The sequence below is a fragment of the Sinorhizobium sp. Y406 genome, assembly GCF_058732025.1.
In genome coordinates, this window is the sequence record NZ_CM178975.1 from 1 (window position 1) to 113316 (window position 113316).

The window sequence follows — 113316 nt, forward strand, 5'->3', positions numbered from 1 at the left end:
ATGGTATCGCGCTTTGGTGATGTGGCTGATTTGTGGCATCCGGCCATGTTTTGGATACCGGAGACCCTCGCTGTATCAGCCTGGTCGGAACACATTCCGTTTGCTTTTTGGCTGACGGCGATACATCGGCCGCGGAAGTTCGTTGAACTTGGCACCCATGCAGGCACGTCCTATTTTGCGTTTTGTCAGGCGATAGACCGGCAGGGGCTATCGACTGCAGCTTATGCCGTGGACACCTGGAAAGGTGACGAACAGGCCGGATTTTATGATGAAAGTGTGTTTCAGCGCGTCACGGAGATCAATCAGAAAAAATACTCATCGTTTTCAACCTTGATCAGAGCAACGTTCGATGAGGCGTGCGCCTACTTCTCCGACGGTGGTATCGATCTACTTCACATTGACGGGTATCACGCCTACGAATCGGTAAAGCACGATTTTGAATCATGGCTCCCTCTCCTTTCCGACCGAGCCATAGTCCTGTTCCATGATATCAATGTTCGCCGTGATCAGTTTGGTGTGTTCAGGCTTTTTGAAGAGCTTTCGCAAGTTTATCCGTCATTCAATTTCGACCACGGCCACGGGTTGGGCGTGATTGCTGTAGGAGATAACGTTAACGATGAGATGAAGCGGTTTCTTGAAGCCGCGAAAAATGAATCGGATTCACGATCAATAAGGCTGGTTTTTGCCAGACTTGGAGCTTTTTGCAGCCTAAGCCTAAATATGTCCGCCCTTCATCAGGAATATAGCGTACTTGCCGCGGACAGGGACGAAAAAGCCCGTGTGGTGGACCTCTTGACCAGCCGCTTATCAGATAGAGATGCCGATATAGAATCATATAAGGAGCGGGATGCTCTTCTCGAGAATGCTCAAAAAAGTCTTGCTGAAGTCACCGTCGAGGTAGAACTCCTCCGCGAGGACAAACGTCAATTGTTTGCAAACCTGATCGGCCTCGAAGAAGTGGTTCATGAAGTCACCGCCGAGGTGCAGACACTCAAACATGAGAAACTTGCCCTAGAAGATGTGCTCAGTTCGCTTGAGGCAGCGCAGCTTGCCCTACGCGCTTCTCCTGCCACAGCCATCCTGGATACAGAACCGAACACTTTTGCCGAGGGAAGTTCAGAAAAGAAGAAAATGAAGAAGACGAAAGGTTGGTTGAAAACTACGGCGTCGGATATAGCGACGCGCATGAGATACGGGAAGCCGACTCCCATCTTCGATGCTGAATGGTATGAAAAGACCTATCCTGATGTAGCAGAAGAAGGCATGGATCCATGGGTGCATTTCATGCGCTATGGCTGCGCAGAAGGACGGTCGCCTAACCCATTGTTTGCGCCGGACTGGTATCTTCAGCAGGAGCCGCGGATCGGCACGGTCAACCCGCTTCTACACTACTGGCGTGAAGGCGCTTGGACGGGATATGATCCGCACCCGTCATTTAGCTCCGCTTTCTATTTGTCCGAGTATCCGGACGTGTTGGAGGCAGGCATCAATCCCCTCCAGCACTATCTGATGTTCGGGATGGCCGAGGGACGCAGAACGAAACCTTCAGACGATGGGCAGAAGTACAAGCGTTCTTTTGTTCGACCCGGAAAAGGCAAGATAGCTCTCGACTTTCTACCGGTTAGCGGCCTGCGGGAGGTCGCAGAGGGCGGTGAGATATTCTGGAAAATGGAGAACAACGATCCTTTTTTTGTTTCCAATAAGCAGATTAAGAAGGGGATCTATAAATTTGTGATCTCTGGCGCAGAGAAATCATCCTTGCTGATTAATTTGAAGTTGTATTACGATATAGGTGAGGGCTTCTCTGAGAAAAGCGTTGTCGACTTAGGCTATGTGCAGCCTTCCGAACGAATAATTGCCTTCGTTGAATTTCCGCGTGATGTGAAGGCCTTGCGTTTAGATCCCAGTGAACGCCGCGGGTCCTTTCACTTCAGCTCAATTCATTTGGAAAAGGTGAGTAGACTATCTCCGGATTGGTACAAGGCGTTGCGCTCAAGATCATCTGCACGCGACAATGATGCCACATCGCAGTCCCTTGAGGTCAAGGCATATGTTGATTCAATGCGCAAGGCCGCATCCGCGATGGCGCCTGTCATTCTTAATGATTTTCCTAGTATTTGGCTAAGTATTGTCGTTCCTATTTACAATGCGAGAACCAAGCACCTCGAAGACATAATCAATTCATTTGATGGTCAGGAAATCAACGGTGCGGAGCTTATTCTTGTCGATGATTGCTCCGCAAGTGATGAAACCCGGCAATGGCTCGCAAGCCGTCAAAGCATGCGGCCTGACGTTAAAATTATATTTAGCGAAGAAAATGGCGGCATCTCTGCGGCTACGAATCTCGGGCTTAGCCACGCGGAAGGCAAGTGGGTTACGCTTCTTGATCACGATGATGTCATCGGGCCCTATGCATTGCAGGTTATTGCCCGATCAATCCAAGAGAATCCTCATGCCAGATTCTTCTATACCGATGAAATTCAAGTGAGCGATGATCTCCAAGCGCTGGATGCTATGTTGAAGCCAGCATATGATCCGGTGCTATTGTCCGGAGTCAACTACATCAATCATTTTTCGATCTATCTCCGGGATCGTATTCATGAGATTGGGGGATTAAGGGTTGGTTACGAAGGCTCGCAGGACTACGATCTCCTCTTGCGATATTTGGATGCTCTCGATGATGCCGAGGTTCTTCACATACCTTATCCGGCATACTGGTGGCGTCGAGCTGGCGAAACCTTTTCCATGAAGTTTCTCGAACGGGCGACGACGAATGCAAGAAGAGCCATCAAAGAGGCATTCTTGAGAAAAGGTCTGACTTGCGAAGTGGGCGAGGCAATTAGTCCCAGCCTTCATAAAGTCGAATTTGCGGAGTTGAAGAGACCCAAAGTCTCAATCATAATACCGAACAAGAATTCATATGGTTTAATGAATACCGTTCTGACCGGGCTTTTCGAAAAGACAGACTATGGAGACTTCGAAGTAATCATTGTGGACAACGGGTCGGATAACGATAAGGTTCTCAGCCTTTATCGTGAGTACAAGTCGAAACACGAGAATTTCAGATATGAGATAAAGGTTGAGCCGTTCAATTTCGCGCGCTCAGTTAATCGAGGTATCGGGCTCGCCAAAGGCGATCTATTCCTGCTGCTGAATAACGATATCGAGGTTATTCACAAGGAGTGGCTGTCCGAAATGGTCCAATGTGTAAACTATCAGGATGTTGGCATTGTCGGGGCAAAGCTACTCTATCCCGGCAGCCTTATCCAGCATGCTGGCGTGATTATCGGGCTGGGTGGCCTCGCTGGTCACTGGTATCTGCAAAAGGATAGTGAATTTGGAGGGCATTTAAATCGCTTGCATGTTCGTTCATCCATGGTTTGTGTTACCGGTGCCGCAATGCTGATAACTCGGAGATGTGCTGAACAATTGGGCGATTGGGATGAGGACAATTTCGCCGTCGCTTTCAACGACGTGGATTACTGCGTGAGAGCTTACAACAATGGGTATCGCATCGTCTGGACACCATTCGCATGCCTTTACCACCACGAATCGGTCAGCCGTGGCTCGGATGAAGCTGGCGCAAATCGTATCCGCTTTCAGAAGGAATCGGCAAATTTGAAGCGTATACACCGCGCTGACTGCTTCCTCGATCCTGCCATTAATCCCGCCTACAGCATAGACAGTTCCTATCCGCGTGTGGTGGCGGTGGATGACGTTCCCGAAGTTCGTCACTGGTTTACATCAGCGGACAATGCAGCGTATCAGAACGTAAAGGTGACGAGTTCTGCAAATCGGACGACTTGAAGAGCCTGCTTATGAGTCAAATATGCTGAAGGCCCGCTGGAACGTCATTTCAGCTCTGGTGTTGAGAGACATGCGAACCCGTTTTGGGCGTTCGCATGTCGGCTATCTTTTGGTAGTGGCTTGGCCGCTTGTCCATCTCAGTGCCATCGTCATTATCATGACATCAGCCAATCGCGTTGTCCCGCTGGGAACCGACCCGGCAGTCTTTATTTCTACCGGCGTTTTGCCTTACGTTCTGTGTCTCTATCCCGCTCGCATGATGGGGCTTTCGATAGAACATGGGCGTTCCCTGTTTATGTTTCCGGTCGTTCGCGCATTCGATGTGCTTGTCGCTCGGGCTTTGATTGAGATTTTAACCTCTTTGCAGGTTGTAGTTATTTACATGTCCGCAATGACAGTCTTGGGTATTGATATATTTCCAGCTCAGCCGGATGTGTGGGCTGCGTCTGTTATTTCGATTATTTATTTCGCGATATCGTTGGGCTATCTAAATATGATTCTGTATTCCATATTTAAAATGTGGCAGGTCCTATTTATATTGCTAATGATAGTGTTTTACATGTCATCTGGCGTATTTGTTCTTCCATCTTCCTATAGCCAGGAGGTCAGGAACATAGTATGGTTCAATCCGCTTCTCCATTTCGTCGAATGGCTGCGTTCCTCCTATTACGAGGGCTACGGCGATGAAATGCTGTCAAAATCTTATGTTTTCTGGTTTTCGTCAGTCTGCTTCCTCTGCGGGTTAGCGGGCGAACGCTTCTTGAGAGGGAAGCTGCTGTCGGCATGATCAGATTACAAAATGTTTTTAAGTTTTACCGTACCAAAGGTAATACAAAGATTATATTGGATCACGTATCCATGAGTTTTCGTGCTGGGGCGTCCTATGGGATATTGGGGATTAATGGCGCCGGGAAATCCACCACGATGCGGCTTTTAGCCGGCACGGAACTACCCAATTCAGGGCATATAAAGCGCTCGGGCAGGGTATCCTGGCCGTTGGGTTTTGGACAAGGCCTTCATGCAGCGATGACGGGCCGGGAAAATGTTCAGTTTGTGGCGCGAATATATGGTCAGAATCCGCGCAAGGCGGTTGAGTTCGTAGAAGACTTCGCCGAGATCGGCGCGTACATGGACGAACCGTACAAAAACTATTCGTCGGGCATGGCGCAACGACTGGCGTTCGGCCTATCGATGGCGATCGATTTCGAGTGTTATCTCATTGATGAGGTTACCGCTGTTGGCGATGCCCGGTTTCAGGCGCGATGCAACGAGGAATTTGCCAGACGCCGAGCACGGTCGGACATCATTATGGTATCCCATTCGATGGATACGATTCGCGCTTATTGCAGTCGTGCGATCGTCTTGGCGCACGGTGTGATGCATGAGTTCTCCAATATCGATGACGCCATTGAGCTCTACAATAAGTTGAATGAATAGGTCTGCGATCGAATGAGCACCGTCGCGAAGCAAAGCGCCAGCGCCATAAGTGAGAGCGATGTGTTGTCGCGGTCAAAAGCGATCTCTATCGAGTTGCGTCGCGTTGCTCGCCGTGCGCGCGCTGCCCGTCCCGTCACGAGCGGCGGCGGCGGCTTTCGCGCACGCCGAACCGATCGCCTTTATCGCATGTTCTTTGTTGCGAGCTTTTTTGCCGTCTTCCTGCTGCCTGTGGCGGTCAGCGTCATCTATTTGACGGCGATCGCCTCTGACCAATATGTCTCCGAAACACGTTTCATGGTACGTTCCGGTGATGAAACGGGACTTGAAACAGTGGCCGGCATTGCGTCGATTCTGGGTTCCGCGCAATCAAGCGATGGTCAGATCATTGCCGAGTATGTCAAGAGCAGAGAGATCGTCCAGGAAATACACAAGACACTTGATCTGCGCCGCATGTTCAACCCTGGAACGTGGGATTGGGTTGCCGAAGCGCCCGCCGATTTGCCAATCGAGGAGTTCGTAAGATATTGGAACGGCCAGATTAATTTGAGCGTTGACCCTACCAGCGGACTCGTCACACTTCGGGTGCGCACATTTTCTCCCGAAGATAGTCTGCGGTTATCTCAAGAAATCGTCCGCCTTTCCGAGAAGATGGTCAATCGGTTAACCCGCCGCAATGAGGCCAACGTACTGGATGAGGCTTCACGTGAACTTGCGCATTCGAAGCAACGCCTTGAGGCGGCAACAGCGGCAATGCGGGATGCGCGTATCGAAGCCGGCATTCTTGATGTCGATCTAGCCGCTAACGCCTATTCGGAATTATTGACGAAATTGCATATCGAACTTACGGAGATAGAGACTCGAGTCGCATCTGTGAAAGAGAATAATGCGCCGGATGCGCCGCAATTGGTCTCGCTGGAAGCGGAAGCTGATGCCTTGCGCGTACAGATATCGACCTACGAGAACAAGGTTGCAGGGCGAACGGATCCGTCGCAGGTCGATTCGACCTTGGCTGTAAGGGCGAGTGTTCTTGCCGACAAGCAGGTCGAACTGACGATTGCACAGAACGAGTACAAACTGGCCGTTGCGACCTTTGAGAGTGCCCGGTTGGCCAGCGAGCGGCAGCGGTCATACCTTCTCACCTATGTGCCACCGAGCCGCCCTGAAGCGTCTCTTTACCCCAAGCGATCCCTGATGATTGCGGTCATAGCGGGCATTGCATTTCTGTTATGGGGAGTCATTGCCGGTCTAGCGATGCTCGTTCGCGACAATACCGCAGCGTAAGGGAAGACTTTATGCACTTTTACGTTGACATTGACAGCGGGCCCTCTATTTCCGGCTGGCTCGTGCCGGACAATCCGAGCGAAGTTCCGCATTTTATCGTTCGCATACCTGGTCGCGCGGATGTCACATTGGCCGCGAATGTGTTGCGGGCTGATTTACGTGATCTTGGTATGCACGCTAGCGGCATGGCTGGGTTTATGATCGACGACAATGTGGTGCCCGATCTGCAGGAGGCAGCTGACGTCACGCTAATCGAGGCGGAAAGCGGCTTGCCATTTTATCGCAGGGTCAATCCCGACTGGCATTTGGAAAAGAGATTTCTTCTTGTAGATACTAGTCTTTTTCCTCAGGTGAAAATCTTGCGCCGGATTATGGGATTATTTGCGTTGTCCTATCCGATCGTGGAGCGATTGCCGATTGAAACTATCGGAGCCATCATCGTCAACAAGGAGGCCAGCTCCATTTTTGTTGCGGGCCAACCGAACTGGGCCAGGCACAGTAGCCCGATACGGGAAAAGGAATATGTAACGGCTGCGCTGCTTAGGGATCCCTTTGAGGATTTGGCGGAAAGGCTTTTGTTTATCGCGCATCTGGCTAAACAGCCGAAGCGGATGAATAGAAATCCTTCGCTCGCACGATATGCGGATGTTCTGGACTTTGTCAAAGAGATGAATTTCTCCGATGCCAAGTCTGTCTTGACGGGATTCCGGAAAATGTCGCCGGAAAACAGGAGACTCTTTCGCTCACCAATGACCCTCGTTTTTGGCAGCTCGCCGGAAGCCGAGTTGCAAAGGCGGAATGTAAGTGTCGCCCTCGATAACCTCGCCCAAATCGATGTGGTCGGTGTACGCCCGTTGTTTTCGGAGTTCACTTCAATGGTGGACGAGAACCTGGGAAGGGCGGTCATGAACGATTGTGAGCTGGAAAGCATGTCCGGCACCGTTGAACTGGCCACGGTTCTTTCAGAGATCGGGCTCGTCGCGGATTTGCTCGATGAAGATATCGCTCTTTATTCTTTCGCCTGCGAAGCGGTTGAAAGCGGATTAAAAATTGCGGAAGAGCAACTCAGAGGCCTTCGGCGCGGGGGTGCAACGTCGGAAGATGATGATGATAAATCGTGAAAAAGAGTTGGAGGGAGAGGAGGGCACTGATGATGGTCGAAAAGTGTCGGTCTCATCTGTGTCCTTGTTCTCGCATATGAATGGTATGCGAGAGGTTGCCGTATCGAGAATAAAGGGCGTTCGCCGTCTTGGCGGGTTTCGACTTAAGGAAGAAAGCGGAGTTCATTTTTTTGCAGGCAGCCGTGAGGCGGAGCAAGATACTATATCTGACGGCGGAGCCGGTCACCTGCTTGTCAGAAGCTTTTTGCTCGCGGTCATGTTGCCGTCAATCCTGGCGCTGATTTATTACGCCGCAGTTTCATCCGATGTCTATGTGGCCGAGACAAAACTGACGGTGAGAACCGCCGCCGAATCGGAAGGAAAATCTTCCGGGCTCTCGGATGTCGCGGGTTCGTTCATCAGCAAACTCGGCATCACAAAAAGCGGGTCGACGGCGCAGGATTCTCGTATCATTCTTGACTACATAAAAAGTCGTTCAGTGATTGAGGATGTCGGTGGACGAGAGCTTCTTGCATCTCTGTACGATCGGAAGAATATTGACTGGCTGTCGCGGTTGGATTCCAGCGAGTATATAGAAGAGCTTTGGGATTATTGGAAAACGAAAGTCACCGCGTCGGTCGATACACTTTCAAACATCCTGACGTTGCGGGTGCGCGCTTACAGTCCGGAAGACGCCCTTTCGCTTGCGCAAAAAATTGTACTCTCAAGCGAGAAGTTGATCAACGACATATCACGCAGGAGCAGAGAAGACGCGTTGCGACGTGCGCAGGAGGAAGTAGAAAGAAGCATGTCGGAATTGGCGGATGTGCGCCTGCAAATGCTGTCTTTCCAGCAAGCTAACCAAACAATTGACCCGATTCAGAATGCGAAGCAGGTTACCGCACTTATGTCGAGCCTCACGATTCAGAAGGTTGAATTGGAGAGCAGATTGGCCGTGGCGGACACAATGGGCGTAAAGGGGCGGCCGGGTGATCGATATTTGAGTGCGCGTCTTGATGTTATCAATACTCAAATCAGCAAACTCCAAAACATGCTCACAGGCAAGGAGCAGGCTTCTGTCTCACTGCAATTAAAGGATTTTGAGCTTCTTAAATTGAGGCAGGAATTTGCAGAGCAAATATACACACTTGCCCGGGCGAGCTACGAAGAAGCCAGACGCAACGTCAGCAAACAGCAATTGTACCTCGTTGTGGTCGTTCCGCCGTTTAAGCCTGAATATGCGCTGTACCCTCGCGCGCTAACCGATGCCGGTATGGTATTTCTCTCATGCCTCGTTTTCTGGACTATCGCTGCGCTTTTGGTAGCAAGTTTCAAGGACAGCACAGAATTCTAATGCAATGCAGGTCGTCCAAAATTGTGGACGGTTTTGATGCGCTTTAGCAGTAATGCATAACTTTCTTCCTTTCTTCTTGTTGCCGTTCCCAATTTATCCAAACAGACCGTCGTCCACGACGCTTCGTCCCTCGTTACGTCCAAAGGCCAAGTAATGCTCCAGAGGGTTCAATCCGGCCGCAGCAACGTCTGGGTGCAGTTGGAGATATCCTTCAGTGTCGAAGCCGGCCGAAGGGTCTCGTCCTTCACGCCAGCCAAATGAAATATAATGTGTCAGCGGATTAACTCCGGCAGCGGCTACGTCGGCATATGTCGACAAATATCCGGACGTGTCAAAGAATGAGTTCGGATTGCGGCCTTCGCGCCATCCGAATTGCTCGAAATGCTGCTCTGGATCGATGCGGCTTGCTGCTACATCCTGATAGTTCCTGAAATAGAACATATCGTCAATCATCACAGTGCCGCTATCGATCGTGCGGTCCTCATATATTCCGGACGAGAGATAATGACTAAGTGGGTTCATCCCAGCTGCCGCGACGTCTGGATTCAGACGAAGATAATCTGAAGTATCGAATAGCCGTGATGGATCTCGCCCTTCTTTCCAGCCGAATTGTGCGTAATGCTCAAGCGGATTCATCCCAGCTGCGGCGACATCGCGATACGTCACCAGATATTCTGAAGTATCAAAGAAGCTGTTTGGATCACGCTGCTCGAGCCATCCAAATTGAAGGTAGTGCTGTTCGGCCTCCACCTGAGCTTGAATAACATCGTGATTGTTGGTGTAGTAGTACATGTCGTCAACCAAAGGGTTACCGTCATCTTGGACTACCGTGCGGTCCGAGAACTGCAACTCTTCGATTGAAATTAGGCGATCCCGCGAGCCATTGTTTTCAATCAGCATGGCGCGGTCGCCATATGCGAACGCCGTATCCGTCAAATTGAACTCGAATGAGGCTGTATCCCATCCTGCTTGACCGTCGACTATGTCAGAGCCCGGCCCTCCCATAATCCAGTCGTTAGCGCTTCCCCCTTCAAGTCTATTGTCCTTAGCATTGCCCACGATGGAGTCGTTACCAGATCCTCCCTTCACGTTTTCGATAAGCGAACGAGAGTCATTGTTGCATAGCAGCGCGTTGGCGATATTGCCGGCAGCCATCTTCGAGCCGTCGTAGCGGAGCTTTGCCAATTGAGAAGCGGATGTTGTCGTCCATTCGCCCGGCCGAAGATCGACCTTCACTTCCGTAGTGTAGTTTGAAAAATCATACGTATCGTTGCCGCCGCCGTCCCAAACCGTGAGAAAGATTCTGTTGCCGCCCGGCGCTCCTTGGCCCCTGCCATCGACGAACATTTCGCCGGTCGTCGGGCTCCACGAGTAGAGCGTGTCGCCGTTGTGTGTGGCGTAATTGGCGCCGTACATGTGCTGCAAAGCGGCGATGTCATACATCATCTGCGACTGAGCGTAACCCCAAGTCTCGTTCGTGTATCCCCCATCCAAAGTGGCACCAGCGTAAGAGCGGTAACTCATCAGGGTGTATTCCATGGAGTCGTGGTCCGCGGGCATCACGTTGCCTTCATGCGAGTGGTCAAGCCCGAGTGCGTGGCCCAGTTCGTGCAGGAACGTTGCGAAGGCATAATTGCCTTTCGTGGGCGCGACATAGTAACCGGACGATCTGTTGAACCATGCGTCTCCGCCCTCGGCGGCAGCGGACGGGAGATATGCCCAAGCGGTGCTCGGCGCATCAGACAGTGCAAGCCGCAGATCAGCGTGATTGCTTGAGGTTTCGGTGATCTCCGTGAATGTCACATTGGAGACGGACGAAATTTGTCCGAACGCGGCGCGGGCGGCTGTCTTCTGGACAGCGCTTAATGTCCCGAAGGCATTTGTCGTCTCACCGTATCCGTAATTTGAGCCATAGAACGACGCGCTGGTCGGAAAACTGAAGGTTAAATCCTCCACGGCCCATTTCGAGCCCGCGAGGACTCCATCGACGTAGGCGTTGCCGGACATGGCGTAAGTAGTGGTGGCGGGCATGCTTCTCTCGTGCGTTGTGCTGTTTCAGCACACAGTTGTTGCGGTCTCGATCATTCTGAGGAGCACGTGATGCTCCGTGTAAGTAAATACCCCTATCGCCAAGGCCCACCTACCTTCAGGATGCGTGGCACTGTTTGAAGGCCGGCAAGAGGACCATTAGCGGCCGGCAGGAGCAACTGCCTCTTGAATCCCTCAACGACTTGCCAATTATGTTGCGGAGTACGTACTTCCCGCACGTCATGATCTATTCAGCCTGTTGCGGTGGTAGAGGGCGCCATATGGACTAGGCCGTACGGATTACATCAGCTTTCTATCCTCCCCAGCATGGCAGGCTAGTCGATCCGGGTTCTAGCTTGGCCCCCGTGAGCCGGATAATGAGGCCCTCGGGGCCATCGTAATTCTACTGTTTATCCACTTAATATGTTGCTAACATGCATCGCAACGTCCGGAAGCACCAGCTGCGTTAAATCCTAGATGACGTCTCGCATTAGTCGAAGGCTGAGTTTCTTTTCGGTCGGGGCAAATGGGGTTCAGCACATCCGGATGCGGCTTGGAGTGGATCTTCGCCTGCGGCTGTTCCGCTGCGGCAAGGCGCACGAGATCGTTGTCACGGGAGCGCCATAGCGGATCGACGCGTCGTCCTCCACCTCGCCGATGACGAGCACGCGCCGCCTCGTCTTCGCGCCGTAGACCGCCGCCGCGGTCTCCGGCCCCCATACGAGCAGCTCGCATGTTTCATGGCTGAGGATTCGCGGCTTCCAGACATGCTCGACGTCGCGCTCGCTCAGGTCTTTCGGCAGGAAATGGAAGCGGCGGTCGGGGAAATATCGCTCAAGAAAGCTCCTCGTCAGTTCGGTGACGTGCACGGCAAAGGTCGTCACCCGCTCTGTCGTCCGAGCAGGGTCCACGCAGTCTTCTTCGGCCCTCTTTGCCTGTCGCCTCATCACCGCCGTCGGCACCCCAATTTCTCACCCAAAATCCACCGCTATGTACACGCGCGGCGGCCTCTCCGCCAGTCGTGAGCCGCTATGCGCCGAATGAATCCCGCGGTTTCGGGATGGCCGTAAGATTGAGACTCCGGTCATGCGGGGAAAGTCACGCGGGGACCATCGCCGATCTGGGAGCGGGTGAGATGAATGGTTCGTTCAGACATGGTTAATGTCGCCTCCGATAGGCCTTGAGAGGATCCGATCCGCGGCTGTTGCGTTGCAACTCGCGAAAGCTCCGACTGACACAAAAAAGCCGGAACCGCGGATCATGGCCCTCTGCCGACGCGCTGCCAACGCGCGCTGCGGCCGGTGAACGGGGGCCAGCGCGCGAAGGGCCGCGACCAGGAGGAAGGAAGACAATGTCGATTCGATCCAGATTTTTCGCCACCGTGGCCCTGCCGGTGTTCGCGACCTGCCTTGCGGTTCAACCGGCGCTGGCCGGCAGCCTCGAGGCGCCGTTCGAAGTAGCGCAGGATCAGGGTGGCGAGCTGTCGCCCGAGGAGTTGCTGCTGTTGAAGAAACGTAAGAAGCAGCGTGCTGCCGAGGAAGAATCCCAAGGAGAGCGGCAAGGTCGCGCCGAAGAGCAGCAGCGGTCAGAGGAGAAGGCTCGCCGTCGCGCCGAGCGGGAGCAACAACGGGCCGCCGAGCAGGAGGCGCAGCAGGCTGAAGAGCAGCAAAGGGCTCTGCGCAAGCAGCGCCAGGCCGAGAAGCAGCGGGCTGCCGAGCAGGAGGCTCAGCAGGCCGAAGAGCAGCAAAGGGCTGTCCGCAAGAAACGTCAGGCCGAGAAGCAGCGTGCCGCCGAGCAGGAAGCGCAGCAGGCCGAGGAACAGCAAAGGGCTGTCCGCAAGAAGCGTCAGGCCGAGGAGCAGCAAAAGGCTGTCCGCAAGAAGCGTGAGGCCGAGGCGCAGCGGGCTGCCGAGCAGGAAGCGCAGCAGGCCGAAGAGCAGCAAAGGGCTCTCCGCAAGAAACGTGAGGCTGCGACGCAGCGGGCTGCCGAGGAAGAAATGCGGGTTGCGCCGGATGCGGAAGAACCTGCCGCTGCCGAGCGGATTCGGGCTAAGGGCAGAGCGCAGCCGGTTCCCGAGGTGGTCGATGAACGCACGGAAGAAGAGAGGCTGAAGATCGCAGAGGATCCGGCCTCCACCGATGAGACGATCGTGCTTCCTGTAGAAAGAGGCGCGGCTGTGCTCGACAGCGACAAGGATGCCGACAATATCAGCGGCAATCGTGCACGCGAGGCCCGCCGCAAACAGCGAGAAGAGTTGCGCGCTCGTGAAGAGCAGGTCGCGCCTCCGACGGACGATGCTGCCGCGCAGATGGCGATCCCGGCCGAGGTCAGGGAGGAACTTCCGCAGCGAATCGAGGCGTTGCTGAGCGAAGAAGGCGAGCGCTTCGAGGAAGCTCCGGCCTTCGCCGTGCCCGAGACGACCAATATCGTCAACAATACGATGATCAAGAATACGGTGATCAACAACACGACCATTAACCAGACCACCGAGAGAAACGTGACGGAGCTGAGGGTCGTCGAGGAGGTCGATGATCGTGTCATCCTCGGCGCCGGCGATCGCATCTTCGTGCGTGGCGACGACCGGCCGCGCCTGCGGCAGCATGCGGAAGAGACCTACTATGACAATCTTTCGGGTGGTCGCGTCCGGGAAACGATTGTCCGCCCGGACGGCTACCGGATTGTCACCATCTACAACCGTTACGGAGATATCGTGTCACGTGCGCGCGTCGACCGTGACGGCAACGAATATGTGATGATCTATGCGCCGGACTATGAAGACCGTCGTCGCCCGGCGATCTTCGACGTCGGCTACGAGCTGCCGCCGATGCGACTGACCATTCCGGTAGACGAATATATCATCGATTACGCCGACGATCCGGATCGGGACTATTACGCGTTCCTGAGCGAGCCGCCGGTCGAGCCCGTCGAGCGGGTCTACACGATCGACGAAGTCCGGTACTCGGCCCGCCTTCGCGACAAGGTCCGCCGCATCGATCTCGACACGATCCATTTCGCGACGGGAAGTGCCGAGGTGTCGCTGTCACAGGCAAGGACGCTTCGCAACGTGGCGCTGGCGATGGAGAAAATCCTTGCGAGGGATCCCGGGGAAACCTTCTTCATCGAAGGCCATACGGATGCGGTCGGCTCCGACCAGTCGAACCTCGTGCTTTCCGACCGGCGCGCCGAAGGCGTTGCCGTGCTCCTGACGGAGGTCTACGGCATTCCCGCGGAAAACCTCGTCACCCAGGGCTACGGCGAGCGTTTCCTGAAGATCCGCACGCCGGAGGCGGAGCAGGAGAACCGCCGCGTCACGATCCGTCGCGTGACACCGCTGGTGCGGCCGGTGGCGCAGCGGTAACCTGCCGGAACTGCACACAATGCGGACGTGGGGGTTGCCGAATGTCTGGCACTTGTTCTGGCGATCTGATTTCGCTATATGACTACAGTAGTCATATTCGGAGGGGCCGCTATGAGAGAGATCCAGCTTAAGGAAGCCAAGGCAACCCTATCCGCCGTTGTCGATCAGGCCGTTCGCGGTAATCCCGCGATCATCACCCGGCACGGCAAGAAGGAAGCGGTCGTGCTTTCGTTCGACGAATACGAGAAGCTCTTGCACGTTCCGAGCTTCGGACGATTGCTGGCGTCCTTTCCCGGGGACGAGGGCGATATCCCGATCCGGAGTGACAAGCCCAGCCGCGTTGTCGACCTCTGATGTTCCTGGTCGATACGAACGTCATATCGGCGTTGGCGCCCTCCAAACGTCAGGCCGTCACGCAACTTGTCGAATGGCTTGATCGAACCAGTGCGCATCTTTTCCTGTCGGTCATTTCGGCTGCCGAGGTCAAATCGGGTATTGCGAAGGCGGAACGAGAAGGCGCTACCATAAAGGCACAACGACTGACGGAATGGTGGCAGACCATCGAGTATCTCTACGCGCAGAAATTGCTGCCTTTCGATCTGAAGTGTGCGCATGCTGCCGGCCAGATCCTTGACGATGCACGTGCCCACCAACCCGGCTTCGAGGATATTGCGATCGCTGCCACGGCGAAGGTGCATGGATTGATCATTCTGACCCGGAATATGCGACACTTCGAACCGCTGGGTGTGCTTGCGATCGACCCGTTTGTTGCCCTGCCGCCGCTATCCCGATCTGGCGAATAGGGGAGAGAGCCGCCCGCAGGAGCCGATCCGGTGGCTGTTCGTGGCGGTCAACCCGAGCAATGACCGGGGTTTCAGGCCGTCGCGCAAGCCGCGGCCGGTGCTTCCGGAACAATATGCCACCCATGGTGTTGAGCCGGAGGGAGCCAACCAGGCCGTGACGCATTTGCCCGACGCAACCTACCGGCTGCAGTTTCGCAACGGGATGGACTTCGCCAAAGCCGTGGAGTTGATCCCGCATTTCGTGTCGCTCGGCATCTCCCATCTCTACGCATCGCCAATCTTCACCGCCGTCGAAGGCTCGACGCATGGCTACGACGTCGTCGACTATAACGAGATCGACCCGGCGCTCGGCGGCGAGGAAGGCTTCCGCAGCCTCGTCGCGGCTCTCAAGGCGCAGGGGCTCGGCATCATCCTCGACATCGTGCCGAACCATATGGCGGCGCATCTTCAGAATGGCCGGTGGCACAGCGTCATCGAATGGGGCCGCGCCAGCACCCACGCCGATCACTTCGACATCGATTGGCACCAGCCGCTCACCCTTCCGTTCCTCGGCCGCTCCTTCGAGGAGGAGCTTGAAGCCGGCGCCGTCCGCGTCGCCTTCGACCGGGGCCGCAACTGTCTCGCCTTCGGCTATTACGAGGCGCTTTACCCGCTTCATCCGGAAAGCTACGGACTGGTGCTCGAAGGCGCGGAGCCGTCGCTCGGAAAAATCGCCGCCATCGCTGCGGCAGCGGAGCCCGAGGAGGCGGACTGGTTTCATTCCCGGCTCGCGACGCTTCTGCAGACGCCGGCGCTGACGGCCGCACTGGAAAAGCAGCTCGCAAGGGTTTCCGCCGACCGCCGGCGCATGCACGCATTGCACGCGCTGCAGCCCTGGCGGCTGATGGACTGGAGAGCCGCACGCGACCATCTGAGCTATCGGCGGTTCTTCGAGATCGCCGGGCTCGTCGGCCTGCGCGTCGAGGATCCGGCGGTCTTCGCGGATACGCATCGGCTGGTGCTCGCGCTCGTCCGGGAAGGGCTCGTCGATGGGCTGCGGGTCGACCATATCGATGGCCTTGCCGATCCGGAGCAATATCTCGATCGGCTGCGGCAAGCGGTCGGCAACCGGAGCTTCATCGTCGTCGAGAAGATTCTCGAGGCGGAAGAGGCCTTGCCGCCCGAATGGCCGGTCGAGGGCGCCACCGGCTACGAGTTCATATCGGCGCTCGCGGAGCTCATCGCCGAGGAAGAGGCTTCCGGGCTTTGGAACGAGACGAGCGGAGCGCAAGCGGCAGCCGCGATCCGCGAATGCAAGCTGATGCTGCTCCGCCACAACTTCCATACGGAGGTGACGCGCCTTGCGAGGCTCATGGGGGAGGGTGAGGGAGAGGAGGAGGGCAGCCGCACCGCCGAAGCCGTTCGCCAGCTGATCGCGGCGCTTTCCGTCTACCGGACCTATGTCACGGATCGCGGCGCAACGGCGCGCGACCGCCGGATCATCGCGGATATCGCCGCCAGCGCCTCGGAGGCGGCCCCGGTCGTGCAGGCGGAGATCGAGGATGTTGCGGCCGCGCTGCTTGGAGACGGGCCGGCGAGAGGAGCATTCCCGACGCGGTTTCAGCAGTTGAGCGGCGCCGTCATGGCCAAGGCCGTGGAGGACACCTATTTCTATCGGCGCGGCGCCTATCTGGCGGCAAACGAGGTGGGCGCGGATCCCCGCTGGCGGCCTGGCGGCGTGCGGCGCTTCCATGCGATGATGCTGAAGCGCGCGAGCGAAATGCCGAAGGGGCTCTCGGCGACATCCACCCATGACACCAAGCGCGGCGAAGATGCGCGCGCCCGGCTCCACGGGATCAGCGAGGCGCCGGACACCTGGGCAACTGCCGTTGTCCGCTGGCATGAGATGAATGCGGCAGCGATCCATTGCTTGCCTTCGGGCGTAGCTCCGGAAGCCGCGATGGAGCAGTTTCTTTACCAGAGCCTCCTCGGTGCTTGGCCGGTCGAGCCGATGGACGAGGGCTCGCTGTCGGCGCTCAGCGAGCGCATGCAGGCCTTCGCCGTAAAGGCGGGCCGCGAGGCGAAGCTCAGGACGCGCTGGGAGGAGCCGGACGAGCACTATGAATCGGCGGTCACGGCTTTTCTGGCGGAGGTACTCGATTGGCGCAACCGGGTCTTCCTCGACGATTTCGAGAGGGTTGCACGACCCTTGATTCGGGCCGGTCTGGTCAACAGCCTCTCCCAGACCCTGGTGAAGCTGACCGCGCCGGGAATTCCGGACATCTACCAGGGCAGCGAGCGTCTCGATCTTTCGCTTGTCGATCCCGACAATCGCCGGCCGTTCACGCCCGTCTCCCTGCCGGCCGAAGAGCCGCGAAACCCGACCGACGGCAATTTCGAGGATGTGAAGCATTGGCTGATCGCCGAATGCCTCCGCTATCGGCGGCAAATCGGAGCGGATCTGATGAGGCGGGGCGATTACCGTCCCGTCGCGGTGGAAGGACCCGGCGCCCGCCACGCGGCCGCCTTCCTGCGCCAAACGGCCGAGGAATGCGCGATCACGGTCGTCCCGCGGCTCGTCCTCGGCCGCCTGGATGAGACGAGGCTCCTTGTCCGGCCCGAACTATGGCGCGACACCGCGCTGATCTGGCCGGAAGAGGGCGAGCCCAGGCAGCTCCAGAACCTGCTGACCGGAAAGCTTATCGCGGCGCGGCGCCGGCTGCCACTTGGCGAGATCTTCGGCGGCTTTCCCGTCGCTTTCGTGATCCAGGCCTGAGGCTTATCCAGGCGACGCGTGAGCCGATAAAGGCATTGCCGTTAGGTATGGTGCTGAAGGCGTGCCCAGAAATAAACGACTATTGGCCGGGCGGCGTGGTTGGAAGCTGGGCGCGAAGTTGATGTTCTTGGCTCAGTTTGGGTTTGTTGGCGTGCAGCAACCCGATCTGGGAGTTGTGAGGGCCGGTATTCTTGCGATGAACATGATCATTATTCTCCGTGAAAAACGCGGAGAATTCACTTGCGGGTGCGGAGATTAATAGCCATATTCACCGCAAAGGACGCGGCGAATGTTGGGCTATATTCACGACCGGGATGGCTGGCCGAGTTTTGTCTGGAGTAACGATGCTCTGGCGGGGCCGTTAGCGGCAGTCCGACATCAGCAAGGGCGCCTACTCGGGCGGATGGAAGCGCTGGGCTTTGATTTTCGTGCTGAAGCGGTTCTCTACACGCTAACTGAAGACGTTGTGAAGTCCAGTGAGATCGAGGGCGAGATTCTCGACAAGGAGCAGGTCCGCTCCTCCATCGCCCGCCGACTCGGCCTCGACATTGGTGCGCTCGCTCCTGCCGACCGCCACGTCGAGGGCGTCGTTGAGATGATGCTGGATGCCACCCAGAACTATGAGGCTCCGCTCTCCGATGAGCGACTGTTTGCTTGGCATGCCGCGCTATTTCCGACCGGCCGCAGCGGCATGACAAAGATCATTGTTGGTTCCTGGCGTGATGAAAGTTCTGGCCCAATGCAGGTGGTCTCTGGGCCGATGGGACGAGAGAGGGTCCATTTCGAGGCGCCTGCAGCTGAACGACTTCCAGAAGAGACGGCTGCATTTCTTTCCTGGTTCAACGGGCAAGTGTCGCACGACCCGGTCCTGAAAGCAGCAATCGCGCATTTGTGGTTCGTTACCATACACCCTTTCGAGGATGGCAATGGCCGCATTGCGCGCGCTATCGCCGATATGGCGCTCGCCAGATCAGAAGGCACCTCGCAGCGCTTCTACAGTATGTCCGCGCAGATTCGGCAGGAGAGGAAGGACTACTACACCATCCTCGAGATGACGCAGAAGGGCGATCTCGATATCACCGGCTGGCTTCTGTGGTTTCTCGGTTGCCTCAATCGTGCCTTTGACGGCGCCGAAAAAATTCTCGCCAATGTGCTCCGCAAGGCGCGCTTTTGGAAAGTGCACACCGGCCAGCTGCTTAGTGAGCGCCAGCGCAAGGTCGTCAATCGACTTCTCGAGGGCTTTGAGGGCAAATTAACGTCGTCCAAGTGGGCCAAGCTAACGCAGACCTCACCGGACACTGCCCTGCGCGACATCAACGACCTAGTGGCACGCGGAATTCTCATTCGGGAAGCAAGCGGAGGGCGGAGTACCAGCTACTCTCTGGCTGCTGTCGAAGAGATTCCGAACTGACCTACGGTGTCGATCAGGAAGTCCTTGGTTGGAATCCGTTCTCAAGGCGAGCAGTTTTGTGCGGTTCAGCCGGAGAGGGCCTTACCCGGACGCTTCCTGAGTTTAGTGAGCCACGATCACGTATTTCTCAATTGACGTCTATTGAGTAGAGAAGCGCATGAGGGGGCGCGCTCATGTGGACTGAAGAGACCTAAGCATCGCTATGCCTGGATGGAACGGGACTGCCTCGGCCACGGTTGGAACGCTTGTCGGTGCGCAGGTCCTGGCCAAAAGGCTGACTTTAACATTGTAGAAGCTCTGCCGCATTGTGGGACGAAACCCCGCAATGGGCAGGGGCTCACACGCTTCCGAGCCGGTGGATATTGCCTGCAAGCTCGAGACCGAGTCTAAGCGAGGCCGCCGTCGCGCCGACGATCTGCGGCAACAGCAGCCATTCGAGCGTCCAGGCCGCGCCGGAGCGCTCCTGCTCGTGCACCAGCGCATGATGAATGCCGGAAACCTGGGTCGCGTTGAAGCGCGCGAGGCTCACCAGCACCTCGGCTGCGACCGGGTTCTCCTTGTGCGGCATGGCCGAGGAGGCGCCGCCGCCGGAAAGCACGATCTCGTCGCCGGCCTGCGCCATCAGCGCCACGTCCTGGCCGAACTTGCCGAGGCTGCCGGTGACGAGCGACAAGAGGTGGACGAAATCGGCGATGGCGGAGCGCTGGCTGTGCCATTGCGGCCAATCGACGAGGGAAAGCTCCTCCGCGAGCGTTTCGCGCACCTGATCGGCCTTGTCCTCAAGCTTGTCGAGCGTGCCGGCCGCGCCGCCGAACTGCACGGCAAAAGCGCTCGCCTCCATGGCATCGAGCCTGTCCTGCTGGTCGAGCAGCGGTTCGAGCCAGGAATGCAGGCGATCGGCGACGGTGATCGGAATGGCCGCCTGCATGCGCGTGCGGGCGGTGAGCGGCCGCGGCCCCCATTGCTGTCCGCATTCCTCGAGTGCCGATATCACGGCCCCGAGTCGGCCGGAGAAGAGTCCGGCGATCGCCTTCAGGCGCAGCATCAGGCTGGTGTCGATCACATCCTGGCTGGTGGCGCCGAAATGCACGTAGTCGGCGGCCTCTTCGCCGACGGCGCGGCGCAACTGCCGCACGAGTTCCGGCACCACGACCCCGTCGATCGCCGTTTCCCGCCGCAGCGCCGCGACATCGGGTGAAAAGCCCCGGCAGGCGGCCGTAATGCGATCGGCCGCAGCCTCCGGTATTATGGCATGCCGCGCCTCGGCCCGCGCCAGCGCCGCCTCGAAGGAGAGCATGGCGCGGATGTCGGCAGCGACTGAAAACTCCGCCGCCACCGCCTCGTCGCCGAGAAGGCCGGAAAGATAGGGATGGTCGAAGGCCGAATAGGTCATGGCACGTCTCCAGCTTTCACGTCCTCCGGCCACGCGAGTGGACGGGGATCACGGCACGACGTGCCAGGGAAGGATCATATATCCAGGAACACCGTTTCCTTCTCGCCCTGGAGGTGAATGTCGAAGAGATAATTAGGCGCCGTGCCGCCGGCGACAAGCGTCTCCACCCGGTGGCGATGCTCGATCCGGCCAAGCAGCGGGTCCTCGGCATTCGCCGCCGGCTCGTCCGGGAAATACATGCGCGTGTGCAGGCCGAGATTGATGCCGCGGGCGACGATCCAGAAAGTGATATGCGGTGCCATCAAGCGGCCGTCGGTCACCGGCACACGACCCGGCTTGACGGTCTTGAAGGTGAAGACGCCATCATCGGCGCCGGTCGGGCAGCGGCCCCAGCCGGTAAAGTTCGGGTCCGCGGGCCCACGGACTTCCGAGGGCGAATTGTAAAACCCGGCGGTATCCGCCTGCCAGATCTCGATGAGCGCATCCTTGAGGGGCACGCCCGCGCCGTCGATCACCCGGCCGCTCACGGTGATGCGTTCGCCGCGCGTCTTGTCATTGACCATCGCCGAGCCGAGATCGCTCTCGTAGACGCCCGGAATGCCGCAGAAGTTGGGCGTGAGCCCGATATGCACATAGGGGCCCGCCGTCTGCGAGGCGGTTTCCTTGAGGTAGCCAAGATCCTGTACCATCGGTGTCCCCCTCAATTGCCTTCCGGCCGGTTCTGGAAGAAGCTCGAGCGGCGGCCGCGCAGCACGATGTCGAACTTGTAGGCCCGTGCGTCCATGGGGATCGTATTGGCCCAGTCGAGCGGCGCGATCAGCTGCTCGATCGCCCGCCGGTCCGGGATCGTGCCGACGATCGGGCACTTCCAGATCATCGGATCGCCCTCGAAATACATCTGGGTGATCAGCCGCTGCGCGAAGCCGTGCCCAAAGATCGAGAAATGGATATGCGCCGGCCGCCAATCGTTGACGCCGTTCGGCCAGGGATAAGGCCCCGGCTTGATGGTGCGGAAGCAGTAATAGCCGTTCTCGTCGGTGATCGTGCGGCCGCAGCCGCCGAAATTCGGGTCGAGCGCCGCCAGATAGCTTTCCTTCTTGTGGCGGTAGCGCCCTCCGGCATTCGCCTGCCAGAATTCGAGCAGCGCGCCTTGAACCGCTCGGCCGCGCTCGTCCAGCACGCGTCCATGCACGATGATGCGCTCGCCGATGGCGCTTTCGCCGGGTTTCGCGAAATTGTGGATCAGGTCGTTGTCGAGTTCGCCGAGCATCGAATGGCCGAAGACCGGACCGGTGATCTCGGAGATCGTGCCGTCGAGCGAAAGCAGAGCCTTCTGCGGCGAGCGCAGCACCGAGGTCTTGTAGCTCGGGGTGAAGGCCGGCGGATGCCAGCCGCGGTCGCGCGGGTAGAAGGCACCCGTTTCGGGCCGGTCGTTATCCTGTTTGGACATGTTTGATTTTCCCTCCCTACACCGCCTTTTCGGCATCCATCTCGCCGAACGTCTTCTTGGCGATCTTGATGGCGTGGTTGGCCGCCGGCACGCCCGCATAGATCGCCACATGCAGCAGCGCCTCGCAAATGTCCGCGCGGCTGGCGCCGGTATTGGCGGTGGCACGCACATGCATGGCCACCTCCTCGTCGTGGCCGAGGGCGGCAAGCAAGGCGATCGTGACGATCGAGCGCTCGCGTTTCGTCCAGCCCGGCCGCGACCATACATGACCCCAAGCCGCTTCGGTGATCAGCTCCTGGAAGGGCCGGTCGAAATCGGTCGCTGCCGCTCCTGCCCGGTCGACATGCGCATCGCCAAGAATGGCGCGGCGTGTCGCCATGCCCTGGCGATGGCGGTCGGAAGGCGCGTCGGTGTCACTCATGGGGCTTCTCTCCAGTCGGTACGGATTCGAAAAAGCCGCGCAGCACCGCAAGCAGCGCCGCCGGCTGTTCGATGCAGGGGATATGCCCGGCGTCGCGGATGATCTCGAAGCGGGCGCCGGGGATGAGCGCCGCGGTGGAGCGCACCAGGTCGGGCGGCGTCGAGCCGTCCTGGTCGCCGGCAATGCAGAGCACCGGCACGGCGATCTTGCCGGCCGCGTCGGTGTAGTCGGCGTCGCGGATCGCGGCGCAGGTGCCGACATAGCCCGCCACCGGCTGGCGCACCAACATGTTGCGATAGCCGGCGAAGGCCGCGTTTTCCGGCCGGCGGAAGGCCGGCGTGAACCAGCGCTCGAGCACGCCGTCGGCGATCGCCGCTAGCCCCTTTTTCTCGACCGCGGCGATGCGTTCGTCCCACATCTCGGCCGTGCCGATCTTGTGGGCGGTGTTGGAAAGCACGAGCGCCCGCACCAGGTCGGGGCGGCGCTGATAGAGCGCCTGCGCGATCAGGCCGCCGACCGAAAGCCCGCAGACGATCGCTTGTCTCACCCCGAGCCGGTCGAGAAGACCGGCAAGGTCGGTGGCCAGTTCCTCGATCGAATAGGGAACCTGGCCGATATCGGAAAGGCCGTGGCCGCGCTTGTCGTAAAGAACGATCGTATGGTCCGAGGCAAGCGACAGGGCGACCTCGCGCCAGATGCGAAGATCCGTGCCGAGCGAGTTGATGAAGACGATCACCGGTTTGTCCGTGACGGCGCCGATCAACCGGTAATGGGTCGCGATGTTATTGATATGAGCGATTTGCACGGCGTATCTCCTCCCTCACCAAAATGATTATTTCATCTGGTTAGGTAAAATGATATTTCGTCGGCTTCAATTAACCTCAGGGTTATGGGTGGTCCATGATCGATGCTCGGATCAAGTTTCGCCATCTGCAGACATTTGTCGAGGTTGCCCGCCAGAAGAGCGTCGTGAAGGCGGCCGAGCTTCTCAATGTCACGCAGCCCGCCGTCACCAAGACCATCCGCGAACTCGAGAACGTGCTGGGCGTCGCCGTCATCGAGCGCGAGGGGCGCGGCATCAAGGTCACCCGCTACGGCGAGGTTTTCCTGCGCCATGCCGGGGCGGCCCTGACGGCGTTGAGGCAGGGGCTCGATTCCGTCTCGCACGAACGCGCCGGCGATCTGCCGCCGATCCGCGTCGGCGCGCTGCCGACCGTCTCGACCCGCGTAATGCCCCGCGCCATGACGCTATTCCTCAAGGAGAACACCGGCGCCCGGATCAAGATCGTCACCGGCGAGAACGCGGTGCTCCTGGAGCAATTGCGAGTCGGCGACCTGGATCTCGTGGTGGGCAGGCTTGCCGCACCCGACAAGATGACCGGCTTCTCGTTCGAGCATCTCTTCTCCGAACAGGTGGTCTTTGCCGTGCGCGCCGGACATCCGCTGCTCTCCGGCCGGGAGTCGATCTTCGCGCATCTCGGCGACTATCCGGTGCTGATGCCGACCCGGGCCTCGATCATACGCCCCTTTGTCGAGCGCTTCCTCATCGCCAACGGCATTGCCGGGCTGCCGAACCAGATCGAGACGGTATCCGATGCCTTCGGCCGCGCCTTCGTGCGTCAGAGCGATGCCATCTGGATTATCTCGAACGGCGTCGTCGCCGCCGAGGTCGAAGACGGCGCGCTTGCAATCCTGCCGATCGACACCAGCGAGACCCGGGGGCCGGTCGGCTTCACCATGCGCACCGACGCCATCCAGTCGCTGCCGCTCTCCATTCTGATGCAGACGATCCGCGAAGCGGCGGAGGCGGTCGTCACCAAGGGTTACTGAAACCCTGTCCGGCAGAATAAGCGTCCGGCCGTTACAGCACCGCGCGTGTACGAGTGGCGGATACGACTGTAAATGGCGCGAGGCCGGGAAATGTGGTTAAATGACGGCCAAGGCACGGCAATCGCGCCTAAGATGAAGCAGGGAGGAGAAAATGCGCGAAGCAAAAGCGCCATCCCGGCGACGTTTCCTGAAAACGAGCGGACTTGTCGCGGGATCTGCCGCCACCCTTCTGGCCGCGCCCTGGGTGCGCAAGGCCGGAGCGGCCGAAACGATCGTCTGGAAAGTGCAGACCTCATGGCCGGCCGGCGTTGGCCTGGAAACCTTCCAGAGCTGGTGCGGCAGCATCAAGGAAAAGACCGGCGGCGAACTTGAGTTCCAGGCCTTCAAGGCAAAGGATATCGTCGGCGATTTCGAGCTCTTCGATGGCGTCAAGAACGGCGTGCTCGAAGCAATGAATTCGTTTTCCTTGTACTGGGCCGGCAAATTGCCGGCGACGGCCTTTCTGAGTTCCTACACCATGGGTCTGCGTTACCCGCATGAATGGGACATCTTCTTCTATTCGAAGGGCGGTCTGCAGGTGGCGCGCGACATTTATGCGGCGCAGGGTCTCTATTACGTCGACAGAATTCACCACGGCGCCAACATCATCCATTCGAAGACGCCGATCCGCTCGATCGACGATTTCAGGGACCTGAAGCTGCGCGTTCCCGGCGGCATGATCGCGGAGACTTTCGCCAAGGCCGGAGCCAAGACGACGCTGCTTCCCGGCGGCGAGGTTTTCTCGGCGCTGGAGAAGGGCACGATCGATGCGGCCGATTATACCGGCCCGGCGGTCAACTGGGCTCTCGGCTTCCAGCAGGTGACCAAATACATCTCGATGGGACCGCCGGGGCTGATGGCGCTCCACCAGCCGGTCGACCTCATGGATTTCGCCGTCAACATGAATGTCTGGAACAGCCTGCCCGACAAGCTGAAGCAGTTCGTCGAGGACGAAATCGAGGTCTATTCGAACATTCACTTCGGGGCGATCCAGAAGGCCGACATGGAGGCCTGGCAGAAGTTCATCGACGCCGGCATCGAGATCAACCGGCTCGGGCAGGACGATGTGCAGCGCTTCCAGGAAATCGCCGTGCCGATCTGGTTCGAATGGGCGAACAAGGACAAGGACGCGGCCCGCATCTTCAAGCTCCAGCTCGAGATGATGGAAAACCCGACCCTCGGCTATGTCACGCCCGACATGTATCAGGGCCTGTCGGTCGATCTCTAGCGACAGTCCTGACCTGGGCGGCCCGGAACCTGGCTAGGCAGGGCGACCGCAGGTCTCTCCGAGGCTGATCCGCCCGCCCCAGTTTGGGGCGGGTGCTTCCTGGTTTCGTGTGGGGTCGTTTGATGCCGTCGCTCACCTTTATCATGCCGCACTGGCTCTATTGGGCAAGCCTCGTGGTCTTTCCGCTGGTTGCGGCCTTCCTGGTCTATCGCGAGCGCGGGCGGCGCGAAGCCGGCCGGCCGAACCTGTTTCTCGCCTATCTGTTCCTGGTCTCCGCCGGTTTTCTCGGCATGCACCGCTTCTATCTGAGGAGCGCGTGGGGGCTGCTGTTCATTCCCTTCTTCCTGGCAGTGCTATGGACCAGCGCCGAGGTGCGCGTGGAGCGCGAAACGCTGTCGTTTGCCCGCTCCGAAGCCCAACGGGCCGAGCGGCTGGTTACGCGCGCAACGGCCGACGTCGCAAGGAACCGGGAAGGGGCCGCCGACCGGCTCGCCGAAGCCGATGCGGCTGCGCAGACCACACGCGCCGACCTTACGGCGGCTGCAGCCGGCCTTGCGCGTTCCAATCGCAACGCCCGGGTCGCGGGAATTCTGCTCGGCCTGCTGCTTCTCGGCGATGCATTTCTGATGCCCGGTCTGGTCCGGCGGAGACGCGAGCGCGAGGCGGCTGCCCCCGCCGCGGCGCCGGAGCCTCAGATGCAGGCAGCCGTGCCCAGTTCACCGGTCAAGCCGCCGCTGCCCCTGCTTCGCCCGATAGACCGGCTGGTGCAGGCAACGGGTGAACTCGTCGCCTATTGGTCGGTGCTCGCCGTCTTCGCCTATTATTACGAAGTGGTCGGCCGCTACGTATTCAATTCGCCGACCAATTGGGTGCACGAGAGCATGTTTCTCATGTTCGGCATCCAATACATGCTCGCTGGCGCCTATGCCTATCGCGACGAGTCGCACGTCCGGGTCGATATCGTCTACAGCCGCCTTTCGGACCGCGGTCGGGCGATCTGCGACGTCATCACCTCGGCCTTCTTCTTCCTGTTCGTGGGGACCATGCTCGTGACCGGCTGGCGTTTTGCGAATGACGCGATGGCGGTCGGCGAGCGCTCCTTCACCGAATGGGGGGTTCAATACTGGCCGGTCAAGCTCTCGATCCCGATCGGCGCGGCGCTCCTCCTGCTGCAAGGGTTTTCCCGGCTGCTGCGCGACATCGCCACGGTGGTGGCGGGAAAGGTCGACTGACGATGGGCCTTGATCTCCCGATAGAATGGCTGAGCCTCCTGATGTTCGGGGGGCTCGGCGTGCTCCTGCTGCTCGGGCTGCCCATGGCCTTCTGCACCGGCAGCCTCGCGGTGCTGTTTCTCTGGCTGTTCGGCAATGCGGCCATGCTCAACATGCTGCCGTCGCGGGTCTTCCCCTTCATGACGGACTACCAGCTGTCGGCGGTGCCTCTGTTCATCTTCATGGCGGCGATCCTCGAGAAGGCCGGGATCATCGAGGAACTGTTCGAGGTCATCTACAAATGGCTGGGCGGCCTGAAGGGCGGGCTCGCCTCGGCGACGGTCATCTCCTGCACAATGCTTGCCGCCATGGTCGGCGTGGTCGGGGCTGCCGAGGTGACCATGGGCATGATCGCGCTGCCGGCGATGTTGCGTCGCAATTACGATCCGGCGCTCGCCTGCGGTGCGTTGCTCGCCGGCGGCACGCTCGGCATTCTCATACCGCCCTCCGTGATGGCGATCGTCTATGCCGTCGTCGCCCAGCAGTCGCTGGGAGAGCTCCTGATCGGGTCGGTGTTCCCCGGATTGCTGCTGTCGGGCATGTATGTCGCCTATGTGACGCTGCGCTGCTACATCAACCCGGCGCTGGGGCCGCCGGTGCCCCCAGGCGAGCGCGTCGGCTTCATGGAGAAGCTCCGGCTGCTTCGCGGCACGCTGATGCCGATCCTGCTCATCATCACCGTGCTTGGGGTCATCTTCGTCGGTATCGCGACGCCGGTCGAGGCCGCCGGCATCGGCACATTCGGCGCCTTCGTCGTCTGCGCAACGCATCGCAGGCTGACCTGGCAGACGATCCGGGACGCGGCGGTCACCACGCTGAAGGCGACCGCCATGGTGATGTGGATCTTCTTCGGCGCCACCATGTTCGTCGGCTTCTTCATCCTCAAAGGTGGCCAGACCTTCGTCACCGATACGATCCTCGGCACCGGGCTGCCGCCTTACGGCGTGCTGCTCTTGATGATGGTCATTCTCTTCGGGCTCGGCATGTTCCTCGATTGGGTCGGCATCCTGCTGCTGACGGTGCCGATCTTTCTGCCGATCCTCAGATCGCTGCAGTTCGAGGGCCTGTTCGGCTTTCCCGGCATCGCACCCGCCGATGTGCCGCTCTGGTACGGGGTCATCTTCATGGTCAACATGCAGATGGCCTTCCTCAGTCCGCCCTTCGGCTATTCGCTGTTTTACCTGAAAAGCGTCGCGCCGCCGCACATTTCGATGGCGACGATCTTCCGGGCGGCCGCACCCTTCATCGTTCTGCAGGCGATCGGCGTCGGTCTCTGCATCGCCTTTCCCGCAATCGTCCTCTGGCTGCCGAAGGTGGTCTATGCCGGAGGATGAGCGAAACGATCAGCGCTCGTCGTTTGCGAAGAACGAGGGGTGGCTCTCGCGGATGCGGCCGATGATGGACTTGATGCGCGACAGGTGGACGCGCATCGCCTGTGCGGCCTTGTCGCCATTGTGCTCGCGAAGCGCCGTCATGATCACCTTGTGGTCGTCGTGGGCGCTTTGGGCGCCGAAGGAGAGGCTGAGATAGCGCACCCGGTCCATATGCGCCTTGCTGTCGCGGATCAGTGCCCAGGCAAACTCATGTCCGGAAAGTTCGCAGATCTGCTTGTGGAAGCTGTCGTCTAGCGCGTGGAACAGGACCTTGTCGCCGGCCGCGATCGCCGCGTCCTGCTCATCGAGCAGGGCATCGAGCCGGTCGAGTTGCGCATCCGTCAGGCACTCGGCGGCAGCCCGCACAGTTTCCATCTCGAGCGCCGTGCGGATGAAACGGGCCTGCATGACCTCCTTTTCGGAGATATGCGTGACGATCGTCGCTCGCTGCGGCCGGATCAGCAGAAATCCGAGCTGCGACAGCCGATAGAAGGCGTCGCGCACCGGCTGGCGGGAAACGCCGAGCTGCCTGGAGACTTCCACCTCCGAAAGCCTGGTGCCCGGCGGCAGGTCCAGTTCGATCACCTGGTGATAGAGGTGCTCGAAGACCTGCTCCGTCACCGACGGAGCGCGGCTCAGTTCGACTGCCCTGATCTGAACCTGATCGGCCATGAAAAACCTCCGTTGACTCATTTTGCATACTAACATATTAGATGACTAGCCGATTGCAAGATGTAACCGCCGGATCGTAGCCGGCAAATGGTTGGGAGGCCATCGCATTGCTGGACGAGAATAGGCTCTTTCCGCTGGAATCACGGGCGCGGGGCATCGCCAGAATGCTCTACGAAAGAGTTTGCGATCTCCCGATCGTCAGTCCGCACGGCCACACGGATCCGAAATGGTACGCGCTGGACGAGCCGTTTCCTGACCCCTCCCAGCTCTTCGTCACGCCGGATCATTACGTCTTCCGCATGCTCTCATCCCAGGGCATCGCGCTCACCGATCTCGGCGTACCACGCGTCGACGGCGGTCCGACGGAAGAAGATGGCCGCAAGATCTGGCGGCTCTTTGCCCGGAACTATCATCTCTTCCGCGGCACGCCGAGCCGGCTCTGGCTCGACCATTCCTTCGAAGCGGTTTTCGGTCTCAAGGAGCGCCTTTCGGCAAAGACCGCCGACCACTATTACGACCACATCTCGGAGTGCCTGGCCAAGCCGGAATTCAGGCCGCGCGCCCTTTTCGACCGCTTCAACATCGAGGTGATCGCGACCACCGAAAGCGCACTCGACGATCTTCGCTGGCACGACATGATTCGCCGCTCGGGCTGGAAGGGCCGGGTGGTGACGGCCTACCGCCCCGACAGCGTAATCGATCCCGAATTCGACAATTTCCGCGAAAACATCGAGCGCTTCGGTGAGCTCGCAGGAACGGATGCGACCAGCTGGCACGGTTATCTCGAAGCCCATCGAATCCGGCGTGCATTCTTCAAGAGCTACGGCGCGACGAGCTCCGACCACGGCCACGCGACCGCGCGCACGGAAAACCTGAGCGAGACCGAGGCGGCGTCGCTGTTTGCCAAGGCGCTCGCCGGGCACTGCAGTGCCGAGGAAGCCGATGCCTTCCGGGGCCACATGCTCACCGAAATGGCGCGCATGAGCCTTGAAGACGGCCTGGTCCTGCAGATCCATCCAGGTTCCTGGCGCAACCATTCCGTCGAAGTGATGCGCCGGCATGGACGCGACAAGGGTTTCGACATTCCCACGCGCACGGACTACGTGCGGGCCCTGAAACCGCTTCTCGACGCGGTCGGCATGCGGCCGGAACTGACCGTCATCGCCTTCACGCTCGACGAGACCAGCTATTCGCGCGAGCTTGCACCGCTCGCCGGCGCCTATCCGGCGCTGAAGCTCGGTCCGGCCTGGTGGTTCTTCGACAGCGCCGAAGGCATGCGCCGCTATCGGGAACTCACGACCGAAACCGCCGGCTTCTACAACACCGTCGGCTTCAACGACGACACCCGCGCCTTCTGCTCGATCCCGGCCAGACACGACGTCGCCCGCCGGGTCGATTGCGCCTATCTCGCAACTCTCGTCGCCGACGGTCGGCTCGATGAGGACGAGGCCGGCGAGGTCGCCACCGACCTCGCCTATCGGCTTGCGAAACAAGCCTACCGGCTGTGAAAGCAGCCGCATTTCAACAGGGAGGAATTGAAATGACGTTTATGAAGAAGATGAGCATGGCCCTGCTGGCATCCGCCGCCGTGGCGCTTGCTTCGGTTTCGGCTGCGGCCGCCGATCGGGTCCTGCGGTCGTCCGACACGCATCCGGACGGCTATCCGACCGTCGAAGCGGTCAAACAGATGGGCAAGCTGCTGGAGGAAAAGACCGGCGGCCGTCTCGGCATCGAGGTCTTCCATTCCGCGCAGCTCGGCGAGGAAAAGGATACGATCGAACAGACGCAGTTCGGCGTGATCGACATGAACCGCGTCTCGCTCGGACCGTTCAACAACCTCATCGAGGAAACGCAGGTTCCCTCGCTGCCCTACATCTTCCGCTCGGTCGAGCACATGCACAAGGTGATGGACGGGCCGATCGGCGAGGAAATCCTTGCGGCATTCGAAGCGCATGACCTCATCGGTCTCGCCTTCTACGACGGCGGCTCGCGCAGCTTCTACAATTCCCAAAAGCCCGTCAAATCCATCGACGATCTCAAGGGCATGAAGTTCCGCGTGATGCAGTCGGACATGTTCGTCGACATGGTCGGCGCGCTTGGCGCCAATGCCACGCCGATGCCCTATGGCGAAGTGTACTCTTCGATCCAGACGGGCGTGATCGACGGCGCGGAAAACAACTGGCCCTCCTATGACAGCTCCGGCCACTTCGAAGTCGCCAAGCATTACACGCTCGACCAGCACCTGATCGTTCCGGAAGTGCTCGTCATGTCCAAGAAGACCTGGGACGACCTCTCTCCGGAAGACCAGGCTGCCGTGCGCGAGGCTGCCAAGGCCTCGGTGCCCTACATGCGCGAACTCTGGGCGGCGCAGGAGAAGAAGTCGGAAGACAAGATACGCGAGGCCGGTGTCGAAGTCGTCTCCGAGATCGATAAGGGGCCGTTCATCGAGGCGATGAAGCCGGTCTACGAAAAATACGTCAAGTCCGAGAAGCTGAAGGACATGGTGAAGCGCATCCAGGAAACACAGTAACGTGAACTGAGGTCGGGTGGCGAGCGCCCCGACCCCGGTGCCTGCCGCTTTGCCCCTCTCCTCGGGTTAAACCCGTGGAGAGGGGCAATCGACAGGTCAGAGCGGTAGAGCGTCCGTCCGTGGAGACATCCCCTTGCAAAACACCATGAAGAGCGTCGCGCGACTCATGAGCAGCCTCTCCGGGGCCGCACTCTGGATCGCCGGCACCGGTCTCGTCCTGATGACCGTATTCATCGCCGCCCAGGTCTTCTGGCGGTATCTCTTAAACGACAGCCTGACCTGGAGCGAGCCTGCCTCCGTGATGATCATGGGGTGGTTCATCTTCCTCGGCGCTGCCGTCGGCATCCGGGAAGGCTACCATCTCTCTTTCGACATCCTGCTGCACGTGTTGCCGCAGCGGGGCAAGGAGATGCTGCACACGCTCTCGGACATCTTCGTGGCCGCTTTCGGCGGCGGCATGATCCTATATGGCGCGCAACTCGCGATGAAGACGGCGGGCAACAAAATGCCGGGCCTCGGCATTTCCGGCGCCTTCGACTTTCTTCCGATCGTGGCTGGCGGCGTGCTGGTCGTTCTCTTTTCCCTCGAGCGCATCGCCCGGCGCGCGGCAGGCCTTCATACCGCCCGCTTCGGCGAAGCGGAGCAGGAGCACTGACTGATGGAACTCTGGATCCTGTTCGGCACATTCGCCTTTCTGCTGCTCATCGGCACGCCCGTCGCCTTCTGCCTTGGCGTCTCCAGCTTCGCGACCGTGCTTTATCTCGGCCTGCCGCCGGTCATCGTCTTCCAGCGCCTCAATTCCGGCGTATCGGTATTCGCGCTGATGGCGATCCCGTTCTTCATCTATGCCGGCGACCTGATGGTGCGCGGCGATATCGCACGCCGGCTCGTGGCGCTTGCCGGTTCGCTGGTCGGCCATCTTCGCGGAGGGCTCGGCCAGGTGAACATTCTGGCATCGGTCATGTTCGGGGGCGTCTCCGGCTCGGCCGCCGCCGATGCCTCTGCCGTCGGCGGCCTGATGGTGCCGCAGATGAAGGCGCGCGGCTACGGCGTCGACTACGCGGTCAATATCACGGTTGTCGGATCGATCATCGCCCTAATGATCCCGCCGTCGCACAACATGATCATCTATTCGATCTCCGCCGGCGGCAGAATTTCCATCGCCGACCTGTTCACGGCCGGCATCATCCCAGGTCTCCTGCTGGCGCTCTGCCTGATGCTCGCCGCCTGGATCGTCGCGAAACGGCGCGGCTATCCGACGGAAGCGTTCCCCGGCCTGCGGGCAATGGGGCAATTGTTCGTCTCGGCAGTGCCCGGCCTTATCCTGGTCGCGATCATTTTCGGGGGCGTTCGCTCCGGTGTGTTCACGGCCTCGGAATCCTCCAATATCGCCGTCGTTTACGCGCTGCTCGTGACCTTGCTCGTCTATCGCACGCTGAGCTGGGCGGATTTCAAGGAGGCGACCTTCGCGGCGGTGCGCACGACGGCGATGGTATTGATGGTGATCGGCTGTGCGGCGTCCTTCGGCTGGCTTCTCGCTTATCTCAAAGTGCCGACGGCGATGGTTGCGCTGTTGCAGGGCGTCTCCGATAACCCGCTCGTCATCCTGCTGCTGCTGAACATCGTTCTCCTGATCCTCGGCACCTTCATGGACATGTCGCCGCTGATCGTCATCACCACGCCGATCTTCCTGCCGGTCGCAACCGCCTTTGGCGTCGACCCGGTCCATTTCGGGGTGATCCTCATCCTGAACCTGGGCATCGGCCTCTGCACGCCGCCGGTCGGAGCCGTGCTCTTCGTCGGCTGCGCCGTCGGGCGGATACCGATATCGCAGGCGTTGCAGACCATCTGGCCCTTCTACGGCGCTGCGGTGATTGCGCTGCTCCTGGTCACCTATGTTCCGGCGCTCTCGCTCTGGCTGCCCGCGCTGTTCCACTAGGAGACGATCATGCCCCGCTCCTTCGTTCGCATCTATCCCTCGGTAGACGCCGGCAACGGCGTCACCCGCCGCGTCCTCGCCGAGAGCCCCGAGCTCATGGTCGTCGAGTTCCGGTTCGCCAAGGATGGAGCAGGCGCGCTCCACAACCATCCGCACGTGCAGGCGACCTATGTAAAATCCGGCGTCTTCGAATTCACGATCGGGGACGAGGTCGTCCTGGTCAGGGGCGGCGACAGCTTTGTCATCCCGTCTTCGGTGGCGCATGGTTGCCGTGCATTGGAAGAGGGCGTGCTGATCGATACTTTCACGCCGCGTCGCGATGATTTTCTTTGAGTAACAGGAGAAAGACATGCTGAACGTCGAAATCCGCCATGCGATCGACCCGAAAACCGCCAAGGCCTTCGATACGAAAGCATTGCGCGAGAACTTCCACGTCGGCGGCATTTTCCGGGACGGCGAGATCAATCTCATCTACACCCACTACGACCGTATGATCGTCGGTGGCGCCGTCCCTGCCGGCAAGAGCCTCGAGCTCGACCAGGTCAAGCCATGCGGCACGGCCTCGATCCTCGACAGGCGTGAACTGGTCGTCGTCAATATCGGTGCCGAGGGCAGCGTCACGGCCGGAACGGAATACAGGATGGCCAGGGGCGACATGCTCTATCTTGGCATGGGGTCCGGCCCGATCAGCTTTTCCGGCGACGGCCGCTTCTATATCCTCTCCGCGCCCGCGCACCAGACCTATCCGTCGCGGCTCATCAAGATCGACGAGGCCGCCAGCATTTCGCTTGGCGCACAGGAGACTTCGAACGAGCGCACGATTTACCAGTTCGTGCATCCGGAAGTGATGCAATCCTGCCAGCTCGTCGTCGGCATGACCAAGCTGAAGAACGGCTCCGTCTGGAACACGATGCCCGCGCATGTCCATGATCGCCGTATGGAGGCTTATCTCTATTTCGACCTCGCCGACAGCCAGCGGGTCTTCCACATGATGGGCGAGCCCGAGGAAACCCGCCATCTGGTGCTCAAGAACGAAGAGGGGGCGATCTCTCCGCCCTGGTCGATCCATTCGGGAGCAGGGACAGGCTCCTACACCTTTATCTGGGCGATGGCGGGCGACAATGTCGATTACAAGGACGTCGAAATGGTTTCCATGGAGATGCTGAAGTGAGCGACATCTTCTCCCTGCAAGGCAGACGCGCTCTGGTCACCGGTGCCAACACCGGCATTGGCCAGGCGATCGCCCTGTCGTTCGCCCGGGCCGGCGCGGAGGTGATCTGCGCCGGCCGGTCCTCGGTCGAGGAGACGCTGGGTCTGATCACTGAGGCCGGCGGCAAGGCTTCCGGCCTTTCCCTCGACTTGTCCGACCCGATCGCCGGGCAAGTCGTCTTCGCCGAAAACGCCCCGGTCGACATTCTCGTCAACAATGCCGGAATTATCCGGCGGGCGGACTCGGTCGACTTCTCAGAGGCCGACTGGGACGACGTCATGAACGTCAATCTCAAGGCGGTCTTCTTCCTCTGCCAGGCCTTTGCGCGCGCGGTCTTTCAGCGCGGCGGCGGGGGCAAGATCATCAACATCGCCTCGATGCTGTCGTTTCAGGGCGGCATTCGTGTCCCCTCTTACACTGCGTCGAAGAGCGGCGTCGCCGGACTGACGAAGCTTCTCGCCAACGAGTGGGCGGCCAAGGGCATCAACGTCAACGCCATCGCCCCGGGCTATATCGCCACCAGCAACACCGAGGCGCTTCGCGCCGACGAGAGCCGCAACAGGGCCATCCTCGACCGCATTCCTGCCGGTCGCTGGGGCGAGCCCGAGGACATTGGCGGCGCTGCGGTGTTCCTTGCCTCTCCGGCTGCGAAATACGTCCACGGCGCAATCCTCAATGTCGATGGAGGCTGGCTTGCCCGCTGATCGTCCCCGCCTTCGCCGTCCGGACGCGCCGCGCGCCGGCACGGGCATTGTTCATCTCGGCCTCGGCGCCTTCTACCGCGCCCACGGCGCGATCTACATCGCGGAGGCGATGGAAAGATCGGGGGGAGATTGGGGCATCATCGGCGTCAGCCTGGTCCGGCCGGACCAGCGCGACCTGCTCCGTCCGCAGGATTTCGCCTATACCGCGGTCGAACTCGGCCCGGACGGGGAGAAGCCGCAGGTCATATCGGTTATCAACAATGTCCTCGTGGCGCCCGAGGACCCGAAGGCGGTGCTCGACGTCCTGTCGGTCCCGACGACCCGGATCGTCAGCTTGACGGTGACGGAAAAGGGTTATTGCCATGAGCCGTCGACGGGCCGGCTGAACCGGGAGCACCCGGACATCCGCCATGACCTCGCCAATCCGACATCGCCGAGATCTGCGATCGGCTTTCTGGTCCGGGCACTGGAACGCCGGCGGACTGCGGGAACGAGGCCGTTCACCGTACTTTGCTGCGACAACCTGCCGGAAAACGGCCGCGTGGTGCGTGGTATCGTGCTCGAGTTGGCTGGCCTGGTCGACCAGGGGCTCGCCGAATGGATCGCCGCCGAGGTCGCATTCCCCTCGACCATGGTCGACCGCATCGTACCCGCCACCAAGCCGGAGGATATTGAGCGGTTGGCCGAACGGACCGGCGTGCTCGACCTCTCGCCGGTCATGCACGAGCCGTTCCGCCAATGGGTCGTGGAGGACACCTTCGTCGACGGCGTCCGGCCCGATCTCGGCGCGGTCGGTGTGGAACTGGTCGCGGACGTCACGCCCTATGAGCACATGAAACTACGATGCCTCAACGGCACGCATTCGTCTCTCGCCTATCTCGGCTATCTCGCCGGGCATGAGACGATCAGCGACACCGTCGCCGATCCGGTCTTTGCCGCCTTCGTCCGGCACCTCTGGGGCAATGAGATCGTTCCGGTGCTCCACGCGCCGCCTGGCGTGGATCTCGGCGCCTATACCAGTTCGCTGTTCGAGCGATATGCCAATCCGGCCATCCGGCACCGCACTTGGCAGATCGCCATGGATGGATCGCAAAAGCTGCCGCAGCGCATCCTCGGCACGGTCATGGAAAACCTTGCCGCCGGCCGCGTGCCGCAAGGCCTGGTGCTCGCGATTGCCGCCTGGATGCGGTATGTCGGCGGTCTGGACGAAAAGGGCGAGCCGATCGACGTCCGCGACCCACTCGCCGCGGAGCTTAAAGCACTGAGCGACGGTGCAGTTGGCGCCGAGAAGAAAGTTGGAGCCCTGCTCGGCGTCGGCAAGATATTCCCCTCTGAGCTCGCCCGGCACGCTGCATTCCGCGAGCCGCTTATCGAAAGCTATAGGGGGCTCATCGAAAAGGGTGCCCGCGAAATGACGAAGGACGTCACGAATGCTTGAAAGCTGGCGCTGGTACGGTCCCTTTGACAAGATCGCGCTTGCCGAAATCGCCCAGACCGGCGCCTCCGGCATTGTCACCGCCTTGCATGAGATCCCTTACGGCGAGGTCTGGGCCGCGGAGACGATCCGCGCGCGGCAATCCGAAATCGCCGAGAGCGGGCTCGGCCTTCATTGGGCCGTGGTGGAGAGCCTGCCGGTCCACGAGAACATCAAGCGCGGCGATGGCGATCTGACGGCGCTCTTTGCCAATTACCGCCAGTCGCTCGCCAATCTCGCCGCCTGCGGCATCCAGACCGTCTGCTATAATTTCATGCCGCTGCTCGACTGGACCCGAACCCGGCTCGATGCGCCGGTATCGCGCGGCGGCACCTGCCTACGCTTCGAGGCCCACGAGATGGCCGCCTTCGAGGTCCATATGCTAAAGCGCAGGGGCGCGGAAGCCGACTATCCGCCGGAGGTCCTGGAAAAGGCGCGAGCCTGGTACGAGGCTTCCGACGAGAACACGCGGCAAAGGCTGCTCGCCGGCATCATGGCCGGTCTGCCAGGCGCCTACGACCGCTACGATGTCGAGGGGCTGAGACGGGCGCTCGATCGTTACAGGGGCATCGGCCGTGCCGAACTGCAAACCAACTATGCCCGTTTCCTCGCCGAGGTCGTCCCCGCCGCGGAAGAGCTCGGCATGCGGCTCTGCGTTCATCCGGATGATCCGCCGCGCGACATTCTCGGCCTGCCGCGAATCGTCTCGAGCGAGGAGGACGTCGCCTGGGTTCTTGCGCAGCAGCAGGTAAGGGCAAACGGCTTGACGCTCTGCTCAGGCTCGCTCGGTGCCAATCCGGCAAACGACGTTCCCGCGATCGCCCGGCGCTTCGCAGACCGCATCCATTTCGCGCATCTGCGCAATGTCCGAAAGGATCCGGACGGATCGTTCGAGGAGGCGGCGCATCTCGAGGGCGATACCGATATGGTGGCCTTGGTTGCGGTGCTCATTCGCGAGGAGACCCGCCGGCGCGCGGAAGGCCGACCCGACTGGACCATACCATTCCGCCCCGACCACGGCCACGAGCTGTTGAGCGACATCGGTCGCGGCACGCATCCGGGCTATCCCCTGATCGGCCGCATGCGGGGACTTGCGGAATTGCGCGGGATCGTCCGTGCGCTCACCCACGAGCGGACGCATTTCGCCTGAAATTCGTCCATCTCGGCCGCGAATGGCCATTCACTGAAATCGCTTCCGCCGAGGTCGGTTTTCGCGCATCTTGCCGACACCTGCAGCGTCGCTGTCCACGAGCCAAGGTCGCTGTGGCACTTTGAATTGCTGCATGCCGCCTTGGAGTCGATCCAGGCAGACATGCAGTCGGCGAGGGGGGAGGGTTCGCATGACGCTGACGTTGCGACAGATCGAAGTGATCCGGTCTGTCATGGTAGCGGGGACGATCGCGGGCGCTGCGAGGCTGATGAACGTGACCCAGCCCGGCGTCAGCCGTACGATGAAGCACATAGAGAGTTCCCTCGGCATCAAGCTCTTCGTGAAGAAGGCGGGCCGCTATGTGCCGACGAGCGAGGCTCGGGACATTTTCACGCAATTGCAGGAGGTCCATCGCAAGGTCGAGGACCTCCAGGTCTCGATCGGGCAACTCGAGCGTGGCCGCGGCGTCGAGCTTGCGCTCGGCGCGGTGCCCAGCATCGCCAATGTCATGGTGCCGCATGCCGTCGCGGTGCTTAGGCGCCACTATCCCGATATCCTCGTGAACTTCGAAATCCTGAAGATCGAGGAGGCGATTGACTATCTGATGCTGGCACGCGGCGAGGTGGTCGTCATGAGCTATTTCTTCGAGCATCCTTCCATCACTTTCGAGCCGCTGGCCAAGGGTCGACTGGTGTGCATCGCCTCGAAGGATCACCCGATCGCCTCGCGGACCGCCATTTCTCCACGCGAAATCGCCGAACATGCCCTGATCGGCATCGATCCGAAAGACCCCTATGGCGCGATCATGGCCGGCATCTTCGAGCGGGAGAAGTTGGATTACCGGATCTCGATCCGCGCCCGCTTCGGGACGACCGTCTGCGCACTGGTCAAGCAGAACCTCGGTATCGCGGTGATCGACGCCTTCACCGTCGCCGACATGACGGACCAAGGCCTCGCCATTATCCCGATCAGCGAAAAAACGGATTTTCAGACCTATGTGGCGTACCGTTCCGATGCCGCACTCTCGAGCTATGCCGAGAGCTTCGTCACCATGCTGCGCCGTGTGATGGAGGACTACATCCGCAAGGCCCATGGACACGCGAATGCATAACGAAAGAGCATGGATCGCAAAAAAATTGGTATTTGCGTTATGCCGATAAACTTGACAATCATGAATGGACCTTGCCCCACGGCAATGAACAGAACTTCCGCCGATCCGAGGAATGGGCGGCGTGTTCGGTCACCGGCATCCAATGGGAGGAAAACATGCTTGGTAAAATTATGGGGGCGGTCGCCGCCCTAGCGCTTTTCGTCGGCTCGGCGTCGGCTGCCGACTATCCCGAACAGGATATCCAGGGCATCATTCAATGGGGTGCCGGCGGCAGCACCGATCTCGTGATGCGCTCGGTTGCGCCGCATGCCGAAAAAGTGCTCGGCCGCAGCATTGTGATGATCAACAAGACCGGCGGCGTCGGGGCCATCGCCACCCAGTTCGTCGCAAGCCAGCCCTCCGACGGCTACACGCTGCTGATGAGCGCGGAAAACCCCCAGCTTTACAAGGTGATGGGACTGTCCGACCTCGATTACGCCGATTTCTACCCGGTGAACGTGCTCGCCCGCGGTGTTCCGGTGCTCGTCGCCAACAACGACGCGCCCTTCAATACGATCAAGGAACTTGTCGACTACGTGCAAGCCAATCCCGGCAAGGTGAAGATGGGTTCGACCGGCCCCGGCGGCCTTCCCTCGGTCGTGGGTGGCATGATGTCCACCCAGCTCGACTTCAAGGTCACGGCGGTGCCCTTTGACGGAGACGGCCCGGCGCTGACGGCCATGCAGGGCGGCGCGGTCGACTTCATGCCCGCCGTCCTCGGCGCTGCCGCAGAACATGTGAAGGCCGGGCGCATCAAGATCCTCGGTATCTTCGATCTCGAGGCAAGCCCGGTTCTGCCCGATGCAAAGCCGATCGTTGCCGACTATCCGGAGTTCAAGAAGCTCCTGCCCTGGGGGCCGTTCTTCGGCGTTTTCGTCAAGCGCGATACGCCGGACGAGATCAAGGGCAAGCTGGTCGAGGCTTTCAAGACCGGCGCGGAGGCCGCGGAGTTCCAGAAGCTTCTCGACGACCGCGGCTATGTCTCGCTCAACATCTCCGGCGACGAAGCGGACGCTTTCCTGAAGAAGTGGCAGTCGACGACCGCCTGGGTGGTCTATGATGCCGGCATCGCAAAGAAATCCCCGGAAGAATTCGGTATCGCGAAGCCCTGATCAAGAACGGTCCGGCTCGCCGGGCCGTATCCAGGCCCGGCGGGAAGGCCTCCCGCCGGATGGGGAGGAGAAATATCATGCAAGCGCACACAAACAGGCGCCCGGGCGAAATCGCCTTCAACGCCGCCCTGTTCGGCTTCAGCCTGTTCATGTTCTGGCAGGCCTATCAGATTTCCGGCTTCTCGGCCTTGAGTTCCGCCGGAGCCTTTCCGATGGCGATGAGCGCCATCATGATCATCGCTTCGGCTGTCGTTCTTTTCCGCTCGTTGAAGCTTGCCTCTCCCGGCGGTGGCTGGAGCGGCTTCCGGAGCGAAGTCCTGCCGCCGGCTGTCCTGGTCTTCAGTCTCTTCATTCTCGCCTACTCCATCACGCTCAAGTCGCTGGGCTTCCTCCTGGCCTCCTTCCTGTTCCTGCTGGTATCGATCTGGTACCTGGAGCGGGGTCGGATCGGCCGGACGCTTCTATTGACCGTCGCTTCGATCACGGGCGTCTATGTCATCTTCCGCGTGGTTTTTCAGGTCGTGCTGCCGGAGGGCATCATTCCCGAACGCGCGATCCTCGCGGCACTCGGTGATTTCTTTGCGGGGAGCAAATAAGCCATGATGGACGCGCTCTCCTATCTCTTCGCTTCCTGGCTGCAGCCGGAGTTGCTGGCGCTCACGGCCGTCGGCACCGCAGCGGGCATTTATATCGGAGCCATTCCGGGACTGTCCGTCACCATGGCGGTGTCCATCCTGATCTCCTTCACCTTCGGCTGGGAGGTCAATCACGCGCTGGCGCTGATGAACGGCATCTTCATGGGTGGCGTCTATGGCGGTTCTCGCACCGCCATCCTGCTTAATATACCGGGCGCGCCGGCGGCGATCGCCACCGCGCTCGACGGCTATCCGATGGCGAAGAAGGGCGAGGCCGGGAACGCCATTGGCCTTTCCACGGTCATGTCCTTCTTTGGCGGCTTCGTCGGCATCATCGTCTTGGCGGCGGGTGCCCCGGTCGTCAGCGAATTCGCGATCCTGTTCCAACCGCGCGACTATATGCTGCTCGCCGTCATGGGTATCCTGCTCGTCGGCTCCTTGTCGGGCGAGAGCCTCGCCAAGGGCATCTTCGCCGGCGCGTTCGGCATGCTGCTCGGCACAGTCGGCCTCGATCCGATGACCGCGGAACAGCGCTTCACATTCGGTTCGGTCGAACTGATGAACGGTATTTCCCCGGTCGCGCTGATGATCGGCCTCTTCGGCGTCTCCGAGGCGCTGCTGCAGCTTCACAACCTGCACCTGGCCGCGGTCAAGCAGAAGGTGGACAAGATCATCCCATCGTTCTCCGATCTCAAGAAATATCTGCCGCTCAGCCTGCAAACCTCGGCGATCGGGGTCATTATCGGCGCGCTACCGGGCACCGGCGGCGACATTGCCGCGCTGATGGCCTATGATCATGCGAAGAGGGTGACCAAGGATCCCGAAGTGCCCTTCGGCCAGGGAGCCAAGGAAGGGCTGGTGGCTCCTGAATCGGCCAACAACGCGGCCGTCGGCGGTGCCTATATCCCGATGCTGACGCTTGGCATCCCGGGCGATGCGGTAACCGCTGTCATCATCGGCGCGCTCTTCATCCACGGCCTCAATCCGGGTCCGCTCCTGCTCATCGAAAAGCCGGACATGTTCTGGTTCACGGTCGGTAACCTGACGCTCGCCAACATCTTCATGCTGATCTTCGGCCTGACCGGCATCAGGATCTTTACGAAGATCATCGAGTGCCCCAAGGGGGTACTCTTCCCGCTCATCCTGCTCTTGAGCGTGGTCGGCGCCTATTCGATCAACAACTCGCTGTCGGATGTCTGGTGGATGCTCGGCTTCGGCGTGCTCGGCTACTTCATGAAGCTCTATGGTTATCAGGTCGGTCCCGTCGTGCTCGGCATCATCCTGAGCCGCCTCATGGACGATAATTGGCGCCGCGCGATCATCTCGGACCAGGAAAGTCTGCCGACCTTCTTCTATGGCATGGTCACGAGCCCGCTTTCGGCGGTCCTGTTCCTTGCCATCGTTCTCATCCTCCTCAGCCAAACGCCGGTGTGGAAGGCGATCAAGATGCATGCGTCTCCGCGCCTCGGCAGGAGCTGAGGGCAACACAAGGCAGAAGCTATGTCGGACGCAACCATTCGGCTCGGTCTCATCGGCGACAATATCGCCCGCTCGCAGTCGCCGCGGCTGCATGTTGCGGCCGGCAGGCTCTGCGGGCTCGACGTGACCTATGAGCGGCTGATCCCCGCCGATCGCGGCGAGGATTTCGAGACGGTTTTCGATCGCTGCCTCACCGGGGGGGTCCGGGGGATCAACATCACCTATCCCTACAAGGAGCGCGTCGTTCCGCTGCTTGATGTGCGGGATCCCGCGATCGCCGCGATCGGTGCCTGCAACACGGTGGTTTTCGACAGCACTCCGCCTTCAGGTCACAACACCGACTATACCGGTTTCGTGAGTGCCTTCCGGGAGGCATTCCCCGGCGCAACACCCGGTACGGTTGCCATGGCCGGAGCCGGCGGTGTCGGCAAGGCGGTCGCCTTCGGGCTTGCGGCGCTCGGCTGCAAGCGACTGCTGATCTTCGATCGCGATCGGGCGAAGGCAGAGGCGCTCACCTCCTCTCTTGAAGCCGCGACCGTCGAGATGCCGGTCGAAATCGTTCCCTCGATCGAAGAGGCGGTGGTCGCGGCCGACGGTCTCGTCAATTGCACGCCACTCGGCATGGTCGGCTATGCGGGAACCGCCATTCCAAACGCCCTGATCGGGCGCCAGCGCTGGGCATTCGACGCCGTCTACACGCCGGTCGAGACGGAGTTTCTCCGCGATGCGCACGCGGCGGGCCTTTCGATCATCAGCGGCTACGAACTCTTCTTTCACCAGGGTGTCGACGCCTTCCGCCATTTCACCGGTACCGAGGTCGATGCCGCGGCTCTGCGCGCAGTTCTGGCCGGGCCGGAACCGGAAGCGAGGATATCGGCATGAAGACCTCGATCGCCACCGTCTCCATCAGCGGCACGCTTCAGGAAAAACTCGCCGCCGTCGCGGCGGCGGGCTTCGACGGTGTCGAGATCTTCGAGAATGATTTTCTGACCCATGACGGATCGCCGGCCGAAGTCGGGAAGATGGTCCGCGATCACGGTCTGGAGGTCACGCTCTTTCAGCCGTTCCGTGACTTCGAGGGCATGCCGGAGCCGCATCGGTCCCGCGCCTTCGATCGGGCCGAACGGAAGTTCGATGTGATGCAGGAACTCGGCACCGACCTGATGCTGGTGTGCTCCAATGTTTCGCCGCTTGCGATCGGCGGCATCGACCGGGCGGCCGAAGACCTGCGCGAGCTCGGCGAGCGCGCGGCACGGCGCGGTCTGCGCGTCGGCTATGAAGCGCTCGCCTGGGGCTGTCACGTTAGCGACCACCGCGATGCCTGGGAAATCGTGCGCCGCGCCGACCATCCGAGTATCGGCCTGATCCTCGACAGCTTCCACACCTTTGCCCGCAAGATCGACGTCAACTCGATCCGCTCGATCCCCGGCGACAAGATCTTCATCGTGCAGCTCGCAGATGCACCGCTGATCGACATGGATCTGCTCTATTGGAGCCGCCATTTCCGCAACATGCCGGGGGAAGGCGATCTTGCTGTCACAGACTTCATGCGGGCAGTCGTCGCCACCGGCTATGCCGGCGCGATCTCCCTCGAAATCTTCAACGACCAGTTCCGTGGCGGATCGGCCAAGGCGATCGCCGAAGACGGGCATCGCTCGCTCATCTATCTCATGGACCAGGTCAAGCGGGCCGAACCGGAAGCCAATGTGGCGCTGCCGAATATGCCGGACCGGGCGAATGTCCTCGGCGTCGAATTCATCGAGTTCGCAACCGATGACGACGAAGCGGCAGAACTCGACGCCGTGCTCGCCACCATGGGCTTTATCCCGGCAGCCCGACACCGAAGCAAGGCGGTGACGCTCTGGCGGCAGGTGCCGGGGAAGGGTGGCATCAACATCGTCGTCAATGCGGAGCAGGAGGGCTTCGCCCATTCCGCCTACCTTGTCCACGGCACCTGCGCCTATGCAATGGGCCTGAAGGTGGACAATGCCGCGGCGGCGGTCGAGCGCGCCAAGGCGCTCGGTGCGGAACCCTTCGAGCAGCGGCGCTCATCGGCGGATGTCGCCATGCCGGCCATTCGCGGCGTCGGCGGCGGGCTCATCTATTTCGTCGATGATGTCGGCGAGACTGCGCGCATCTGGGAGGCCGAATTCGACGCGCTTCCCGAGGCCGATTGTCCGGCGGGAGCCGGCCTCGTCGCCATCGACCACGTGGCGCAAACGATGAAGGCGGAAGAGATGCTGTCGTGGCTGCTCTTCTACACCGCCATCTTCAAGACCATGAAATCGCCGATGGTCGATATTGTCGATCCATCGGGCCTGGTCCGCAGCCAGGTCGTCGATAACGAGCAGGGCTCGCTACGTGTGACGATGAACGGCGCCGAAAACCGCAACACTTTCGCGGGTCATTTCATCGCCGAGAGTTTCGGCCCCGGCATTCAGCACCTCGCATTCGCCACGACGGACATTTTTGCAACCGCTGCGGCGCTCAAGCAGACGGGCTTCCGGCCATTGTCGATTTCGCGCAATTATTATGACGATATCGAAGCTCGCTTCGGCCTCGACCCCGCCTTCACCGATCGTCTGCGCTTAGAGAACATTCTTTACGACCGCGACGAGAAGGGCGAGTTCTTCCAGCTCTATGGACCGACCTTCGGCGAAGGTTTCTTCTTCGAGATCGTCGAGCGCCGCGGCGGGTACCGCGGCTATGGTGCCGGCAATGCGCCGTTCCGCATTGCCGCGCAGAAGCGCTCGCTCCGACCCGCGGGGATGCCGCTCATCGGGTAACACCGGTGACTCAGGCGCGCTCGACCACGATGAGGAAAAGCGTGCACAGCGGTCGAATCGTGCAGATTCTGACCCTCGCCCGAACTATTATGGGGCGCCAGACGGTTGGAGGTGAGCTATGAAGGCACGCGTAAAATGGGTTGAGGATCGAACGTTCCTCGGTCAGTCTGAGAGCGGCCACAATGTCGTGCTCGGTACAGCCTTTGGACCCGAGGGGCAGAAGCCGGGGCCGAGCCCGATGGAATTGGTGCTGATCGGCACGGGAGGCTGCTCGGCCTATGATGTGATCCACATCCTCGAAAAGGGCCGCGAGGCGATCGAGGATTGCGTCGTCGAGATCGACGCGGATCGGGCAGAGCAGGAGCCGAAGGTCTTCACCCGCATCCATATGCATTTCGTCGTGAAGGGACGAAATCTGGCGAGGCACAAGGTCGCGCGAGCCATCGGATTGTCGCTCGAGAAATATTGCTCGGCTTCGGCGATGCTCGCCAAGACGGCGGCAATCACCCATGACTTCGAGGTGGTCGACACTGCCGGGACGGCGGCGACCTGAAGCGCCGCCGCCGCGCTGCGCATTTGCGGATTCCTGCAGCATTGCGCGTCCTTTCAGGCGCACAAAGCTCGATGGGCTAAGCCTGATTTTCATCTGTGGTTGAATTGGCTTCATCTGAGTGGAGACGCCGACCAATTGATTTAGCAGACCAAATCCGTGCCCGGGTTCGAACGGCCAAGCCTATACTATACCAGTCGCTGTGGTGCCCGGCCGACACTCCTGTCCCTTGCGATTCAGGAGGGCGGCCGAACGGCAACATCGTCGTCAACAACGCGATATATGTACGAAGGCCAGCGAGGCCTCAAAGAATAACATGGGAGAAAGCGCCGGAGTTTTTAGCAAACCGGTCTCCAGCGGAAATGGGGTGGCGGAATGAGCACAAGTGCGGAAAACTGCCGCTAACGGCCCTTTCGCCGAGCATCGAAAACATAGGCGAGGAACATCAGAACTACGATGAATATGGCTGCCAGAAGGGATTGACCTTGCAGTGGTTTGGTGCCCACGACCACGTCGGTTGGGCCGGACGCTTGGCTTACGGAAACGGCAATTCCCCAACCAATGGTCGCGACGAGAGTTGCCCCTGCTGCTGCGATAAATGCGTTGCGCATTAGATTCATCGCATTAAACAGAAAAACCGCAACGATGATCGATGCAATAATCCCCGATACTACCGACGCCAATGCCATCTGTGTGACGGTCAGCCAGCCTGGTGGCAGGATATTGATGAGCAGCGCGAAGCTGAGGATGCCTGTAACCACGAACGTGACGGAACAAGGTATAAGCAAGCCAGGGTTCCCTTGTGGTGGTTTGTCGCCACCGGAACCTCGCAATTTCAGGAAAAATCTGGCGATACGCGCCCGAAAACGCGTATCCTCTGGACGTGGTGTTATAAGGCCGACCTTTGCCATTAATGAACGATAGCTGTGACAAGGCCCGGTTTATCAAGACGCATGTTAGGACTCCTCTTTTTGCGTTCGCGAATTAACCTCACGCATGAGCCGATCCTCGAACTCTTTCAAAATAGGCAAAGTTCGAAAAAAGACAAGATCCTTGTCCACCTTTATCCTAGTCAGGACATCTTTTATGTCCTCTGTGGAGAAAAGATGGCTACTCGCTACGTACTGCCCCGTCCAGAACCCAACTTGATCCTCAGCTTTGATCAGGCTCGCGCAGCAAATACCGTTGTAGTAAACACCGTCAACAGACGGATCGACAAGCCGCGCCTGCTCGAACAGTTCGAAAGCTACCTCCGTGTTCCACAGTCTCATGGCGCTCAGTCCCTTGATCACCAATATCCAAGCGTGGAGCAAGGTCGATGTATAGTTTTTTCTTCTCGAAGTGAGTTCCTTCAAGGCGTCATCGGAGGCCTCGTAGGCCTCTAGGTGACGTCCCGTTCTGTAATACGCGACACCAAGGGCATGCAGGATATAACTCTTGGCCGATTGGTCCACGTGCTTCCACGCCTCCTTATCCAGCACATGATCGGAAATCGCCTCAATAGCCTCACTGTCTCTCTCCTCCGAGATGCTCGTGTGGGCCCGTAAAAACCATCGGGGATACTTCTTCTCAAACTTGTCTTGGTACTGCGAAAGCTTGAGTTCCCTTTGCTGTCTCTCGTAATTCGCTCGAAGAGACTCGGCTCGCGCAAGCCTCTCCGCTTCGGTACCCAATACTTCTTCGTCGATGCTTTTCATCAATTCCGACATTTTACTGAGGGTTTGGTCGTTTGGTTGATTCTCACCATCGCGCAGGCGCTTCAGCGTTTTGGGAGTGACGCCCAGCTTGTCCGCCAGCACTTGAGGTGGCGCGCCATCGAACTTCGAAAAGAACCGCGTGACGATGGGATTCATTCTGCCTGCCATTATTCGGTCCTTATTTCGTGTCTTCGGTACGATGATATAGAACACGAAATGTGGCAAACTCTAAATATTCGTAGAGCGCGAGTGATGTCTTAGAGGTCGATGCCCTTGATCGTTCGGCAAACTTCGATTGCCATTGCGGTCGAGACTAGTCTCTCCTTGAGCATCTGCAATCCCTGGTGCAGCGCCGTGCGGTGGCGTAAAGCCTCCTTCGTTGCGGCATCAGGAGGACTTCCGCCCTCGCCCGCGAAGCGGAACAGCCGGTCCGACGCCGTGACGATGTTCTCGATTTCCGAGCTCGCCTGCGCTTCGAGCAAAGGAATTGAGTTGATCAGCGCCGTCTGGTTCGGAATGAGCTCGCCGGAAACCTTGAGTTCGGCCACAGCTGTACGGGCGGTGATGCAAGCTTTCGTTCGCCCGGGTTGTAGCTGACCGCTTCTGTCGTGGCGGAAAAAAACCTGCCGCCGACTTCACGTCACAGGCAGGTTTAAGTCGGACGCGGCCAATAGGCGCTGTCCCGGATGCGATGGGAGGAAACTCGCATCGACTGAAATCCCTATAGTCGATGTCTGCCCAAAAACGAAAGCAAGTTTGAAATTTGCCTCTCTCGTGTGCGGCGGTAACGACCAGGTTATGTGTAATGACTTACCGCTTGGGTGGCTTGATCGTCGTCGCCAGCCGTCGTCGTCTTGGTGCAGCGGATGCGGTTCGACAGGCAGGCCACCAGCGGCAAGCCACTCTTCGGTGTTCCGGTTTGTGGGGGCTTCATCTCTCCTTTTGAGCTAGCTGATGCCTGTGATCACGCCGGCAGCCGCTGGTCATATTCCTTGTGCAGCCGGCTCCAACCTTCCCAGAATGGTTCCGGCTCGGTACCGGCGACGCGCGCGACCAGGATATCGAGATGCATGTGCCAGCCCGCGCTGATTTTGAGTCCGGTTGCCCGATCGGGCAGGCGCCGATGGATCACGGTCAGCAGCGAACCGTTGCCCTTGGGCTCGAGCTCGAAAGACACTTCACCGTCGCCATTGGCTCCCCAGGCGATAGAGAGCTTGCGCGGCGGATCGATCTCGATGATCCGGCTCTGCATCCGGTGCTCCTCGGGAAAGCCCGTCGGTCGCTGACTGGGCGGATTGGTGAGCTCGTCGTTTCGCCAGACGAATTCAAACGGCGCACCGACTTTCATCTCCATCGGTCCGGCCGCCAGCCATTGGCGGCGCAGGTCGCTCTCGGTGAGATAGGCCCAGACGCGCTCGATGGTGGCAGGCAGAAAGCGCTGAATCTTCAAAGTCGTCGGTTCGATCAGCGTGCCATAGGCATCCAGGGTTACGAGTTCCGTCATTTTTCATCTCCTTTTCCGGGGCTTGGGGATTTACCTGCGTTCTCCTCGCGGAGAAGCTGTTCGAGCAGGTCGAGACGACCGCTCCAGAACTGCTCGTAGAAGCTCAGCCACTGGTGGGCGCTCGCAAGCGGCCCGGGCTCCAGACGGCACAAGTGCGTGCGGCCGCGCACCTCACGGCGAATCAGGCCGGCATTCTCGAGAACCTTGATGTGCTTCGAGGCCGCTGCGAGCGAAATCGCGAACGGTTCCGCGAGTTCGCTGACCGTTCGCTCGCCACGGCTGAGGTCCCGCAGCATCCGCCGACGCGTGGCGTCGCCAAGAGCATGAAAGACGGAATTCATCCGATGTGCTTCAAATTCAACCATGTGGTTGAATATAGGCGCATGAGCAGAGATAGTCAACCATGTGGTTGAATGATTTAATTTCGGGCGAATGCGATCAGCCGGACCAGCTTTCGAGCGCCTGAACGAAATGCGTCAGCCAGGAATTGGTTTGGTGCGCGTCGAGTGAGCGGTGGTCTATGGTCAGCGACACATAGGCCATTGGCCGGATCTGGATGGTGTCGACGCCGTCGACTTCGCGAACGACCACGCGCTTTTCCAATTTTCCAACACCGAGAATCGCCGATTGCGGTTGGTTGATGATGACGGGGGCCGCCAGCAATGAACCGGAGACGCCGTGGTTGGAGATGGTGAAGGTGCCGCCTTTCACGTCGGCGCGTTCAAGCGCGTTCGCGCGAGCGCGCGCCGTCAGATCCTGCAGCTTGCCGGCAATCTCGGAAAGAGAGAGATGTTGCGCCCGGTGGACCACCGGAACGATGAGGCCTTTCTCCCCAAGAGCGGTGCCGATGCCGATATTGACGTCTTCGAAAATTTCCAGCGCATCGTCGTGCCAGCGACTGTTGACCTCCGGGACCGCTCGCATGGCGGCGACTGAGGCCGAAACAATATAGGCGGTGTAGGTAAGATTGACGCCCTCGGCCGCGAACTTCGCCTTGTGCTCGTTGCGGTGGCGCATGACCGCGGAAAAGTCGGCTTCGAACACGGCCGTCACATGCGGTGCGGTCGCCATGGACTGCTGCATGTGGGCGGCAATCGCTGTGCGCATGTCGCTGTGCGCAACGCGACGCGAAGGGGGCGTGCCCGCGCCGCCGGGCGAAGCGGGCTCAGGCGTTCGGCGCGCCGACATTGCCGCAAACGCCCGGTCCATATCCGCCCGGGTGACGCGGCCGTGCCGGCCGGTGCCGGCAATGGTCGTCGGATTGAGACCATATGTCTGCGCCGCATGCCGTACGGCGGGCGAGAAATGCCGCTCGTCTTCGGTGCCGGACGATGTTTCCGTTGAGGCGGTTGCGGATACGGCAGCCTGCCTTGGTCGCGGCTCGGCGCCCTCGATGCGGCCGAGGATGGCACCTGGCGTGGCGCTGTCGCCGTTCTCCATGAGGATTTCCGCCAACACGCCATCGGCCGGGGCCGCGACTTCCTGGGTCACCTTGTCTGTTTCGAGTTCGACCAGCGGATCGCCCGAGTTCACGCTCTCCCCGAGCTTCTTGAGCCAGTTGCGCACGACCGCCTTTGTGCCTTCCTGCTCGAGAGGGGCGTTGACATCGATGAGTTGCCCCATGCTCAATACTCCAGTAGGTCGGTGATCTTCTGGCGGATGCGCTCGGTCGAGGGCACCGCCCAGTCGAGTAGAACCGGGTTGTGGGGGCTTGGAATGTCCGGCATGGTCAGCCGGGAAACCGGGGCGTCCAGGTCGATGAAGGCTTCGTCCGCAACCGTGGCGGCGATTTCCGCGCCAAAGCCGCCCGTGCCCAGGTCCTCGTGCACGATCAGGCAACGGCGGGTGCGCCTGACGGAAGAAAGGACGGCCTCGCTGTCCCAGGGCATCAGCGTCCGGAGATCGATCACGTCGGCTGACAGCCCCTCCGCGGCCTCCTCGCAGCGGGGCACCATGGCACCCCAGGCAATGATTGTGATGTCCTTGCCGCGTCGTGTGAACTTCGCCTTGCCGAACGGCAGTGCGAAGGCGTCGCCCGGATAGGGGCGCCGCGCCCAGGGATGGTCGAGCATGGCACGGTGCTCGAAGAAAATCACCGGATCATTGCCGCGCAATGCGCTGCGCAGGAGCCCGACCGCGTCCTCGGCATTGGACGGGACCGCAACCTTCCAGCCAGGCTGATGCACGAAGGCGACCTCATTCGTCTGGCTGTGCCAGGGGTCTCCGCATTTGAAGTAGCCGCCCGGCATGCGGAGCACGATCGGTGCGGCGAAACGATTGTTCGTCCGCCAGCGCATCGTACCGCAATCATTGATCTGTTCGATGGCAGGCTCCGCATATTTGCGGAACTGGATCTCGGGGACGGGAACGAGGCCGGCAAGCGCCATGCCGACCGCACGGCCGACAATGCCCTCCTCGGAAAGAGATGTGTCGAAAACGCGGGCGTCTCCGTATTTTTCCTGCAGGCCGAGCGTTACGCCATGGACGCCACCCTTGACGCCGATGTCCTCGCCAAACAGCACGACCCGCTCGTTGATCGACATCTCGTGATCGAGCGTGCGCCGGATTGCCGTCGCCATGTTGATCCGCTGGCCGTCACTCTTGGGTGTATCGCTCGTCTCGGGCGCCCGGTAGCCGGCACAATGCTGGCCGCCCATGGCTTGCATCGCGCCTTCGAAGAAGACGTTACGGGTGACGGTTTCGGGGTCCGCGATCGGCCGGGACTCGGCCTCGATGCGCGCCTGTTCTGCGGCCGCCTTTGCAGCCTCCACGGCCTCGTTCCATTCCACCTCGCTGACGACCGCCGGTACGAGGTAATCCTTCAGCCGCGGCAGGGGATCCCGCGCCCACTCGCTTTCGACGAGCGCTTCGCTCTTGTAGGCCTGCGTGTCCTGGAAGCTGTGTCCCTCGAGTCGCGGCACCTTAAGGCGCAAGAGGACAGGCATCCGTTCGTCACGTACCAGGTCCACCGCATCCCGCGTCAGCCGTGCGGCCGCTTCCGGATCGCAGCCGTCACCGTCGAGAACGGTCAGGTTCTTCCAGGCGGCCAGATTGGCGGCGATGTTGCCCTTGGGTGTCTGGAAGTCCGAGGGAACCGAGATGCCGAAGCCGTTGTCTTCGATATAGAAGAGCATCGGTAGTCGTTGCGTGGTGGCGACGGTCAGCGCCGACCAGAAGCCATTGGACGCCACCGAGCCATCGCCGCCGAGGACGACGGCGATGGCGCTATCGTAGTCGCGAGCCTTGAGCTGCTTGCTGAAATAGGTGATCGCCTGCGCCCATCCGGCCGTCGGCGTATATTGCGAGCCGACCCCGCCGCACATCGGCAGAGCCGAGGCACCGTGGGGATTTGGGTAGTTGAAGACGACGCCGATGTCGCGGCCGTCGGAATAGCCTCCCGCGCGCGCCATGGCCGAACCGAGCGCATCGGCGGGATCGACGCCCAATGACAGAAGCAGCGGGCGCGAGCGATAATAGCCGCAGGCCGCGTCGTGCCGTTCCGTCAGGTTCAGGCCCAAGAGGATCTGGGCCAGGTCATGGCCGCGGGCGGAGAACTGATAGAGGATCTTCTTTTCCGGGACGAGACGCTCTTCCTCCATCTCGTCAAGTTCGCGAGACAGAAGCATGAGATGGACGACCCGTCTCCAGTCGATGCTCTCATCCGGTGCGTTCCGCCGATCGTGTTTCAGCGCTGGCTGGCCCATCATCACTCCTCCAAAAGCCTTGAGTGGAAGAATAACCCGTCGCCGGTGCAAATCGGTTTCAATCTTGTGTGTTTTTCGATAGCAATTGATCAATCCATTTCCTTTTCGGGAGGATCGTGAAGAGTATGTTCAATCTTGATGTGGTTGACCGAAAAATTCTCAGGATACTCCAGGAGCAGGCGGATATCAGCCATGCCGCGCTTGCCGAGGCCGTCGGCGCCTCGCCGGCATCCTGCTGGCGGCGCATCAAGGCCCTGGACACGGCAGGCGTGCTCGGCAGGACCGTCCGGCTCGTCAATCCCCAGATGGTCGGGCGAGGCCTAACTGTGTTCTGCCAGGTGCGGATGAAGTCCCACGATGCCGCCGCGCGGCAAAATTTCGAGCGCTTCGTGGAGAGCCACGAAGAGGTGCTGGAATGCTGTTCCATGTCGGGGGACTGGGATTATCTCCTACGCGTCGTCGTCGCGGATGTCGCCGATTACGAGCGACTGTTGATGCGCGGCATTCTCACGCACGAGGCCGTCGCGCATTCGTCCTCCCATTTTGCGCTGAAGAGTGTGAAATATTCCACTGCCATTCCGGTGTGACGGCATGGATCGGGACCGGGGAGAGGGCGGCCGGATGCAGCAAGACAAGTCGGCGCGGGCCGGTACCGAGCTCGTAGCGGCAATACTGGACGGGACGCCGTTGAGGGCGGCGAGCTTCATCGTCACCATCTATGGCGATGTCGTGGAGCCGCGCGGCGGCGCCATCTGGATCGGCAATATCATCGAAGTCTGCGCCGGCGTCGGCATCAGCGAGACGCTGGTCCGCACTGCCGTCTCCCGTCTCGTCGCCGCCGGGCGGCTCGCCGGAGAGCGGGAGGGGCGGCGCAGCTTCTATCGGCTCACCGAGGCGGCCCGGAGCGAATTCGCGGCCGCCGCGCGGGTGCTGTTCGGTCCGCCGGAAGAAACGGCCTGGCACTTCGTGCAGTTGGTGGGGTCCGCGTCCGAAGAGCGTATGCAGATGCTCGAGCGATCCGGCCATGCGCGGCTCGGTCCGCGGCTTGCCGTCGGGGTCAGGCCGTTCCCTCTCTCGATCATGCCTGCGGTCGTCTTCCGCGCGGACGTGGCCGAAGGCGCGGGTGAACTCGGCGCCTTTGCCGCGGAGTGTTGGGATCTGGAGCCGCACGCGGAGGCCTATAAGAGATTTCTCCAGCGCTTCGACCCGCTCGCCGATTTCGTCGAGGCGGGCGGAACCCTGGCGTCTGCCGACTGCCTTACGGCCCGACTCCTGCTCGTGCACCAGTTCCGCCTGGAGGCCCTGCGCGATCCGCGTCTGCCGGCCGAGGTTCTTCCGCCCGGCTGGCCGGGGGCAGAGGCGCGACGCCTGTTTGCCCGGCTTTATTGCAGCCTGTCGCCGCAAGCCGACCTGCATGTCGCGCGGAACTTCATTACGGCTACAGGCTCGCTTCCAATGGCCTGCGACGCGACGTCCCGCCGGCTTGCGATGCTGTGCGACAAGGAGGCAGCCCCCGAGGGATCGCGCTGAAGGGCCGCAGCCTGGCTGGCGCGCAACATGGGAGCGAACCACCAGAACGGCCAGCGGATCGTCAACGATGCTGGCGTAGCAGTCGGGAGTGCGCCATCAAACTGCTTCGGGTCGTTATTCGCCTTATGGTGACGTTGTGTGTATCGACGCTTGGCGAGCTTCTTCGCCAATACATCACAAAAATATCCGCAAATGCCGTTGATCTGTGACATGTCCTGCGCTATATAACTAACCGGGCGGTCGGTTAATGAAAGATGTCGACGGCCAAATCGGGAGGAGTTGCATGTCCGGAGCCTTCATTTGCGATGCAGTGCGCACACCCGTTGGCCGATATGGCGGAGCGCTATCTTCCGTGCGAGCCGATGACCTCGCCGCCGCACCGTTGACTGCGCTGATGGAGCGCAACCCCCAAGTCCACTGGTCGAAGGTCGATGATGTCATTTACGGCTGCGCCAACCAGGCGGGCGAGGACAATCGCAATGTCGGCCGCATGGCGGTGCTCCTATCCGGCATGCCCGCTTCCGTGCCTGCGACCACGGTCAACCGCCTCTGCGGCTCGGGCATGGACGCCGTCGGCATGGCGGCGAGGGCTATCCGCGCAGGCGATTGCGATCTTGTGATTGCGGGCGGCGTGGAGAGCATGAGCCGCGCGCCCTTCGTGATGCCCAAGGCCGAAAGCGCGTTCTCACGCTCGAACGCGGTCTACGATACGACCATCGGCTGGCGCTTCGTCAACCCGAAACTGAAGGCAGCCTTCGGTGTTGATTCCATGCCGGAGACGGCGGACAATGTGGCTGAGGATTTTGGCGTAAGTCGCGCCGATCAGGATGCCTTCGCCGCCCGCAGCCAGGCGCGCTGGGCCGCGGCTGAGCAAGAAGGCCTCTTTAAAGAGGAACTTGTTCCGGTTCTCGTCCCGCAAAAGAAGGGCGACCCTGTCCTGGTCGATCGCGACGAGCATCCGCGCCCGGGCACGACGATCGAACAGCTCGCGAAGCTCAAAGGGGTCAACGGCCCCGACCGCACGGTGACGGCGGGCAATGCCTCGGGTGTCAACGATGGCGCCGCGGCGCTGCTGGTTGCCAGCGAGGCGGCGATGAAGGCCCAAGGCTTGATGCCGAAGGCGCGCATCGTCGCCATGGCGGCGGCCGGCGTCGAGCCGCGCATCATGGGCATCGGACCGGCGCCAGCAGCGCGGAAGGTGCTCGAACGCGCCGGCTTGTCGATCGGTCAGATGGACGTGATAGAGCTCAATGAAGCCTTTGCCTCGCAGGCCATTGCGGTGTTGCGCGACCTCGGCCTAGCCGACGATGCCGCGCATGTGAACCCGAACGGGGGCGCGATCGCAATCGGCCACCCGCTCGGCATGAGCGGTGCGCGGCTGGTGACGACCGCCACCTATCAGCTTCACCGCCAAGGCGGCCGCTATGCGCTGTGCACGATGTGCATCGGTGTCGGCCAGGGCATCGCCATCATTCTCGAGCGCGTCTGACGGAGGAGAAGGACCATGTATGCTCAAATGGTGAAGACGGACGCTGCCCGCGTCAAAAGCCTCGACGAGATGGACCCTCACGAGCGCGCCTTCCAGGAGCGCATCGACGCAGGGCAGAAGATAGAGCCGAAGGAATGGATGTCCGAAGGCTATCGCAAGACGCTCATCCGCCAGATCAGCCAGCACGCCCATTCGGAGATCGTCGGCCAGCTTCCCGAGGGCAACTGGATCACCCGCGCGCCGACGCTCGAGCGCAAGGCGATCCTGCTTGCCAAGGTGCAGGACGAGGCCGGCCACGGCCTCTATCTCTATTGCGCCGCCGAGACCCTCGGGGTGAGCCGCGACGAGATGTACGAGCAGCTCCACTCCGGCAAGGCAAAATATTCCTCCATCTTCAACTATCCGACGCTCACCTGGGCGGATATCGGCGCGATCGGCTGGCTGGTCGACGGCGCGGCGATTATGAACCAGGTGCCGCTGCAGCGTTGTTCCTACGGCCCTTATGCCCGCGCGATGGTCCGGATCTGCAAGGAGGAGAGCTTCCATCAGCGCCAGGGCTTCGACATCCTGATGAAGATGGTGAAGGGCACGCCCGCCCAGAAGGCGATGGTGCAGGACTCGCTGAACCGTTGGTGGTGGCCGTCCTTGATGATGTTCGGCCCCTCGGACGATGCCTCCGTGCACTCGGCCCAGTCGATGGCCTGGAAGATCAAGCAGAACTCCAACGATGAGCTCAGACAGAAGTTCGTCGACCAGACCGTGCCGCAGGCCGAATATCTCGGTCTCACCGTGCCGGATCCTGACCTCAAATGGAACGAGGAAAAGGGTGGCTACGATTTCGGCGAACCGGACTGGGAGGAGTTCTTCAACGTGATCGCCGGCAACGGCCCCTGCAATGCGGAACGCCTCGACGCCCGCAGACAAGCCTGGAATGACGGCGCCTGGTTCCGCGACGGACTGACGGCCCATGCGGAAAAGGCGGCTGGCCGCCGTGCCGCTGCGAAGATCGCCGCCGAATGAGTTTGGGAGAGAGAACCATGTCCAGCGAATGGCCGCTTTGGGAAGTCTTCATCCGGGGTCAGCACGGCCTCAATCATCGCCATGTCGGCAGCCTCCATGCGCCCGACGCCGAGATGGCGATCAACAATGCCCGCGACGTCTATACACGCCGCAACGAGGGGGTCAGTATCTGGGTGGTGAGGTCCGCCGACATCACAGCAAGCGCCCCTTCAGAAAAGGGTCCGCTCTTCGACCCGTCGAACTCCAAGGTCTATCGCCATCCGACCTTCTTCGACATTCCGGATGAAGTGGGGCACATGTGATGGCGACCGCAGCAGTTGACCCGGCGGCCCACCAGGCCGCCCTCTTCGAATTCCTGGCCCGCATCGGCGACAATGCGCTGATCCTCGGCCATCGCGTTTCCGAGTGGTGCGGCCATGCGCCGGCGCTGGAAGAGGACATCGCGCTCGCCAACACTGCGCTCGACCTGATCGGCCAGACGCAGCTCTGGCTGGGCCTTGCCGGCGAAGTCGAAGGCAAGGGCCGTTCTGCCGATGACCTCGCCTATCTGCGCGACGGCTACGAGTTCCGTAACATTCTGCTGGTCGAGCGCCCGAACGGCGATTTTGGCAAGACGCTGATGCGGCAGTTCCTGTTCGATGCTTGGCACTATCTGCTCTTGAAGGCGCTAAAGGGCTCTTCGGACCAGCGCATCGCCGAAATCGCGGAAAAGGCCTTCAAGGAGGTCTCCTACCATCTTGACCGCAGCCGCGATCTTGTCATTCGCCTCGGTGATGGCACGGCCGAAAGTCACAGCCGCATGCAGGCGTCCCTGGATGAGCTCTGGGCTTTCACGGGCGAGATGTTCATGAGCGACGACCTGGATGCCGAGCTGGCCGAAGCCGGGATCATTCCCGCGCCGCAGGGCCTCAAGCCAGGTTGGGACCAGATCGTCGCGGATACGCTGACCGAGGCTACGCTGAGGAAGCCTGCCGATGGCTACATGCACAAGGGCGGCCGGCGCGGCGTTCATACCGAGCATCTCGGCTTCGTTCTCGCCGAAATGCAGTTCCTCCAGCGCGCCTATCCCGGCGCCACCTGGTAGGAGGCGGTCATGGACCCGGCGCTCCGTCCTTCGATCGATGAGGTGTGGCACTGGTTGGCGCAAGTGCCGGACCCGGAGATCCCGGTCATCTCTGTCACCGACCTTGGGATCGTCAGGGATATTGCCTGGCGAGATGACACGCTGGTGGTGACGATCACGCCGACCTATTCGGGTTGCCCCGCCACCACCGTCATCAACCTCGATATCGAGGCCGCGCTCGCGGAAAAGGGTCTCGACAAGGTGCGGCTGGAGCGTCAGCTCTCGCCCGCCTGGACGACGGACTGGATCAGCGCCGAGGGTCGGGAAAAGCTGCGCGACTACGGCATCGCCCCGCCGGTCGACGGCACGGCCGCCGATGGCGTCTTGATGAAACGCATCGACCGGCTTTCCGGCCGCTCGAACCTGACGATCGCCTGTCCGCGCTGCGGATCGACGAACACCGAAAAGATCAGCCAGTTCGGCTCGACGCCCTGCAAGGCCAGCTATCGCTGCATCGATTGTCTCGAACCGTTCGATTACTTCAAGTGCATCTGACCCATAGGGAGAGGGCCCGCACATGGCACGTTTTCATCCCCTGACCGTGACCGACGTTCGCCGCGAGACGCGCGATGCGGTCGTGGTCACGCTCCGGCCCTCCGACGAGGACCGCGCCGTCTTCGATTTCACCCAGGGGCAATACCTGACCTTCCGCCGGAAATTCGAGGACGAGGAACTGCGCCGTTCCTATTCGATCTGCGCCGGCAAGGACGAGGGTGTGCTGAAGGTCGGGATCAAGCGCGTCGACGGGGGCTGCTTCTCCACCTGGGTCAACGAGAACCTCAAGGTCGGCGACACGCTGGAGGCGATGCCGCCGATGGGCGCGTTCTTCACCGCCCTGGAGCCGGATGTCGCAAAACACTATCTCGGCTTTGCCGGCGGTAGCGGCATCACTCCGGTGCTCTCGATCATCAAGACCGTGTTGTCGCGCGAGCCGCGCTCCCGCTTCACGCTGGTCTACGCCAACCGCCAGATCAGCTCGATCATGTTCCGGGAGGAGCTGGAGGACCTGAAGAACCTCTATCTCGGCCGGCTTTCCGTCCTCCATGTCCTCGAAAGCGAGGCGCAGGACATCGACCTCTTCACCGGCCGCATCGACGGCGAGAAATGCGCGGCCCTCTTCAGGAGCTGGATCGACCCGAAATCTATCGCCACCGCCTTCATCTGCGGCCCGGAGCCAATGATGCTGGCGATCGCTGCGGCATTGCGTGAGCACGGGCTTCGCGATGACCAGATCAAGTTCGAACTTTTCGCCTCCTCTCAGCCTGGCCGAGCGCGGCGCAAGGTGGAGCAGGTCGCCGGCGCCGACCAGAGCGCGACCTGCGAGGCGACCGTCACGCTCGACGGCGCGACGCGCACGTTCAAGTTTCCGAAACAGGGCCAGAGCCTGCTCGATGCCGCGCTCGAAAACGCCATGGACGCGCCATACGCCTGCAAGGCCGGAGTCTGTTCCACCTGCCGCGCCAAGGTACTCGAAGGTGAGGTCGAGATGGAAGCCAACCACGCGCTCGAGGACTATGAGGTGCGCCAGGGCTATGTACTGACCTGTCAGTGCTATCCGCTCACTGACCGCATCATCGTCAGCTACGACCAGTAAACCGCCGTGGGGAGGATAGAATGCCCGATACGATGCCGATCGAGGATTATCTGGCGAAGGGCGGCGTGCTGTCGTCGCCGGCCAACGTGCCGCCGCGCTATCGCGGCGAACTGCTGCGGCTGATGGCAACCTTCATCGACAGCGAGCTTGCTGGTTCCGCCGGCTTTGCCGACACGATCAACGACGCGCCGGGCATACAGGAGCGGATCTCCGCCGCCCGCATCGTGCTGGAAAAGACCGACCACGCAGGCAAGGTGCTGAAGATCATGGAAACGTTCGGCGCCGATGGCGGGCGTTATGCCGTGCATCATCCCTGGGCGGAGCGGCTTGCGCGCGAGGCCGACATCGGCGCGTCGCGCCAAGGCGGCGACATGCGCCTGTCCGTTTTCCATTATCCGCTGGAAGGGTGGGTGGATGCCGTCGTCATGAACGTGCTGATGGGCCGGGCGAGCGTCGTGCAGTTGAAGGAACTGTCGCGCGTTTCGTACCAGCCGCTCGCCGAAGTCTTCCGCGCCATCCTGCCGCGCGAAACGCGCCATACCGAACTCGGCCTCGCCGGTCTCGTCCGTGTCGTCGAGGATAAGGCGGGCCGTGCCAAGGCCAAGGCATCCGTCGTCTACTGGTATCCTCGTGTTGCCGAAAGTTTTGGCCATTCCGGCTCGGCGCGCTTCGAGACACTGTCGCGCTTCGGCCTCAGGCATACGCCCAACGAGACCCTGCTTGCCGAATGGCGGGCAGAGGTCGACCCGCAGCTTTCTGCGCTTGGATTGAACTGAAAGGATAGAGACATGAACGTCATGGCAAAGCCGCCGCGCCGGCTCGAAAGCTATGCCGGCGGCACCTGGGTCGCCGGCGTAAGCGAGGGCGTGCCGCTGCTCGACGCCTCGACGGGCGCGCCGGTCGCCTTCATTGATTCGACCGGCGTCGATTTCAAGGCGATTCTCGCCTATGGCCGCGAAAAGGGCGGCCCGGCGCTCAGGCGCATGTCCTTCCACGAGCGCGCCGTGATGCTGAAAGCGCTCGGCCAGGCGCTGCTCGAAAAGAAGGAAGAGTTCTATGCTCTTTCGAGCGCAACCGGCGCCACCCGTGCCGATAGTTGGGTCGATATCGAGGGCGGTATCGGCACGCTGCTCTCCTATGCCTCGAAAGGCCGGCGGGAGCTACCGAATACGCGCGTGCTTCTCGATGGTGACGTGGAATCTCTCTCTAAGGACGGAACGTTTTCGGCGCAACATGTCCTGAGCCCGCTCCAGGGCGTGGCAGTCCATATCAACGCCTTCAACTTCCCCTGCTGGGGCATGCTCGAAAAGCTGGCGCCGACGTTGCTGGCCGGCGTGCCGGCCATCATCAAACCGGCGAGCCAGACGGCCTATCTCACCGAACTCATGGTTCGCCGCATCATCGACACGGGCATCCTGCCGGAAGGCGCGCTTCAGCTCATCTGCGGCTCGGTCGGCGACCTGCTCGACCATGTCGAGGGCCAGGATGCCGTGACCTTCACGGGCTCCGCCGCGACCGGCCAGCGTCTCAAGACGCATAAGGCGATCATCGGCAATTCCGTGCGGTTCACCATGGAGGCCGACAGCCTCAACGCCGCTGTCCTCGGCCTTGATGCGGCGCCGGGCACGGAGGAATTCGACCTCTTCGTAAAGGAAGTCGCCCGCGAGATGACGGTCAAGGCTGGTCAGAAATGCACGGCCATTCGCCGTGTGATCGCGCCGCGCGCCTATAGCGAAGCGCTCATTGAAAGCCTGCGCGCGCGCCTCGGCGACACGGCCGTTGGCAATCCTGCCGACGAAGCCGTCCGTATGGGACCGCTTGCCAGCCTCGACCAGCGCGAGGAGGTCCGCGCTCGCATCCGAGACCTTGCTACCGGCGCCGAGATCGTCGTCGGCGATCCGGATAACCCGCGCGTGCTGTCTGGCGATGCGTCCGCCGGCGCCTTCCTCAATCCGGTTCTGCTCTATTGCGATAAGCCGGGCTCGGCCCGCGCGGTGCACGACGTCGAAGCCTTCGGCCCAGTCAGCACCGTCATGCCGTATGACACGGCGGAAGAAGCGGTCGATCTCGCCCGGCGTGGCAAGGGCAGCCTCGTCGCCTCCGTCTTCACCAACGATCCGGCTTTCGCCGAGGAGGTCGTGCTCGGCCTCGCACCCTTCCATGGCCGTGTGATGATCGGTAATCGCATCAGCGCCAAGTCGTCCACCGGCCACGGTTCGCCGCTGCCAGGTCTCGTGCACGGTGGTCCCGGGCGGGCAGGCGGCGGCGAGGAACTGGGCGGCATTCGCGGTGTGAAGCATTACATGCAGCGCACCGCCGTGCAGGGCACTCCGACGATGCTTTCGGCCGTCACCGGACGGTGGGTCCCCGGTGCCGAGGTGCGTTCGGGCGGCGAACATCCGTTCCGCAAGTCGCTGGCCGAGCTTCGGATCGGCGACCAGCTTGTAACTGGCACACGTACGGTAACACTGGAGGATATCGAGCACTTCGCCCAGTTCACCGGCGACACCTTCTACGCCCATATGGATGAGGAAGCGGCCAAGGCGAATCCGTTCTTCGACGGGCGCGTGGCACATGGCTATCTCATCGTCTCCTTTGCCGCCGGCCTCTTCGTCGATCCGGCGCCGGGACCGGTCCTCGCCAATTACGGGGTCGACAATCTACGCTTCCTGACGCCCGTCAATCCGGGTGATACGTTGCAGGTGCAACTCACCTGCAAGGAGATCAATCCGCGGGCCAATGCCGAGCACGGGGAGGTGCGATGGGATTGTCGTGTGACCAACCAGACCGCGGCCACGGTCGCGCAATACGATGTCCTGACGATGGTGGCCAAAACGAGAGAGTGATCGCACGACACACCGCACGCTCAGACGCGTCCGATCCGGCGGCGCATTCGTGCGCCGGAATAGATCCGCTCATCCTGGAGAGATTGAAGCTCGGAGATGATGGGAAACGTCAGCGGACGGCCTTGATCCCTTCGAGGATCAGTGTCGTGGCAATGTCCGCATATTCGTCGCGGGTGATCGGTCCGTCTGGCCGAAACCACATATAGACCCAGTTCATCATGCCAAAGAGCGACATGGTGACCGGCATCAGCAACGGCCGTTCCTTGTTGAGGTCCGGATTGATCTCGTACATCACGGCGGAGAAGCGCTTGACGATCCGTCTTTCGATCGCCTGCAGTTCGCCGAGCTGTTCCGGGGAGAGGGCGCTGGTGCCGTTGAGCTGCACCTTGTGCTCGTTGTCCCGTCCCTCGTAATTCTTCAGCACGGCTTTCACCAGCAGGCGTAGTCGCTTGTCAGCCGGGAGGTCGGGCCGGTCGGCGGCTTCGATGGCGGTTTCCAGCGCCGCGAGGTGCGTACGCACGATGTCGAAGATCAGCGCGTCCTTGCTCGGATAGTAGTGATAGAGCAGGGCCTTGGAGACACCACTGTACGAGGCGATCATCGACATGGAGGCCTTCTCCATGCCCATCTCGGCGAAGACCGCCGCCGCACTTGTCAGAATGCCACGCTGTTTTTCCTCGAAATCGACTGCGCGCGTGCGTGCCATGGTTCCTGCTCTATTCATTCCGGATTTTCGACCGCGTCGGGAGGGCGGTCGCCTCCCTGTAGCACAGTCAACCCGGTGCCGGGCTATCCCGGCGTTTCATTCTTTCGGGCGGTTGTCGACCACGCGTTTTGCCTTTCCTTCCGAGCGGGCAACGCCGCCCGGCTGGTGGACAAGAACCTTCGTGGAGACGCCGACCACGCTCTTGATGTGGTGGGCAAGCTCCCTGGCAGATCCCGCGCGAGAATCCTCGTCGGCCGCTTCCAGCGTACATTCGACATGAACCGTCATGTTGTCCATACGGCCAGCGCGCGTGAGTTCGATCTGGAAATGCGGGGCGAGGCCGCGACATTTCAGGATCTGTTCCTCGATCTGCGTCGGGAAGACGTTGACGCCGCGCAGGATCATCATGTCGTCGGAGCGGCCGGTGACCTTTTCCATGCGGCGCATGGAGCGGGCGGTACCGGGCAGAAGTCGCGTCAGGTCGCGCGTGCGGTAGCGGATGATCGGCAGGCCTTCCTTGGTGAGCGTCGTGAAGACCAGCTCTCCGAGCTTGCCATCCGGCAGCACCTCGCCGGTCTCGGGGTCGATGATCTCCGGGTAGAAATGGTCTTCCCAGATATGCAGGCCATCCTTGGTCTCGACGCATTCGTTGGCGACGCCCGGGCCCATGACCTCCGAAAGGCCGTAGATGTCCACGGCGTGCATGTCGAAGGCATGCTCGATTTCCTCGCGCATGGCATTCGTCCAAGGCTCCGCGCCGAAAATGCCGACGGCGAGCGAGCTTTCGCGCGGATCGATGCCCTGGCGACGGAACTCGTCGAGAATGGAGAGCATGTAGGAGGGCGTCACCATGATGATGCGCGGCTTGAAATCCTGCATCAGCGTGACCTGGCGTTCGGTCATGCCGCCAGAGATCGGCACGACCGTGCAGCCGAGCTTTTCCGCGCCGTAATGTGCGCCGAGGCCGCCGGTGAATAGGCCGTAGCCGTAGGCGATATGAGCGATGTCGCCGGGCCGGCCGCCCGAGGCGCGGATCGAGCGGGCAACGACGGTCGCCCAGGTGTCGATGTCGTTGCGGGTGTAGCCGACGACGGTCGGCTTGCCGGTGGTGCCGGAGGAGGCGTGGATGCGCGCGAGTTTTTCACGCGGTACGGCGAACATGCCGAAGGGATAGGTGTCGCGTAGATCCTTCTTGGTGGTGAAGGGGAATTTCGCGAGGTCGGCCAGCGTCTTCAGGTCGGAGGGGTGCACGCCCGCCTCGTCGAAGCGTTTCCGGTAGAAGGGTGAATTCTCGTAGGCGTGTGCCAGCGACCATTTCATGCGCTCGAACTGGAGCCCGGAAATCTCGTCGCGCGAGGCCGTCTCGATCGCTTCGAGGTCTCCGGGGCGGGGGGAAAGGTCTTCCATGGATGTCTCCTCCGAGAATGCGGGGTAATATCGCCCTCAGCCTTCTTCCGGCAGATGGGTACCCTTGACTGTTCGCGAGTGGCCGCGGAATTCCGCGACATGCTCGCCCTCCTGGTTGGTGATGCGGATATCGTAGATGCCGCCCCGTCCGCGGCGTGACACCTCCCGCGCCGTCGCCGTCAGCCGGTCGCCCCTGAAAGCCGGTGCGATAAATGTCACCGAACAGTGTTGGGCGACGGTGCGCTGGTTATAGGTGTTGCAGGCGAAGGCGAAGGCCGAATCCGCCAGCGTGAAGACGTAGCCGCCGTGGCATGTGCCGTGACCGTTCGTCATGCCCTCGGCAATCGTCATGGCGATGGTCGCCTCGCCAGGCGCGACGGAGACGAGTTCCATTCGGAGCTCGCGGCTGGCGTTGTCGTCGTCCCACATGACTTTGGCGCAGGCCTCGGCAAGCGCCTGCGGGGAAAGACTGGCGGCGCTCATCGACCCTTGAACTCCGCTTTGCGCTTTTCGAGAAAGGCGGAAACGCCTTCGGCATAGTCGGCGCTGCGGCCGGCCTCGCGTTGCAGGTCGCGCTCGAGATCGAGCTGCTGGTCCAGCGAGTTGGTGGCGGCGGCCTGGATGGCGCGTTTCGTCATGCCGAGGCCCTTCGTCGGGCCGGCAGCGAGGCGCTTTGCGAGCGCGTTCGCCTCTTCCATCAGCGTGTCGTCGTCGACGGCGCGCCAGATCAGTCCCCAATCGGCGGCGGTATCCGCGCCGAGCGGCTCGGCGGTCAGCGCCAACGCTTTGGCGCGCGCTTCGCCAATGAGGCGCGGCAGGCTCCAGGTGCCGCCGGAGTCCGGCACGAGGCCGATCTTGGCGAAGGCCTGGATGAAGCGGGCGGAGCGGGCGGCGAGCGTGATGTCGCAGGCGAAGGCGATGTTGGCACCGGCCCCCGCGGCAACGCCGTTGACGGCGCAGATCACCGGCTTTTCCAGGCTCCGGATCAGACGGAGCAGTGGATTGTAGAAGGCATCGATCGTTTGGCCGAGGTCCGGCACGCCCTTGTTCGGGTCGCGGTCGCCGAGGTCCTGGCCGGCGCAAAAGCCGCGACCGGCGCCGGTCAAGAGCACTGCACGTACGTTTTCGTCAGCATGGGCATGCTCGAAGCCAGCGCGCAGCGCCAGGTGCATCTCTTCATTGAATGCGTTGAGCTTGTCCGGTCGGTTCAGCGTTAGGCTCAAAACGCCGTCGGCAAGCGCCGACAGAACGGTGTCGGAATTGGACATTGTACCTCCCTGTCGCCTTCCCAATCGGCGACCGTAAAAAAACACTTGCATAAACCGACCGGTCAGTCAATTATAAAAGCACTGATTGGGAGGAATGAGAATGAGCGGACTTTTCGAACGCCATCGCCCGACGCTGGATGCGGCCCTGCAAGCGGTCGCCAAGCGCGATTTCTGGTCCCCCTATCCGGAAGTGCCGAGCGGCAAAATCTACGGCGAGACCGCCAAGGAAGACGGCCTTGCCGCCTACAGGGCTCGGCTCGGCCAACCTTTTGTTCTGGCCGATCATCCGGCGGAAGGCGCGGTTGGTGCGGAAGTCTCTCCTTATGGCCCCGCCCTCGGCATCACCTATCCTACGGCCTCCGTCGAGACGCTGATCGCGGCGTCGCGCGCTGCCGCCCGGTCATGGGCTTCGGCTGCGCCGGAGGTACGCGTCGGCGTTTGCCTCGAAATTCTCGCCCGCCTCAACGCCCGCAGCTTCGAAATGGCGAACGCCGTCGTGCATACGACAGGGCAGGCCTTTGCCATGGCCTTCCAGGCCGGCGGCCCGCATGCGCAGGACCGCGGCCTCGAAGCCGTCGCCTTTGCCTATGCCGAAATGACCCGAACGCCCGCTCAGGCGACCTGGACGAAGCCGCAGGGCAAGGGCGAGCCGATCATCATGGAGAAGCACTGGCGCATCGTTCCGCGTGGTGTGTCGATCGCCATCGGCTGCAACACCTTCCCGACCTGGAACAGCTATCCCGGCCTTTTCGCGAGCCTTGCCACCGGCAACACCGTCATCGTCAAGCCGCACCCGGCAGCGATCCTCCCGCTTGCCATCACCGTCGAGATCATCCGGCAGGTTTCGGTGGAAGAGGGCTTTGCGGCCGATATCGTCTTGCTTGCTGCCGATGCGCCCGGTTCGGAAATCACCAAGGACCTTGTGCAGCACCCGGCCGTCGCCATCGTCGATTATACCGGCTCCAACGCATTTGGCACATGGGTACGCGAAAACGCAGGCGCCGCGGGCGTCTACACGGAAGAGGCCGGCGTCAATTCGATCATCATCGGCGCCACCGACAATTTCGCCGGCATGTGCAGCAATATCGCCTTCTCGCTGTCGCTTTATTCCGGCCAGATGTGCACGGCTCCGCAGGATATCTTTGTCCCGCGCGGCGGGATTGAGACGAATGAGGGCCACAAGACTTTCGATGATGTCGCGGCCGGAATTGCCGCGGCCGTCGATGACCTGCTTGCCGATCCGGTCCGCGCGGCCGGCGTCTGCGGCGCCATCGCCAATCCGGCAACGCTGGCCCGTATCGCGACGGCCCGTTCGCTCGGTCGCATCGTTCGCGACTCCGCGCCGGTGGAAGGTCTCGACGATGCGCGCACCGCGACCCCGCTGATCCTTGCCGTCGACGCAGCGGATACGAATGCCTATGCGGAAGAGCGTTTCGGCCCGATCGCCTTTGTCGTTGCGGTTGATGACATCGAGGACGGCGTGAATCGCGCCGCTGAGCTCGCCGAGCGCAAGGGCTCGATCACGGCAGCCCTCTACGCGACAGATGAGGCGCAAGTCCTCACCGCCGCCGACCGGTTCGCTGCGGCCGGCGTCAATCTTTCGGTCAATCTGGCCGGCGGCATCTACGTCAACCAGAGCGCCGCCTTCAGCGATTTCCACGTTACCGGTGCCAACCCGGCGGGCAATGCCAGCCTGACGGATGCGGCCTTCGTCGCCAACCGGTTCCGCGTGGTGATGTGGCGTCGCCCTGCGGCGGCGTGAGGAGAGTTTTCGCTTTAGCCATTGTCTTTGTTGGGAGGAGAAACCGACATGAAATTTGCGTTCACAACGACGGCGCTTGCGCTGGTCCTCGGCCTTGCCGCGCCTGCGCTGGCCGATATCAAGATCGGCGCCACCCTTTCCGAAACCGGCCCCGCCGCCTTCCTCGGCGATCCGGAAGCCAAGACGCTGAAGATGCTGGTCGAGGAGATCAATGCGGCAGGCGGCGTCAACGGCGAAAAGATCGAACTGATCGTCTATGACGACGGTGGCGACCCGAACAAGGCGCGCACCTTCGCCACCCGCCTCGTGGAAGACGACGAAGTGGTGGCCGTGATCGGCGGCACGACGACCGGCACCTCAATGGCTATCATCCCGGTCTTCGAGGATGCGGAAGTGCCCTTCATCTCGCTTGCCGGCGCGATCGAGATCATCGACCCCGTAAAGCCCTATACCTTCAAGACGCCGCACACGGACCGTATGGCCTGCGCGAAAATCTTCGAGGACATGAAGAAGGCCGGTATCACCAAGATCGGCGTGATCTCCGGTTCGGACGGCTTCGGGGCGTCCATGCGCAAACAGTGCCTGGGAATCATCGGCGAATATGGCATCGAGGTACTCGCCGACGAGACCTACGGCCCCACCGACGCCGACATGACGCCACAGCTCACCAACATCAAGGGCAAGGAAGGGATTCAGGCGGTGCTGAACCCCGGCTTCGGTCAGGGGCCGGCGATCGTGACGCGCAACTACGCCCAGCTTGCCGTCGGGCTCCCGCTCTACCAGTCGCACGGCGTTGCCTCGGATGGCTTTATCGAGCTTGCCGGCGCTGAGGCCGCCGAAGGCGTGCGCCTACCGGGCACGGCGCTCCTCGTCGCAGAAATCCTGCCGGAGAACGACCCGCAGCGTGCCGTCGTTACCGCCTACAAGGAGGCTTACGAGAAGGCGACCGGCAAGCCGGTCTCGACCTTCGGCGGCTACGCTCATGATGCGTTGCGCATCCTCGTCGATGCGATCACCCGCGCGGGCAGCGCCGAGCCGTCGGATATCCGCGGTGCGATCGAGGCGACGAAAGGTTTTGTCGGCACCACAGGCATCGTCACCATGACGGCCGAGGATCATCTCGGTCTCGACCTCTCGGCTTTCCGCATGCTTGAGATCGAAAAGGGCGGCTGGAAGATCGTCGAGTAATCGAGCCCTCCGGCCCGCGCCACGAGGGTGCAGGCCGGAGGAAACGTCGTGCCAAGCGGAGGCATCCATGCCTGAACTGCTGCAATTTCTTCTCTCCGGGATCACGGTCGGCGCGGTCTATGCGCTGGTCGCCCTCGGCTTCACGATCATCTACAACGCCTCCGACGTCGTGAACTTCGCCCAGGGCGAATTCGTCATGCTCGGCGGCATGATCACCTTTTTCGCGCACGCCGCCGGCCTGCCGCTGCCGCTCGCCGCGCTCATCGCCATCATTGCGACGGCCGCGATCGGCGTCGCGCTCAACAAGCTGGCGATCGAGCCCGCCCGCGGCGCGCCCGTCGTCTCGCTGATCATCATCACCATCGGCGCGTCCATCTTCATTCGCGGCGCGACGCAGCTCGTTTTCGACAAGCAGCTCCACCGCTTCCCGGCCTTTTCCGGCGACCAGCCGATCCTGATCGGCGGCGCGACCATCCTGCCGCAGAGCCTCTGGGTGATTGCCGGCGCGCTCGCCATCTTCTTCTGTCTTCGGCTGTTCTTCACGCGCACGCTGATCGGCCGCGCGGTGCTGGCGACGGCGAACAACCGCATCGCCGCCCAGCTCGTCGGCATCAACACCAACTATGTGATGACGCTCTCCTTCGCGATGTCCGCCGCCATCGGCGCGCTCGCCGGCGTGCTGGTGACGCCGATCACGCTGACCGGCTACGACGTCGGCCTCGCCCTGGCGCTGAAAGGTTTCGCCGCCGCCATGCTCGGCGGTATGGGTAATCCCAAGGGAGCGCTCGTCGGAGGCCTGCTGCTCGGCGTTCTGGAAGCGATGACGGCCGGTTACATCAGCTCGCAATATAAGGATGCAGCCGCCTTTGTCGTCATCCTTGCGGTGCTCTTCGCCATGCCGCAGGGCCTTTTTGGCCGCAAGTCGACGGATCGGGTGTGATCATGCGGTTCTCCAGCAAGGCAACAACGCTTCTCATCCTCGTCGCGGTCATCGCCATCGCGCCGTTCTTCTTTCCGTCCTCCTATTATTTCCGTGTCGGTTCGCTGATCTTCGTCAACGGCCTTGCGGTGACGGGCCTTGTCGTCCTCATCGGCTATGCCGGCCAGATCAGCCTGGGACATGCGGGTTTTGCCGGCATCGGAGCCTATGCCTGCGCGCTGGCCCCAGTTCATCTCGACCTGCATCCGGCGCTCGCCGCCGTGTTAGGCGCGGCTCTCTCCGCCACAATCGCCTTCCTTGTCGGCCGACCAATCCTGCGGCTCAAGGGCTATTATCTCGCCGTCGCCAGCCTAGGATTCGGTATCCTCGTCTCCATGGTGCTGTCCAACGAGGCGCAACTGACCGGCGGGCCTGACGGTATGGCGGTGCCGGACCTCGGCCTTCGCGCCCTCCTGAAGGCCGTGGGCATCGATCTCTCCAATACGGAGTTCTGGTACGCCTTCTCTGCTGTCGTGCTGGTGCTCGGCGCGTGGCTGGCGCTCAATCTCTATCACAGTCCGACCGGCCGGGCGCTGCGCGCTCTGCACGGTTCGGAGATCGCGGCCCGCACCGTCGGCGTCGATGTCGCGCATTACAAGCTCGTCGCCTTCGTGCTTTCGGCCGTCTATGCTTCGGTGTCCGGCTCGCTGCTGGCGCTGCAGAACAAGTTCATCACGCCGGATGTCGCAGGCTTCATGCATTCGATCGAGATGGTCACGATGACGGTGCTCGGCGGGGCGGGGTCGGTGCTCGGGGCCATCCTCGGTGCGGTGATCCTGACGACGCTGCCGCAGGTGCTGACGATCTTCCAGGAGTATGAACAGCTCATGCTCGGCCTCGTCATGATGCTCGTCATGATCTTCATGCGCCAGGGCCTTTTGCCCTCTATCGCGCGCAGCGTCCGGGGGAGGGGAGAATGAGCCTGCTTCAGATCGAAGGCTTGGGAATCGACTTCGGCGGCCTTCGCGCCGTCAATGATGTCGGCTTTTCGTTGAAACCCGGCGAGATCGTCTCCGTCATCGGCCCGAACGGAGCCGGCAAGACGACGCTTTTCAACATGATCTCCGGCGTCTACGCCCCGGGGCGCGGCCGGGTCGTTCTGGAGGGCGAGGACGTCACCCGCATGCCGCCGCATCTGCTCGCTCGCCGCGGCCTGTCGCGCACGTTCCAGAATTTGCAGATCTTTCAGTCGATGAGCGTTCTGGAAAACGCCATTGCCGGCCATCACCTGCATGAGCGCGGCTCCGTCTTCGCCGATCTCTTCTCGCTTCCCGCCTCGCGTCGCCGCAGCAAGGCGTCGGAGGAAAGCGCCCGCGTGCTGCTCGAGCGCGTCGGCCTCGGCCGCGCCGCCGAGCAGGAGGCCGGCTCGCTCTCTTATGGCGCGCTCAAGCGGCTGGAGATCGCACGCGCGCTGGCGCTGAAACCGCGCGTCCTGCTGCTCGACGAACCTGCCGCCGGCTGCAACGCCGTCGAGACGGAGGAGATCGATCATCTGATCGCCAAGGTTGCAGCTGAGGGCGTGTCGATCCTGTTGGTGGAACACGACATGAAAATGGTCATGCGCATTTCCAACCATATCGTGGTGCTCGATCACGGCGAGAAGATTGCCGAAGGGGAACCGGCGGCGATCGCCCGCGATCCGCGTGTCGTCGAGGCCTATCTGGGTGCCCAGGCGACGGAGGTCCAAAATGCTGACGGTTGAGGGACTGCGCTCGCGCTACGGCCGCATCGAGGTATTGCACGGCATCGACCTCGATGTCGCCTCCGGCGAGATCGTCACGGTGATCGGCGCGAACGGCGCAGGCAAGACGACGCTGCTCAAGTGCCTGTCCGGCATCCAGCCGGTTTCGGCGGGCTCGATTGTCTTCCGCGGCGAGGCGATGACCACAGTGCCGGCGCATCGCCGCGTGCAGCGGGGCCTCGCTCAGTCGCCCGAGGGACGGCAGATTTTCACGAACCTGACGGTGGAGGAAAATCTCCGTCTCGGCGCGTATCTTTTCGCCGATGACAAGGTGGACCGCGATATGCAGGACGCCTTTGCCATGTTCCCCATTCTAAAGGAGAAGCGCAACCTTGCGGCCGGCGGCCTTTCGGGCGGCCAACAGCAGATGCTGGCGATCGCCCGCGCACTGATGGCGCGCCCCTCCTGCCTGTTGCTCGACGAGCCGAGCATGGGCCTTGCCCCTATCCTCGTCGCTCAGATCTTCGACGTGGTGAAAAGCATGAAGGCGCTCGGCGTCACTGTGCTTCTCGTGGAGCAGAACGCCTTTGGCGCGCTCTCGGTCGCCGACCGGGGCTATGTCATGGAGACGGGGCGCATCACCATGTCCGGCCCCGCCGCCGGATTGATTGCGGATGAGCGCATCCGCGCCGCTTACCTGGGAATATGAGACCATGACCGTCACTATCGTCCGCGAAGACGCCATCGCCGTTGTCACCGTCGAAAATCCGCCCGTCAATGCCCTGTCCCAGGCGCTGCGACAGGCGCTCGTCGATGCCGTGGCGGAACTGGATGCGGATGCCGCGGTGAAGGCCGTCGTGCTGATCTGCGCCGGCCGCACCTTCATCGCCGGCGCTGATGTCAGCGAATTCGGCAAGCCGCCGCAACCGCCGCATCTGCCTGACGTGGTGGCCAGCATCGAGTCCGCAAAAAAGCCATGGGTCGCGGCGATCCATGGCAGCGCTCTCGGAGGCGGACTGGAAGTGGCGCTAGGCTGCGCCTGGCGCGTGGCGGTTCCCTCCGCCAGCCTCGGCCTGCCGGAGGTCAAGCTTGGCATCATCCCCGGCGCCGGCGGCACCGTTCGCCTGCCGCGGCTGATCGGCCCCGCCGCCGCCGTCGATCTGGTGACGAGCGGCAGCCCGCTCGGCGCCAAGAAGGCGCGGGAGCTCGGCCTCGTCGATGCGGTGCTTGAGGGCGACCTTCGCACTGGTGCGATTGCCTTCGCAACCGAAGTCGCTGAAAAATCCTCGCCGCCGCCGATCTCCGACCGCGTCGTGCCGGCGGTCGGAGCCGGTTTCTGGGAAAACGCGGAAAAGGCAGTCGCCGCCAAGGCAAAGCGCGAAGTAGCGCCACTCCGGGCCCTCGCCGCCCTGCGCAAGGCGAGCGAGACGGATTTCGCCAGCGCCATGGAATTCGAGCGCGAGACCTTTCTCGAACTGCGCGGCTCGGCGCAGGCGGCAGCGCTGCGCCATGTCTTCTTCGCCGAGCGCGCCGCGTTGCGCCCGCCGGAGCTTGCTGGGATCACGCCGCGTGACATTCGTTCGGCCGCGGTCATCGGCGGAGGGACGATGGGCGCCGGTATCGCCGCGGCGCTGCGCGATGCCGGCCTCCCGGTCGTGCTGATCGAGCGCGATAAGGTGGTGGTCGAGCGCGGGCTTGCCAATGTGCGGGCCATCTACCAGGGCTCCGTGAAGCGCGGCCGTATCACGCAGTCCGTTGCAGATGAACGGATGGCAGGCATCATCGGCGGCGATGACTACGGCCTGCTCGGCGACACGGATCTCGTCATCGAAGCGGTTTTCGAGGATCTTGCCGTGAAGCGCGCCGTCTTCGAAAAGCTCTCTTCGGTCTGCCGGCCGGATGCGGTGTTGGCCACTAACACCTCCTATCTCGATCCGGGCGCGATCAGCGAGGGCGTGAGTCATCCGGAACTCTTCCTCGGGCTGCATTTCTTTAGCCCGGCCCAATTCATGAAGCTGCTGGAGATCGTGCCGACGAAAAGGACAGCGCCGGAGGTACTCGCGACCGGTTTTGCGCTCGCCCGCCTGCTCGGAAAAGTCCCCGTCCGGGCCGGCATCTGCGATGGTTTCATCGGCAACCGCATCTTGAAGGTAACACGTGCTCAGGCCGAGCGGGTACTGCTTTCCGGCGCGACTCCCTCGACCGTCGATGCCGCCATGCGCGCCTTCGGCCTGCCGATGGGGCCCTTCGAGGCGCAGGACCTCGGCGGTCTCGACATCGCCGCCTTCCAGCGCAAGGCCGCGCGCGAGCGTGGTGAGGCGCCCTTTGCGCCTGTGGCCGACCGGCTTTGCGCCATTGAGCGGTTCGGCCAGAAAACCGGCGGCGGCTGGTACGATTACCAGCCCGGCGACCGTGCGCCAAAGCCATCTGAAACCGTCGCGAAAATCATCGCCGAAGAGGCCGCCGGCCGACCGCAGCGGGTCTGGGACAACGCGGCGATTGCGGATGCGATCCTCCTGCCGATGGTCAACGAGGGGACGCGCATTCTGGAGGAGCGTGTGGCGCTGCGCGCTGCCGACATCGATCTCGTGAAGATCCACGGTTATGGGTTTCCGCGCTGGCGGGGCGGACCGATGCATTATGCGGAAGCCCGCGGCCTCGCCGAGGTGGTGGCGGTGCTTGAGGGGCTTGCGGCGGATGGTCTTGCCGAGCCGCCCTGCGAAGCCCTGCGCCGCGCGGCGCAAGCGGGCCGCTTCTCAGCGCTTGCCGAGTAGAACCCTATAGGCAAGCGCCGCGGACTGTGATGAGATAGTTTGGGGAAAGAGGCATTCTGCTGGAGCCGGGGAGGGCACGATGCAGTCGCTGATGACGCCGGGGCATAAGCCCGTGCCGGTCGAAATTCTCGAAGCGAAGATCAGGCGGGTCTGCGGCTCGTTTGATCTGGAGCCGATGCGGCGAACGGGCGTCGTCAATGGCGAGTCACCACGCGGCGTGTCGGTCCCTGCGATACGGCGATCGTCGCGCTCGATGCCTCCGAGGTTGCGCGCAACCCCCGCTCCATCCGGCAGGACCCCGGCGAATATTTCTTACCGCTGGTGCGGGATGCCGGCCAGTGTCGCGTCGCGCAGGGCGATCGGGTGGCCTTTCGTCCGGCGACATGTTCCTTGTCGATTCAGTGACACCTTCCACTTTCTTCTATCGGCGTGAGCAGATGATGCACCGCTTCGGCCATGCCTGCGCTGGCGGCCTGTCCATTTCGCGCGACGACCCGCTCTGGCCCCATGCGCGCCGGGCGATTAAAGGAGACATGCAGTAGCAAGATGCCAGCAGGCCCCAGGATATTTCCGAGGCCGATCATCAGCGATCACAAGTGCTGCCCGGAAATTGCGCGTCTCGAAGAATTTCCTGAATTCGATGGTCGATCGCCCTGTGGTGCGATAGAATCGCGAGCACTACCCAACCGCGCTTCCCTGCCTGGTAGTCCGGAAAGAAGCTCTTTTTCGCGTTGTCGGTAAAGGAATGGAACAGAGATTAGCCGCAGTCATGGCCGCCGACATGTCAGGCTACAGTCGGCTGATGGAAGCTGACGAGGCAGGCACGGTCGCCCGGCTCAGAACCCATCGCATAGAATTGATCGATCCCGCCATTTCCAAGAACAAGGGGCGGATCATCAAGACGACGGGCGATGGCATGCTGGTGGAATTCCAGAGCGTGACCGACGCGGTCAGGTGCGCGGTGGAGATCCAGCAGCGCATGAAGCGGCGCAATGCCGATGTCCCTCAGGATCGTCGGATCGAGTTCAGAATTGGCATCAATGTTGGCGATATCATCTTCGAGGACGACGATATCTTCGGCGACGGCGTGAACATTGCCGCCCGAGTCGAGCAACTCGCGGATGTGGGCGGCATCTGCATCACCGCCGCGGTGGCGACGCAGATTGCCGATCGCCTCGAGCTCCTGATCGAGGATCTGGGCGAGAAGAGGCTCAAGAATATCAGCCGCCCCGTTCAGCTCTTTCGCATTGGCCTCGAAGGGGTGGCCCTCTCTCAGCCGGAAGGTGCGGAGACGGTGAAGCGGACCGTTTCGAAACCGTCGATCGTGGTGCTGCCCTTCACCAATATGAGCGGCGATCCCGATCAGGAGTTCTTCGCCGACGGACTGACCGAAGACATCATCACCGCATTGTCCCGCCGACATGAGCTGTTCGTCATCTCGCGCAATTCGAGCTTCGTCTACAAGAACAAGGCGGTGAACCTGCGTGAAGTCGCGGAGAAACTCGGGGCCCAGTACCTGGTGGAAGGGAGCGTCCGCAAGAGCGGCGATCGAGTGCGCGTCACGGTCCAGCTGATCGATGCGACGAACGACACGCATATCTGGGCGGACAAGTACGACCGCAGGCTCGACGACATATTCGCGATACAGGACGAAGTAACGGCGGCAATCGCGGCCACGCTGCCGGGGCGCGTCGAGGCAGCGCAGAGAGACCAGCTCGAGCGAACGAAGCCCGCGAACATGGCTGCCTACGAGTGCGCTCTTGCCGCCAAGGTTTTGCATCACAGGGGCACAGTTTCGGACAACGTTCAGGCGCAGGCGCTGATCGCAAGGGCGATCGAGCTCGATCCGGGCTATGCCCACGCGCATGCCTGGCGCGCGTGCATCCTGGGCCAGGCCTGGGTTCATGGCTGGTGCGAGAACAAGGAGGCAACCTGGAACGAAGTGATCGCCGAGCTGGACCGGGCGCTGGCGCTGGACGACAACGACGCCGACGTGCATCGCATCCTCGCCGCGGTGAATGTGAATAACAACGCACTGACCACGGCCCGCTACCACCAGGAGCGCGCACTTTCGCTCAATCCCAATTACGACCTCGTGGTGGTTCAGCAGGGCGAGCTGCTGACGTGGCTGGGACGGCCCGAAGAAGGCATCGAATGGATCCGCAAAGCCATGCGGCTCAATCCGCACCACCCCGAGCGGTTCTGGAGCCATCTCGGCAAGGCGCATTTCGCTGCGCGCCAGTATGGCGAGGCGGTCGAAGCCTTCATGCATCTCTCCGCGATGGACCAGCTCCAGCATGCGTTCCTGGCCGCTTGCTACGGCTGGCTCGGCGACGACATTGCCGCTCAGGCGCATCTGGAGAAAGTCACGGCACTCGCTCCCGAATTCGAGATCGATTCCTTTTTGTCAACCTTGCACTACGCCCAGGAGTCCGACTTCGAGCATCTGCGTGAAGGGCTTGTCAAAGCTGCAAGGGGCCGCAGCGGCCCGCCCTCGACTGCGGAGGACGCAGCGGCCCGATAGATGCAGGCGTGCCATTCCGAAGTCTTGGCCCGGTCGAGGGTCGCGACTATCGCCGTCGGTGCGCGCCCTAACGATGGCGGAGCGTACCGACGGTGACGCGTTAAAGCGAGCAGAGCGTCAGTAGGCCGAATGCCTATTGCGCCGGCGCAGGCTCGGCGGGTGCAGGAGTGGCCGGGGCGGGCTCGGCGGGTGCGGGCGTCGCCGGCGCCGTTTCGGTTGCGGCGGGTGCCGGGGGCGCTTCGGCCGTCGGTTCATTTGTGCCTGGTATCAAGAAAATAACCGCTATGACGACGACCGCGACCACAATGATTCCGATGATCACGTTTCTGTTCATGGGGTAATTCCTCCGATCCTCGAGACCATCGTGGGGTGATGGTCAGGAACGATTATTGGTGCGAAGCTCCGATTATGCAATTGATGTTCGAAGTCGGGTTGAGATGATGCAGATCTGGCAATATGAGAGTGCGCAATAAAATTGTGCGCCTGCCGAGCGAATTCGTCAATACGACGGCGTGCGGGGCGATGTTCGGGCGTTGGCAATGAAGCGCGCCGAGCCGATCGGCCTTCCTGCTACCGGACTTCTTCGGAGCCCTTGCCGCGCAAAGTTTGCGAGGGCAACACCCCGAACCTTTTCTTGTAGTCCGCGGCGAAGCGGCCAAGATGCGTGAAACCCCATTTCAGGGCAACATCTGCAATGCTCTGCACCCCATGTCCGTTCATCAGGTCCTGATGGGCAGCGGTCAGCCGAATCTCGAGAAGATAGGCCATGGGTGTCGTCATGCGGAATTGACGGAAACCCTGCTGCAAAGTGCGTACGCTCACCTTGGCCGCGGCGGCAATGTCGTCCATGGAGATCGGTTCGGAGATATGGGCGTGCATGAAGTCTATCGCCCATTTCACATGCCGCGGAGCGGGTAAGGGCGCAGGCGTCGCGAGCTGATCCGAATAGCGGTGCTGAGCAGCTTCCAGGATGAGGTGCGTGACGGCATCGCATAGCGAGGCAAGCGCCATCGGGGATTGCCTGAGCGGGGCGTCGCCGCGCAGGCCGTTGCACGCAGTTTCGACAAGTTGCGTGAGGGCCAGCCCGGGCCCATTCCCCAGTTCGATATAGGGGTTGAATTCGAGATCGCCGTTGACCGACCGTTCCAGCATACTGGTCAAATGAGCGGTAAGCTTGCGATGGTCGATGAACAGCGCGAGGTGCCGTCGTGGTCCGAAGATCTGGACGCTTGCGCTGCGCGTGCTGTCGATGATCGTTCCCTGGCCCGGTGCCGACAGGATCTGGCGCATGCCGGGATCGAAGACGGCCTTCCCGAGGCTCGGCAGAAAGATCAAGAGCTTGTTGCTCTCCGCCTGCCGAGTGCATTGAAAGGTCCCCTCATAGGAGCAACTGGCGAAGGATACCGTGCCCGCCGAGAAGAATTCGCAGTCGAACGACAGCGATCCGCCGCTCAGCGTCTCGACCTTTATGGGCGATGTGCGTGTGGACAATGCAGCTTCAAGTTCCTCCGCGCCGGTGCCACGAAGGGATGTGGCCGCGTGAAAATGCACTTTGTCCACCTCGATCCTGTCTCCATTGCCGGCGGGATGAGGTGTTCTGGCCCATGCTGGAGAGACGTCCGGCTCCGCAGCTCTGCGGCCGCGCTGAGCCCTTGCCTCCATACGTTCGGGTCAGATGGTAATCCCGCCGAATTCATTCGCCGCAACGAAAAATCGCGCCGGGACATTCCTTGTTCTCTATGAGTTAAAGCACCACCAAAAACATCGCTGATCGAGAATATCCTCTCGCAATGTGGATATGAGATGCGGTATCTGGATACTAAATACGCAATCTGAACAACACACTATCATGTTTTCACGCAAGTTCGACAGGCCATTTGTCCGATTTAACTAAACGTCTTGATCATCCGCGTGAAGGCGAACTCGTGATTTGCGAATTGTTGACACGACCGAGAGGGATGCCTAATTCTGCGGCAAGGATTTGATAAAGTCGAGGGAAGTGGCAATGGCAGCCCATCAAGACAACACATCCTGTGATTTCATGCGGTGCTCCCGTGCTTATCTGCCCCTAGGCTTGGCTGAATAATTGACGCCCGTTTTTCCCCCGCGCATCCTGATCACTGGCTTTCTACTACGGCGCCTCGTGTCTCGTCAGACGCGCATGTCTCCTCAAATCTTGCGAGAGCCGGTTGCCGTGTCCGATGGGACGCCGCAAGCCGTATGCGCGCGCCGGAGGTGCTTCCTTGAACCTCATCCTTGACATTTGCGCCAACCTGGATTGCGAAACCGATCCGACGACGGCGCGCAGCTGGAAGCCATGGATTTCCGGGCAGCCGAGCCGAGAAATTTGGCTTTGCCGAGAGTTCCCTTGGGAGGCAGCATCATGAACATATCGCGGCGTGCGTTTTGCGGCATGGGTATGCTGGCTGCGGCAAGTCCCCTGAGCTTTCAGGCCATTGCAAATCCCTCCGCTCGCAAGGTCCGAGTGGGTGTCCTGAAGTTCGGTACGGTGAACTGGGAACTCGACACCATCAAGCACCATCGGTTCGACGCGGCCAACGGGGTCGATGTTGACGTGGCCTATTTCGCCGGGGAAGACGCCACCAATGTCGCCATGCTGGCAGGCGACCTCGACGTCATCGTTTCCGACTGGTTGTGGGTGTCGCGCCAGCGTTCGGAAGGCGAAGATCTTACGCTTGCGCCATACTCGACCGCAGTCGGGGCGGTGATGGTCCGGGAGGACGCTCCAATTCATGGCGTCCCGGATCTTGTGGGAAAGAAAGTTGGCGTGGCCGGTGGGGCACTCGACAAGAGCTGGCTTCTGATCCAGGGACTGGCGCAGCGGGACCACAAGATCGACCTTGCCAGGGAGGGCGAGATCGTCTTCGGCGCGCCGCCACTGCTCTTTGAAAAGGCCCTCTCCGGCGAGCTCGATGCGGTCTTGAACTTCTGGCATTTCTGCGCACGCCTGGAAGCAAACGGCTTTCGTCGCCTGATCGGTGCCGACGATACGGCCAAGGCGCTCGGGGCGTCGGGACCGGTGTCGGCGCTCGGATACGTGTTCCATGAGAAGTGGGCGGATGAAAACCGGGACGCGGCGATGGGTTTTGTCAAGGCCAGTGCCGCGGCCAAGAAGCTTTTGGGTGAATCCGATGCCGAATGGCGGCGCCTGGCCCCAATCATGCGAGCCGAAGGCAGGGAACTCGAGGTGCTGCGCGATCGCTACCGCGAAGGTATTCCCAAACGGCCCGTTGCCGAAGAGGCGAGCGATGCCGCCAAGCTGTACGACGTTCTCGCGGACTTGGGCGGTGCGAGACTGGTCGGCGAGGCCCGGCAGATGGCTTCCGGGACTTTCTGGGCTGCACTGAATACATGAGAGCGGGATTCGGGCTGGGAAACCGAGGCCTTGCAGTTCGGCGTGCAAGCACACTCGTTCGCGGTATCGGCCCCGTCCTGCCCATGCTCACGGTCGCGCTGTCGCTGGCCGGGCTCTGCCTCATCTGGAGTCTCGCAGCCGGATTCTGGCCGAGCCGCGCGTTTCCGCCGCCGCTAGAGGTCTGGCGTGTGCTCCTCAGGGAGGCGGTGAGCGGCGAGCTTGGTTATCACCTGGCAATGACGCTCTGGCGGGTTGCGGCGGCCTATCTCGTTGCCATGATCCTTGGGTCGGTCATCGGTGTCCTGCTTGGTACGCATTGGCGGGCGGACGCCTTCTTCAGTCCGTGGCTGGTCCTCCTCCTCAATCTACCGGCACTTGTCGTCATCGTACTCGCCTATATCTGGTTCGGCCTGACGGAGGCCGCCGCGATCGGCGCCGTTGCCATCAACAAGATACCCACTGTGGTCGTCACCATGCGCGAAGGTGCAAGGGCGCTCGATTTCAGATATGCCGAAATGGCGGCGGTCTTTCGGCTCGGTCCGCTCGACCGTCTCCGCCATATCCTGATGCCGCAGTTGCAGCCCTATTTCGCGGCTGCCTCCCGCTCCGGCATCGCATTGATCTGGAAGATCGTCCTCGTCGTCGAGTTGCTCGGCCGTTCCAGCGGCGTCGGCTTTCAGATCTATCTCTACTTCCAGATCTTCGATGTCGCTGCCATCCTTGCCTATACCCTGGCTTTCGTGGCCATCATGCTGTTGATCGAACTCGTTCTGGTGCAGCCCTTTGAACGACATGCAACCCGCTGGCGTCGCCCCGCTTAAGGTCGACATTGCCGAGAAGACGTTCCGGTCTGCCGAGGGCGTCATGATCGACGTATTGCGTGGGCTTTCCTTCGAGGTGCGGCAGGGGGAATTTGCCTGCTTGCTTGGCCCCTCGGGCTGCGGAAAGACCACGACTCTGCGAATTCTCATGGGTCTCGATCGGGACTTTTCCGGTCGTTACCAGTTGCCGGAAGGCAGTTCTAAGCGCATTGCCGCGGTCTTCCAGGAGCCGGTGCTGCTCCCATGGCGGACGGTGGAGCAGAATGTCCGTCTTGCGCTTTCCCCGCGGTTCAGGGGCAAAGACCTCGACTCGCTGTTCGAAATCCTTGGCCTCTCCGCGATGCGGTCGTTCTATCCCTCGGAGCTTTCGCTTGGCCTTGCGCGCCGTGCCGCCCTGGCGCGGGCGTTTGCCACGGAACCCTCGGTTCTATTTCTCGATGAACCGTTCGCCTCGCTCGACGAATGGACCGCCGACAGATTGCGCCGTCTTCTGATATCGGTATGGGCGGCTCGGCCAACCACCGTCCTGATGGTGACTCACAATTTACGCGAGGCCCTCCTGCTTGCGGACCGCATCATCGTGCTGACACCGAGTCCGGCCCAGGTGCTCGGGGTGTTCGATCTGCGCCTCTCACGCGAATTTCGCGACACGCAAGCGCTCGATGATCTCATTCTGGATTTTCACAAGAGGTTTCCTATCTCAGTGTGATCGCGCCGCAAAGTCGCGAGCACCGCCCGGGGGGCAATGGCAGGGCACTCAAGCCGGAGCCCGATCTGACGATCGACCCATTCACCAGGGAGAATGGTGGTCAGCGCACGACCTATCGGATCACGATGGGCGTGCGTCCCTCCGAACATCAACCCGCTCTTGCTCTCGTATGGTGTCCCGTTTCTCAACGAGCAGGGCGAGATGATCACGGAGTGACGTTCGGGTACCTGGCAGGTCATCTCTATCCGCGGACCGCCGCCCATTGGAGGTCTTGCAAAAGGACCCGTCCTGCACAGAAATGATGTTCAAGGGAGTATGGAGATATGGATGTGCGCGCCGCCGTGGCCGTTCAGGCCAGCAAACCTCTGGAAGTGATGACGGTGCAACTCGAAGGCCCTCGGGCCGGCGAGGTGCTCGTCGAGGTCAAGGCGCCTGGCATCTGCCACACCGACGATTTCACCCTTCTCCGGGGCCGATCCGGAGGGGCTGTTTCCGGCCATCCTCGGCCATGAGGGCGCCGGCATCGTCGTCGATGTCGGCAATGTTGGTTTCTGCGTCCTTGGGCTAATCCGTCGCCAGACGATCGGGGAATAGGTCGTTGATCTTGTAGGCAACCTCGGTCCTGTTGCTCGCATTGATCCTCTTCATGATGTTGCGGATATGCACTTTGACCGTGCTTTCGCGCAGATTGAGTTCATGGGCGATCATCTTGTTCGCCTTGCCGCGGCGCAACGCCTCCGCTACCTCGACCTGACGATCGGTGAGTATGCCGGCATAGGGTCGTGCGGCCATGCCGCCCGGTTCGAACAGGTGACGCATCGCGAAGATGCTGCTGGCCGGTACAAAGATGCCGCCTGCCATGGAGAGCAGGATCGCCTCGAGACAGACATCGATGCTGACAGAGGAAGGGATGTAGCCCTTCGCACCATATTCCAGTGCCTTGACGACCTGGGTGAGTTCGTCGGTGTCGGTCAGCAGGATTACAGGAGCAGGCGCAAGTTCGGCGACGAGATTGCGGACTTCGCTTTCCACGTCGGGGTCTTCGAGCTGTCGTTCCGCGACGTTCAATAGCACTGCGCAGGGAGGCGGGCCGTCTTGCCGATGCCTTTCCCATTCCTCCGCCGAACTATACGTGAGCACATCGCGCTCCGGCTTCGCCGCGGAGATGTTCTGTGCCAGACACTCGCGCCTGAGTTCGCGCTTGTCGATGATGACAAGCGGCCGGTCCGGCGGCCGACCGCCGGCGCCGTTTTTCGTAAATGCATCTGCGGCCCGCAATCTCAGAGGGCGAACAGATGCCGGATATTCGTTTCCATCCCCTGTGCCTGATGAGTTCATCGTCCTGCCCTCAAGCACCTCACTTATGTGTTTACTCTGTCCTGGGGCTCCGACTTGCGTACCGATTGGATCCGTAAGCAATTCAAAACCAAGATTCGAAAGGTACTATGATTAATCGCGTCATAGAACGACCAAATTGGGACGGTTGGAAAGGTATAAATGGCGTTTCTATGTAATTGCGGAGTTCGTCTTTATTCTCTTCTGTACCTCGGATGTATGGTCATTGGTGGTATTTCCCCACTCTCTTGAGGTAGGCGATCAATGACTGCATCGCACGCGGTGCGACACGGTGTGCCCACATGTCGATGCTCGCGCTCGGGTATCGTGGCGGACCGGCCGCGCCGAGGCAGCCGGGTTGTGTGTTGCTGCCTTCGATAGCTCACCAGGCGCGGCGGGAGGATGGATGATCCGACGATTTTTTGACCTGCAGCGATATTTGCAGAGGCCACTTCATTTTTTGGTGAAGACCTATTAGACTATCGATTGTAATTTTGCCTGTTTACCATCGTTCTGTTGTCGATTGCTCGGATAATAACCTGTAGCCTCACTCAAAGGTATTAATGAAAAAGAGTTATTATGAGTATTCGTCCTACAAGACGTGCCTGTTAGACATAAATTATTGATTTCTTTTTTCGCAGCGGCGACCATTTTTATCAGAGGGACAATGTGATGGCTTCATCGGTATCGACGTTCGAGAAAGTTTCGGTATTTGCGCGGGACCCGTCGGGAGTGCAAGGCGTATCGAGAGAGGATGCAGACGGCGGGGTTCAGGACAAGGTCGGCAAACGAGCCCTCATTCTGCTCGATAGCAGGGCACTCGACCGCGAATGCCTCGCGAGGACACTGACCAATCATGGCCTGGGCATGGACGTGATCGCGTTCGGCTCGATCGAAGAATGGCGCGAAAAAAAAGATCGTTGCCCACCGACTGGAGCCGTCCTCCTCAATATGGGGGCGCGGAAGGTTACCGAGATAAGCCCGGACATTTCTAAGCTCGCCTCGGAATTTCGTCCCCTTCCGGTCGTCGTCCTGTCGGACAATGACGACATCACCCAGATATTGAAAGTGCTCGAATCCGGCGCCCGGGGCTACATCCCCACGTCGGTTGGCGTCGAGGTCTGCATTGAAGCGATTGGGCTGGCGATCGCCGGGGGGACATTTGTTCCGGCGAGCAGCATTCTTGCCGTGCGCCATCTGATCGAGACGGGAAAGCCGGAGCCGGCGCCGCTCGCTGGCATGTTCACCCTGCGCCAGGCGGAAGTCGTGCAGGCTTTGCGCAAGGGCAAGGCCAACAAGATCATCGCCTATGAGCTCAACCTTCGCGAGAGCACGGTCAAGGTTCACATTCGTAACATCATGAAGAAGCTGAAGGCATCGAACCGGACCGAGGTGGCCTACAAGCTGAACGACCTGTTTGCAGGCGACGCCGGCTACCCGTGAGCACATGATCCCGCTGGAGCCGCGCGTCCGTTCAGACGCGCGAAGGTGTAGCACTTCGAATTGCTGCATGCCTATATCCTTCTGTGGTTGCCGCCCGTTGACACGCTTCACATGCCTTGGTGAAGGCAGCCCTTCGCCTTGGCTCATTGATTGTGAAAAACGATGCGGCAACGTATCGACGAGCAGGCTGATGAGAGTCTTCGAAAGATGCTCGAGGGCGGCAGAATTGCTCGCGCGACTGGGCGCGGTGCTCGACGCGATATATGCCGTCTACACCAAGGGCTGGACCGAGACTGGCGTGGCCGGGGCGTCTGAACTGGCGAAGGAGGCGATCTGGCTGGGGCGGCGGAAAAGCTATGTGATCAATCTCAACATGGTGAAAAGGTCCGAAACGAGGACTTCACGCATTGCAAAATTCCGCGATCACATTCTCGCGGGAAAGGGCGCGTTGGAGCGGTGAATCGAGTTGTCGAACGTCGGCGAACGGCGCGAACCGCCTTTCCGGTTCTTCGCTCTTAAATCGAGGTCGATTTAAGGAAGCGTGCAGTAGCGATGGCTCGCTTTCCCTCTGCCAGCCGTTTGCGTAGAATTGCGCGCGGAGGTCCGTCAGCATGAGCGCGACCAGACAGCGCCGACCAGCCGCGAGCCCCGAGGTGTGTGGCATCCGCCTCTTTCTGTGCGGCGACGTCATGACCGGGCGCGGGATCGACCAAGTGCTGCCTGCTCCATGCGGCCCGGCCATACATGAGACTTATCTCAGCTCTGCCTTCGACTATGTTCGTCTTGCGGAGTTGGCGCATGGCCAGATATCTTGGCCGGTCGAGCCCTCCTACATCTGGGGCGTGGCGCTCGATGAATTCGAGCGCGCGCAACCGTGCTTCCGAATTGTCAATCTCGAGACGGCGGTCACCCACAGCATCGACCACGCTGCCAAGGGCATCAACTACCGGATGAGCCCGCAAAACGCTTCCTGTCTCGTGGCCGCCGGCATCGACTGCTGTGTGCTGGCGAACAATCACGTGTTGGACTGGGGACTTGCCGGCCTCTATGAGACATTGTCGGTGTTGCACGGTTTGCAGATTGGCACGGCCGGTGCCGGGCGCGACCGGACCGCGGCCGAAGCGCCAGCGGTCCTCGATGCCGGTGGCGATGGTCGCGTCCTTGTTTTTGCATTGGCGACGCCGACGAGCGGGACGCCTCGGGGCTGGGCAGCCGCACCGCGGAGGGCGGGAGTGAATTTTCTGCCGGACCTCGCCCCAGCGCGGGCACATGAGGTCGCGGCCAAGATCGTGGGCGTGAAACGGCCGGGCGACATCGCGGTCCTGTCGCTCCACTGGGGACCTAATTGGGGCTATGAAGTATCCGCGGCCGAGCGGAAATTTGCACATGCGCTCATCGAAGAGGCTGACGTCTCGATCGTCTACGGACACTCTTCGCATCATCCCAGGCCGATCGAGGTCTATCGCAATCGGCTGATCCTCTACGGCTGCGGCGACTTCATCAACGACTATGAAGGAATTGCGGGCTATGTGGAGTTCAGGGGAGATCTACGACCGATGTATTTCGTTCGCATCGATCCCGTGTCCGGCGATCTGCTGGAGCTTGAGATCGTTCCGCTCCAGGCGCGTCGCTTCCGGCTCGTCTATCCGACGCCGCAGGACATCGAGTGGCTTATGGTGACGCTGGAGCGCGAAAGCCGGCCCTTTTCCACCGGTGTGGAGCGGCAGGACGATGGCCGGATAGGTCTAGTCTGGCCGCGGGCTTAGCAATATAGCCCAAAATCATGAGCCTTGCGGACTCCGATGGGTTAGAGCGGGATGCAATGAAATCCGTATAATATCGCTGCCTGCCAAAGGGGCGGTCTTGTCGCCTTTCCTCTCGTGGATTCGATCGCAAGGCGGGCATCGGATCGGCGACAATCGGCATGTCCTCAGACAGATGCGGCTCGTGTTCGAAAGGGCCCGTCATGAAGACCTTTTTCACAGCAGTTCTTGCATGCGCGGTCACGGCAGGATGTATGGAGAGCAGTCGATATGTCAGCCTGTCCGGCTATGCCTACCAGACCGACCCGACCTGCATACGTCGGCAGCCGCCCTGGAAATTCGATCCGCGTTGCGACGAGCCAATACTGGGTTTCTCGGGTTTCACGCCACCTCCCACCTTCGGGAACGGGTTTTGATCCGTCGTGCGGACGGCGCGGATCAGAGTAGTGACGTTCGAACCGTGATGCCTTGTGAAGACGATCGGGTCGCAATGCGCTATGGTACTTGCCCATGTCGGAGGAAACTGGGCAGCCGAGTTCACCTGCCGCAGTCGACGGGCAGGATTCGCATGCTCGCGACCTGATTGCGATCGTGACGGAGTTCGTACGCGAACTGCACTCGCAAAGGGCCAGCTCCATCGAGATCGCGCCCTCAAGCCGGATCGAACGCGACCTCGGCATCGACAGTCTCGGCCGCACGGAACTGACCTTGCGGATCGAACGCGCCTTTCAGGTGAGATTGCCTGCCAACGCCATATCCGAAGCCGAGACGGTCTCCGATCTCGGTGGGGCGTTGGAACGGGCGCGGCCGGCGGGAAAGCGCGGCGTCATCCGCAAGAGTACGGCGTCGGCCCTGCCGACCGTTCCCGCCGCGAGCGAGGCTCGCACGCTCGTCGAAGCGCTCGAGTGGCACGAGAAGCGGCATCGCGACCGCTTGCACCTGACCCTGTTGGAAGACGAGACCACCACGCTCGACACCCTCTCCTATGGCGAGCTCGCCGCGCGCGCGCCGGGTCGCCGCTGCCATCGTCCTCCGTGGCGTCGTGCCGGGTGATCGGGTCGCCTTGATGCTTCCGACCAGCGTCGATTTCTTCGTGGCCTTTTTTGGCATTCTCGACGCAGGCGCTGTCCCGGTGCCGATCTATCCTCCGACGCGCCTATCGCAACTCGAAGAGCATGTGCGCCGCCAGGCCGGAATTCTCGTATGCCGGCGCTCGCCTGCTCATCTCCATGCCGGAGGGCAGGCGGCTTGCCGGACTGCTCAAGGCGGTCGTGGAGCCGCTGAAGGCGGTCGATTGCGTCGCGGATATCGAGAGTGCGGCGTCCGAGAAAGAATTGCCCGGTCCGGCCGATCCGGGCGCGACGGCGCTCATCCAATATACGTCCGGAAGCACCGGCAACCCAAAGGGCGTCGTGCTGAGCCACGCCAACCTGCTCGCGAACATTCGTGCGATGGGCGAGGCCATGCAGGCTGGCTCGAAGGACGTGTTTGTCAGCTGGTTGCCGCTTTATCATGACATGGGGCTGATCGGCGCATGGCTGGGCTGTCTCTATTTCGGCGCTCCGCTCTATGCGATGTCGCCCTTGAACTTTCTCACCAGGCCGGAAAGCTGGCTGTGGGCGATGCACAACTATCGGGCGACTTTGTCGGCATCGCCGAATTTCGGACTCGAGATTTGTCTCAACAAGCTTTCAGACCCCCTCCTGGAGGGCCTCGATCTCAGTTCCGTGCGGATGATCGCTAATGGGGCCGAGCCCGTGAGCGCCGCTACTCTGCGCCGCTTCAGCGAACGCTTCGGGCGCTTCGGCCTGTCTGCCCGGGCCTTGGCTCCGGTCTACGGACTTGCGGAAAGTTCGGTCGGCCTTGCCTTTCCGCCGCTCGGACGCCCGCCCCTGATCGATCGGGTCAATCGGCGGGCATTGAGCACGCATGCCATCGCCGAAATCGCCAATGCGGAAGATCCAGCGCCGTTTGAAATCGTCGCCTGCGGTCAGCCGCTGCCGCGCCACGAAATTCGTATCGTCGACGATGCGGGCCGCGAGCTCGGCGAAAGGAGGGAAGGCCAACTTCAATTTCGTGGACCCTCCGCGACGGCCGGTTATTTCCGTGACGAAGAGAAGACGCGCGCGCTCTTTCACGACGATTGGCTCGACAGTGGCGACCGCGCCTACATGGCCGGAGGCGACGTCTTCATCACCGGACGCGTCAAGGACATCATCATCCGTGCCGGGCGTCACCTCTATCCGCAGGAGATCGAGGCGGCCGTAGCCGCCGTTCCCGGCGTCCGCAAGGGAGGGGTCGCCGTCTTTGGTCAGGCCGATAGGGCGACGGGCACCGAGCGGGGGGGTGTCATTGCGGAAACCGCTGAAACCGACCCGGATGCGAGCGCATCCATGCAGGAGCGCGTGATCGCGGCCACGATCGACTACGTCGGCAGCCCCGCCGACGAGGTGGTTCTGGTGCCGCCGCGGTCCGTACCCAAGACGTCGAGCGGCAAGATCCGCCGCAGCGCCGCGAAGGTGCTCTATGACAGCGGGCGCATCGGGTCGGAGAACCGGCCCCTTCCGATGCAACTGTCGAGCCTGATGATGCTCGGTATCGGCGCGCAAATGCGACGGCTGACGCGGCGGCTAAAGGAATTCCTCTTCGCGGTCTGGTGGTGAGCGGTACTCGGCGTCGCACTGTCGGCCGGCGCGCTCGCCGTCCTCGTGCTCCCCCGTCTCTCCTGGCGCTGGCATGCTGTTCGCTGGATATGCCGCGCAGCACTCGCCGTCATGGGGGTACCGCTTGCCGCCAGCGGCGTCGAACGCGTTCCGAGGCAAAGGGCAATGCTTGCCTTCAATCACTCGAGTTACTTTGACGCATTCGTGCTTGCGGCGATCCTGCCTGGCGAGCCGGCGATCGTCGCCAAGAGGGAGCTTGCCGGGCATCTCCTCGCCGGTCCGCTATTGCGCCGTCTCCAAATTCCATTCGTCGAGCGCTACGACGTGTCGGAAAGTCTGGAAGATGCCAGCAGATTGACGGCTTTGGCCCGAGACGGGCGCGTCCTCGTCGTCTTTCCGGAAGGCACGTTCACCCGCAGGCCCGGGCTCACCGGCTTCTATCTGGGGGCGTTCAAGGTGGCGGCGGCCGCTGGACTGGCGATCCTGCCCGGCATCATACGGGGAACGCGAACCGTACTTCGAGGCGAGCAATGGTTTCCGAGGCAGGGTGCAATCAGCGTCGAGATTGCCGACGCCGTCGCGCCGTCTGGAACGAGTTTCGAGGCCGTCCTCAACTTGCGCGATGCGGTTCGCGATGTAATCCTTAGCCGTTGTGGCGAACCCGATCTCAGCGGCTTGGCAAAGCCCGAGCCTCCGCCATGACTCCATGATCGAAGCTATCCCATGGATCGGGAAGTCGGTTGATCGCGGAGTAGCGGAGCGAATTCCTGCCAGTTGATTTCCTTATAGCAGGGCCGAAGGTGCGGATGATGATTTGTCGGATCGCCTCTGATCCTGGCGGAAAGATGCCCGGCCCGCTGCATGTTTCCTTAAAGCGGATCGCCAAAGACATGCAGCAATTCAAAGTGCTACAGCGATCTTTGCGCGTCTCATAAGACACACGGCGATCGGGGTTGGCTGAAGCGGGCGGCTTGTTGTCCGGCTGGCTTGAGCGGAAACCGATCACGCTGCATCATCGCCTGCGGCTGCGAAATAGTTGCGGCATCCGTCTGGGGTGAAGAGTTGGAGTAGTCGCCCGATTGTCGTCCAGAGGCTCTCGACGGACCGTTCGGCGGCTTTTCTCAGCAGGGCTTTGAGCTTTGAGAATGCATTGCCAGCCGAGCTTGACCACGTCGGAGCGTCTGACGCCCAAATTCAGAATCAGTTCCATTGCAAGCCGGGCTTGGTGTCCGGAAAGCCTTGGCTTATTCTTGTGCCCGATCCCGACGTGGAAAACAGCGGCTAAATCGACAACCTGACTAGTTTGGCGCGGCCTGCGATCAAGTCCGCAACGTGATTTATCCTAGCGGAATCGATGCAGAGGTCTGAGATGTCTTCCAATACTCTCGCTACGGCCTCAGCGGTGGAGTCGACCAAGTGTGTAATTCGGCGGCGCACCAAAGGTAAGCCAACTCCAGCTTCCTTCGCATAAGCCTGCCATCCATCCGCGTCCATCTCGGCAAGCGTGGCACGTTTCCCGATCCTCATGGCCATTTTCGGTGAAAGGTCTGGATAGGCGACCGTAGAAAGCAGATCGTACAGCGGAGCCAATCTCGGTCCATGATCGTCGTAGAGGATCGAGAAATTCTTGCCGTGGGCGTCGGCGTTTCCGATAATCAGGTTGAAGATTGCGGCGTCCAGCAGCTTCAACACATCTGTAGCGGGGCGCGCTGATACTCGCCGCAACAGCTCAAAACAGTCCTTGAATGTCGGCCCGCCTTCGCTGGCGTATTTCGTTTCAGGCGGCACGCCTAGCGCCTGGCAAAAATCTTCCTGGTGTATGCGGCGCACGACGCCACTGGTATCGCGGACACGGTCATATCTTTCGACCAGAAGAAACGAGCGTCCTTCCGCAGACCGCGGTTCGACGGGGGCGACGTCTAGGCCGATTGTGGCGCCGAGCTTCATAGCGAAGGCTTCGTTTTCGGTCGTCCCTGGGAAGCGCGCGATTGGCGGCTTAAGTATGTGCGTGGTCGCCTGGCCGGGAAGCGGAAGCGCGATCCGCCCGTCAATCACAATAACTGGCACTTTCGATTGGGCGCCGGCCAACGATAGTCTCAAGCCTTCCTCGCCGGCCAGTAGCGGCCGCGTAGGAAGTGCGTCTAGCACGCGAACGATTCCTGCGTCGTCCAGAGGCGTCGGCTGCTGGTCCGCAATCGGTCCTGTCTTTATGGGTTCCTGCTTGTCCGGCAAGAGTTGAAGAGCGCCGGCAACATCGCCGCCCAAGCGATCGAGTAGCGCGAAATCATTTGCAGGTGAGACGCCCAATGCTTGCGCTGCAACCAGGCGCTGGCGTTCTTCGGGCAGCAGGCCGCCAAAAAATGGTCTGCATTCACGACGGGAAAAACGCTCCGGGCGCTTCGGGAGGGAGGCTGAAAGCGGAAGTGTGCTTTCATCATCGATCCAAGCTTCAGCGTAGGCGAAGCCGATATCGCCGTGCCGATCCTGGGTGAATTGCCCGACAATTCGACCATTCCACCAGACGTTGAGGACCCTTGCCGTCATTGTCTGCGTTCACCAGGAGCCAGAATATCGACCGAACAGCCGAGCGTTTGCAGAACCTGCAACACTTTTCCTATCTGAGCTGTCGGCTTGCCGGCCTCGAGATCGACAATGAACCGGAGCCCGACGCCAGCAACGCCTGCAAGCTCGTCCTGCCGCAAGTTTTGCTCCTTGCGAGCACTTCGGACCAGCGCGCCGATATCAGTTGGAGTTTTAACCCGTTTTGCCATCATTATTTTCCCGCTCGGGAAAATAGCAGCATATTGGCTGCTCTGTCGAGATTAATATTCCCGAACGGGAAAATTGACGTGGTCGGATGATATCTTCCACAGATAATTTCCCGATCGGTAAACTTTGTAGAGGGTTGGTTCAGCGCGGCCAATCAATTGATGCGAATAAGCGGCGCTTGTGAAAACCGAGTCCGGTTTCGATCATGCCAGCTTCTCAAGCACGGAAATTGGCACCATTCGTCGCGATTCGCATCCTTCAGAGAAGCCAGAACTGCTTCTGGCGCGCAATTTAAATCGACAGAGCGGCCGGCTGCAAGGATATCAGAGATATATAACTATATAAGTATCGCATAAATTGAGATCAGCTCTTGAAGTCGCGAAAGAACCCAAGCGATGAAGCGGGCGGCTTGTTGTCCGGCTGGCTAGGCCGTAGGCACCGGCTACGCCGCGCGTCAGCCGAGCAAACATTCCGCTCCGCGTAAGCCAACAGAATTGTTTCATTTAACCAAGAAGGCTCCAGCCACGTCGCCTGCGCTCGGGTCCTTTGATGCCTGGGCGATTAATCCGTTCAGCGAACAACAACGACCGAGCAAGGGGCGTATTGAACGACCTTTTGCGATACGCTTCCAACGAGCAGTCCCCGCAAACGGCCAAGCCCTCGGCTGCCGACAACGATCAGGTCGGCGCCGACTTCGTCGGCCACCGACAGTATGGCCTCGGCATAGTCGCCCGGTTCGACGCGGGTGTCTACGGTGCCGACGCCGAGAGCCCGGGCATTTTCGGCAGCGTCCCGCGCGATATGATCTCCAAGGACTGAAACCGCTTGCGGAATATCGCCCTGCGACGCTTGAAAGAACTCGTTCATTGAGGCAGGAACGCGCCCGAGTTGGGGCAAGCTGTAGGCAGATACGCGGCGGACCAGATGTTCCGCATCGGCAAGGCGATTTGCCTCGTCGGCTCTCAGGCCGTGCAGAATGACGTGAAGAACCGTGAGCCGCGCATTGAGGGCCTTGGCGAGATGCGCTGCCATCGTTACGGCCTCGCCGGCCTTGTCCGAGCCATCGGTGGCGACAAGAATGTGCTTGGTCATGATACTCTCCTCCATTCTCGAGAGTCTCGCGCCGCGCTGGCGGAATTCAATGATTCCGGTCAAAAAGCCGTGGACCGCCGAGCGCCGGAACGCTCAGAGGGCTTCCGGCTTCGAAAGCAGTTCTGACAGGCGGGAGAGGAACTCGGCCGCCCTCAGCGCGTGGCTGACCCTGTGATCGCCGGCAACCGTCACCTGGATTACCTGCCGGACACAGACGGTGTCGGCGATTGCCCAGGGGCGCGGCCCTGCCGCGCCGCAGGCGATGATCGCGACCTGGGGCGGGTGGATCAGCGGAAAGATGCCGTCGACGTTTCCGGCAACCAGATTATTCAGGACGATGGTCGCGTCCGCTATCTCCGACCTGCGCAGCCGACCAAGCCTGGCGCGGGGCGCAAGCGCGGCAATAGCAAACATCAATTCGTCGACGCTCCTTGCGGCCGTGTCGCGGATCGCCGGTGCGACCAGGCCGCCGCCGCGCAGCGGCGTCGCAAGTCCCATATGGACGGCGGATGATGGCCGGAAGCCTCTCTCGCCGTAATGACCGTTGAGATCCGGCACATCCTTCAGCGCGAGTGCCGCCGCCTTCATCAGCGGCGCCAGGTAGACGAGCCGGTTCTTGGCCCTCCGGCCGGCGTTTTCGGCCTCCACCCACTCGAGAAGCGGCGTGGCGTCGATGGCATGAGAAACCCAGTAATGCGGGATTTCGCGATGCGACCGCAGCATGGCTGCACCGTTCGCCTTGCGCAGGTCTTCGCGCGCGGCCCCGCCGCGCTTCGACATTCGCGGCTCCCGGGCATGGTCGAACGCGAGCTCGGCCGGGTCGCCGGCGCCGTTCGCGAGGGGCCACGCAGAGGAAAATCCGTCTATCGTAAGCATGCCACCCTGCTGGCATCCGGCGGACGTGCGCTCTGCAGGGCGTGGCCGCACCGTGGACGGTCTTGCGGACCTGCGCCGCTCGTAAGGATGCCTGGCGACCGCGCCGCTTGCTTTAGCGGCACGCAGGGGGCGATCGGCTTCCTCGGAGCTGAAAATGGTTGCCAGTACAGTTCCGACTTCTATCTGCCGCCCCGGCTGCACACGCTGTTCTCCGATGACGCCCTCGTCGAAGGCTTCGATCTCTATGGCGCCCGTCTGCGTCTCAGCGAGAGCAATCACATCGCCTCGCTTAATGTGGTCGCCGGGTTGCTTGAACCACTCGACGAGGGTAGCGGCCTCAATTTCAGCCGCAAGCGTCGGCATCTTGAACTCGATCATCGTCGCATCGCCTTCCTGACTTGCGCAATGTCTCGTCTGGCGCACGCGCAGGCGAATAGCCCGCACGGGTGGCCGAATATCCCGCCGGCATTCCGAAGCCTTCGGCAGGACGCCGAATAATAGCGGTCTGCGGCGCGCTTGACGAGATCGCTTTGAATTCCGCCACCGGGAGTGCCCTGCCGTCGCCTCCGACCTAAATGGCACCATTTTCCCAATATAATCTATCGGTGGAGACCACACGGCAGCAGCGCATCGGCCCGAAGTCGTACCCGATGGTCGCCGCGCGGACCGAACGAGTTGCAGCGACCTTTGCGCGTCTGAAAGGACGCGCGGCGCTGTAAGGATCGATGATCCATGGCCCCAGAGCGTACCGACGTTATCGAAGTCGAGATCCCGCCCCACCGGTTGCCGGGGTTTCTCCGCCTGCCGGAGAGCCCGCGCGGAGTGATCGTGTTTGCGCATGGCAGTGGATCGAGCCGCCAAAGCCCACGAAACACCTATGTTGCGGAGGCCTTGCGGAGACGGGGTTTCGCCACCCTACTTTTCGACCTCCTGAGCGGGTGGGAAGCAGAGAACCGCGCCAATGTCTTCGATATTCGTCTTCTGGCCGATCGTCTTGTCGACGCATGCAGCTGGGTTGCGACGGCACCCGGCACCCGTGGGCTGGCGATCGGCCTTTTCGGGGCGAGCACCGGCGCGGCCGCCGCTCTCGTGGCGGCGGCGGAACTTGGCGATCGGGTGTTTGCGGTTGTATCGCGTGGCGGACGACCGGACTTGGCAGCGGCTGTGCTCGAAGGCGTCGGTACGCCGACGTTGCTCGTCGTTGGGGGGGACGACGAGGATGTCCTTCGGTTGAATCGAGCGGCCTTGGCAAAGATCGCAGGCCCCAAGAGGCTGGAGATCATCCCGGGCGCGACGCATCTGTTCTCGGAACCAGGTGCGCTCGATGCGGTTATCGAAGCAGCGGCCGATTGGTTTGAAAGCCATTGCGGCCGCAACGGCAGGACAAAGAGCGGAGGGTAGCGCGGTGCGTTATTCGGACCGTCGGGAAGCGGGACAACAACTGGCAAAGGCGCTCGATCACTATCGTGGGCAGGACGTCGTCGTGCTCGCGCTGCCGCGCGGCGGCGTCCCGGTGGCGTCAGAAGTGGCGGCTCATCTCAACGCGCCGCTCGACCTCCTGCTCGTGCGCAAGATCGGCGTGCCGTGGCAGCCGGAGCTTGCAATGGGAGCGGTGATAGAAGGCGACAGGCCGGCGGTTGTGCGCAATGAGGAGACGATCCGTCTTGCCGGCGTGACGGACGCCGAATTCGAGAGCATCTATCAAAGGGAACTCGCCGAAATCGAACGACGGCGTCGCCTTTATTTCGCCGACCGCCCGCCAGCGGAGATCGCGGGGCGTGTCGTCATCGTCGTCGACGACGGGATCGCGACCGGGGCGACGGTCAAGGCGGCTGTAATCGGGCTCAAGTCCAAGGGGCCGGGGAAAATCGTGGTCGCCGTTCCGGTTGCTCCACCGGACGCCGTTGCGGAACTGGAGAGAGAAGCGGACGAAGTGATATGCCCGCTTCAGCCGCGAATGTTCGGCGCCATCGGCTACTTCTATAGCGACTTCGATCAATTGACAGACACGGATGTCATGAATTTCTTCGCCGGGCGGTCGTAAGCGCTCCTTCGCAAGAAGAAGCGACGATCCGGCGTCACTTCAGGGCCGACGCCAATCGGTGGACATGCTGCGCGCCGATCCCGCAGCAGCCGCCGATGAGGGTCGCGCCTGCCTCGGCCCATTGGCAGGCAAAGCGGGAATAACCGTCGGCGGTCAGATCATCGCGCGTGTCGTGCAGCGTCGCGTTCGCCGCTCCGTCCTCCTGATCGCCCTCCAGGGCATTGGCATAGACGCCGATCTCGATCGATGCGCCATTCTCGCGTAGAACGGACGTGGCGACCTCGATCGCTTTGCCCATCACCTCGGGACGGCTGCAGTTGAAGAGCATGGCGTCGGCACCGGAGCCGGCTGCCCAGGCGGCCGCCCGGGCAACGGGCTCTCCGGACCGCAACCGTGGCTCGTCGCCGTTGATCGCCGCGACCTCGTCGTCGAGCGTGAAGGAGATCCAATAAGGCTTGCCAGTCTTTTCGGTGGCGACGCGAACGGCCTCCCCTTCGGCGATCAAGCTCAGTGTCTCGCCGAGCCAGACATCGACATGGGATGCCAGGTTCTCGACCAGGACCGCGAGATAGTCCTGCACCCGCGATCTATCGAAACGTTCGGGCTCATAGGAGCCGAAGATCGGCGGCAGGGAGCCTGCGACGAGGACATTGCGTCGGCTTTCGGCGTCCGCCGCTGCCCGCGCGAGCCTGCCCGAAAGATCGATCAGCGCCGGTCCCTCCGAGCGAAAGCGCTCCTCGCCGATATGGAAGGGAACAAGCGCATAGCTGTTGGTGGTGATGATGTCGGCGCCGGCTGCGATGAACTCCTCATGCACCTGCCGCACGATGTCAGGCGTTTCGATCAGTGCCAGGGCCGACCATTCCGGTTGCCGTAATTCGGCGCCCAGGCGGATGAGCTCCCGGCTCATGCCGCCGTCCAGGACACGTATGTTCTTCATGTGATGCACGATCTTTCTGTTCTAAGCCTACTGGTTATCTAATGATCACGGTCGCAGTGCCTGGTCGAAGTCCTCGATGAGGTCTTCGACGGCTTCAAGCCCCACCGAAACGCGGAAGACGCCGTCGCCGGCAAAGGAGCGATAGTCGCTGAGCCCTTCCCCCTCGAGGCGGTAGGTCGATCTCATCATCTCATCGGTATCGAGAAACACGACGATGCTGCGCTGATGGCCAAGCGAGAAGGCGTAATGGGCGACCTTCAGTTTCTTCGCGAGCCGCGCGGCGACTTGGTGCGGCGCTGCGGTCTGGAACGTGACCATGCCGCCGAAGACCCGCATCTGGTGCTTGGCCAGCGCGTGTTGCGGGTGACTATCGAGACCCGGATAGGTGACGGTGCGAACTGCCGGATGGGTGGAGAGGAACTCCGCCAGCCGTCCCGCCGATTGCGACATGGTGCGTATCCGCGGAAAGAGCGTGTCGATGCCGCGAAGGATCAACCAGGCGTTCTGCGCCGACAGAGACGCGCCGAGGTAGACACCGGCACGGGAGCGGATTTTCTCGACCACCGCCTTGTTGCCGCAAATGACGCCGCCGAGAGCATCGCCATGACCGTTGATGAACTTCGTCAAGGAGTGAATGACGAGATCCGCGCCAAGCGATGCCGGCCGGGTTGCAACCGGCGTCGCGAGGGTGGAATCGACCGAGAGAAGGGCTTTCTTGTCACGGGCGAGATCCGCCACTGCGGCAATGTCCGTCAGCCGCAGGATTGGATTGCAGGGGCTCTCGCAGTGGACGAGCCGGGTGTTGGGTCGGAAGGCGGCGGCGACCTCCTCGATGCGCGACATGTTCACCGCCGTCACCTCGACGCCGTAGTCCGGCAGGATGCGGCGCGCGAGCTCGTTGGCGCCGGCATAGCAAACGTCGCTGACGATCAGATGGTCGCCCTTCTTCAAGAGCGTGAGGAAGGTTCCGGCGATTGCTGCGACGCCGGTTGCGGTGGCCAGCGCTTCCTCCGTTCCCTCGATTGCGGCCATGCGCTGTTCGAGCTGGCGCACGGTGGGGTTCGTCCATCGCGCGTAGAGATAAGGCAGTCCCGTCAGATCGCTGACGCCGTCGGCCGAAAACGCGCCGTCGCCCGGAGTGAGGACATTGTTGACCGACATGGAAATATTGGGCGCGATGGCATGCGTTGTCGGATCAATCACGAGGCCGCCGTCGAGCGCCAGTGTCTCGACGCGCAGACCGGAGCTCTGCGGGGCAGCCGTGTCGATCGTGGCGATGGATAGCGATGTCTTCGCGGACATTCGGGCCTCTTCCATTGATGTGATGGGATGCGACTCTATGCGAGTGATGGTGCGATCGGCGGCGAATTCCCCATGGTTGCTGCAGGAAATACGCGCAAATTGCCGGATCTTCGGTTCAAGAACCCGTCGCCGTCTGTCAATGCGCGGGTTTCCGGCGTTCTTACGTTGAATGACCTACAGCGCCGCGCGTCTTTTCAGACGCGCAAAGGTCGCTGTAACTCTTTGAATCTGCGCATCGGCCCGAAAATCGGGTACGATTTTCGGTCCGATGCGCTAACGTCGAACGGGTACCTGGGCCTCGACGACTTTGAATGCGCGGGTCACGAGGAGCGTCAAGAAAACGTAAAACACGGTGACGACGATGAGCGGTTCATAGACGAGCAGCGTATCCTGGCGAATCTTGTAGGCGACCGCATAGAGGTCCATCACAGTCACGGTGAAGGCAAGCGGCGTCGCCTTCAGTTGCAGCACCACCTCACCGGCGATGGTCGGCAGTGCAATGCGGATGGCGCGTGGAAGCCATATGCGGCGCAGCACCTGTGCTCGCGACATGCCGAAAGCCCGCGCCGCCTCGAGTTCCCCCTTCGGCACCGCGAGCAGCGCTCCACGCAGGACCTCCGCTTCATAGGCCGCATAGTTGAGGGTAAAACTCACGGCAGCGAAGAAGAAGCCTTCGCGCAGGACCGGCCACAGAAAGCTGGACCGCAGTCCGGGAACAAGCGGCAGCAGAGATCCGACGCCGTAATAGAGCAGCCAGAGCTGAATCAGCAGCGGCGTGCCGCGCAGGCAGGTGCAGTAGCCGCGGGCAAGCCATTTCAGGCCACGCGGACCGTTGATCTGCGCGAGTGCCAGGCCGACTGCGATGAAGAACCCGATGACGACGGATATGACGAGCAGGAGTACGGTTTGCACCGCGCCGGCGGCCAGGAGTGGCCAGTAGGTGGAAACCCAGGAGAAATTCATTGGCCCGCCTCACGCATTCTTCGGCTGGCCGCGTCGGAAGTGCCCTTCGAGCGCGCCGAATATCACGTTGGACACGAGCGTGATCGCCAGATAGAGCAGCGCGGCGGCGAAAAAGAACAGGAAATAGTGCTTGGTATTGCCGGCCGCGAGTCGCGTCGCCAGCGCCAGTTCCTGATAGCCTACGACCGCGATCAGGGCACTGTCCTTGGTCACGGACATCCAGAGATTGGCAAGGCCGGGCAGGGCGTTGGGGATCAGCGCCGGCAGCACGATGCGGCGAAAGCGCAGCGACGGGCGCATGCCGAAGGCTTTCGCCGCCTCGATCTGGCCGACGGGAATGGCGAGGATGGCACCGCGGAGCACTTCCGTCATATAGGCGCCCTGGACGATGCCGAGCACCGCGACGGCCGCAACGAAACCGTTGATCTCGATAGGCGGAAGGCCCGCGGCAAGCAGGACGCGATTGATACCGTCCGTGCCGGCGTAATAGAGCCCTACGATCAGGATCAGTTCCGGAATTGCCCGAACGGCCGTCGTGTAGAGATCAAGGGCGATCACCAACGGGCGGCCGCCGATCAGCTTTCCGAGCGCGCCAGCGAGGCCGATCAGGATGCCGATGCCGTATGCGCCCAGCGAGATGGCGACGGTGGACAAAGCGCCGGCAAGGAGAACGCCGCCCCAGCCAGGCGGATAGGGGGCTAGCAGGTCCAAAAGGGAAAGCGCTGACGACATCGAGACAATCCGGCTTGGCGGGAGGAGGTGGGCGCGCTCCTCGAGCGGCGGCCGGGGTCAAACCCCGCCGCCGCTCGAGCGACAATCACTTGCCGTAGGGATCGAAGTCGAAATACTTTTTGGAGAGTTCATCGTACTTGCCGCTCGCACGAACGGCGGCAATGGCCGCGTTGAGCCTGTCGCGAAGCGCCGTGTCATCCTTGCGCACGCCGCCACCAATGCCGATACCGAGAATGGCCGGATCGTCCGCCACGTCGCCCATGTCAGCGCAGCAATCCTTGCCGAAGTCGGACTTCAGGAACTCGGCGAGCGGGATCGCATCGCCGAACACATAGTCGATCCGGCCGGCCGCAAGATCCTGGAAGGCTTCGTCGAGCGTCGAATAGGTCTTCTCCGACGCGTTCTCGGCGAAATACGTCTTGAAATATTCGGACTGGATCGTTGAAACCTGGATGCCAATGGTCTTGCCGGCAACGGCGTCAGCCGTCGCACCCGTCGCCGCGTCCTTGGCGCCGATCAGCTTGCTTGGAGTGTTGTAGTATTTGTCGGTGAAGTCGATGGTCTTCTTGCGCTCGTCGGTGATCGACATCGAGGACCAGATCACGTCGAACTTCTTCGTCTCAAGCCCCGGGATGAGGCCGTCCCATGACATGTCGACGATCGAGCATTGCTCCTTCATCTCCGCGCAGACCGCGTCCATCAGTTCGATTTCCCAGCCAACCCACTCGCCGGAGGCATCCTTGGTGAAGAAGGGCGGATAGGCCTCGTTCATGACGCCGAAGCGTACTTCCGCACCGGCGTTGAGGGTCGATGCGGCGAGTGCTGCGCCGGCGAGCAGGATGGAAAGCAGTTTCATTCGTGTTCCTCTTTCAGTTGTATCTCTGCGATGACGTGATGCTGGAAAACGACGGTCTCATGCCGACAGCGCCCCCGTGAACTCGCGACAACGGGCGCTGAGTGGGGCTTCGAAAATCTGCGCCGGCGCACCTTCTTCCTCCACGCGGCCCTGATGCAGGAACATCACTTGGCTGGAAACATCGCGCGCAAATTTCATTTCGTGGGTGACGAGCAGCATCGTGCGGCCCTCTTCGGCGAGTTCCCGTATGACCTTCAGGACCTCGCCGACCAGTTCCGGATCGAGCGCCGAGGTCGGTTCATCGAAAAGCATCACTTCGGGTTCGACGCAAAGGGCACGGGCAATGGCGGCGCGTTGCTGTTGGCCGCCGGACAGGAAAGCCGGATAGGCGTGCCGCTTGTCGTAAAGGCCGACCTTGGCGAGCAGCGCCTCGGCCCGTTCGATGGCCTGCCTGCGCCCAATCTTCAAGACATGGACCGGCGCCTCGATGACGTTCTGAAGCACTGTCATATGGGCCCAGAGATTGAAGCTCTGGAAGACCATGCCGAGACCGGTGCGCAGGCGCTCGATCTGCCTCCAGTTTGCCGGCTGCACCCGCCCGTCGGCACGGGCTCGCATATCCACCTCTTCGCCATTGATGACAAAGCGGCCGCGATCCGGAATCTCGAGGAAGTTGATGCACCTTAGAAAAGTGCTCTTTCCGGCTCCGGACGATCCGATGATCGAGATAACGTCGCCCCGGTGCGCTCTCAGCGAAATGCCGCGCAGGATGTCATGACTGCCGTAGCTCTTGTGGACGTCCTCCACGAGCAGGGCGGGGACTGCCTTCTCAATCATTCCTGTCGTTCCCCGTGGCTTCTTGAGCGTTTTCTCTTGAACATACCGTCGCTCTATGCGGAAAAGCCGCGCAATTGCCTTGCCCAACGCGGAATTAGCGCGCATGTCGGCTCTATAATGCGGCAATGCCGCGCGAACAATTGATGCACTTCGACCTGCGTCGCAAAGCAAGCTGAAGCGGGAGCAAATGCCGGACACGTTGGATCAGTTTGACCGAAGCATTCTCGAGATCGTGCAGCGCAATTGCCAGATCAAGGCAGAGGCGATCGCAGACCAAGTAGGCCTTTCCGCTTCCGCGGTCCAGCGGCGGCTGAAACGGATGCGCGAGGAGAAGGTCATAACGGCGGAGATCGCGCTCGTCGACCGCAAGGTTGCCGGCAATCCGATGACCTTCATTGCCGGCATGGAGATCGAGCGCGAGAACTATGATGCGCTTGCTAAATTCCGCCTCTGGGCGGAGAAGCAAGACCACATACAGCAGATCTATTACGTCACCGGCTCAGTCGACCTGATTGCGATTATCACCGCGCAGGACGTCGGCCAGTACGACGAGATCACTGCGACCATCATGGCGCACAACCCGCAGATCAAGCGCATCCACACAAACGTCGTTCTGAAGGACGTCAAGCTCGGCCTTTTCGTACCCGTGGAAGACTAGCCTTTGCTACCATCGTCATCCCGCACCGCCCGTTGATCAGCGTCAATGAGGCGCTACCTGATGAAGCTCATCCTGGCCGCCAAGGTGTTGGCCGGGTTGCCTCTTCATGGGGAGAAAGGGAAAGCATGTTGGCCGAGGATCAGTCGGAGGCGATCGCGTTTCTCGAAGAGCGTCGCGGATTGGAAGCGTTCGAGCGCATGGAAACGCATATTTCCTACATCTTCCTGATCGGCAATCGCGCGTTCAAGATGAAGCGCGCGGTGAAGCTGCCCTATGTCGATTTCTCAACGCCGGGGTTGAGGCTCGAAGCCTGCGAAAAGGAGGTCGCGCTGAATGCAGCCACAGCGCCTAGCCTCTACATCGGCGTTCGCCGGGTCATGCGCAAGGACGGCAGGCTGCGCTTCGATAACGGGGATGAGCTTGTCGATGCCGTCGTCGAGATGGTTCGTTTCGACCAGGGCGCGCTGCTCGATCGTATGGCCATGGAGGGGAGGCTCACGGCCGAGCTGATGACCCGAGCGGCGCGGATGATTGCCCACTTCCACCAGGCGGCGCCGGTCGTCCACCAGGGCTCCGGCTCTGCCAACATTGCCGGCGTGCTGCGCATCAACGCCGCCGGCTTCCAGACGAGCCGGGTGTTCGGAGACGAGGAACTTCGTGAGTTTAACCGGGCGTTCGAAGAAAAGCTTGCGGTTCATGCGCCTCTGCTCGATACGCGCGAAGCCGCCGGCAAGGTCAGGCGCTGTCACGGCGATCTGCACCTGCGCAATATCTGCCTGATCGACGGCGAGCCACGGCTCTTCGACTGCATCGAGTTCAACGATCAGATCGCCACGGTCGATACCCTCTACGACCTCGCCTTTCTGCTGATGGACCTCTGGCATCGTGGTTTCCCGGAACTCGCGAACCTTGTTGCGAACCGGTATCTCGACGAAACGAATGACGAAGACGGCTTCGTGCTCTTGCCCTACCTGATGGCGATCCGCGCCGCCGTCAGGGCCCATGTTACCGCCACGCAGCTCGAGGAAAGCGAGGCGCGATCGTGCGAACTGGCAGCGGAGGCCCGGTCCTATTTCGCCCTCGCCCGTTCCTTGATCGAGACCGTGCCGGCGCGGCTGATCGTGATCGGCGGCTTCAGCGGCTCCGGCAAGACGACCGTCGCGGATATGCTGGCTGCCGAGGTTGGTGCACCGCCGGGAGCACGGGTCGTCGAAAGCGATCGCATCCGCAAAGCCATGCACGGCGTTTCGGCTGAGAAAAGGCTCCCGTCGGCCGCCTATCTCCCGGAAGTCTCGGAGAGAGTTTATGGCGAGATGGCGGATCGGACCCTGACCCTCTTGCGCGCGGGCGCCCCGGTGGTTGCCAACGCCGTGTTCGACAAGGTACCGAACCGCGCCCGCATCGAAGCCGTGGCGCGGGAGGCCGGCGTGCCGTACACCGCCGTCTGGCTCGATGCGGATGCCGCGCTGCTTCGCCGACGCGTTGCATCACGCAGGGTCAGTCCCTCCGACGCGGATCTGGAGATTCTGACGCGGCAGCTCGCCGCCGCCAGGAATGACGTTACCTGGCAAAAGGTGGGCGCCGACCGGGACGCGAGAGAAATCGTGCGCGACATTCTCGGCCTGCATACCGACGGGCAAGTCTGAGGTTACAGCAAGTCTCGGTTCCTATCATCGAGACCTGGTATCACCGTCGGCCGAATCGGGTTCCAGGTCCAGCGACGCGACCTGCAGGCGAGGGTCCGAGGGATGCTGGCGGATGGAAAAGCCGAATTCGCGACACATGTGCTGCATCCTGCTGTTTTCGCTCAGCATGATCCCCTCCATGCATTGCAGCCCGTCGGCCGCGGCATAGTCGCGCAAATGCGCAAGCAGCGCCCAGCCAAGACCCTGTCCCTGCAGATCGGTCCGCACCAGCAGGCCGTATTCCGCCCTCTCATGATCGGGATCGGCATAGAGCCTTGCGATGCCGGCCAGTTCGCCGCTTTCCCTCTCGAGCGCAATAAAGGCCATCTCGCGCTCGTAGTCGATTTGCGTCAGCCGCACCAGCATCTGATGTGGGAAGCTTTTGCGCGGCGCCAGGAAGCGCAGGCGAATGTCGTCCGGCGCCGTCCTGGCGAAAAAGGCCGGATAGAGGGCCGCGTCGGCCGGCCTGATCGGGCGAATGCGGTAAGCTCTCGCCCCGAGCACGACCTCTCGTTCCCAGCCGGCGGGATAGGGGCGGATCGCGAGATCGCGATTGGGGCCCGGCACGGCTGCCGCATGCGGGTCGATTTCGATGCGGGCGTCAAGCGCGATCGCACCTTCCTCGTCCGCCAGCAAGGGATTGATGTCCATCGAGACTATGGCGGGGAAATCGACGATCATTTGCGAGAGTGCGCAGAGCGCGCTCAAGACCGCAGTTCGATGCGCCGGCGGCTGATCGCGGAAGCCGGCGAGCAGGCGGCCGATGCGCGTGCGTTCGATGAGATCGTCGGCGAGCACATCATCGAGCGGCGGCAGGGCGACTGCCGTATCCGCGACGACTTCCACAGAGACGCCACCTGATCCGAACAATATGATGGGGCCGAAGACCGGGTCGCGGCTCGTTCCGAGGATCAATTCCCAAGCGCGCCTGCGCTCGATCATCGGCTGCACGGCGAAACCCTCCAGGACGGCATTCGGGTCATGCGTCTTGAGCCGCGCCACTATCGTTTCCGCCGCTTCTCGCGCAGCGGCCGCGGTCGCGATGTCGAGCACGACGCCGCCGACGTCGGACTTGTGGCTGACTGCCTTCGACAGCAGCTTGACGACGACCTTGGCCGAATTGCCGAGGAGTTCCGCGGCGGCCCTTTCCGTCTCCTCGGGCGATGCGGCGACGAGTGTCGTCGGCGTCGCGATGCCATAGGCGGCAATGACAGTCTTTGCCTCCGGTTCGTTCAGCATCCGTCGCCCCTCCGACGCCACGCGCCGGATGATGTCCATTACCGTCTTGCTGTCGTGGATGGCTGTGTCGCCGGCGCGGCTCGGGGGAACACGGAGCAGCGCCTCCTGTGCCCGCGACCAGTTTGCCAGGTATGAGGCGGCCAGCGCGACGTCGGCCGGTGTGTCGTAGCTTGCGAGCTTAGCCTCCTGCAGGGCTTGGCGGCCGTCTCTGGCGGTGCGGCTGCCGAGCCAGCAGGTCAGGACGGGCTTGCCGGCGATCGTCCCGGACTGCGACAGCGAAGCGACGGCGCGCGCCGCCTCTAGGGGCGAGGCGAGTCCGGTCGGGCAGTTCATGACGATGAGGATGTCGGTCGCCGGGTCCTGAGCCACGATTTCTGTCGCTGCCCGGTAACGCTCGGGCGATGCATCGCCGATAATGTCCACCGGATTAGCCCGCGACCAGTTGGCGGGCAGAACCTGGTCCAGGGTCCGGATGGTTTCGGCCGACAGCTCCGCCAGTTCGCAGCCGAAATCCACCAAGCGGTCGACGGCAAGCACACCGGCTCCGCCGCCATTGGTGACGATCGCGGCACGGGTACGTTTCAGCGGCGCGAAGCGACCGATCGTTTCCGTTGCATTGAACAGTTCACCAAGGCTCTCGATCCTGAGCACGCCGGCGCGGCGCAAGGCGGCATCAACCACCCGGTCGGCGCCGGATAGCGCGCCGGTGTGCGTGGCTGCGGCCTTCGCAGCCTCCGCATGGCGTCCGGATTTGATGGCGACGACCGGCTTCAATCGGGCAGCCGCCCGGGCTGCCGAAAGGAATTTGCGCGGGTTCGGCACGGCTTCGAGATACATCACGATCGCCCGGGTCTTCGGGTCTCCCGCCAATAGATCAAGGCAATCGGCGGCGTCAACGTCGGCCATGTCACCGAGCGACACGATCTGCGAAAAACCGATATTGTTGTCGGCGGCCCAATCTATCAGAGAAGTTGCGATAGCGCCGGACTGCGAAAGCAACGCGATGTCGCCCGCCTGCGGCTGGAGATGCACGAAACTGGCATTGAGCTTCGCGGCAGGCACGATGAGGCCCACCGTGTTGGGGCCGATGATGCGGAAGAGATGGGGTTTTGCGGCATCCAGCATCGCCTGCCGCAGGCCCTTCTCATCAGAAAGACCGGCCGTGATCACCACCGCGGCGCGAGTACCTCGCTCGCCGAGGTCACGGATTAGACCGGGTATCGTTTGCGGCGGCGTGACGATCACCGCGAGATCGGGAACCCCGGGAATGTCGGCAACGCGTGCAAAGCAGATCAGCCCGGCGACCTCGCTGTATTTCGGGTTCACGGGCCAGATATTTCCCCCGAACCCCATCGCCAGGACATTCTCGATGACCACGCGCCCGAGCGAACCCTGACGGCTGGATGCGCCGATCACCGCAAGCGATTTCGGGTCGATTGCATGATGAAGGTTTCGAATGGTCATGCCGCGCTCTCCGGTTTTTCACCGACGACGTTAGGCCGCTTTCGAGGAAGCGCGTTGACTATGCGCAAACTTCGGCGCGTTCGCGGGCAAGCGCTCTCAATCGAGCAGATTACGGAGGCGTCGGGCGAGTTCCTTCGCCGTATAAGGTTTCCGCAGCCAGCTTCCGGGGTCTGACAACTCCTTGCCGATTACGCTCGGCTCGGCATAACCGGAGGTGAAAAGCATCTTCACGTCGGGCCGCAGGGCGCGCACATGCTGCGCCAGTTCGCCGCCATTCATGCCGCCCGGCATGATCACATCCGTGAAGACAAGCGCGACTTCCGGGTGCTCGGAAAGCAGTTCCAGCGCCTTCCCTGCGGCCTCGGCTTCAATGACCCTGTAGCCGGCATCCTCCAGTCGAGCGACGACGACGCGCCGAACCCGCGGATCGTCTTCCACCACCAGGATCGTCTCGTGGCCCCTCGCAATTGGCTCGGGAGCAATTTCCCCGCCTCCCTTCGGCTCGACCATGTCCTCCTCGCCCCGCGCCGCGGGAAGGAAGATGCGTACGCTCGTACCCTGGCCGCGCTCGCTGTAAAGCTGGATATGGCCGCCGGATTGCTTGACGAAGCCATAGACCATGCTCAGCCCCAGTCCCGTGCCGGCACCGGTGCCCTTGGTTGTGAAGAAGGGTTCGAAAGCGTGGCGCTTGACCTCCTCGCTCATGCCGGTACCGGTGTCGGTCACGGTGATGAGGACGTAGCGGCCCATCCGGACTTCGGGATACATGAGCACATAGTCTCGATCGAGAACCGTCGTCGAGATTTCGACGGTCAACCGGCCACCGGCGGACATGGCGTCGCGAGCGTTCAGCGCCAGGTTCAGCAGCGTGTTCTGAAGCTGGGAGACGTCGACGAGCGCCAGATTGCCGGCGCCAGTCACCATAGTGCGGAGCTCGATCGTTTCGCCCAATGTTCTCGTCAGGAGGTTGGAGAAGTTCGAAACCAGCTCGCCGACGTCAACGAGCTTCGGATTGAGCGGCTGGCGTCGGCCGAAGGCAAGCAATTGTCCCGTCAATTTCGCGCCGCTGTCCGCCGCCGCCTGGGCTTCGCTCAAGAGCGACAGGAGCTTCTCGTCCTCAAGCCGGGCCTCGAGCATTTCCAGATTGCCGGTGATCACAGTCAAAAGATTGTTGAAATCATGAGCGAGACCGCCTGTCAGTTGCCCGACGGCCTCCATCTTCTGCGCCTGACGAAGCTCTTCCTCGATGCGCTGGCGACTCGTGAGATCGCGAATGAAGCCTGTGAAAATCCGCTTGCCCCCGGAGACCGCCTCGCCGACGGAAAGCTCCATCGGAAAGGTGGTGCCGTCCTTGCGCTGCCCGGTGACGACGCGGCCGATGCCGATGATCCGCCTTTCACCCGTATGCAGGTAATTGGCGATATAGCCGTCATGCGCATCCCGGTCCGGCTGCGGCATCAGCATGCTGACATTGCGGCCAAGAACCGAATGTTCCTTGCATCCGAAAAGCCGCTCGGCCGCGGCGCTGAAGGAGTTGATCCTGCCCTTTTCGTCGATCACGACCATTGCTTCGGGCACCGTATCAAGGATTGATCGCAGATGCGCCTCGCGGGCCGCAAGGTCCGCCTGTGTTTGTCTCAGATTGGTGATGTCGCTATCCGTCTGGACGATGGCGCCGCGACCGCCATCTTCCGAGGCGAGAAGGATCCAGCGGCTCGCGACGAAGACGGTGGTGCCGTCCTTGTGCCTCTGCTCCAGCTCGCCTGCCCAGGCCCCATGTGCGTTGAGATGGCTGCGGATTTCCTCGATCGCTTCCGGGAACGTCGTTGCCAGCAGGTCATGGACGCATTTGCCCCGGGCTTCGCCGCGCGACCAGCCGTAGAGTTCTTCACAGCCCTTGCTCCAATGGGTGATTTTGCCGTCGGCTCCGTGGACGATGACATTCGCCCCGTCGAGGGCATCCACGATGTTGCTTACGCGCTTTTCCATACCGTCAGACCGTCTTTATGCGGTGGCATATCGCGAACCCGTTGGCAGCAACCAGTTTTCACCGTTGTCGCCATCGGCCAGCGAGCGAAGGGCATCCATTTTCAGGACCATCATCGATCGCCGTCCGGTGGCTGTGATGATACCGCTGTTCGTCAATTTTGTTATGGTGCGCGAAACGGTTTCGATCGTCATACCCAGATAATCGGCCATGTCCAGGCGCGTCATCGGAATATCGAGGATGCGCGTGCAATTCCCGAACTCGTCACGAGACATCATGAGCAGGAAATTGGCGACTTTTTCGTCGGCGCTCCTGCGCGACAGCAGCACGGTCTGGTCCTGGGCCGCGGTCATTTCGTCACATAATCTGGAGAAGAGCTGATCCCTCAGTTGCGGCTGACGCCGGATTTCTTCTTCGAAGCGACGGCGCGAGAGGCGGCGAAGCGCGACCGGCGTGATTGCCTCGATCGTATAGAGATACCGTTCCTTGAGCGAGACGCCGAGCAGATCGCCGGGACGCAGGAAGCCGACGATGATGCGGCGGCCGTCGCTCAGCAGCCGCACCGCTCGAAGCATGCCGTCGGTGACCTGGAAGAGATGCGCGGCGTCGTCGCCTTCCCAGAATACGGCGCTGCCCGCGTCGAACCTTTCCAGCGGTTGCCGGTCGAACACGGACGAAAGGCTCGGCTGCGAGAGCGTGATGGGTGCTTCGCGAGCATCCCGGATGGCGACGACTTGAAGGTTCATGACATCCTCCTGTGGATTTGATGGGAGGAGTTTGCGCAGTGGCCGGTGACCGTGCGACGACTGGCATGCTACACTTCGTGCGATATTGTAACGATTTGTAACTGCGCTTTTTGATGAACAGGAGCGGTGCGAGGAGTATGGTCAATTCACAGAAGTCGCCGGAGCACATTCTCGTTGTCGACGACGATCCGAGAATTCGGCAGATGCTCGCACGCTACTTCGAGGATGAGGGCTACCGCGTCAGCCTGGCGGGCGACGGCGGGGAGATGCGCAATTGTCTCGAGACCCAGATGATCGACATCATCCTGCTCGATCTCGTCCTGCCGGGTGAGGACGGGCTGGCATTGGCACGTGACATTAGGGCACGTTCGGACCTCCCGATCATCATGCTGACCGGGCGAAACGACGTGGTCGACCGGATCGTCGGTCTGGAGATCGGCGCCGACGACTACATCGCGAAACCGTTTCACCTTCGCGAGGTGCTGGCACGATTGCGAAGTGCGCTCAGGCGTCGGCAACCGCCGGCGGCGCCGGTCCGCAGCGACCCGCAATCGGAAATCTACAGTTTCCAGGGATGGCGTCTCGACGTCGGGCGTCGGCAGTTGCTGTCCGACGACGGCGAGGAAATCCCCCTGACAACGGGCGAATTCGATATGCTCTGCGTGCTCGTGAAGCATGCCGGCCGCGTCCTCCAGCGGGAATTGCTGATGGATCTCACCCGTGGTCGAAATCTTGAGGCCTTCGACCGGACCATCGATGCTCAGATCGCACGTCTTCGCCGAAAGATCGAACAGGACCCGAGCAACCCGGCACTCATCAAGTCGGTCAGGGGCGTCGGTTACGTCTTCAGCGCGCGGACCAGCCGGCAGGACGCCTAGGCGTTTTCAGGCGTCCTGTTTCAGCGAGGTCACTGCACGGGAATGAGGGTGCCGCGATCCGGCCGCTGCGGTCAGCGCCGGCCGGGCCAGTTGGCAAGATCTGTCGCGGCGATGCGCATGAAGCTGCAGCGCCTGTTGCGTGCCGCCGCCATCAGATATTCGAGAAGCGCATCGGAGACACCCGGCGTGTCTCCGGCACTGATGACGAGGAAGACAGACACGTCGAGAAGTCGGCCGTACAAGGGATCGTGCGCTACGTGGCCGATGCTGAGGCCGGTGATGTAACCGCGGGCATTCTCTACCGTCACTATCTCTTGCGCATAGGGCGATATCGGCTGCCGCGCAAAGGCCGTCGCGCAGAACTCGCGCCACTTGGTCAAGTCGAGTTCGTAACCGGCTACCTCTATCAGGCGAAACGCGCGATCGACCTGATTGCGCTGAATTGGACCGACGGAATAGGCTTTGGCCATTCTCGCTTCCCCGCGTGTTCCGCTTGGCCGAGTGGGCGTCAATGGTCCGGCCTGTATGCCGGACGGTCATTGATGTCCGTCAAACGGCCGCAGCCGCCGTTCGAGTTTGACAAGCATCAAGGTGGGCGAGCGTGAACTGCCGTTCAATGCGGGTTCGCGGAAGGGAGCATGTCATGCCCATCACTCTTCGTGGCCGCAGTGTCTTGACGCTCGAGGAGTTCACGCCCGACGAGCTTCGCTTTCTGCTGCGGCTTGCCGCCGATCTCAAGACGGAGAAGAGAAGCGGCAAAGAGATCCCGCGGCTGAGCCGCAGGAACATTGCCCTTATCTTCGAAAAGGAGTCGACGCGCACCCGCACCGGCTTCGAAGTGGCTGCCCATGACCAGGGCGCCCATGTCACCTATTGGGGTCCTTCCGGCAGCCACCTGGGCCGCAGGGAATCAATCAGGGATACGGCCCGCGTGCTCGGAAGATTCTACGACGCGATCGAATATCGCGGTCGCTCGCAAGACGCCGTCGACGAACTGGCGGCGCATGCGGGTGTACCGGTCTATAACGGCCTGACTGACGAATCACACCCGACGCATGCGCTCGGCGATTTCCTGACCATGCAGGAGTTTAGTGAAAAGCCGCTCTCGCAAGTGGTGGTGGCTTACCTTGGCGATGGTCGCGGCAATGTCGCGCGATCGCTGGCGATCGGTGCCGCCAAGCTCGGAGTGGACCTGCGCATCGTCTCGCCGCCGATCTTCTGGCCCGCGAAATCCTTCATCGTGCAGGTGACGTCCGAGGCGCGAGCGCATGGTGGCCGGTTCACGGTGCTGGAGCACGTCGGGGCGGGTGTTCTGGGCGCCGACTTCATCTACACCGCGCCGTGGCTCGGTGAAGAGGAGACGGGCTGGGCCGAGCGTATCAGGCTGCTCGCTCCCTTCGGTGTCAGGGCGAACGTAATGGAGGCCACCGAAAATCCCCACACCAAGTACATGCACTGTTTACCCGCCTGCCACGACCGCAATAGCGAAGTGGGGGCGCGGATTGCCAAGCAATTCGGCATTGAGTGCATGGAGGTGTCGGACGCCGTCTTCCAATCGAAAGCCTCGATCGTCTTCGACCAGGCGGAAAACCGCATGCATACAATCAAGTCGATCCTCATCGCGACGATTGCGGGCTGAATCCCTGCGGCGGCGCTGCGCTTCTGCAAAATCCAATATCTCGCACTCAAAGGGCGCTGCAGGTCGACCGCACAAGGTTTGATGCGTATCAAGTCGTCTGCCGCGCAGGCGTGCATTCTTTCGAAAAGGCCGCCTCGCGAAAGGATTCGTATCAATGCCCGCTGAACCGATCATCCGCTTTCATGGCGCTGCCGGAACCGTCACGGGCTCCTGCCAGCTTGTGGAATTCGGGCCCGCAAGAATTCTCCTCGACTGCGGGCTCTTCCAGGGGGCGAAAACGGAAAAGGAGCTGAACTATCGCTCGTTCCCCTTCGATCCCTCGAAAATCGATGCCGTCATCCTGACGCATGCGCATATCGATCATTCCGGCCTGCTCCCGAAGCTCGTCAAGCTCGGCTATGACGGCCCGATCTTCGCAACGCCCGCTACGCGGGACCTGTGTACGGTCATGCTGCCCGATTCCGCACATATCCAGGAAAGTGAGGTCGACCAGCGTAATCGCCGCAGCCTGCGCCGGGGGCGCGATGCGGTGACGCCCATCTACGCCGCGCGCGACGCCGCGATCGCCATCACCCTGTTCCGTCCCGTGCCGCTCGGGGCGTGGCAGGAGGCCGCGGCGGGGATCCGGTTCCGGTTCTGGAATGCCGGGCATCTGCTGGGCTCAGCCTCCGTAGAGATGGAGATCGGCGCGGCGCCTTCGCCGTTGCGGCTGCTCTTTTCAGGAGACATCGGTCCGCGTCATAAGCTGCTTCAGTTCGACGCCACGGCGCCAAGCGGTTGGCACTATGTCGTCTGCGAGAGCACCTATGGTGACGTCGAGCGTGAGCAGACGTCGGATGCGACGAGGCGAAACATTCTGCGCGCCGAAGTCATGGCGGCGACCCATCCCAATGGTGCGCTGATCATCCCGTCCTTTGCCGTGGAACGCACACAGGAGCTTCTGACGGACCTTGTCCATCTCATGGACACAGGCGCGCTCACGAAATGCCCGATCATCATCGATTCACCGCTTGCGACAAGGGCAAGCGAAATCTTCCGGAGGCATGCGCGCGAACTGGAGAACGGCGACGCACTTGTCCGGGCCATCGAGGCCCGGAACGTGCGTTTTACCGAAACCGTCGAGCAGTCGAAGGCGCTCGACCTCATGCGGGGCTTTCACATCGTCATCGCCGCAAGCGGCATGTGCGAAGCCGGCCGCATACGCCACAGGCTGAAGAACTGGCTGTGGCGGGACGAGGGCACTGTGTTGTTGGTCGGCTACCAGGCGGCCGGGACGCTCGGCCGTTTTCTCGAAGACGGCGCCTCCGTGGTTCGCATCCAGGGAGACGATATTCGGGTGCGGGCCCGCATCCGAACGCTCGACATCTACAGCGGCCATGCCGATGGAGTGGAACTCGCCGACTGGGTGCGGGCCCGGCAACCCATTCGCGGCGGCGTCTTTCTGGTCCACGGTGAAGAGGATGCGCTCGAAGCGCTCCAGCAGCGTCTATCCAAGTTCCTGCCGGAAGTGCGGCTGATCCGGCCTCGTCTCGATGCGGCGTTCCGCCTGGGTGCAGAAGGGTTGGTTGAGATATCTGACACCACTCCTCCCCGCATCGATCCGTATCGGGCGGGACACACCGATTGGCACAACGACTTCCAATCGCTTGTCCTCGATCTTCAGGACGAACTGGCGAAGGCCGCCGACGACAAGGCGCGCGGCGTGGTGCTGCGCAGATTGCGGCGGGCGCTGATGGAGGAGGCATGAGGCGGCCCAAGGTCCAGCTTCTCAGCGCGCGACCACGGAGACGCCGGCCTCGATGCGGTCGCTTGGATAGAGGATGACCCTCTCTCCCTGCTGCAGCCCCTCGCGAATTTCCACCGAAAGGCTGTTTCTGTGGCCGATTCCGACAAGGCGCAGTTCAGCCCGCTGCCCCTCTACGACGAACACGGCCCAGTCTTCTCCTCGCCGGAACAGGGCTCCCAGCGGCAGC

Annotated in this window: 101 protein-coding genes and 3 pseudogenes (1 of these 104 only partly in view); 67 read left to right on the top strand and 37 right to left on the bottom strand. The window is 61.4% G+C overall.

From position 1 onward, the window contains the following. Genes AC4P1R_RS17035 through AC4P1R_RS17060 form a run of 6 tightly spaced genes read left to right on the top strand, consistent with a single transcriptional unit; the run spans nucleotide 1 to nucleotide 8979 of the window. On the top strand, nucleotides 1-3807 hold the full coding sequence (locus tag AC4P1R_RS17035; RefSeq protein WP_492178324.1) for a glycosyltransferase: 3807 nt from the start codon (nucleotides 1-3) through the stop codon (nucleotides 3805-3807). Between the two features lie 22 nt (nucleotides 3808-3829). Then, a complete protein-coding gene (locus tag AC4P1R_RS17040; RefSeq protein ID WP_492178325.1) occupies nucleotides 3830-4594 on the top strand; it encodes an ABC transporter permease in 765 nt (254 codons plus the stop codon). Continuing rightward, nucleotides 4591-5244: an ABC transporter ATP-binding protein gene (locus AC4P1R_RS17045; protein WP_492178326.1), complete on the top strand. Its 654-nt coding sequence runs from the start codon at nucleotides 4591-4593 to the stop codon at nucleotides 5242-5244. Before AC4P1R_RS17040 ends, AC4P1R_RS17045 begins: the two co-directional genes overlap by 4 nt. A gap of 12 nt (nucleotides 5245-5256) precedes the next feature. Further along, nucleotides 5257-6525 (top strand): KpsE/RkpR family capsule polysaccharide export protein, encoded by a 1269-nt coding sequence (locus tag AC4P1R_RS17050; RefSeq protein WP_492178327.1) that lies wholly within the window; start codon nucleotides 5257-5259, stop codon nucleotides 6523-6525. An 11-nt stretch (nucleotides 6526-6536) separates the two neighbouring features. After that, complete coding sequence (locus tag AC4P1R_RS17055; RefSeq protein WP_492178328.1) at nucleotides 6537-7646, top strand: hypothetical protein; 1110 nt, start codon at nucleotides 6537-6539, stop codon at nucleotides 7644-7646. Continuing rightward, nucleotides 7633-8979 (top strand): KpsE/RkpR family capsule polysaccharide export protein, encoded by a 1347-nt coding sequence (locus AC4P1R_RS17060; RefSeq protein WP_492178329.1) that lies wholly within the window; start codon nucleotides 7633-7635, stop codon nucleotides 8977-8979. Before AC4P1R_RS17055 ends, AC4P1R_RS17060 begins: the two co-directional genes overlap by 14 nt. Nucleotides 8980-9072: 93 nt before the next feature. On the opposite strand, the gene AC4P1R_RS17065 is transcribed toward AC4P1R_RS17060, so the two are convergent. Both AC4P1R_RS17065 and AC4P1R_RS17070 read right to left on the bottom strand, forming a co-directional pair. Continuing rightward, on the bottom strand, nucleotides 9073-11010 hold the full coding sequence (locus tag AC4P1R_RS17065; RefSeq protein WP_492178330.1) for a M10 family metallopeptidase: 1938 nt from the start codon (nucleotides 11008-11010) through the stop codon (nucleotides 9073-9075). 530 nt (nucleotides 11011-11540) lie between these two features. Further along, entirely contained in the window at nucleotides 11541-11918 is a 378-nt protein-coding gene (locus AC4P1R_RS17070) for a hypothetical protein (protein ID WP_492178331.1), read from the bottom strand. 440 nt (nucleotides 11919-12358) lie between these two features. Between AC4P1R_RS17070 and AC4P1R_RS17075 the strand changes: the two genes are divergently transcribed. The 5 genes from AC4P1R_RS17075 (at nucleotide 12359) to AC4P1R_RS17095 (ending at nucleotide 19334) form a co-directional block, all read left to right on the top strand. Further along, complete coding sequence (locus AC4P1R_RS17075; protein ID WP_492178332.1) at nucleotides 12359-14365, top strand: OmpA family protein; 2007 nt, start codon at nucleotides 12359-12361, stop codon at nucleotides 14363-14365. 111 nt (nucleotides 14366-14476) lie between these two features. After that, nucleotides 14477-14719, top strand: coding sequence for a type II toxin-antitoxin system Phd/YefM family antitoxin (locus AC4P1R_RS17080; RefSeq protein WP_069461202.1), 243 nt, complete (start codon nucleotides 14477-14479; stop codon nucleotides 14717-14719). Further along, on the top strand, nucleotides 14719-15168 hold the full coding sequence (locus AC4P1R_RS17085) for a type II toxin-antitoxin system VapC family toxin (protein WP_492178333.1): 450 nt from the start codon (nucleotides 14719-14721) through the stop codon (nucleotides 15166-15168). The genes AC4P1R_RS17080 and AC4P1R_RS17085 overlap by 1 nt, the downstream gene beginning before the upstream one ends. Before the next feature lie 154 nt (nucleotides 15169-15322). Then, the gene (gene treY, locus AC4P1R_RS17090; RefSeq protein WP_280949555.1) at nucleotides 15323-17923 is read left to right on the top strand and encodes a malto-oligosyltrehalose synthase; all 2601 of its coding nucleotides are present in this window, start codon (nucleotides 15323-15325) and stop codon (nucleotides 17921-17923) included. 292 nt (nucleotides 17924-18215) lie between these two features. Beyond that, nucleotides 18216-19334 carry a Fic family protein gene (locus tag AC4P1R_RS17095; protein WP_492178864.1) on the top strand — a complete coding sequence of 373 codons (1119 nt, stop codon included), beginning with the start codon at nucleotides 18216-18218 and terminating at the stop codon, nucleotides 19332-19334. 337 nt (nucleotides 19335-19671) lie between these two features. Here the strand turns inward: AC4P1R_RS17095 and AC4P1R_RS17100 are convergent, their stop codons facing one another. The 5 genes from AC4P1R_RS17100 to pcaD all read right to left on the bottom strand — a co-directional run bounded on the left by AC4P1R_RS17100 (nucleotide 19672) and on the right by pcaD (nucleotide 23403). Then, a complete protein-coding gene (locus AC4P1R_RS17100) occupies nucleotides 19672-20727 on the bottom strand; it encodes a 3-carboxy-cis,cis-muconate cycloisomerase (protein ID WP_225192598.1) in 1056 nt (351 codons plus the stop codon). Between the two features lie 74 nt (nucleotides 20728-20801). Then, nucleotides 20802-21416, bottom strand: a complete 615-nt coding sequence (gene pcaG, locus AC4P1R_RS17105; RefSeq protein WP_492178334.1) for a protocatechuate 3,4-dioxygenase subunit alpha — start codon at nucleotides 21414-21416, stop codon at nucleotides 20802-20804. 11 nt (nucleotides 21417-21427) lie between these two features. Continuing rightward, nucleotides 21428-22177 carry a protocatechuate 3,4-dioxygenase subunit beta gene (pcaH, locus tag AC4P1R_RS17110; protein ID WP_492178335.1) on the bottom strand — a complete coding sequence of 250 codons (750 nt, stop codon included), beginning with the start codon at nucleotides 22175-22177 and terminating at the stop codon, nucleotides 21428-21430. Between the two features lie 16 nt (nucleotides 22178-22193). Then, complete coding sequence (gene pcaC, locus AC4P1R_RS17115; protein WP_225192595.1) at nucleotides 22194-22598, bottom strand: 4-carboxymuconolactone decarboxylase; 405 nt, start codon at nucleotides 22596-22598, stop codon at nucleotides 22194-22196. Next, nucleotides 22591-23403, bottom strand: a complete 813-nt coding sequence (pcaD, locus tag AC4P1R_RS17120) for a 3-oxoadipate enol-lactonase (protein ID WP_492178336.1) — start codon at nucleotides 23401-23403, stop codon at nucleotides 22591-22593. Before pcaD ends, pcaC begins: the two co-directional genes overlap by 8 nt. Nucleotides 23404-23498: 95 nt before the next feature. Here pcaD and pcaQ point away from each other — a divergent pair, with 95 nt between their 5' ends. The 4 genes from pcaQ to AC4P1R_RS17140 all read left to right on the top strand — a co-directional run bounded on the left by pcaQ (nucleotide 23499) and on the right by AC4P1R_RS17140 (nucleotide 28300). Continuing rightward, entirely contained in the window at nucleotides 23499-24428 is a 930-nt protein-coding gene (gene pcaQ, locus AC4P1R_RS17125; protein ID WP_492178337.1) for a pca operon transcription factor PcaQ, read from the top strand. Nucleotides 24429-24579: 151 nt separating this feature from the next. After that, a complete protein-coding gene (gene dctP, locus AC4P1R_RS17130) occupies nucleotides 24580-25695 on the top strand; it encodes a TRAP transporter substrate-binding protein DctP (RefSeq protein ID WP_069461193.1) in 1116 nt (371 codons plus the stop codon). A 122-nt stretch (nucleotides 25696-25817) separates the two neighbouring features. Beyond that, nucleotides 25818-26927, top strand: coding sequence for a TRAP transporter small permease subunit (locus AC4P1R_RS17135; protein WP_225192592.1), 1110 nt, complete (start codon nucleotides 25818-25820; stop codon nucleotides 26925-26927). A gap of 2 nt (nucleotides 26928-26929) precedes the next feature. Then, a complete protein-coding gene (locus tag AC4P1R_RS17140; RefSeq protein ID WP_225192591.1) occupies nucleotides 26930-28300 on the top strand; it encodes a TRAP transporter large permease subunit in 1371 nt (456 codons plus the stop codon). Nucleotides 28301-28309: 9 nt separating this feature from the next. Here AC4P1R_RS17140 and AC4P1R_RS17145 read toward each other — a convergent pair whose 3' ends face one another. After that, a complete protein-coding gene (locus tag AC4P1R_RS17145) occupies nucleotides 28310-29011 on the bottom strand; it encodes a GntR family transcriptional regulator (RefSeq protein WP_151613354.1) in 702 nt (233 codons plus the stop codon). Nucleotides 29012-29175: 164 nt separating this feature from the next. Here AC4P1R_RS17145 and uxaC point away from each other — a divergent pair, with 164 nt between their 5' ends. From uxaC to AC4P1R_RS17225, 16 genes are all read left to right on the top strand, one after another. Then, on the top strand, nucleotides 29176-30519 hold the full coding sequence (uxaC, locus tag AC4P1R_RS17150; RefSeq protein WP_425353257.1) for a glucuronate isomerase: 1344 nt from the start codon (nucleotides 29176-29178) through the stop codon (nucleotides 30517-30519). 56 nt (nucleotides 30520-30575) lie between these two features. Next, a complete protein-coding gene (locus AC4P1R_RS17155; protein WP_492178866.1) occupies nucleotides 30576-31541 on the top strand; it encodes a TRAP transporter substrate-binding protein in 966 nt (321 codons plus the stop codon). Between the two features lie 133 nt (nucleotides 31542-31674). After that, entirely contained in the window at nucleotides 31675-32196 is a 522-nt protein-coding gene (locus AC4P1R_RS17160; RefSeq protein WP_069461188.1) for a TRAP transporter small permease, read from the top strand. Between the two features lie 3 nt (nucleotides 32197-32199). Next, nucleotides 32200-33480, top strand: coding sequence for a TRAP transporter large permease (locus AC4P1R_RS17165; RefSeq protein WP_069461187.1), 1281 nt, complete (start codon nucleotides 32200-32202; stop codon nucleotides 33478-33480). A 9-nt stretch (nucleotides 33481-33489) separates the two neighbouring features. After that, nucleotides 33490-33813 (top strand): cupin domain-containing protein, encoded by a 324-nt coding sequence (locus AC4P1R_RS17170; RefSeq protein WP_069461186.1) that lies wholly within the window; start codon nucleotides 33490-33492, stop codon nucleotides 33811-33813. Nucleotides 33814-33829: 16 nt separating this feature from the next. Continuing rightward, complete coding sequence (kduI, locus tag AC4P1R_RS17175) at nucleotides 33830-34651, top strand: 5-dehydro-4-deoxy-D-glucuronate isomerase (RefSeq protein WP_492178338.1); 822 nt, start codon at nucleotides 33830-33832, stop codon at nucleotides 34649-34651. Beyond that, entirely contained in the window at nucleotides 34648-35394 is a 747-nt protein-coding gene (gene kduD, locus AC4P1R_RS17180) for a 2-dehydro-3-deoxy-D-gluconate 5-dehydrogenase KduD (protein WP_492178339.1), read from the top strand. The genes kduI and kduD overlap by 4 nt, the downstream gene beginning before the upstream one ends. Beyond that, on the top strand, nucleotides 35372-36832 hold the full coding sequence (locus AC4P1R_RS17185; RefSeq protein ID WP_492178868.1) for a mannitol dehydrogenase family protein: 1461 nt from the start codon (nucleotides 35372-35374) through the stop codon (nucleotides 36830-36832). The genes kduD and AC4P1R_RS17185 overlap by 23 nt, the downstream gene beginning before the upstream one ends. Further along, nucleotides 36825-38018 carry a mannonate dehydratase gene (uxuA, locus tag AC4P1R_RS17190; protein WP_492178340.1) on the top strand — a complete coding sequence of 398 codons (1194 nt, stop codon included), beginning with the start codon at nucleotides 36825-36827 and terminating at the stop codon, nucleotides 38016-38018. The genes AC4P1R_RS17185 and uxuA overlap by 8 nt, the downstream gene beginning before the upstream one ends. A gap of 190 nt (nucleotides 38019-38208) precedes the next feature. Beyond that, nucleotides 38209-39129 (top strand): LysR family transcriptional regulator, encoded by a 921-nt coding sequence (locus AC4P1R_RS17195; protein WP_069461181.1) that lies wholly within the window; start codon nucleotides 38209-38211, stop codon nucleotides 39127-39129. A 155-nt stretch (nucleotides 39130-39284) separates the two neighbouring features. Continuing rightward, nucleotides 39285-40280: a Bug family tripartite tricarboxylate transporter substrate binding protein gene (locus AC4P1R_RS17200; RefSeq protein WP_492178341.1), complete on the top strand. Its 996-nt coding sequence runs from the start codon at nucleotides 39285-39287 to the stop codon at nucleotides 40278-40280. 77 nt (nucleotides 40281-40357) lie between these two features. Continuing rightward, nucleotides 40358-40876 carry a tripartite tricarboxylate transporter TctB family protein gene (locus AC4P1R_RS17205; protein WP_192803800.1) on the top strand — a complete coding sequence of 173 codons (519 nt, stop codon included), beginning with the start codon at nucleotides 40358-40360 and terminating at the stop codon, nucleotides 40874-40876. 3 nt (nucleotides 40877-40879) lie between these two features. Then, nucleotides 40880-42394 (top strand): tripartite tricarboxylate transporter permease, encoded by a 1515-nt coding sequence (locus AC4P1R_RS17210; protein ID WP_492178342.1) that lies wholly within the window; start codon nucleotides 40880-40882, stop codon nucleotides 42392-42394. Nucleotides 42395-42415: 21 nt separating this feature from the next. Beyond that, nucleotides 42416-43276: a shikimate dehydrogenase family protein gene (locus tag AC4P1R_RS17215; protein ID WP_492178343.1), complete on the top strand. Its 861-nt coding sequence runs from the start codon at nucleotides 42416-42418 to the stop codon at nucleotides 43274-43276. Continuing rightward, nucleotides 43273-45180 (top strand): bifunctional sugar phosphate isomerase/epimerase/4-hydroxyphenylpyruvate dioxygenase family protein, encoded by a 1908-nt coding sequence (locus AC4P1R_RS17220; protein ID WP_492178344.1) that lies wholly within the window; start codon nucleotides 43273-43275, stop codon nucleotides 45178-45180. Before AC4P1R_RS17215 ends, AC4P1R_RS17220 begins: the two co-directional genes overlap by 4 nt. Nucleotides 45181-45298: 118 nt before the next feature. Beyond that, the gene (locus tag AC4P1R_RS17225) at nucleotides 45299-45733 is read left to right on the top strand and encodes an OsmC family protein (RefSeq protein WP_492178345.1); all 435 of its coding nucleotides are present in this window, start codon (nucleotides 45299-45301) and stop codon (nucleotides 45731-45733) included. Between the two features lie 398 nt (nucleotides 45734-46131). On the opposite strand, the gene AC4P1R_RS17230 is transcribed toward AC4P1R_RS17225, so the two are convergent. From AC4P1R_RS17230 to AC4P1R_RS17260, 7 genes are all read right to left on the bottom strand, one after another. Further along, on the bottom strand, nucleotides 46132-46641 hold the full coding sequence (locus AC4P1R_RS17230; protein WP_492178346.1) for a hypothetical protein: 510 nt from the start codon (nucleotides 46639-46641) through the stop codon (nucleotides 46132-46134). A 45-nt stretch (nucleotides 46642-46686) separates the two neighbouring features. Continuing rightward, nucleotides 46687-47595, bottom strand: coding sequence for a hypothetical protein (locus AC4P1R_RS17235; protein WP_492178347.1), 909 nt, complete (start codon nucleotides 47593-47595; stop codon nucleotides 46687-46689). 89 nt (nucleotides 47596-47684) lie between these two features. Beyond that, the gene (locus AC4P1R_RS17240) at nucleotides 47685-47993 is read right to left on the bottom strand and encodes a Fic/DOC family N-terminal domain-containing protein (protein WP_492178869.1); all 309 of its coding nucleotides are present in this window, start codon (nucleotides 47991-47993) and stop codon (nucleotides 47685-47687) included. 398 nt (nucleotides 47994-48391) lie between these two features. Beyond that, complete coding sequence (locus AC4P1R_RS17245) at nucleotides 48392-48931, bottom strand: SRPBCC family protein (RefSeq protein WP_225192575.1); 540 nt, start codon at nucleotides 48929-48931, stop codon at nucleotides 48392-48394. Then, entirely contained in the window at nucleotides 48928-49296 is a 369-nt protein-coding gene (locus tag AC4P1R_RS17250; protein WP_492178348.1) for an ArsR/SmtB family transcription factor, read from the bottom strand. The genes AC4P1R_RS17245 and AC4P1R_RS17250 overlap by 4 nt, the downstream gene beginning before the upstream one ends. A gap of 73 nt (nucleotides 49297-49369) precedes the next feature. After that, nucleotides 49370-50554, bottom strand: coding sequence for a dihydrolipoamide acetyltransferase family protein (locus AC4P1R_RS17255; RefSeq protein WP_492178349.1), 1185 nt, complete (start codon nucleotides 50552-50554; stop codon nucleotides 49370-49372). Nucleotides 50555-50556: 2 nt separating this feature from the next. Continuing rightward, nucleotides 50557-52635, bottom strand: a complete 2079-nt coding sequence (locus AC4P1R_RS17260) for an alpha-ketoacid dehydrogenase subunit alpha/beta (RefSeq protein WP_492178350.1) — start codon at nucleotides 52633-52635, stop codon at nucleotides 50557-50559. 116 nt (nucleotides 52636-52751) lie between these two features. On the opposite strand from AC4P1R_RS17260, the gene AC4P1R_RS17265 reads away from it, so the two are divergent. From AC4P1R_RS17265 to paaZ, 10 genes are all read left to right on the top strand, one after another. After that, a complete protein-coding gene (locus AC4P1R_RS17265; protein ID WP_069460047.1) occupies nucleotides 52752-53222 on the top strand; it encodes an Lrp/AsnC family transcriptional regulator in 471 nt (156 codons plus the stop codon). Nucleotides 53223-53256: 34 nt separating this feature from the next. Further along, the gene (gene paaX / locus AC4P1R_RS17270; RefSeq protein WP_225192572.1) at nucleotides 53257-54165 is read left to right on the top strand and encodes a phenylacetic acid degradation operon negative regulatory protein PaaX; all 909 of its coding nucleotides are present in this window, start codon (nucleotides 53257-53259) and stop codon (nucleotides 54163-54165) included. A gap of 283 nt (nucleotides 54166-54448) precedes the next feature. Next, the gene (gene pcaF / locus AC4P1R_RS17275) at nucleotides 54449-55654 is read left to right on the top strand and encodes a 3-oxoadipyl-CoA thiolase (protein ID WP_492178351.1); all 1206 of its coding nucleotides are present in this window, start codon (nucleotides 54449-54451) and stop codon (nucleotides 55652-55654) included. A gap of 15 nt (nucleotides 55655-55669) precedes the next feature. Next, nucleotides 55670-56674 carry a 1,2-phenylacetyl-CoA epoxidase subunit PaaA gene (paaA, locus tag AC4P1R_RS17280; RefSeq protein WP_225192570.1) on the top strand — a complete coding sequence of 335 codons (1005 nt, stop codon included), beginning with the start codon at nucleotides 55670-55672 and terminating at the stop codon, nucleotides 56672-56674. Nucleotides 56675-56691: 17 nt separating this feature from the next. Continuing rightward, on the top strand, nucleotides 56692-56976 hold the full coding sequence (paaB, locus tag AC4P1R_RS17285; protein WP_069460051.1) for a 1,2-phenylacetyl-CoA epoxidase subunit PaaB: 285 nt from the start codon (nucleotides 56692-56694) through the stop codon (nucleotides 56974-56976). After that, nucleotides 56976-57758 (top strand): 1,2-phenylacetyl-CoA epoxidase subunit PaaC, encoded by a 783-nt coding sequence (gene paaC / locus AC4P1R_RS17290; RefSeq protein ID WP_492178352.1) that lies wholly within the window; start codon nucleotides 56976-56978, stop codon nucleotides 57756-57758. Before paaB ends, paaC begins: the two co-directional genes overlap by 1 nt. A 9-nt stretch (nucleotides 57759-57767) precedes the next feature. Further along, nucleotides 57768-58292 (top strand): 1,2-phenylacetyl-CoA epoxidase subunit PaaD, encoded by a 525-nt coding sequence (gene paaD, locus AC4P1R_RS17295; protein WP_069460053.1) that lies wholly within the window; start codon nucleotides 57768-57770, stop codon nucleotides 58290-58292. 22 nt (nucleotides 58293-58314) lie between these two features. Continuing rightward, a complete protein-coding gene (gene paaE, locus AC4P1R_RS17300; protein WP_151613375.1) occupies nucleotides 58315-59391 on the top strand; it encodes a 1,2-phenylacetyl-CoA epoxidase subunit PaaE in 1077 nt (358 codons plus the stop codon). A gap of 20 nt (nucleotides 59392-59411) precedes the next feature. Beyond that, complete coding sequence (locus AC4P1R_RS17305; protein WP_069460055.1) at nucleotides 59412-60167, top strand: Phenylacetic acid catabolic protein; 756 nt, start codon at nucleotides 59412-59414, stop codon at nucleotides 60165-60167. A gap of 12 nt (nucleotides 60168-60179) precedes the next feature. Further along, a complete protein-coding gene (gene paaZ / locus AC4P1R_RS17310; RefSeq protein ID WP_151613376.1) occupies nucleotides 60180-62237 on the top strand; it encodes a phenylacetic acid degradation bifunctional protein PaaZ in 2058 nt (685 codons plus the stop codon). Nucleotides 62238-62346: 109 nt separating this feature from the next. Here paaZ and AC4P1R_RS17315 read toward each other — a convergent pair whose 3' ends face one another. The 4 genes from AC4P1R_RS17315 to paaG all read right to left on the bottom strand — a co-directional run bounded on the left by AC4P1R_RS17315 (nucleotide 62347) and on the right by paaG (nucleotide 65618). Continuing rightward, entirely contained in the window at nucleotides 62347-62943 is a 597-nt protein-coding gene (locus tag AC4P1R_RS17315; RefSeq protein ID WP_151613377.1) for a TetR/AcrR family transcriptional regulator, read from the bottom strand. A 96-nt stretch (nucleotides 62944-63039) separates the two neighbouring features. Beyond that, nucleotides 63040-64350, bottom strand: coding sequence for a phenylacetate--CoA ligase PaaK (gene paaK / locus AC4P1R_RS17320; RefSeq protein ID WP_492178353.1), 1311 nt, complete (start codon nucleotides 64348-64350; stop codon nucleotides 63040-63042). A gap of 36 nt (nucleotides 64351-64386) precedes the next feature. Next, entirely contained in the window at nucleotides 64387-64833 is a 447-nt protein-coding gene (gene paaI, locus AC4P1R_RS17325) for a hydroxyphenylacetyl-CoA thioesterase PaaI (RefSeq protein ID WP_151613379.1), read from the bottom strand. Further along, nucleotides 64830-65618 (bottom strand): 2-(1,2-epoxy-1,2-dihydrophenyl)acetyl-CoA isomerase PaaG, encoded by a 789-nt coding sequence (gene paaG, locus AC4P1R_RS17330; protein ID WP_492178354.1) that lies wholly within the window; start codon nucleotides 65616-65618, stop codon nucleotides 64830-64832. The genes paaI and paaG overlap by 4 nt, the downstream gene beginning before the upstream one ends. A 100-nt stretch (nucleotides 65619-65718) precedes the next feature. Here paaG and paaN point away from each other — a divergent pair, with 100 nt between their 5' ends. The 8 genes from paaN (at nucleotide 65719) to AC4P1R_RS17370 (ending at nucleotide 76526) form a co-directional block, all read left to right on the top strand. Further along, nucleotides 65719-67380: a phenylacetic acid degradation protein PaaN gene (gene paaN, locus AC4P1R_RS17335; protein WP_151613381.1), complete on the top strand. Its 1662-nt coding sequence runs from the start codon at nucleotides 65719-65721 to the stop codon at nucleotides 67378-67380. A 48-nt stretch (nucleotides 67381-67428) separates the two neighbouring features. After that, nucleotides 67429-68568 carry an ABC transporter substrate-binding protein gene (locus tag AC4P1R_RS17340; protein WP_151613382.1) on the top strand — a complete coding sequence of 380 codons (1140 nt, stop codon included), beginning with the start codon at nucleotides 67429-67431 and terminating at the stop codon, nucleotides 68566-68568. Nucleotides 68569-68635: 67 nt separating this feature from the next. Further along, nucleotides 68636-69508, top strand: a complete 873-nt coding sequence (locus AC4P1R_RS17345; RefSeq protein WP_151613383.1) for a branched-chain amino acid ABC transporter permease — start codon at nucleotides 68636-68638, stop codon at nucleotides 69506-69508. 2 nt (nucleotides 69509-69510) lie between these two features. Continuing rightward, nucleotides 69511-70467 (top strand): branched-chain amino acid ABC transporter permease, encoded by a 957-nt coding sequence (locus AC4P1R_RS17350; protein ID WP_492178355.1) that lies wholly within the window; start codon nucleotides 69511-69513, stop codon nucleotides 70465-70467. Beyond that, the gene (locus AC4P1R_RS17355) at nucleotides 70464-71249 is read left to right on the top strand and encodes an ABC transporter ATP-binding protein (protein WP_492178356.1); all 786 of its coding nucleotides are present in this window, start codon (nucleotides 70464-70466) and stop codon (nucleotides 71247-71249) included. Before AC4P1R_RS17350 ends, AC4P1R_RS17355 begins: the two co-directional genes overlap by 4 nt. Continuing rightward, complete coding sequence (locus AC4P1R_RS17360) at nucleotides 71236-71937, top strand: ABC transporter ATP-binding protein (RefSeq protein WP_492178357.1); 702 nt, start codon at nucleotides 71236-71238, stop codon at nucleotides 71935-71937. The genes AC4P1R_RS17355 and AC4P1R_RS17360 overlap by 14 nt, the downstream gene beginning before the upstream one ends. 4 nt (nucleotides 71938-71941) lie before the next feature. Further along, entirely contained in the window at nucleotides 71942-74002 is a 2061-nt protein-coding gene (locus AC4P1R_RS17365) for a 3-hydroxyacyl-CoA dehydrogenase NAD-binding domain-containing protein (RefSeq protein WP_492178870.1), read from the top strand. 745 nt (nucleotides 74003-74747) lie between these two features. Beyond that, the gene (locus AC4P1R_RS17370; protein ID WP_492178358.1) at nucleotides 74748-76526 is read left to right on the top strand and encodes an adenylate/guanylate cyclase domain-containing protein; all 1779 of its coding nucleotides are present in this window, start codon (nucleotides 74748-74750) and stop codon (nucleotides 76524-76526) included. Between the two features lie 570 nt (nucleotides 76527-77096). On the opposite strand, the gene AC4P1R_RS17375 is transcribed toward AC4P1R_RS17370, so the two are convergent. Further along, the gene (locus AC4P1R_RS17375) at nucleotides 77097-78086 is read right to left on the bottom strand and encodes an AraC family transcriptional regulator (RefSeq protein WP_492178359.1); all 990 of its coding nucleotides are present in this window, start codon (nucleotides 78084-78086) and stop codon (nucleotides 77097-77099) included. Between the two features lie 823 nt (nucleotides 78087-78909). Here AC4P1R_RS17375 and AC4P1R_RS17380 point away from each other — a divergent pair. The 4 genes and pseudogenes from AC4P1R_RS17380 to AC4P1R_RS17395 all read left to right on the top strand — a co-directional run. Further along, on the top strand, nucleotides 78910-79902 hold the full coding sequence (locus tag AC4P1R_RS17380; protein WP_273361823.1) for an ABC transporter substrate-binding protein: 993 nt from the start codon (nucleotides 78910-78912) through the stop codon (nucleotides 79900-79902). An 83-nt stretch (nucleotides 79903-79985) separates the two neighbouring features. Then, nucleotides 79986-80723, top strand: a complete 738-nt coding sequence (locus tag AC4P1R_RS17385; protein ID WP_069460071.1) for an ABC transporter permease — start codon at nucleotides 79986-79988, stop codon at nucleotides 80721-80723. Then, nucleotides 80695-81432, top strand: coding sequence for an ABC transporter ATP-binding protein (locus tag AC4P1R_RS17390; RefSeq protein ID WP_492178872.1), 738 nt, complete (start codon nucleotides 80695-80697; stop codon nucleotides 81430-81432). The genes AC4P1R_RS17385 and AC4P1R_RS17390 overlap by 29 nt, the downstream gene beginning before the upstream one ends. Nucleotides 81433-81755: 323 nt before the next feature. Then, nucleotides 81756-81972, top strand: a pseudogene (locus AC4P1R_RS17395) (alcohol dehydrogenase catalytic domain-containing protein); the annotation flags it as partial. Between the two features lie 24 nt (nucleotides 81973-81996). Here the strand turns inward: AC4P1R_RS17395 and AC4P1R_RS17400 are convergent. Then, the gene (locus tag AC4P1R_RS17400) at nucleotides 81997-82770 is read right to left on the bottom strand and encodes a response regulator transcription factor (RefSeq protein WP_069460074.1); all 774 of its coding nucleotides are present in this window, start codon (nucleotides 82768-82770) and stop codon (nucleotides 81997-81999) included. Between the two features lie 669 nt (nucleotides 82771-83439). Here AC4P1R_RS17400 and AC4P1R_RS17405 point away from each other — a divergent pair. From AC4P1R_RS17405 to AC4P1R_RS17435, 7 genes and pseudogenes are all read left to right on the top strand, one after another. Then, nucleotides 83440-84210: a LuxR C-terminal-related transcriptional regulator gene (locus AC4P1R_RS17405; protein ID WP_069460075.1), complete on the top strand. Its 771-nt coding sequence runs from the start codon at nucleotides 83440-83442 to the stop codon at nucleotides 84208-84210. Nucleotides 84211-84400: 190 nt separating this feature from the next. Then, nucleotides 84401-84670 (top strand): YdeI/OmpD-associated family protein, encoded by a 270-nt coding sequence (locus AC4P1R_RS17410; RefSeq protein WP_069460076.1) that lies wholly within the window; start codon nucleotides 84401-84403, stop codon nucleotides 84668-84670. Nucleotides 84671-84821: 151 nt separating this feature from the next. Continuing rightward, entirely contained in the window at nucleotides 84822-85976 is a 1155-nt protein-coding gene (locus AC4P1R_RS17415; RefSeq protein ID WP_492178360.1) for a CapA family protein, read from the top strand. A gap of 507 nt (nucleotides 85977-86483) precedes the next feature. Continuing rightward, complete coding sequence (locus AC4P1R_RS17420) at nucleotides 86484-87026, top strand: acyl carrier protein (RefSeq protein WP_106407906.1); 543 nt, start codon at nucleotides 86484-86486, stop codon at nucleotides 87024-87026. Next, nucleotides 87016-87087, top strand: a pseudogene (locus AC4P1R_RS17425) (hypothetical protein); the annotation flags it as partial. The gene AC4P1R_RS17420 and the pseudogene AC4P1R_RS17425, both read left to right, overlap by 11 nt. Nucleotides 87088-87148: 61 nt before the next feature. Further along, nucleotides 87149-88636 (top strand): AMP-binding protein, encoded by a 1488-nt coding sequence (locus AC4P1R_RS17430; RefSeq protein WP_492178361.1) that lies wholly within the window; start codon nucleotides 87149-87151, stop codon nucleotides 88634-88636. 165 nt (nucleotides 88637-88801) lie between these two features. Further along, a complete protein-coding gene (locus AC4P1R_RS17435) occupies nucleotides 88802-89338 on the top strand; it encodes a lysophospholipid acyltransferase family protein (RefSeq protein ID WP_245314706.1) in 537 nt (178 codons plus the stop codon). Nucleotides 89339-89638: 300 nt separating this feature from the next. Here AC4P1R_RS17435 and AC4P1R_RS17440 read toward each other — a convergent pair. The 5 genes and pseudogenes from AC4P1R_RS17440 to AC4P1R_RS17460 form a co-directional block, all read right to left on the bottom strand. Further along, a pseudogene (locus AC4P1R_RS17440) lies at nucleotides 89639-89788 on the bottom strand (IS630 family transposase); the annotation flags it as partial. A 129-nt stretch (nucleotides 89789-89917) separates the two neighbouring features. Continuing rightward, nucleotides 89918-91180, bottom strand: a complete 1263-nt coding sequence (locus AC4P1R_RS17445) for a type II toxin-antitoxin system HipA family toxin (RefSeq protein ID WP_069460078.1) — start codon at nucleotides 91178-91180, stop codon at nucleotides 89918-89920. Continuing rightward, nucleotides 91177-91407 (bottom strand): helix-turn-helix transcriptional regulator, encoded by a 231-nt coding sequence (locus AC4P1R_RS17450; protein WP_069460079.1) that lies wholly within the window; start codon nucleotides 91405-91407, stop codon nucleotides 91177-91179. Before AC4P1R_RS17450 ends, AC4P1R_RS17445 begins: the two co-directional genes overlap by 4 nt. A gap of 568 nt (nucleotides 91408-91975) precedes the next feature. Then, nucleotides 91976-92497, bottom strand: coding sequence for a universal stress protein (locus AC4P1R_RS17455; RefSeq protein ID WP_069460080.1), 522 nt, complete (start codon nucleotides 92495-92497; stop codon nucleotides 91976-91978). Between the two features lie 93 nt (nucleotides 92498-92590). Continuing rightward, nucleotides 92591-93751: a 2-oxo acid dehydrogenase subunit E2 gene (locus AC4P1R_RS17460; protein WP_069460081.1), complete on the bottom strand. Its 1161-nt coding sequence runs from the start codon at nucleotides 93749-93751 to the stop codon at nucleotides 92591-92593. A gap of 354 nt (nucleotides 93752-94105) precedes the next feature. On the opposite strand from AC4P1R_RS17460, the gene AC4P1R_RS17465 reads away from it, so the two are divergent. Beyond that, nucleotides 94106-94774, top strand: coding sequence for a dienelactone hydrolase family protein (locus AC4P1R_RS17465; RefSeq protein ID WP_069460082.1), 669 nt, complete (start codon nucleotides 94106-94108; stop codon nucleotides 94772-94774). 4 nt (nucleotides 94775-94778) lie between these two features. Then, nucleotides 94779-95417 (top strand): phosphoribosyltransferase, encoded by a 639-nt coding sequence (locus AC4P1R_RS17470; RefSeq protein WP_273361844.1) that lies wholly within the window; start codon nucleotides 94779-94781, stop codon nucleotides 95415-95417. Nucleotides 95418-95451: 34 nt separating this feature from the next. Here AC4P1R_RS17470 and AC4P1R_RS17475 read toward each other — a convergent pair whose 3' ends face one another. The 6 genes from AC4P1R_RS17475 to AC4P1R_RS17500 form a co-directional block, all read right to left on the bottom strand. Continuing rightward, nucleotides 95452-96357: a homocysteine S-methyltransferase family protein gene (locus AC4P1R_RS17475; RefSeq protein WP_069460084.1), complete on the bottom strand. Its 906-nt coding sequence runs from the start codon at nucleotides 96355-96357 to the stop codon at nucleotides 95452-95454. A 45-nt stretch (nucleotides 96358-96402) separates the two neighbouring features. Further along, nucleotides 96403-97659, bottom strand: a complete 1257-nt coding sequence (locus AC4P1R_RS17480) for a trans-sulfuration enzyme family protein (RefSeq protein WP_492178362.1) — start codon at nucleotides 97657-97659, stop codon at nucleotides 96403-96405. A gap of 273 nt (nucleotides 97660-97932) precedes the next feature. Then, nucleotides 97933-98622 (bottom strand): ABC transporter permease, encoded by a 690-nt coding sequence (locus AC4P1R_RS17485; protein ID WP_069460085.1) that lies wholly within the window; start codon nucleotides 98620-98622, stop codon nucleotides 97933-97935. A gap of 9 nt (nucleotides 98623-98631) precedes the next feature. Further along, nucleotides 98632-99354, bottom strand: a complete 723-nt coding sequence (locus AC4P1R_RS17490; RefSeq protein ID WP_069460086.1) for an ABC transporter permease — start codon at nucleotides 99352-99354, stop codon at nucleotides 98632-98634. A gap of 85 nt (nucleotides 99355-99439) precedes the next feature. Next, nucleotides 99440-100210, bottom strand: a complete 771-nt coding sequence (locus AC4P1R_RS17495) for a transporter substrate-binding domain-containing protein (RefSeq protein WP_069460087.1) — start codon at nucleotides 100208-100210, stop codon at nucleotides 99440-99442. A gap of 57 nt (nucleotides 100211-100267) precedes the next feature. Next, nucleotides 100268-101047 (bottom strand): ABC transporter ATP-binding protein, encoded by a 780-nt coding sequence (locus AC4P1R_RS17500; protein ID WP_069460088.1) that lies wholly within the window; start codon nucleotides 101045-101047, stop codon nucleotides 100268-100270. A 187-nt stretch (nucleotides 101048-101234) separates the two neighbouring features. Here AC4P1R_RS17500 and AC4P1R_RS17505 point away from each other — a divergent pair, with 187 nt between their 5' ends. Then, a complete protein-coding gene (locus AC4P1R_RS17505; protein WP_069460089.1) occupies nucleotides 101235-101705 on the top strand; it encodes an Lrp/AsnC family transcriptional regulator in 471 nt (156 codons plus the stop codon). 125 nt (nucleotides 101706-101830) lie between these two features. After that, nucleotides 101831-103351, top strand: coding sequence for a bifunctional aminoglycoside phosphotransferase/ATP-binding protein (locus AC4P1R_RS17510; RefSeq protein WP_492178363.1), 1521 nt, complete (start codon nucleotides 101831-101833; stop codon nucleotides 103349-103351). A gap of 24 nt (nucleotides 103352-103375) precedes the next feature. On the opposite strand, the gene AC4P1R_RS17515 is transcribed toward AC4P1R_RS17510, so the two are convergent. The 3 genes from AC4P1R_RS17515 to AC4P1R_RS17525 all read right to left on the bottom strand — a co-directional run bounded on the left by AC4P1R_RS17515 (nucleotide 103376) and on the right by AC4P1R_RS17525 (nucleotide 108826). Beyond that, nucleotides 103376-106093: a bifunctional acetate--CoA ligase family protein/GNAT family N-acetyltransferase gene (locus tag AC4P1R_RS17515; protein ID WP_273362433.1), complete on the bottom strand. Its 2718-nt coding sequence runs from the start codon at nucleotides 106091-106093 to the stop codon at nucleotides 103376-103378. Between the two features lie 96 nt (nucleotides 106094-106189). Continuing rightward, nucleotides 106190-108082, bottom strand: coding sequence for a hybrid sensor histidine kinase/response regulator (locus tag AC4P1R_RS17520; RefSeq protein WP_069460092.1), 1893 nt, complete (start codon nucleotides 108080-108082; stop codon nucleotides 106190-106192). Nucleotides 108083-108097: 15 nt separating this feature from the next. After that, nucleotides 108098-108826 (bottom strand): Crp/Fnr family transcriptional regulator, encoded by a 729-nt coding sequence (locus tag AC4P1R_RS17525; protein ID WP_069460093.1) that lies wholly within the window; start codon nucleotides 108824-108826, stop codon nucleotides 108098-108100. A 137-nt stretch (nucleotides 108827-108963) separates the two neighbouring features. On the opposite strand from AC4P1R_RS17525, the gene AC4P1R_RS17530 reads away from it, so the two are divergent. Next, the gene (locus AC4P1R_RS17530) at nucleotides 108964-109704 is read left to right on the top strand and encodes a response regulator (protein WP_069460094.1); all 741 of its coding nucleotides are present in this window, start codon (nucleotides 108964-108966) and stop codon (nucleotides 109702-109704) included. 71 nt (nucleotides 109705-109775) lie between these two features. On the opposite strand, the gene AC4P1R_RS17535 is transcribed toward AC4P1R_RS17530, so the two are convergent. Beyond that, a complete protein-coding gene (locus AC4P1R_RS17535; RefSeq protein ID WP_273360590.1) occupies nucleotides 109776-110174 on the bottom strand; it encodes a hypothetical protein in 399 nt (132 codons plus the stop codon). A 173-nt stretch (nucleotides 110175-110347) separates the two neighbouring features. Here AC4P1R_RS17535 and argF point away from each other — a divergent pair, with 173 nt between their 5' ends. After that, nucleotides 110348-111343 carry an ornithine carbamoyltransferase gene (argF, locus tag AC4P1R_RS17540; RefSeq protein ID WP_273360592.1) on the top strand — a complete coding sequence of 332 codons (996 nt, stop codon included), beginning with the start codon at nucleotides 110348-110350 and terminating at the stop codon, nucleotides 111341-111343. Nucleotides 111344-111497: 154 nt separating this feature from the next. Next, nucleotides 111498-113090, top strand: coding sequence for an MBL fold metallo-hydrolase (locus AC4P1R_RS17545; RefSeq protein ID WP_273360594.1), 1593 nt, complete (start codon nucleotides 111498-111500; stop codon nucleotides 113088-113090). 21 nt (nucleotides 113091-113111) lie between these two features. On the opposite strand, the gene AC4P1R_RS17550 is transcribed toward AC4P1R_RS17545, so the two are convergent. Continuing rightward, nucleotides 113112-113316: the 3' portion of an efflux RND transporter periplasmic adaptor subunit gene (locus AC4P1R_RS17550; protein ID WP_069460098.1), read on the bottom strand. Its footprint extends 995 nt past the window's final position; only the last 205 of its 1200 coding nucleotides appear in the window; the start codon falls outside the window, past its right edge; its stop codon occupies nucleotides 113112-113114.

What these genes read in the sequence shown, in the direction of transcription:
- AC4P1R_RS17050 (WP_492178327.1), top strand. Translation starts at nt 5,257, where the DNA reads ATGAGCACCGTCGCGAAGCAAAGCGCCAGCGCCATAAGTGAGAGCGAT.
- AC4P1R_RS17360 (WP_492178357.1), top strand. Translation starts at nt 71,236, where the DNA reads ATGCTGACGGTTGAGGGACTGCGCTCGCGCTACGGCCGCATCGAGGTA.
- paaK (WP_492178353.1), bottom strand. Translation starts at nt 64,350, where the DNA reads ATGGAAGACCTTTCCCCCCGCCCCGGAGACCTCGAAGCGATCGAGACG.
- AC4P1R_RS17400 (WP_069460074.1), bottom strand. Translation starts at nt 82,770, where the DNA reads ATGAACTCATCAGGCACAGGGGATGGAAACGAATATCCGGCATCTGTT.
- AC4P1R_RS17210 (WP_492178342.1), top strand. Translation starts at nt 40,880, where the DNA reads ATGATGGACGCGCTCTCCTATCTCTTCGCTTCCTGGCTGCAGCCGGAG.
- AC4P1R_RS17380 (WP_273361823.1), top strand. Translation starts at nt 78,910, where the DNA reads ATGAACATATCGCGGCGTGCGTTTTGCGGCATGGGTATGCTGGCTGCG.
- pcaC (WP_225192595.1), bottom strand. Translation starts at nt 22,598, where the DNA reads ATGAGTGACACCGACGCGCCTTCCGACCGCCATCGCCAGGGCATGGCG.
- AC4P1R_RS17195 (WP_069461181.1), top strand. Translation starts at nt 38,209, where the DNA reads ATGACGCTGACGTTGCGACAGATCGAAGTGATCCGGTCTGTCATGGTA.
- AC4P1R_RS17355 (WP_492178356.1), top strand. Translation starts at nt 70,464, where the DNA reads ATGAGCCTGCTTCAGATCGAAGGCTTGGGAATCGACTTCGGCGGCCTT.
- AC4P1R_RS17205 (WP_192803800.1), top strand. Translation starts at nt 40,358, where the DNA reads ATGCAAGCGCACACAAACAGGCGCCCGGGCGAAATCGCCTTCAACGCC.
- paaC (WP_492178352.1), top strand. Translation starts at nt 56,976, where the DNA reads ATGGCGACCGCAGCAGTTGACCCGGCGGCCCACCAGGCCGCCCTCTTC.
- AC4P1R_RS17475 (WP_069460084.1), bottom strand. Translation starts at nt 96,357, where the DNA reads ATGAAGAACATACGTGTCCTGGACGGCGGCATGAGCCGGGAGCTCATC.
- AC4P1R_RS17435 (WP_245314706.1), top strand. Translation starts at nt 88,802, where the DNA reads ATGCTTGCCTTCAATCACTCGAGTTACTTTGACGCATTCGTGCTTGCG.
- AC4P1R_RS17220 (WP_492178344.1), top strand. Translation starts at nt 43,273, where the DNA reads ATGAAGACCTCGATCGCCACCGTCTCCATCAGCGGCACGCTTCAGGAA.
- AC4P1R_RS17500 (WP_069460088.1), bottom strand. Translation starts at nt 101,047, where the DNA reads ATGATTGAGAAGGCAGTCCCCGCCCTGCTCGTGGAGGACGTCCACAAG.
- AC4P1R_RS17365 (WP_492178870.1), top strand. Translation starts at nt 71,942, where the DNA reads ATGACCGTCACTATCGTCCGCGAAGACGCCATCGCCGTTGTCACCGTC.
- AC4P1R_RS17490 (WP_069460086.1), bottom strand. Translation starts at nt 99,354, where the DNA reads ATGTCGTCAGCGCTTTCCCTTTTGGACCTGCTAGCCCCCTATCCGCCT.
- AC4P1R_RS17340 (WP_151613382.1), top strand. Translation starts at nt 67,429, where the DNA reads ATGAAATTTGCGTTCACAACGACGGCGCTTGCGCTGGTCCTCGGCCTT.
- paaI (WP_151613379.1), bottom strand. Translation starts at nt 64,833, where the DNA reads ATGAGCGCCGCCAGTCTTTCCCCGCAGGCGCTTGCCGAGGCCTGCGCC.
- AC4P1R_RS17185 (WP_492178868.1), top strand. Translation starts at nt 35,372, where the DNA reads ATGGAGGCTGGCTTGCCCGCTGATCGTCCCCGCCTTCGCCGTCCGGAC.
- uxaC (WP_425353257.1), top strand. Translation starts at nt 29,176, where the DNA reads ATGCTCTACGAAAGAGTTTGCGATCTCCCGATCGTCAGTCCGCACGGC.
- AC4P1R_RS17145 (WP_151613354.1), bottom strand. Translation starts at nt 29,011, where the DNA reads ATGGCCGATCAGGTTCAGATCAGGGCAGTCGAACTGAGCCGCGCTCCG.
- pcaF (WP_492178351.1), top strand. Translation starts at nt 54,449, where the DNA reads ATGTCCGGAGCCTTCATTTGCGATGCAGTGCGCACACCCGTTGGCCGA.
- AC4P1R_RS17495 (WP_069460087.1), bottom strand. Translation starts at nt 100,210, where the DNA reads ATGAAACTGCTTTCCATCCTGCTCGCCGGCGCAGCACTCGCCGCATCG.
- AC4P1R_RS17345 (WP_151613383.1), top strand. Translation starts at nt 68,636, where the DNA reads ATGCCTGAACTGCTGCAATTTCTTCTCTCCGGGATCACGGTCGGCGCG.
- AC4P1R_RS17445 (WP_069460078.1), bottom strand. Translation starts at nt 91,180, where the DNA reads ATGACGGCAAGGGTCCTCAACGTCTGGTGGAATGGTCGAATTGTCGGG.
- AC4P1R_RS17305 (WP_069460055.1), top strand. Translation starts at nt 59,412, where the DNA reads ATGCCCGATACGATGCCGATCGAGGATTATCTGGCGAAGGGCGGCGTG.
- AC4P1R_RS17230 (WP_492178346.1), bottom strand. Translation starts at nt 46,641, where the DNA reads ATGGCAAAGGTCGGCCTTATAACACCACGTCCAGAGGATACGCGTTTT.
- AC4P1R_RS17535 (WP_273360590.1), bottom strand. Translation starts at nt 110,174, where the DNA reads ATGGCCAAAGCCTATTCCGTCGGTCCAATTCAGCGCAATCAGGTCGAT.
- AC4P1R_RS17155 (WP_492178866.1), top strand. Translation starts at nt 30,576, where the DNA reads ATGGCCCTGCTGGCATCCGCCGCCGTGGCGCTTGCTTCGGTTTCGGCT.
- AC4P1R_RS17465 (WP_069460082.1), top strand. Translation starts at nt 94,106, where the DNA reads ATGGCCCCAGAGCGTACCGACGTTATCGAAGTCGAGATCCCGCCCCAC.
- AC4P1R_RS17485 (WP_069460085.1), bottom strand. Translation starts at nt 98,622, where the DNA reads ATGAATTTCTCCTGGGTTTCCACCTACTGGCCACTCCTGGCCGCCGGC.
- AC4P1R_RS17370 (WP_492178358.1), top strand. Translation starts at nt 74,748, where the DNA reads ATGGAACAGAGATTAGCCGCAGTCATGGCCGCCGACATGTCAGGCTAC.
- AC4P1R_RS17060 (WP_492178329.1), top strand. Translation starts at nt 7,633, where the DNA reads ATGATAAATCGTGAAAAAGAGTTGGAGGGAGAGGAGGGCACTGATGAT.
- paaD (WP_069460053.1), top strand. Translation starts at nt 57,768, where the DNA reads ATGGACCCGGCGCTCCGTCCTTCGATCGATGAGGTGTGGCACTGGTTG.
- AC4P1R_RS17545 (WP_273360594.1), top strand. Translation starts at nt 111,498, where the DNA reads ATGCCCGCTGAACCGATCATCCGCTTTCATGGCGCTGCCGGAACCGTC.
- AC4P1R_RS17085 (WP_492178333.1), top strand. Translation starts at nt 14,719, where the DNA reads ATGTTCCTGGTCGATACGAACGTCATATCGGCGTTGGCGCCCTCCAAA.
- AC4P1R_RS17040 (WP_492178325.1), top strand. Translation starts at nt 3,830, where the DNA reads ATGCTGAAGGCCCGCTGGAACGTCATTTCAGCTCTGGTGTTGAGAGAC.
- AC4P1R_RS17260 (WP_492178350.1), bottom strand. Translation starts at nt 52,635, where the DNA reads ATGGGCCAGCCAGCGCTGAAACACGATCGGCGGAACGCACCGGATGAG.
- AC4P1R_RS17520 (WP_069460092.1), bottom strand. Translation starts at nt 108,082, where the DNA reads ATGGAAAAGCGCGTAAGCAACATCGTGGATGCCCTCGACGGGGCGAAT.
- AC4P1R_RS17515 (WP_273362433.1), bottom strand. Translation starts at nt 106,093, where the DNA reads ATGACCATTCGAAACCTTCATCATGCAATCGACCCGAAATCGCTTGCG.
- paaX (WP_225192572.1), top strand. Translation starts at nt 53,257, where the DNA reads ATGCAGCAAGACAAGTCGGCGCGGGCCGGTACCGAGCTCGTAGCGGCA.
- AC4P1R_RS17385 (WP_069460071.1), top strand. Translation starts at nt 79,986, where the DNA reads ATGCTCACGGTCGCGCTGTCGCTGGCCGGGCTCTGCCTCATCTGGAGT.
- AC4P1R_RS17505 (WP_069460089.1), top strand. Translation starts at nt 101,235, where the DNA reads ATGCCGGACACGTTGGATCAGTTTGACCGAAGCATTCTCGAGATCGTG.
- AC4P1R_RS17255 (WP_492178349.1), bottom strand. Translation starts at nt 50,554, where the DNA reads ATGGGGCAACTCATCGATGTCAACGCCCCTCTCGAGCAGGAAGGCACA.
- AC4P1R_RS17080 (WP_069461202.1), top strand. Translation starts at nt 14,477, where the DNA reads ATGAGAGAGATCCAGCTTAAGGAAGCCAAGGCAACCCTATCCGCCGTT.
- AC4P1R_RS17165 (WP_069461187.1), top strand. Translation starts at nt 32,200, where the DNA reads ATGGAACTCTGGATCCTGTTCGGCACATTCGCCTTTCTGCTGCTCATC.
- AC4P1R_RS17450 (WP_069460079.1), bottom strand. Translation starts at nt 91,407, where the DNA reads ATGGCAAAACGGGTTAAAACTCCAACTGATATCGGCGCGCTGGTCCGA.
- AC4P1R_RS17250 (WP_492178348.1), bottom strand. Translation starts at nt 49,296, where the DNA reads ATGGTTGAATTTGAAGCACATCGGATGAATTCCGTCTTTCATGCTCTT.
- AC4P1R_RS17245 (WP_225192575.1), bottom strand. Translation starts at nt 48,931, where the DNA reads ATGACGGAACTCGTAACCCTGGATGCCTATGGCACGCTGATCGAACCG.
- paaN (WP_151613381.1), top strand. Translation starts at nt 65,719, where the DNA reads ATGAGCGGACTTTTCGAACGCCATCGCCCGACGCTGGATGCGGCCCTG.
- AC4P1R_RS17410 (WP_069460076.1), top strand. Translation starts at nt 84,401, where the DNA reads ATGAGAGTCTTCGAAAGATGCTCGAGGGCGGCAGAATTGCTCGCGCGA.
- argF (WP_273360592.1), top strand. Translation starts at nt 110,348, where the DNA reads ATGCCCATCACTCTTCGTGGCCGCAGTGTCTTGACGCTCGAGGAGTTC.
- AC4P1R_RS17420 (WP_106407906.1), top strand. Translation starts at nt 86,484, where the DNA reads ATGTCGGAGGAAACTGGGCAGCCGAGTTCACCTGCCGCAGTCGACGGG.
- AC4P1R_RS17170 (WP_069461186.1), top strand. Translation starts at nt 33,490, where the DNA reads ATGCCCCGCTCCTTCGTTCGCATCTATCCCTCGGTAGACGCCGGCAAC.
- AC4P1R_RS17135 (WP_225192592.1), top strand. Translation starts at nt 25,818, where the DNA reads ATGCCGTCGCTCACCTTTATCATGCCGCACTGGCTCTATTGGGCAAGC.
- AC4P1R_RS17140 (WP_225192591.1), top strand. Translation starts at nt 26,930, where the DNA reads ATGGGCCTTGATCTCCCGATAGAATGGCTGAGCCTCCTGATGTTCGGG.
- AC4P1R_RS17510 (WP_492178363.1), top strand. Translation starts at nt 101,831, where the DNA reads ATGTTGGCCGAGGATCAGTCGGAGGCGATCGCGTTTCTCGAAGAGCGT.
- paaE (WP_151613375.1), top strand. Translation starts at nt 58,315, where the DNA reads ATGGCACGTTTTCATCCCCTGACCGTGACCGACGTTCGCCGCGAGACG.
- paaB (WP_069460051.1), top strand. Translation starts at nt 56,692, where the DNA reads ATGTCCAGCGAATGGCCGCTTTGGGAAGTCTTCATCCGGGGTCAGCAC.
- pcaG (WP_492178334.1), bottom strand. Translation starts at nt 21,416, where the DNA reads ATGGTACAGGATCTTGGCTACCTCAAGGAAACCGCCTCGCAGACGGCG.
- AC4P1R_RS17350 (WP_492178355.1), top strand. Translation starts at nt 69,511, where the DNA reads ATGCGGTTCTCCAGCAAGGCAACAACGCTTCTCATCCTCGTCGCGGTC.
- AC4P1R_RS17525 (WP_069460093.1), bottom strand. Translation starts at nt 108,826, where the DNA reads ATGAACCTTCAAGTCGTCGCCATCCGGGATGCTCGCGAAGCACCCATC.
- AC4P1R_RS17100 (WP_225192598.1), bottom strand. Translation starts at nt 20,727, where the DNA reads ATGACCTATTCGGCCTTCGACCATCCCTATCTTTCCGGCCTTCTCGGC.
- AC4P1R_RS17480 (WP_492178362.1), bottom strand. Translation starts at nt 97,659, where the DNA reads ATGTCCGCGAAGACATCGCTATCCATCGCCACGATCGACACGGCTGCC.
- AC4P1R_RS17315 (WP_151613377.1), bottom strand. Translation starts at nt 62,943, where the DNA reads ATGGCACGCACGCGCGCAGTCGATTTCGAGGAAAAACAGCGTGGCATT.
- pcaQ (WP_492178337.1), top strand. Translation starts at nt 23,499, where the DNA reads ATGATCGATGCTCGGATCAAGTTTCGCCATCTGCAGACATTTGTCGAG.
- AC4P1R_RS17215 (WP_492178343.1), top strand. Translation starts at nt 42,416, where the DNA reads ATGTCGGACGCAACCATTCGGCTCGGTCTCATCGGCGACAATATCGCC.
- AC4P1R_RS17045 (WP_492178326.1), top strand. Translation starts at nt 4,591, where the DNA reads ATGATCAGATTACAAAATGTTTTTAAGTTTTACCGTACCAAAGGTAAT.
- AC4P1R_RS17065 (WP_492178330.1), bottom strand. Translation starts at nt 11,010, where the DNA reads ATGCCCGCCACCACTACTTACGCCATGTCCGGCAACGCCTACGTCGAT.
- AC4P1R_RS17530 (WP_069460094.1), top strand. Translation starts at nt 108,964, where the DNA reads ATGGTCAATTCACAGAAGTCGCCGGAGCACATTCTCGTTGTCGACGAC.
- AC4P1R_RS17455 (WP_069460080.1), bottom strand. Translation starts at nt 92,497, where the DNA reads ATGACCAAGCACATTCTTGTCGCCACCGATGGCTCGGACAAGGCCGGC.
- kduI (WP_492178338.1), top strand. Translation starts at nt 33,830, where the DNA reads ATGCTGAACGTCGAAATCCGCCATGCGATCGACCCGAAAACCGCCAAG.
- uxuA (WP_492178340.1), top strand. Translation starts at nt 36,825, where the DNA reads ATGCTTGAAAGCTGGCGCTGGTACGGTCCCTTTGACAAGATCGCGCTT.
- AC4P1R_RS17225 (WP_492178345.1), top strand. Translation starts at nt 45,299, where the DNA reads ATGAAGGCACGCGTAAAATGGGTTGAGGATCGAACGTTCCTCGGTCAG.
- paaG (WP_492178354.1), bottom strand. Translation starts at nt 65,618, where the DNA reads ATGTCCAATTCCGACACCGTTCTGTCGGCGCTTGCCGACGGCGTTTTG.
- AC4P1R_RS17235 (WP_492178347.1), bottom strand. Translation starts at nt 47,595, where the DNA reads ATGGCAGGCAGAATGAATCCCATCGTCACGCGGTTCTTTTCGAAGTTC.
- AC4P1R_RS17075 (WP_492178332.1), top strand. Translation starts at nt 12,359, where the DNA reads ATGTCGATTCGATCCAGATTTTTCGCCACCGTGGCCCTGCCGGTGTTC.
- AC4P1R_RS17390 (WP_492178872.1), top strand. Translation starts at nt 80,695, where the DNA reads ATGCAACCCGCTGGCGTCGCCCCGCTTAAGGTCGACATTGCCGAGAAG.
- paaZ (WP_151613376.1), top strand. Translation starts at nt 60,180, where the DNA reads ATGAACGTCATGGCAAAGCCGCCGCGCCGGCTCGAAAGCTATGCCGGC.
- dctP (WP_069461193.1), top strand. Translation starts at nt 24,580, where the DNA reads ATGCGCGAAGCAAAAGCGCCATCCCGGCGACGTTTCCTGAAAACGAGC.
- paaA (WP_225192570.1), top strand. Translation starts at nt 55,670, where the DNA reads ATGTATGCTCAAATGGTGAAGACGGACGCTGCCCGCGTCAAAAGCCTC.
- pcaH (WP_492178335.1), bottom strand. Translation starts at nt 22,177, where the DNA reads ATGTCCAAACAGGATAACGACCGGCCCGAAACGGGTGCCTTCTACCCG.
- AC4P1R_RS17415 (WP_492178360.1), top strand. Translation starts at nt 84,822, where the DNA reads ATGAGCGCGACCAGACAGCGCCGACCAGCCGCGAGCCCCGAGGTGTGT.
- AC4P1R_RS17430 (WP_492178361.1), top strand. Translation starts at nt 87,149, where the DNA reads ATGTGCGCCGCCAGGCCGGAATTCTCGTATGCCGGCGCTCGCCTGCTC.
- AC4P1R_RS17460 (WP_069460081.1), bottom strand. Translation starts at nt 93,751, where the DNA reads ATGATCGAGTTCAAGATGCCGACGCTTGCGGCTGAAATTGAGGCCGCT.
- AC4P1R_RS17200 (WP_492178341.1), top strand. Translation starts at nt 39,285, where the DNA reads ATGCTTGGTAAAATTATGGGGGCGGTCGCCGCCCTAGCGCTTTTCGTC.
- AC4P1R_RS17035 (WP_492178324.1), top strand. Translation starts at nt 1, where the DNA reads ATGGTATCGCGCTTTGGTGATGTGGCTGATTTGTGGCATCCGGCCATG.
- AC4P1R_RS17405 (WP_069460075.1), top strand. Translation starts at nt 83,440, where the DNA reads ATGGCTTCATCGGTATCGACGTTCGAGAAAGTTTCGGTATTTGCGCGG.
- AC4P1R_RS17055 (WP_492178328.1), top strand. Translation starts at nt 6,537, where the DNA reads ATGCACTTTTACGTTGACATTGACAGCGGGCCCTCTATTTCCGGCTGG.